Raw genomic sequence first — 111,598 nt, forward strand, 5'->3', positions numbered from 1 at the left:
CCGTTCCTCAGTTTATCCACCTAAAGGAAGTGGTGGGCCGTGAAGGATTCGAACCTTCGACCAATTGGTTAAAAGCCAACTGCTCTACCAACTGAGCTAACGGCCCTTTCTGGTATTGCTTAAACTTCTGAATTTGCTTCTTCATCGCAATGAACAAGTCCACTTTCAGTTAGAGTGGTTTGAATTTTACATCCCAAGGATTAACTTAAGTCGTACACTTTCAAGAAGTGGTGGGCCATGAAGGATTCGAACCTTCGACCAATGTGGTAGTTAAGAGTAAAGCCAACTGCGCTCTTATAACAAAGCATCAACTGAGCTAATCTCTCTTCAACCGTTCCTCAGTTTATCCACCTAAAGGAAGTGGTGGGCCGTGAAGGATTCGAACCTTCGACCAATTGGTTAAAAGCCAACTGCTCTACCAACTGAGCTAACGGCCCTTTCTGGTATTGCACTCTGAATTTGCTTCTTCATCGCAATGAACAAGTCCACTTTCAGTTAGAGTGGTTTTGAATTTTACATCCCAAGGATTAACTTAAGTCGTACACTTTCAAGAAGTGGTGGGCCGTGAAGGATTCGAACCTTCGGCCAATATGGTAGTTAAGAGTAAAGCCAACTGCGCTCTTATTAACAAAGCATCAACTGAGCTAACCTCTCTTCAACCGTTCCTCAGTTTATCCACCTAGAGGAAGTGGTGGGCCGTGAAGGATTCGAACCTTCGACCAATTGGTTAAAAGCCAACTGCTCTACCAACTGAGCTAACGGCCCTTTCTGGTATTGCTGATAGTTCAAAGTTAATAACCGATTATCACCCGATTAAAAGCCAACTGTCTGTTCCTACAAGAAACTGAGCTAGCGGCCCTTCTTAGTAGCAAAATCTCTGGTTAAACGATTCGAAAACTGATTAACTCAAGACCCTCAAGCGACTCTGCCGCTCTGAGGGCGCCTATAATACCTTTTTCGTCTTCTCTTGCAAGTGCATTTTTTACATTTTTTGCTGTTTGCATGAAAAACAGACTAAGAGCCTGTTTTTTGAATAAATAAGGATTAAAGAGCAGACAATTGCTGTTGTGCCAAGCGAGCTGCTGCGCTATTTGCATACTCTTTAATAACTTGTTGGTAGTAAACTTTCGCAGAAGACACCTTTCCAACCTTCTCAGCTATCATCCCAAGCTTAACTAAACTATCAGCACGCTTATTTGAGTCTTTAAAGCGATTAACTACAGTATCGAACGCTTGCTTAGCAGGTTCAAAATCACTCTTGTTATATAAGAGCTGTCCCAGCCAATAGTTAGCGTTAGCTGCGTAGGTAGAGTCAGGGTACTGTTTTATGAATCCCCTGAAGGCAGGAATCGCCTCGTCATATTTCCTCTGCTTGAGCACCAAGTTAACGGCATGCTCATAACTGGCTGTTTCGCCTAAAGTAGAAGAGGAGGAAGTTGAGCTAGCTTGTGACGTTGCCACAATAGGCGCTTGAGCGGACTTAGCCGATAGATTTGCGATCTCTTCGTAGAGTTGACGCTGACGCTGGAGCATCTGGTCTATTTGATAACCTTGCTGCTCATTTAAACCACGTAGGTCGAGCACTTCCTGCTGTAGCGTATCCAAACGTTGCAGAGTCTGGAATTCTGACTGTTGCTTTGCTTGAAGGATCCTTTCTAAACGTGCAACTCTGTCTTCAGTAGAACTACCGGTAGCATCAGCCACCGGTGCAGGTGCAGCAGACGCCACACCTATACTAAGAAGAATTGCCGTCGTTAATACGGCTCTTTTCATAGATAAACCTACCAAACGGTTAGTAAACTAAAACAGCTCGGCGATTAATCGCGAAACCATCATCTGTACGAGACATATCTAATGGCTTCTCTTCACCATAGCTGACAATACTCATTTGGCTAGGCAGTACGCCCATTCCTTGTAGGTACTTAGCAACAGCCTTCGCACGCCTCTCTCCTAACGCGATATTGTACTCAGGAGTTCCACGCTCATCGGCGTGACCTTCGATCATCAAGCGAACATTTGGATGCTCAACTAAATAGTTACCATGGGCTTGAAGGACTTCTGCGAACTGAGCCGATACCGAACTGCGGTCAAAATCAAAATAAATGATGTGCTCTTTACGCAACTCTTGATATTTCAGACGTTGTTGCTCTTCAGGAGTCAAAATTGGAGCTACGCCTCCGGTTTCAACACCACCAGTAGCTAACTCACTACCGGAACCTGAAGTTGAGCTAGTCGCATCAGTTTCAGACTCAGAAGTAGAGCTACAAGCACTGAGGGCCATAATCGGAAGTACAACCAACATAGCTTTAAACAGCTTATTGAGATCCATTTTAAAATCCTTAATATTTTTTATAGTTAAAAATTGTTAGAGAAAAGGTGACCATGAAGGAGACTTAACCTCCCCCTGGCCCGCAGGCAATCTTGCTTTGAATCGTCCGTCCGTAGATACAGCCCCTAAAACCTGCTTACCTTGATAGGTTGTTCCATATATCACCATAGTGCCATTTGGCGCTACACTCGGTGACTCATCGAGCCGCGTTGACGTTAGTACTTGCATAAAACGCGTCTCAAGATCCATTCTTGCAATATTATACTTACCGTTAGTACGGTTTACGAATATCATACTGCGACCGTCTGGTGCAATAGAACCACCTAAGTTCCACTCCCCTTCAAAGGTCAGGCGCTGCACTTTACCCGAGGCTAATGTCACCTTATAGATTTGAGGGCGACCGCCACGTTCAGAAGTAAATATTAAAGACTTACCATCGGGAAACCATGAAGCTTCGGTATCGATAGCGTAATGATTTGTAACTCGTTTGAGTGCTTTGGTCGCGATGTCGATCACATAAATTTCAGGCTGGCCATCTTTAGATAAAGTCAATGCCAACTTCTTTCCATCAGGGGAAAATACCGGAGCTCCATTGATGCCATTGAAACTGGAGACCTTGCTACGAGACTGAGTATAGATGTCCTGAATAAATATTTCGGCTTTTTTATTTTCAAAGCTGACATAAGCCAATTTACGACCATCCGGAGACCAAGACGGTGACATAAGTGGCTCAGGGGAGCGCAATAACATCTGCTCGTTATAACCATCATAATCAGAGATCATTAACTGATAGGGTGACTTCTCACCATGCTTCACTACCACGTAGGCGAGACGGGTTAAGAATGCGCCGCGAATGCCAGTCAGTTTCTCATAGACCAGATCGCTGATCCTGTGACCATACTGCCTAAATTGTGCGGCTGAGATAACCGTCTCTCGACTATCGATAAGATATTCACTATTAGACTGAGGACCCGTACCTTGTTGCATTTGAGCCTTAACCAGGTCGACCAAGTCGAAAGTAACCAAGTATTGATCATTACCATAAGGTTTGACAGAGCCCATCACAACAGCTTCGGCGCCGATGCTTGACCAGCCTTTAGCGACAAACTGAGACACACTACTAATATTACGTTGAGGTAGGCCTAATTCATCGAGCGGCTTAAATGTACCACTACGAATAAGATCCGACATAACAACATCTGAGATCTGCTCAGGCGCGGCCCCGGCCCCTTGCCAAACAAACGGGATCACGGCAATAGGACGTGCGGCATCCACTCCCTCGGTAATAACGATATCTAACGCGGCTCTTACTGGTGAGCTTAAAATAATCAGGCTTAAAAAGAGCCACTTCCCCAAAGTCTTCATAGGACTCCTCTTAATTGAATTCCGGTTGAACTGTTAAATTAATTTCTTTGAGTTTGCTGTACACATCTGGCTCACTCGATACAGGCAGACGTCCAGCCTTGTTTATAGCAGCCTTAGTCGCACGGCATACTACAGAATCTCCAGACAGTATCTTGGTTCCTGTAACGAAGCCATCATTAGCTAGGCGAATAAATACCCTACAACTTTTTCCACGCATCGACTCATCGACCACCAAGTTACGTTGGATGGTCGCCCTAATCATGCTGGTAAAACGCTGAACCTCACTCATCACTTGCCTGTTACGGGTTTGCGACAGTGCTGCCTGCTCTTCCGCCAAGGCATCTTGCATCATCTGCTCTTGCAGTTGACGTTCTCTCTCCTCGGCCTTACGTTTACGCTCGGCTTCCTCTTTACGCTTTCGCTCAGCATCTGCTTTACGTTTACGCTCATCGGCAGCTTTTTTAGCCACGGCCTCTTCCTGTTTTCGTTTCGCCTCGGCTTTCTTAGCCGCCTCTTCAGAAGCCTGACGCTCTTTCTCTTTCTGCTTACGGAACTCTTCTGCCTGTTGCGCCTTCTCTTTTTCCTGCTTCTGCTTCAACTGAGCCGCTTTTGCCGCAGCCAGTGCATTCTTAGTTTCTATCTCTTTCTGCTTGCGCTCAATTTCCAACTTTTTAATTTGAGCCTGCTCGCGCTCTCTTTGCTGACGAGCTTCAGTCGCTTGGCGTTCCAATTCATCCTGACGCGCCTTCTCTTGTCGAGCAATCTCTCTTTTCTCAGCCTTTAACCTCTCAACATGCTGAGCCACTAATTTCTGATCGACCACCACGGCCTTCATCGCTGGCGCGCTCACCTGAGGCTGAGGTTTTGGTTTATCGGAAAAATCTACGCCCATGACGAGGATGACTAACACGCCAATATGAATACCAGCTGAAATAACTAAAGGTAAGGTAAAATCTGATTTAGCTGCCACCGACTAGTCTCCAGGTGAATCTGTCATCAAACCAACCGAAGGAACGCCTGCACCTTGTAAGCTCACCATTAATTGGATCACTTTATCATAGGCGATACTTCTATCGGCTTTTACCACTACAGGGCGCTCGGGTTCCAATTGAATGATGGCGCCCACACGAATCGCGACCTCTTCAAGATCTAAGGGCTCCTTCGAACTTGAGCTGCCCACATCCAAAAAGTAATCCCCGTCGGCATCGATAGAGGCGACGATCGGCGGCTTACTGTCGGCGGGAAGCATCTCAGATGTCGCTTGAGGAAGATCCACTTTCACGCCTTGGGTGACAATTGGCGCCGTCACCATGAAGATGATCAACAATACCAACATCACATCGATATAAGGCACCACATTAATCTCGGCAACGGGGCGCCGGCGTTTTCGCTGATAGCCCTGCTGCATTAGCTTTCTTCCCTGTCACTGTATGCTTGACGATGCAAGATGCTGGAAAACTCCTCCATGAAATTCGCATAGGACATCTCAACACTATCCACCAGAGTCGTGAAGCGGTTATAGGCGATCACGGCTGGGATAGCGGCAAACAAACCCATAGCCGTGGCAATCAAGGCTTCAGCAATACCCGGAGCGACCATGGCAAGAGTGGCATTTTGCACCGCGCCCAGAGCGATAAAGGAGTTCATGATCCCCCAAACAGTGCCGAATAACCCAATATAGGGACTGGTAGACCCGATTGTGGCTAACAGAGGTAAATGGACTTCGAGCTTTTCCATCTCACGAGACAGAGATACGCGCATGGCGCGATAACTGCCGTCCATCACAGCCCCTGGAACCTTACTATTGAGCTTACTTAATCTCGCATATTCTTTAAAACCTGTATGGAACAGGGTTTCTAATCCGGTATTGCTATCTTGTCTGGCCGATAACTCTTTATAGAGTTTATTGAGATCCACTCCAGACCAAAACTTATCCTCAAACTTGAGGGCATTTTGCTTCGCAGCTTTCAATAAACGGTGACGTTGAATGATAACGGCCCAGGACATCACAGACAGCCCCAGCAAGGTGATCATCACAAATTTAACCAAGATACTGGCTTGTAAAAATAACCCTATAATTGAAATTTCAGCTTCCACCTTTAAACTCCTGAACTATATTTTTGGGGATGGCACGAGGTCGCATACGCGATAAAGAAATACAGGCGACTAAGACTTTAGCCTCACAATATATAACGCCTTGCTCGTCAATTAACTTCTGTTCAAACATCAAGGATGCTTTCTTCAAATCTATGACAACTGTTTCGACGATAAGGTTCTGCTCAAATCTTGCTGCACGGCAAAAATTTAATTCGGCCCTTTTAACCACAAAAGCAATATCATCGGCCAACAGAGCAGCCTGCTTGACCCCCATAGCCTTCAGCCACTCGGTACGAGCTCGCTCAAAAAAATTAAGATAATTTGAATGATAAACAACGCCACTTGCATCGGTATCTTCGTAATAGACAGAAATAGGCCAACGAAACATGAATTCTAAGCGCCAATCTTGAGATAAAATAGAGGCCTACTATACCTAGACCCAATGCAATTGTGAATGCTTGCCATGCTTAGAAGCGGGTGATAATCATAAAAAATTGTTAATAAAAAAGAGGAGCGAGGCTCCTCTTTTCTTCATCATTTCACGATTACATGATTATCAATTAACTTTTTCCGGTATTTTTAACCCGAAACTTTCAAATAGAAAGCTGTAGATATCGGCAAACTCATCGATCTTCATCGATGTTGGCTTACCCGCACCATGACCCGCCTTCGACTCGATACGCATGATGATTGGTGCATCTCCCTGTTGTTTCGCCTTCATCATGGCACCAAACTTAAAGCTATGCAGCGGTACCACTCTGTCGTCATGATCGGCTGTCATCACCATAGTCGCCGGATAGCTACGCTTGGTCACGTTATGATATGGGGAATAAGCCTGCAAGGCTGGAAACTGCTCGGCAACATCGGCACTGCCATATTCGCTGGTCCAGGCCCAGCCAATGGTGAACTTGTGGAACCTGAGCATGTCGAGCACACCAACTGCCGGTAACACGGCGGCAAACAACTCTGGACGCTGAGTCAGCGTCGCTCCCATCAATAAACCGCCGTTACTGCGGCCATAGGCCCCAAGCTTACTTTTATTGGTGTAGTTCTCATCGATTAAATATTCCGCCGCTGCATAATAGTCATCGAACACGTTCTGCTTCTTATCTAACATGCCTGCCTGATGCCAGCTCTCACCATACTCGGCGCCACCTCTTAAGTTGGGTACCGCATAAATCCCCCCCATGTCCATCCAGGCTATATTGGCCGGACTGAATCTTGGTGTCAGCGAGATAGCAAAGCCGCCGTATGCATATAGCAGTGTCGGGTTTGCGCCATTCTTCTGCATGCCTTTCTTGTATGAGATCATCATAGGTACGCGAGTACCATCTTTACTGGTATAAAAGACTTGCTCCGAAGTGTAATCTTCAGGCTTGAATGACACCTTTGGCTCAGCGTAAATTGATGATTCACCCGTCTTGAAATCAAACCTGTACGTTGTTTTAGGTTGCACGTAGCTATTATAGACATAGTAAAAATAGTCTTTACTGCGCTTACCATAGGGACCGGCAACCTTGCCTTTACCAGGAAGAGTCACGTCTTGGCGCTTTACCCCATTCATGCTAAAAATTGATAGTTTACCGAGCACATCATGCAGATAACTCACGACCAAGTGATCGTTAATAATTGCAATATTGCTGATTGGATCACTCGACTCGGCAATGAGGGTTTGCCAATTGGCCTTATCACTGTGATTGACATCGATTGCGATCACTTTACCGTTTGGTGCATCGAGATCTGTCTTAAAGTAGAACACCGACTTATCGTTGCCTAAGAAAGTGTATTCGGCTTCCAGGTCCGTGATCAACTCCACCACTTCAGCAGGCTTCTCCAGCGACTTATAGAAGAAGCGATTACGCGTATCTGTGCCTTGGGAGATTGAAAGCAACAGATAGTCACCCGCTTCCGAGACTTCAATACCAAAACCCCAGTCTTTATTCTGTGGACGCTCATAGACGAGCTTATCGGTCACCTGCTCTGTCCCTATCTGATGAAAATACACCTTCTGATTGAAGTTAACATCGGCCAGTAAGTTGCCACCTGCGGGTGCATCATATCGAGCGTAATACACACCGGTATTATCTTTGTTCCACACGGCTTCTGAGAATTTAATCCACTTTAGCTCGTCATCGAGTTTAGCTCCACTTTTGACATCGACAAATTGCCACTGCTGCCAATCCGAACCCGACTTAGACACGCCATAAGCTAATGTCTTACCATCGCCACTGACCGAGACTCCCGATAAAGCCACAGTACCATCACTCGATAGCATGTTTGGATCCAATACGACTTTCTCATCTCCATTGGAACCTTTAACATAAAGCACAGATTGAGCCTGCAGGCCGTCATTCCTATAAAAGAAGGTGTTGTTACCGTGTTCGAAAGGCGCGGAGACTTTTTCGTAATTCCACAGCTCGGTAATACGGTCGACCACGGCTTGTTTGTTGTCGATGCCTGAGAGGTATGCTTTCCCTTCTGCTTGCTGCATCTTCACCCAAGCTTGAGTTCGCTCTGTGTCTTGTTCAAGAAAACGATAAGGGTCTGCAACTTGCACTCCGTGAATGGTTTCAATCGTACCGGCATCTATTGCGACCGAAGAAGATTTTTGCTCTAATTCTTGCTGCGCTGCCTGGCAGCCCATAAGCGCAAGAGCTAGACTCGCTATTAATAGGTGCTGCTTTCTCAATTTGCTTTTAAATATCATGTTTGCTGTCCTGCTGATATTGATGGTATTTCTTATTATGTTTCCCCTGAGCCTAGGCCCAGCATTGCAAGCCACTATACAAGTAATTATTTGCGAGGCAATCAAAGAATATTTGATGCAGAATGATTGCATCAATAGCCATATTAATAACCCTGTAACATGGATTAATTAAGTAGATGTTGAATTATGCAGTTAATTTGCTTAATCAAGCGGAAACTAGCTAAATTAGTGCATTTACGGACCTAGATCACATTTATACGCATTATATATTCTAATGCTAAACGGTATTTTTTCTAGTTTGTCAGTTCAGGTGCCTAAGCCTATACTTATCTCGTTTTCAGGAAGTATCTGTTTTACAGATATGAAAACAAGAACTCTTAATTCCCGTGTCTGACACGTGAATTTTATCCCTGGTTCTTATGCTTGACTTCCTTCCTTCAATTTGTTGATTGCAATATATTATTTGCGGCCCGCTTAAGTTATTAAGCGGGCTTTTTTTTGCCTAAAATTCTCTAGCTCTCCACTGACTAGAATGTCAGCAACAAAAAGCCCAACTTCAAAGCTGGGCCTAATCACTAACACATAAAGGGTATGACGCACCCTTTACTGAAATCCATCACATAGGTTTACTAATCCTAATGACAACCCGTCTGTTTCTGCCTCGTTCATCTATGGTTGAATTAGAGGCCACATGACGACGTTCCCCGTGACCAACCGTAGAGATACGATCTTGATTGATCCCCGCCGATAAGAAGAAGTTCTTCACCGAGTCCGCACGCTGCTCTGACACTTTCTGGTTGATTGAACGACCACCATAGCTATCCGTATAAGCATCGATCAATACCAGCTCTACTTCAGAGTCATAAGCGAGGTACTCTTGTACTTTGGCTATCTGTGCTTTAGAAAAGCGGGTTAACTCCGAACCACCCGACTCATAGGTTAATACAGTAAAAGCGATATCGTCGAAACTATAAGGCAATAACCCGGCAAGACAAGCCTTAAAATCTCTGTATTTACGATTAAAATTCACCGCAGAGAGGCCAACAGCGATTTTATTTGATTGGTTGTACCAATCGGCGTAGTAAAAGGTAGGTTCCATGCCGCGTTCAAGCTCGGCCAACATGGACCAGGCCGCATTACGTGGTACTTCGCCGCTGAAATACTTCTGATAGGTCAGCTCAGTGATCTCTTTAGAGAGAATCCCCGGTCTCCAAGCTGGTGCCATACTCATCAAGGTTGCTTGAGTGACTTGATCAGGTTTAACCCACATATCTAAACTGAAATTCAAATTATGGTTTTTACCTGCAGTGCTAGTAAACACCGCTTTGCCATAAGCGGGGATATCATGTTCGAGACGGCATATGATCGGCGTATTGCCACTCAGCTTCCACTGTGACTGATCGAGAGAGGCAACATAATGACGCAATTCTGCCGTCGCAAAAAAGGGCATACATAATGTCGACGCTATCAATACTCTAAGCCACATACCTGATACTCATATTAATTCTATTACTTAATGCTATCGGCACACTTTTACAGACCTTTAGCTTAAAAAATAGCCATTCAGACATGACAGCATTAAGTGCTTCCCTCATAATAGCGGCCTGATAACTATTTGGACACTTTCAATGAGCGAAATTTGCGACGCCAACAAATTAAATCACCGTTTTAGGGGCTATTTCCCTGTGGTCATCGATGTCGAGACTGCCGGCTTCAATTCCCAAACTGATGCGTTGCTTGAAATCGCCGTCACCATGCTGAAAATGGATGATGAAGGTATACTCAGTTTAGACAAGACTCTGCATTACCACATAGAACCGTTCGAAGGAGCGAATTTAGAACCTGATGCCCTCGCCTTCAATGGCATAGATCCAACGAACCCACTACGCGGAGCTGTCAGCGAGAAAGAAGCCTTCCTCGAGATCTTCAAAGAGGTCAAGAAGGCGCAGAAAGCCGTCGGCTGTCACAGAAGTATCATAGTCGCCCACAACGCCGCATTCGATCACGGCTTTGTATCCAAGGCGATTGAGCGTTGCGCGCTTAAACGTACACCTTTCCACCCTTTTGCCACCTTCGATACCGCCGCACTTTCAGGCTTAGCGCTGGGGCATACCGTGCTGGCCAAAGCCTGTTCAATTGCCGGCATCGATTTTGATAACAGCGAAGCCCACTCGGCGCTTTACGATACCGAGCGTACCGCAGAGCTATTTTGTCATATAGTCAACAAGTGGAAAGCCCTCGGCGGCTGGCCATTAGCGGTTAATCACGACCTTGATGCACCTGTTGAAACGGCGAGTCAAGCAAGCACGGATTAATAGGCTTAAATCTAGAGCCAAGCTAATCATTAACTAGACCCAATCTAGTATCAAGAAACGGCCTCATGGCCGTTTTACTGGATAAAAGAGGATGGATTGCTATTCCTGATTGCCGCTCAGATTGCTTGTGACGATAATGAACAATGGAAGATGGGATTAAAGGCGCCGGGAGCGGAACAGAATGAGCAGTTTCTCCTCAATATCAAGCTCTGGTTATCGGGCAAGCTGTAATATCAATAATGATAAATAGTAAAGAATAAAACAGACATAAAAAAACCGCGATCATCGCGGTTTTATTAATGCTTTAGACTAACGATAATCAATTAAGATTATAGAGAATCTGCATTATCACTTAGGTAAGAAGCAACGCCTTCTGGGCTTGCGTCCATACCTTTGTCGCCTTTTTCCCAACCTGCAGGACAAACGTCACCGTGCTCTTCGTGGAACTGAAGTGCATCGATCATACGCAGCATTTCATCGACATTACGACCTAGTGGAAGATCGTTAACCACCTGGTGACGAACCATGCCTTCTTTGTCGATTAGGAAAGAACCACGGAAAGCAACACCAGCTTCTGGATGCTCAACGTCGTATGCCTTACAGATCTCATGCTTAACGTCAGCAACAAGAGTGTACTGAACTGGGCCGATGCCGCCTTCAGCAACTGGAGTGTTACGCCATGCGTTGTGAGTGAATTGTGAATCGATAGAAACACCAATCACTTCCACGCCACGCTTCTTGAACTCTTCAATGCGATGATCGAAAGCGATCAGCTCAGATGGGCATACGAAAGTGAAATCAAGTGGGTAGAAAAAAACTACCGTTGGCTTGCCTTTGATGGCTTCAGTTAGGTTGAAGCTATCGACGATTTCGCCGTTACCAAGTACAGCTGCAGCAGTAAAATCAGGTGCCTTACGGCCTACTAATACGCTCATTTTATATCTCCATCTATGGATTGAAAAACGCTTTTCGTTTTAAATCTTATGGCATTATAGGCAGTGTTTTCTCGCATACAAGCTTTTTGCGACGAATATCACCTTTATTAATTGAATCTTCATCTCTTCGTATATTAAGGCATCGTAATAAACTTATCGATACTGTGGTTATTTACAAAAATTAACTATTTATGTCCACATTGAGTTAACAAACCCTCAGTTTTAACAGATATATCCTCAGTCTACTGGACAAGGCAAGCCTAGCTAGGCAAGAATGTCTGCCCAACTAAAGATAAGAAAGAATTTATTGATATGAACGCAGTCGTCATCGCTGTTTGCCTCATGCTAGGCCTAAGTTTAGCTCGGGTAAATGTTGTAATCGCACTCACGGTAAGTGCACTGGTCGCAGGTCTGGTTGGGGGAATGAGTCTTCAACAATCGGTAGATGCATTTAACACCGGCTTAGGTGGTGGAGCACAGATTGCGTTAAGCTACGCACTTCTAGGCGCATTTGCCGTGGCTCTGTCACATTCAGGCTTAACCACGCTTATTTCCACAAAGGTCATTTCGTTACTGGGAAAAGAACAGAACAGCGCTAATATGAATCGCGTTCGTTGGACCCTGTTACTGGCTATCCTTGCCATGGCGGTTTCTTCCCAAAACCTGCTCCCAATCCACATCGCGTTTATCCCTATTCTTATTCCACCACTACTACATGTGATGTCTAAGCTAAAACTGGACAGACGTTTGGTGGCCTGTGTACTCACCTTTGGTTTAGTGACTACCTATATGATCTTGCCCATTGGCTTCGGCGGCATTTTCTTAAATGATATATTACTGGCCAACCTAAATAACAATAACCTCAACGCCGTACGCGAGCAGATCCCCACCGCCATGATGATCCCGGCAATGGGCATGATAACGGGTTTGCTTGTGGCAGTATTTATAAGCTACAGAAAGCCTCGCGAATATAAAGAAGAGCAGATCTTAGCCGCCGAGCCCGAAGAAACGGTGAGCGGTCGTAATATTGTCATCGCAGCCATTGCTATCGCCTCAACACTCGCGGTTCAATTAATTACCGGCTCAATGATTTTCGGTGCCTTGATTGGTTTTATTATCTTCAGCTTCTCTGGCGCACTCAAGCATGTCGCCGATCAGGATGTGTTTAACCAAGGCGTGCGCATGATGGCCAACATTGGCTTTATCATGATATCTGCTGCAGGGTTTGCCGCAGTAGTGAAAGCAACCGGCGATGTAAGCAGTTTAGTCGACTCACTGAGCAACATCATAGGCGACAATAAAGCTTTAGCCGCCTTCCTGATGTTACTCGTGGGCTTACTCATTACCATGGGTATAGGCTCATCTTTCTCTACTATTCCGATCATCGCCACCATCTATGTGCCATTGGCCATGAACTTTGGCTTCTCTGTCACCGCCACAATCGCACTTGTAGGCACTGCGGCAGCGCTGGGAGATGCCGGTTCACCAGCCTCGGACTCGACACTAGGTCCAACAGCAGGCTTAAACGCCGATGGACAGCACGACCATATAAAAGACAGTGTGATCCCAACGTTTATTCACTACAACATCCCATTGCTGGTGTTTGGCTGGATAGCAGCTATGGTGCTGTAGCAGAAAGGTTCGAAGTTCGAAGTTCGAAGTTCGAAGTTCGAGCATTGAATCAAAATGAAAATTGAAAACAAAAAAGGAGCCATTCGGCTCCTTTTTCTATTTATAAACTAGAGATATAAACTAAGGGTTAGTTTAATTTAAGTTTATACAGCAGTGCTTATGACTACCTTTATTGAGACTACTTAGTACCGAATATCTTATCACCCGCATCACCAAGACCAGGAAGAATGTATCCCTGCTCGTTCAGGCAATCATCGATAGAAGCAGTGTAAAGCTCCACATCTGGGTGAGCCTTCGCTAATGCTGCAACCCCTTCAGGTGCAGCAACCAGTACCAAAGCTTTAATCGCGGTACAACCACGGTCTTTTAACAGATCGATAGTTGAGATCATTGAGCCACCCGTCGCAAGCATAGGGTCGACGACCAAGGCGATGCGTGAAGGCATATCACTGGCAAGCTTTTCAAAGTAAGGGACTGGCTGAAGCGTCTCTTCATCGCGGTACATACCAACAACTGAGATACGCGCACTCGGGATATTCTCCAGAACACCGTCCATCATACCAAGGCCGGCCCGAAGAATAGGCACAACCGTGACCTTCTTACCTTTAATCTGTTCAACTTCAACCGGACCATTCCAACCTTCGATAGTGACAGTTTCGGTATCAAAATCAGCAGTTGCTTCGTAGGTCAGTAGGCTACCCACTTCCGCAGCTAACTCACGGAAACGCTTAGTGCTAATATCGCCTTCGCGCATTAAGCCTATTTTATGACGAACTAATGGGTGTTTAACCTCGACAACTTTCATTTTTCTCTCCTGATTTTTAGCGTTGGTACAAGCAAATTAACGAGATTTTAGTTTATTTGTCCGCAATGGAAAACATAAAGTTTTAAAAACACGATAAATCGTGAGCTATGTCCGCTATAAATAGCCAAATCTTCGCTTTCGAGGCCTGTCACAAACTGGTAGAATGGCGCCGCATAAAATCCAATAATCATTCTGTACCCGAGAGGATCTTCGTGAGCACTCCTACACAGCTTAGCTATAAAGATGCAGGTGTCGATATCGACGCCGGAAATGCACTAGTTGATAATATTAAATCTGCCGTGAAACGCACCCACCGTCCAGAAGTTATGGGCAACTTAGGTGGATTCGGCGCTCTTTGTGAGCTTCCGACTAAGTACAAACACCCTGTGCTTGTTTCTGGTACCGATGGTGTTGGCACCAAGTTAAGATTGGCAATCGATTATAAGAAGCACGACACAGTCGGTATCGACCTTGTCGCTATGTGCTCTAACGATTTAATCGTTTCAGGCGCCGAGCCACTCTTCTTCCTCGATTACTATGCGACAGGCAAGCTTGATGTTGATGCCGCAACTGCAGTCGTTAAAGGTATTGCCGAAGGTTGTGTACAGTCAGGCTGTGCACTTATCGGTGGTGAAACAGCCGAGATGCCAGGCATGTATGAAGGCGATGATTATGATCTAGCCGGCTTCTGTGTCGGTGTCGTAGAGAAAGCTGACATCATCGACGGCACTAAAGTCGTTGCTGGTGACTCACTTATCGCACTAGCGTCAAGTGGTCCTCACTCAAACGGATTCTCATTGATCCGTAAGGTACTCGAAGTCAGCAAGGCTAACCCTGAAGATGATTTCGAAGGCAAGCCACTGATTGACCATCTGCTTGAGCCGACTAAAATTTATGTGAAGTCGCTGCTTAAGTTACTCGAACAAACTGAAGTGCACGCTATGGCTCACATTACTGGTGGCGGATTCTGGGAAAACATCCCACGCGTTCTTCCTGATGACTGTAAAGCCGTTGTTAAAGGTGATTCATGGCAGTGGCCAAGCATCTTCAACTGGTTGATGGAAAACGGTAACATTGCCGAATTTGAAATGTACCGTACATTCAACTGTGGCGTAGGCATGGTTGTCGCGCTACCGTCAGATAAAGTCGATGCTGCACTGAAGCTGCTTAACGCCGAAGGCGAGAAAGCTTGGCTTATCGGTGACATTGCTAAGCGCAATGGCGACGAAGAGCAAGTGGAGATCCTGTAATGTCCTCAAACTGTCGCGTTTTAGTATTAATCTCAGGAAATGGTAGCAACTTGCAGGCGATCATCGATGATTGTGATGATCACCTCGAAGCTGAAATCGTCGGTGTGATCAGTAACAAGCCCGATGCTTACGGTTTTATCCGTGCTCACCAAAGCGAGATTGACACTAGCTGTGTGATTGTTCGAAAGGATGAAGCAAGATCCGAATATGATGCCCGCTTAAAGCTTGCCATAGACAGATATCAACCAGATCTGATTGTCTTAGCCGGCTTTATGCGGATATTGAGCGATGAATTTGTACAAGGTTTCGAAGGACGAATGATCAATATTCACCCTTCTCTCCTCCCTAAGTACACAGGGCTTAATACCCATCAGCGTGCTATCGATGCTAAAGACACCGAACATGGCGCCAGCGTACACTTCGTGACGCCGGAGCTAGACTCGGGTCCTGTCATACTGCAGGCTAAAGTGCCTGTCTATGATGAAGATACCGCCGATACCTTAGCTGAGAAAGTTCATCAGCAAGAGCATGCCATCTATCCTATGGTCGTAAAATGGTTTAGCCAGAATCGACTCGAGATGAAAGATGGTCAGGCGTTCCTCGATGGTAAAGCACTCGAAGACATGGGCTACGCTGCGGACTAATAAGCTTCCACAGGCAAGTCGATAATTTAAAGGCGTTGAATTTAATTCAGCGCCTTTTTTGGGGCTCTGTCCCGTCCCGACTATACCAATTGGTATTGAGTTGAACGTTTTGAAGTAAACCTAGTGATCTACTTAGCTGATTACATTAGCTTTCAGCTTTCAGTGACCCATCATTACCAATAGATCCATGCATATATTGATGTTAATGTTACCTGTAACATTAGAGTGAGAATATGTATGAGCGCAGCACAAAAAACCAGACCAACCCTTCAGGATATCGCCGACAGAATTGGCATCACTAAAATGACGGTTTCACGCTACCTGCGAGATCCTAGTTCTGTTGCGCCAAGCACTCGGGATAAAATTGCCAAGGAGATAGAAGCTACAGGTTATATCCAAAATCGCGCTCCCACCATGTTGTCAAAGTCGTCGAGTAAGGCCATAGGCATCTTACTGCCTTCACTATCGAATCAAGTTTTCGCGCGTTTTACGCAAGGCATAGAAGAGATCACTAAAGCCCATGGCTATGAAACGCTTATCGCCCACTTTGGTTACAGTGAATTAGAAGAAGAGACTAAGGTCGCATCCCTGCTCTCTTATCAAGTCGATGGGCTCATACTCACGGAAACCTCACACACAAAGCGCACCTTACAGATGATACGTACAGCAAGCATTCCTGTAGTTGAAGCCATGGAGTTACCTCAAAATCCGATTGATATGGCTGTTGGTTTAGACCATCAAGGGGCTGCGTATAAGGTTGTCACCCAGATGCTCAACTCTGGTAAGAAACAGATAGCCTACTTCGGTGCACGTCTGGACAGCCGGACCAAACTCAGAATGCAAGGTTACACACAAGCTGTAGAGGCTCAGGGTCATAAACCCATTTATGTACTAACAGAAGAACACTCAAGCTTCTCAATCGGCGCAAGCCTACTCGAACAAGCACTCAAGCAATACAAAATCCTCGATGGGGCCTTTTGTACCAATGATGATATCGCCGTCGGCATCATGATGGCCGCGCAACAAAAAGGCATCGAGGTGCCAAAGCAGTTAAGCATAGTAGGCAATAACGCCTTAGACATAGGGACTGTTATGAGCCCAGCGCTCACCAGTATCGACTCCCCCCGATATGAAATTGGCAAAAAAAGTGCCGAGCTGATTATCAATGCTTTAACTGGTGACAGTTGTGAGCAGAAGGTATTCGACTTGGGCTATAGCATTTCTGCAGGCTCAAGCCTGTAATACTCCATCTAAATGCTACAGGTATCATCAGCGTCTTACCCAGATGTAGAGCAAGCTGCAAATGAAGCTTGATCACATTTTTATTTGATTCATTTGGCTGTTTTGTTGTTGGGTAGTTTTGAAGGTCATACTTTCGTGGTTATCTATCGCCCGCCCGCCCGCCCGGCGAAGCATGTGCATAACTTCTGCGAAACGCTGTAAAGCACATCAGACTGCCAGACGGTGGGAGTGCCGAAAACGCCATAGGATTAAGGTTCATACACAAAAATCCTATCGGATTTAGCCCTCAAAATCGAATCTAGCCGCGTTTTCTGCTCTGCATCATTTTGTCGATGAGTTTTTTTACATAGGTGAGCGATTTTATTGAGATGATTTAATTGACAATATCTAAAGTTGATTGAAAACAAACCAGTAAGATGGGATGTTTATATTAAATTAGCTCAAAAAGAGGACGCGATAGATAAAGCTACACTGCTGTGGCCTGAATCTCGAAAACGGCAATTAGTTGGTCAAGTCATTATTGGTGGGGCACGGGATAATGAGGCTAAAACTCAACAATGTGACAAGAGTATTTTTAACCCGTTATTACAGCCTAAAGGAATTGCACCATGAGCAGACCCAAAATTAAATGCCAGAACTCCCACTTATGTGGAATCTTTTATTAGGCGATTATGATTGCAACCTAAATGTCTGAGGAAAAGTAGATATTGACGCTTGCCGCTAACAATCTGATAAGTCGCTGCAAATGGAATCTATCTCAACGTAGCAATACTCTCTCATCATGGTCAGTCTCATTGGGTAAGTCGTTCTGAATAATCATCATCGTTTTAATCTTGCTTGAGATCTCTCTTGGATACCTTGTTATCACTGGATTTCGTGTTTTTCATTTATAACTAGCTGTCCAAATGGGTAGCTACACTAATGGTGCCTTTTATGGTTAACTTGTTAGGTTATTCCGGTGGTATAAGGTGAATGACTGTCTAAGTTGTTGGTTCTGACTCACGTCCTATGGGACAAAGTATCGTCAGTCTAATGTTAGCCGCTCTCGGGATTATTGATAAGTGAGAGCACGAAGAGTACATCTTTTAATTACAGCAGAGAGTATGCAGATCAAATCTGAAGTTAAGGAAAAACCTAAGCCTAAGTCTAAGCCAAAATCTAAGACTAAAATAAAGCAGCGCATGGTGCGTCATAGCATAGAGGTACACATAGAACGGCGTGAATTGAGCGCAGCATTAGGTCTCGAAGAGGAAGAGGTTACCTCTTTGCTTAATCATGACGATAATTGAGAGACCCATGAAGTATTGTCAATATTGCTTTCTTATCAATAAGCCACATTGTGTAAATATCTGCGTATTGAGTCTCGACCCTAGCCGTTATGTTTTCTCTCAGCTTAGAGAATATTGGTATCTCACCCATCCAGAGTATTACGATCCAATTGCAATAATCAGTGAACAGGAAAAAGAGACCATCACCTTTTTTAAACAATTGCTTGAACAGTTAAAAAGCGAAGAAGTTAAGTTAAGTTAAGTTAAGTTAAGTTAAGTTAAGAATAAGTCATCTTCAATGGGCTGTGTCGTTCAGCATCAAAGACAAGCCCCTCCAAATGCCTAATTGGCAGTGCCGTGGGCGTGGTACAACAGGTGTCATTTATGGACGTCGACTCCACCAAGGCATTATCCCCGACTCATCAAATGCTTATTGATGAGGCTCATAGCAGCTAAAAGCGGTTGTATTACCTATCATTCGGACTTAACGCAAGATCATATTACTAACAAAACGTGTAAGGGGATTCGTTACGCGCGGCATTTTTAGTTTGCAGTAAGTTTCGTGTTTAAGGCACATTGCCGAGACCTAGGGTTACTCGCAACTTATCTCGGCATAATTGTCCATACTTACAATCTGTAGATTTAATAATTTAGGATTTAACAACTTATAACTCAATGATTTTACACTTACAAATCAAATGATTACCAACAATCGAACAAGTTGAAGAAACAGATAATCAGGTGCGAACCCGACTGTGTCCTTCGGCAACAAAAAAACGGTCATAACTCAGAGCTTAACTGAAAGTGAGCTAATCAGCCCCGCTTGTTTCAGCGCTATCATTGAGCGACTGATAACCTCTTCTTGGGAGCCATCAATATTTACCACCATCACTTTCGATTCTAACTGCGGATCTTCTAATGTGTTGAACTGACTTTTAACCATACTCTCTTTCATGAAATGTCCCTTTCGCTGGCGCATTCGATCTAAGATCAACGCCATATCACCGTATAAATGCACAAAGTACACATTTTTATTGCCATCACGAATGAGATCGCGATAACTTTTCTTCAATGCAGAGCAGACTATTATCCCGGTTTCGTTCTTGGTTTCTATGCTGTAAGCCGCATCCCTGATCCTTTCCAGCCAGGGGCCTCTATCTTGATCATTTAACGGCTTACCCTTTGCCATCTTGATGATATTTGCCTTGGGATGCAGATCGTCACCATCAATAAACTTTGCGCCTATCATCTCGGCAAGTTGACTTCCCACTGTGCTTTTTCCGCAACCACAAACACCCATAACGATAATACTTTTACCAAGCATATAACTTCCTCTACCTTCAGAGTGACTCAGATGACATTTTTGCTATTCAGATTAAAAATAGTACTTTACACAAGAAGTGTTACGGGTAACATGTTACCCGTAACCAAGAGATTTGTGAACTAAAACACAAACAAACTTACCCCTTACATGAGATAGGTATCATTATGAACCTGATGGCTCAAACAGCAGATCCAACATTTCTACTTAGTGTCGCGGTGCTCGCTATCGCTGCATTGCTCATCTTAATCATTAAATTAAAAATCCATGCTTTTGTTTCTCTCACCTTAGTGAGCTTCGCTACCGCAATCGTCACAGGGGTACCATCTCAAGACGTGGTACCTACTATGATGAGTGGTTTTGGTGGCACCTTGGCATCTGTTGCCTTGCTCGTTGGCCTCGGCGCCATGATAGGCAAAATATTGGAAGTAACTGGCGGGGCTAAGGTATTGGCCGATAAGCTGGTTGGACGTTTTGGTGAAAAAAATGCGCCACTAGCTTTAGGTATCGCATCCTTGCTTTTCGGCTTTCCCATCTTCTTCGATGCAGGCCTCATTGTGATGATGCCCATCATCTTGAGTGTCGCCGCTCGTTTTGGTGGTTCACCGCTTAAATATGCCCTGCCTTCAGCGGGTGCATTTGCCGTCATGCATGGTTTCGTTCCCCCTCATCCGGGACCAGTCGCCGCAGCAGACTTATTAGGCGCTAACATCGGCTTGCTGTTATTTGTAGGTATTTCGGTGGCAATACCTACCTGGTATATCGGCGCTTATCTGTTTGGCCAATATGCGGGCAAGAAGTTTAATATTCCTCTCTCTAAAGCCTTCTTTAACACAGACACCATCATAGATGAGTCAAGACTGCCAAAATTCTCGACAGTTATAAGTATCTTGCTGTTACCACTCGCGCTGATATTCATGGATACCGGTCTAAATACACTCGCTGTAGCTGGCATACTCGACAGCTCATCACCTTGGGTTGAGATTTTGAGGATGTTAGGCAAAACCCCGATAGCCCTAATGATCACCCTGTTAGTCTGCCTAGCCATCTTCGCTAAAGATTTCGGCATGGCGAAACTAGAAAAACTCTGCGGTGATTCATTAGCCCCTATCTGTGCGGTTATTCTGGTGACAGGTGCAGGCGGTATGTTCGGTGGCGTGCTTCGTGCGAGCGGTATTGGTGATGCACTGGCTGGTGTCCTCTCAGATACTGGCATGCCTGTGATTCTGGCAGCCTTCGTTATCGCCACTTGTCTTCGTGTCGCTCAAGGTTCCGCCACGGTAGCCCTGACCACAACAGCGGCATTGATCGCCCCCGTCGTTGCGGCTACCTCAGGTCTGTCTGAGCTGGATCTGTGTTTCATCGTTATCGCTATCGCAGGCGGTGCGACCGTATTGTCACATTTCAATGACTCTGGATTCTGGCTGGTATCAAGACTATTGGAAATGGATGAGAAAACCACCCTGAAAACCTGGACTGTGATGGAAACTCTCTTGGGCACAATTGCCTTCATCATAGTCGCCGTGCTGAGCATGATTCTTTAAGCGACCGGTCCTGGGTGCACTCTTGTAGCTCTCACGTGATCATTAGATTTAAACAGGGATGTTTAAATCTAAAACCACCAGCGTACCTCCTCGCAACCACACTATGCAGTCTCAGATTTTTTGATGCCTATCTAGTTAACACTAATAAAAATTTAACAACCCTGACACAGGGGGACTCGCCGCGGTGAGGATTTAAGTGCCGAAAGAGTGCTTGATGTACGTCGGCCATAAAGACAGCTGATTTCCTCAATAATAAGCGCTGAAAATGGCATCAGGTAAGAGTTTTGAAATTCTCAAAACATTATAGAGCACCCAAACTTTCGAAATCGAAGAAGATTATCAAGTGAAGTTAAAAAAGCTGCTCATAAAGCATGGGAGCGTCTGAACTACGATCGTTAAAAGCCATGAAAATTATAAATTGAAAAGGCTTTGCTATTTATAGGAGAGCCTTTTGTCACTAGCAATCACCCCGCCCCCCCTTAAAGCCTAGTAATCCTTTCTTCAATACAATCCCCAACACAGAGCAAAGAACACGACATTACCACATGAAAATACATACATTTATTCTCACAACAAAAACAGAACAGTTTATAACCTACTCGCCTTTTACTAATGGACAAAGTGATGTTATCTAAAAGTTTAATCATAGCGTTACTACTATTGGTCGCAACTAACGCAAATGCCCATAGTGAATCGTTCGAGACTTATGGCGATATTGGTCAAATAGCTATCCCATTAACGGCACTGTTTATTGCTTGGTCAAAAGATGACACGGATGGAATGTGGCAACTAAGTAAGGGATGGGCTTACACACAAGGTATCACCCATACCCTGAAACACACTATAAAAGTACAACGTCCTAACTGTAGTGATTTCAACAGTTTCCCGAGTGGTCATACTTCGAGTGCTTTCAGTGGAGCAGCATTTTTACACCATAGATACGGTCTAAAGTATGGGTTACCTGCTTATATAGCTGCTACAGCCGTAGGTGCATCTAGAGTTGATGCTAGCAAGCACTGGGAAACTGATGTCCTCATGGGAGCAGCAATTGCATACACGGTGAGCTATTTCGTTACTTCAGTATATGAAAATCCTGATCTAATCATTGCACCAGCCATGATGGGTAAAGACGCCCACGGCGTTATCGTGAGTTATAGGTTTTAATCAAATGAAAACACAATGACAAAACTAATCGTTGTACTAGTCAACACCTAATCTCTAACTGGAGATGCATTCACTCACAGTGTTTTCGAATGGGATACAAATTCGAGAGCAGATGAAATGGAAGACATTACAGAGTGGTAAATTCCGATGAAAGAACTTCAGTCCCCCCAAAGCTTATCAACTAAAAGTCTTCCCGACGCATACAAGGCCATCTGATGATGGCCTTTCTTATATCTACCTAATACTAATCCCACTTTTGATGTCTAGTTATGAACGAAATGAAACAATGATCTCATTGATACGCATCAATATCACAAACGGCCAGATGTGAAATGCGTGAATTAAACGTACAAACTGATCCTGGCTAGGTTTCAACTCACCCAATCTATGCAAGCCATTAAAAATAGAGGGTTTATGAAAAAGTTAATTATCGCTTTATCAGTTTTACTCGTAACTTCTTTTGTTGCGCAAGCTACAACGCTGCACACTCCAGACCAAGAGTTTATCGACCTCGCAGGCCAATATGGTGTTACTCAAGAAAATTGGGATTCAGGTAAAAATGCTAAACTTACCATGCAAAATGCTTATCGCTTCACAAGCTATGTAGAAATGGAAAATGGCGCATTCATACACGACATGGGCAAAGCCTCAGGTCTAGATCTTAGTCGCATCTACGGCCATGATATTGATGGTCCAATAGCAATGGATATCCTCATCCGTGATCGTTTAAACCAAGAAGCTTTAGTTATTCTTAAAGACGGGAAACTAGTCGATGAGTATTACTGGAATGGGATGAGCAAATATTCTACGCACCTTATGATGTCAATCACCAAATCATTTACTTCTATGACGCTACAAACTCTAGTTGCTGAAGGTAAAGTGAAAATGGAAAACTCAATCACTGACTATTTACCAGAGTTAACATCATCCCCTTCTTTCTCTAAAGCAACTGTCCAAGAAGTTGCTGATATGCGTTCAGGTATCAAAATAGTCTTTGCTAAAGGCAAGATGTGGGATGACCGTATGACCAATGTTCAAGAGTGGAATGGTCAAAATAAGTATCCAGAACTTAAATCAATTTTAGATTTCGGCGAACTAGTTGGCAAGCGTACTGACTTCGATACTGGCGAAATGTATGACTACCAATGCACTAACACTGAAATGCTCGGTATGATCATTGCTAAAGTTACTGGCAAGCCATTAGCAGAAGCAATGGAAAATCGACTTTGGAAGAAAGTAGGTTTTTCAAGTAATGCAAAAATCCAATCAAACTCAAATGGTGAAGCTGTTGGTTCTGGTGGTTTGAATGCTACACCAAGAGATGTAGCTTTAATGATGGATGTATTAGTTAATGATGGCAAAAACCGCAATGGCGATCAAATCGTACCTAAAGCGTTTGTTGAAAGTTTACTAGCTGGCAACAAAGACGTCCGTTCAGCATGGTCTAAAGGCTCTGAATCTAAACTTGCTCCTAACCGTTGGTATAAAGACCAAATCAGAACTTTTGATATTAAAGGTCATAAATTCTTAGCTTTTGTAGGCATTCACGGTCAACTAACAATTGGAGAGCCATCTACTGGAACAGTTTTACACTTCAACGGCGCACAAGATGAAATGCAAGCTAAACGAACAGTTGCTTTGACATTCTTAAGTACCATACCGATCTTATTAGATGCAGTTAACGCTAAGTAAGTAATCAAAAGGGACTCTTTCGAGTCCTTTAATTTTTATACAAAAGACAGGACATTATGAGAAAAGTAATCGTAGCTTCATTAGTAGCTTCATTAGTATCAGTAAGCGGATGCACGATCATTAATATGGCTAAAGCAGGTGGACTAATGATGGACTATAACTTGCTCGCCGTAGGTGATGCTATCTATAACGCTAAAGACGGCAATCAATACCTAGTACCGCCAGCACAATCCAGCAATACTGAAAAGATGCTTGTGTGTTATCAAACATCAGGTTTGTTTAGTGACACCGATGAACAACCATTACGTTTGGTTGCTGATGAGATACTTAAAATTAAAAACTCATACGCTGGAGAAGGTAAAAACCGCTCTGGAGTTTGGGAGTCTCGAACTTGCTATGAATTCACGATCCAACATGATGAACAAACCTTACAACCAATTGGCGCTTATCTTGATGAGAGTACTGGAAAGGTAGTTATTGTCGGCGAAAACAACACCAACTAAGCATCTGAACAGAATAAAGGCCAATCTAGCGATCAATGTAGATCGTTTAAGAACACTTGAACAATCTTGCAGATGATTAATAATCCCTACCAGTATTCTGGTGGGGATTTTTTATGTTTGCGCAAGAGCTAGTTAGTTTATGAGTCTGTTGAAGAAAGTGAGTCCTATGACTTACAATCTCATTCGCTTAAAAATGACAGCGATAGCAAAGGAAACCGAAGCAAATGCGAGCCGATATAAAACACTTTATCCTTCCAGATAAAAGAAAGCACCAAACGTATCCACGTTCAGTGCTCTATATACCTAGCCGCTATCCACTTAAATATAAGCAATAATGCTTATCCGAGTGGCATTAATCTATAGCGGATGGCATTTTTACTTGCATCACTAAGGGCGCATGTGTGGCTTAATTATAAGTGCCTGTATAAAGTATTATCGACTCTTGTAAACATGTTCTCGCATGACAAGGCTCTCTGACTGCCAAGGACGGCAACCCTCCTATCTATATCATCACATTCAATTTATCACCCCTGACTTACCAGTAATCTTAGTGGTGTCTAGTAAAGATATACCCAATATTATGGCGTTCTCGCTGCCCGATTAGCGATATTAACAAGCAATTTTACACTCAGAGAGACACAAGAGAACATTATGAAAAAAGTATTATTGGCATGTGCCTTAACTTCAATCGTTGCTATATCTTCAATCGCTACAGCTAACGCAAGCGAGTTCACCATCAATCCTATGATTGGTGCATCACATAGCAAAGCGGGCGGCGTTAATTCTGCTATCGGTCTAGAAGCTGGTTACGGCGACTTCCTTTTCGGTTATACCTACACTGGTAACAGCAATGATTTTAGCATTAGTCATAGCGAAGATGAGCTAAATCCAGTCCCATTTGCTGATAAAGATTATTCAGCAAGTGTATATAGCAACGATAAATTCAATGCTCACGCTCTATACGTTGGTTATCAGTTTGATATGGGTTCAGGTCATCTTGCAGTTAAAGCTGGTGTAGAGCTTTCAAAGTTCAAGCAAAAGGCTGGCATGAGCTCTTCTATGGTAATTGATACCGATGGCGGCATTGGCAGAGACATAAATAGCGTTAACTTCACGAGCGAAAGTAACTACGAATACGCCCCTATGGTTGGTGTAGGTTACTACATGAACAACGGCCTAAACTTCAACCTTCATTACACTTGGCAGAACGGTACCAGAGACATGAAGAACTCTGCTCAAGGCACTTTCAATGGTGTTCAAGACAGCAAGAAGTTTGCTAATAGTGAAGTTGCTAACAAAGATTTCAGCACTGTAATGTTCACCGTCGGTTACAGATTCTAAGAATCTAATTACTCCCTGCAGAATAATGCCGATCAGTTAAGAAAAATATGATCGATTGACCGATCTTTAAAAGGCTTCAAAATCCAGTACAGACTATTGTTTGCACTGGTTTTTTTATGGAGCTCTCTGAAACTTTGGTGCGTACCTTTATTCATCGTCTCACCGAGTTTGATAGTCTTGGTAAACTTATCTGTCCTGACTTGATTCAAAGCAGCCTAAAATCCAATGATGTCGCTACACTTCGCAAACTTGTTCAATCGGATTGAGTTCTGGTGAATAGGGAGGGAGTTTGATCATCGTCAGATTATCAAAATCATCATCTAGATCCTTACTATGCCAAAATGCTTAAAAAAATATTCATTAATGTCATGACCAGATAACCTCCCGCCTGTTTCGGAGAGACTAAGTTCCTCAATAAATGTTGAAAGTTGCCTAGATTGAGCAGCGCTCAAGGCGGGAGATCGGCCTGGCGGTGTTTTGTGCTCAAGCCCAACCAAGCCTTGCTCCAGGAAGTCACTCACCCACTTATTTACACTGGTACGGCTCACCTTAAGTATATTGGTTATCTCAGAGCGATTATGTCCTCCACAGAAGTGGGCCAAGGCTAAAAGACGGATCCGCTTTTGTACATTTTTCTCTAGGCGTGCCAGACATCGGTGTTCGTGCATACTTCTAAGTTAAATCATTAATAAATTTAAGAAAGGGAGCCTGATGGCTCCCTTTCTAGCATTCACAACAATCGAATCAAATGCCTAGTTAAAGAGCGGTTGCTATTCTATATACATAAAATAAAATCAAGTTAAACCCAATGGTAAAGCCTTAAATAATCTCACTTTCATTGAAAACACTTGTTTACGCCTACGACCCGTTTTATAGAATAGGTCTAAGTTAAAAACTTAACTTAATCACTTATTCCGAAAGGGGAATTTATGGCGCAAATGATATTGAGTTTGATGTCAAAGGTTATCAAGATAATTTATTTGGCTCATGGGAAGTCACCGATAACGGTGGATGAAAATTTCGCATGCTTAAACTCGAAACTAATGCCAATATTACTCACATTGGTAATCATATTTATTTAGTCGATAATGACAATTTATTCGAAGTCGCATTTTCTTATTATTTCTAGTTTTTAAACTACGGTTCTAACAGTTTTTAGAGCCATTTTTGGTTGAGTGTTATGAAACGAAGAACATTTTTAACAGCAGCAATAGCCACAGTAATTTCAACTAAAGCTTTCGCTACTAACTTTATCGCTAATGAAGTTAAACCTTTCTCGGAGAGTAAGTTCAAAATACTAGCTCTAGTCTTCGATGATTATGAGACATTGGATTTGCATGGACCAATTGAAATGCTCGGTCATATGAAAGACGTTGAAATAAAGTTAATTGGCGCTACTGATATTGTTCCTTCTTATCAAGGACCGAGAGTTTTAACGAATCTTCCTTTAGTTATTACTGAATGCGACCTACTGATAATTCCTGGTGGTCTAGGCACTCGTAAAGAAATTGATAACGTTATCCTATTGGATTGGCTTAAAAGCCAAACAGAGGTATCAACCAAGGTCTTCTCGATATGCACAGGCTCAGTATTGCTAGCTAAAGCTGGCATCTTGGACGGCTTGAATGCTACCACCAATAAAATGGCTTATAGGTGGGTAACTAGCATTTCAAATAAAGTTAAATGGCATTCAAAATCTCGATGGGTAGATGATGGGAAATTCTTAACGTCATCAGGTGTATCTGCTGGAACTGATGCCGCCTTATACTTTATTAGCCAATTACGAGGGTTAGATGAAGCTAACCGAATAGAACGTTTAGCTGAATATAGTTGGAACTCTGACCGATTAAACGACCCATACTCAGTTAAAGAATAAAATAACAGCAGTAGCAAGTATAGTTGTTTGTTTATTAGCTTATTGGTACTGATAAACCAAGCCCATCAGCATTACCGATCCCACCATAGCCAGTGGTTGAAACTACTGACGGGTTTTACTTTACTGACTTGTCACTTATAGACGATCACCTTTTTATACGTGCAAAATAATTACTATTTACGCGTTCTGGGTTTTAGATTTTAATTTTCTTACTGTATTAATTCGCTCAAGATTAATTTAACCTCATGCAACTGGAGATCTTTCAATACAACATCGGTGGTTTTATACTCACGCTTGATGTCATAGGTCATTTGGTGGTTCACATAAATGCTTGCATTGAACTTTGGCACTACAACATCAAAATCAGTTGTGTCATTTCTGTTAACTCTGCTCATACTTTCTTCTGTCAATTTGTTAGTGAAGCAATTATCATAATCGGGTAATTACTAGTCATTACTAATGGGTGTTGCTATGAATAATGAAGCACAGATTCAACTCGGTAAGCTTCTGATAAATCAAGAAAAACTTTTGGACCTACTCGCTCAGAATCCGTCTGCTCTAGATGAGTATCCAGATCTCCAATCTCATGTAATAAAGAAACACCCAAACATTATTGCTTATAATAAAATGTCTAAAGAGCAACAATCTGATTTCTATGAAGCATTTGATGAGAGATTAGCATGGTTGGCTTTTGAATTAGCACAAGATTTGAAAATTGACTTTTTGACCCAAAGAGCTGCATTGTTATGTGGTGGTAATATCCAGAAAGTATCCAGTTTAACGATATCTGAAATCGGTTATGAACCATTAGCGAAGTATTTGAACATGCTTTCTGGTGCTGTTCAAGGCCACTTAGAGCCTAAACCAAGTTATCCATTTTTGGCTGAAAAAGGTCGATTAGACCATCAGTTTTGGAAAAATGCAGATAAAGCATTTGATGCATTTATGGATGGTTATGGGTCTCATTACAAATTATCGCTCTGGTGTGAAACGAACATAGGTACAAGAGCACCACAGTCAGCGCCTAAGTTCTTTAAAACATTTAGTGATCCAAGGAACATCCCTGAATGGATTGAATACTCAGGTAAGTAAAAAAAGGGGCTCAAAATGAGTCCCTACATTAACTCGCTAAATAGACCCACTCTTGACCTCATTTTGCAATACACTTTTCGTTATCAGCAGACTCGCTAGAAGGGCTTACAACCTGCTGTAAACAGCGTTAATCCTCTAGCCAATACCACTAGCCATTGCAATTCTCCTAACCAAATTGAGTAAAAATCATTGTAATCACAGTGAATTTGGCTTTATATGGATTAAATGACGTTAGCTAAAATTCCTTTGTATACCGAGATTGATAAATGAAAAATATTATTTGCGACATCGACGGTGTTCTGCTTCACAACAACGAGTTAATCCCCGGCAGCGACAAATTCATTCACCGGGTGCTGGAACAAGGTAACCCTTTGGTTATTTTGACTAACTATCCTGTTCAAACCGGCAAAGATTTACAAAACAGACTCGGCGCGGCGGGGATAAATGTTCCTGAAGAGTGTTTTTATACATCGGCCATGGCGACGGCAGATTTCCTCAAGCACCAAACAGGCAGCAAGGCTTATGTGATCGGCGAAGGTGCCCTCACCCACGAGCTCTACAAGGCAGGCTTTACCATAACAGATATCAACCCGGACTTTGTTATCGTTGGCGAAACCCGTTCTTATAACTGGGAAATGATCCATAAGGCGGCTCGCTTCGTCGTCGAGGGCGCACGCTTTATCGCCACCAACCCTGATACCCATGGTCCAGCGCATAGTCCCGCTTGTGGTGCCTTGTGTGCCCCAATCGAACGTATCAGTGGCCGCATGCCTTTCTATGTTGGCAAACCTAGTTCATGGATCATTCGCTCGGCGCTTAACCATATTGATGGCCACTCGGACAATACAGTGATCATCGGCGATAACATGAAGACCGATATACTTGCAGGCTTTCAGGCTGGTCTGGAAACGATTCTGGTCACCAGCGGCGTGAGTCAGCTCAGCGATGTCGATAAGGAGCCTTTCCGTCCTAACCATGTGTTCGCCTGCGCTGGAGACATAGATATCGTTTAAGGCTTTCTTATGCGGTAAATATTACGAAACACATTTCCCTGAATTAAAAACAAAGCCCACTTGTCAAAGTGGGCTTTGTTCATTCATGATGTGTCACACAAATTTCGTCTATAACAATAACTATAAATAGGACAATCAATGCGATTACTGCCTCCGGTATGTGCGCTAGCACTGCTTAGTGCCTGCAGCCAACAGCCAGCTAACACTCCAACCACTGTAACACCTGAAGTTAAAACAGCCGCCAACAGCTTGGCAAACACCCCCGTGAGTTTCGATGAAGCTCGCTTCAGACAAGATATCAAAACTCTTTCTTCCGATGAGTTTGAAGGCCGCGCTCCAACCACCAAAGGTGAAACACTCACCTTAAACTTCCTAACCCAGGCCTTTAAGGAGATGGGATTGGTTGGTGCTAATCATGGCGATTACCTGCAAGCCGTGCCGATGGTGACCTATACGGCCTCAGAGCAGCAAACTATCAGCTTCGGTGCTTTGGCACTGGAACACAGAAAAGATATCGTTTTGGGTAGCCGTCACGACAATGGCGGCGTCGATATTGCTAACGCGCCTCTGGTCTTCGTCGGCTATGGCATCAATGCGCCTGAATACGACTGGAACGACTACCAAGACATAGATATGCATGGCAAGGTTGCGGTTATTTTAGTCAATGACCCCGGATTTGCTTTACCCGACTCTGGTAAGTTTAACGGTAAGGCGATGACCTACTATGGCCGCTGGGACTATAAGTTCAGTGAAGCAAGTAAACAGGGAGCTCTAGGTGCCATCATTGTTCACGATACCGCCCCGGCCTCTTATCCCTGGTCCGTGGTTGAGAACAGCTGGACAGGCCCTCAGCAAGACCTGGTGGTCGACAAAGCTGAACAAGATAAGCATATAGAAGTTGAAGGCTGGATCACCCTGGATGTGGCAACCAAGGTCTTTGAAAAATCAGGTTTAACCTTATCAGATCTTATGAATAGAGCGGCCAGTGGCCCAATGAATATTCCTCTGAAACAGACGGCTAATATTCAATTTTCCAATACGGCCAGCTATGCCAACAGTTTTAATGTTGTCGCCACCCTTCCGGGAAAAGATCGACCCGATGAACAAGTGTTATTTAGCGCCCACTGGGATCATATCGGCAAAGATGAGAGTAAAGACGGCGATCAAATTTACAACGGTGCCCTCGATAACGCCTCGGGCACCGCAGGTATACTCGAAATAGCGCGTCAGTTTGCCAATCAAGCCAAGCTAGGCCAACCTCTTTCTCGCTCGGTCACTTTCATCGCCACCACAGGTGAGGAGCAAGGCCTACTTGGCTCGCGTTTCTATGCTGCCAACCCAATTTATCCCATCGATAAATCCGTAGCCGTATTCAACTTAGACAGTACCAACATATACGGCCGCACCTTGGATTACACGATCGTCGGCAAAGGAAAATCTGAATTAGAAAATTACCTTGTAGACGCATTGAAAACACAAAACCGTGTGGCAAAGGGCGAGAGTCGACCAGAATCTGGCGGATTCTTCCGCTCAGACCATTTCAGTTTCGCTAAGCTCGGCATTCCGGCAGTATTTGCCGGCGGTGGCAATGAACCCATCGATGAGGCTACGGCCCAGTACAAGGTCATGATGAAGGAAAAAATGAAGGGCTGTTACCACAACACCTGCGATGAATACCGGGAAGATTGGGATCTTAGCGGCGCCTTACAAGATCTGGCCATCTATTACAGTGCAGCAGAAACCTTAGCCAACAGCCAAGATTGGCCTGGATACTTTGCCGGAACTGAGTTTCACTCTCTTCGAGGAGCAAACACTAAGGCCTTGAGTGAATAATACCATTCCGAGTAAGTATCTGATCATTCAGCGGGAGTTCAAAGCACTGTAGGCAAGGCGAATGTTTGAAGCTAATAGTTATTCTCGGCAACAAGCTCCTGCGTTGCTCTACCTCCTGCATCCATGCAGTCGTATATCGAAAACATTCAACGTAGCATAAATGGCTTTGAAACCCGCACTGCGTGAGGCTCTCAGTGTTTACACTTCTGTGTTACATTGACTTAAAAGGGAATAATCATTTCCTCATCAATGTGCCTTGAATTGAAAAAACTGAGAGTCTCTGAACTGACCAGATACTTATATGGAATGGTATAATACCTTAACGCCAGAGACTAGCCACCAAGTTCATGGGTCACTTAGCTTCTCTATTTCATGATGATTTAAGAATGGCTCCCGCTTTCAGGGAGCCATTGTATTAGATGCCTCTATGCCTGTTTTAACGAGGGAAAAAACAACAGTTAACTCAGATACAGAGTAAAATGATATTAAGCAATTTCCACTGATAAAAAATCAATTTCAGCCACCCATCACATAGTGAAAACGAATTATCCACAACAAAAACTAACATTCACTAAATAAATCTTATTTTATTGACTGAATTAGTGAGTTAACAACCCTAAAAAACGCAATTTATCTCATGTTTTATCAATTTAGAGTTTGGCAAAAGCGTTAATTACTGGCACAGTAATACCCATTGAGATTTACAGCGATTTGTAGGAGCTAGAATATGTGTTCAATTTTTGCCATTTTAGATATTAAGTCAGACGCAACACAGCTGCGACAGGTCGCGCTGGAAATGTCGAAGTTGATGCGTCACCGTGGACCGGATTGGTCAGGGATCTACAGCTGCGACAAAGCCGTACTCGCTCATGAACGTCTTGCCATCGTCGATATCGATAACGGTGCCCAACCTCTGCTTAGTAGCGATGGAAACATTATTCTTGCGGTCAACGGTGAGATCTATAACCACAAAGAGCTTAAGGCCAAGCTAGGCGATAAATACGCTTACCAGACTCACTCGGACTGTGAAGTGATCCTATCCCTCTATCAAGAGTATGGTGTCGACTTCCTCGATAAGTTGAACGGAATATTTGCCTTCGTGCTCTACGATAAGACTAAAGACCTGTATCTGATTGGCCGAGATCACATGGGGATTATTCCTCTATACACAGGCCTAGACGCTGAAGGGAACTTCTACATAGCCTCAGAAATGAAAGCCTTGATGCCTGTGTGTAAGACCGTCGATGTATTTAAGCCGGGCCACTATTTATGTAATAAGGCGAGCACCACTGACGACGGTTATGTTCAATATTATCAACGTGAATGGCGTGATTTTGCGGCCGTGCAAGATAACCCAGCCAGTATAGATGAGATTAGAGATGCACTGGAAGCCGCGGTTAAACGTCAGCTTATGTCTGATGTACCTTATGGTGTACTGCTATCGGGTGGACTGGATTCATCGGTTATCTCGGCTATCACACAAACTTATGCTAAACGCCGTATCGAAGATGATGGCCAGAGCAATGCATGGTGGCCACAGCTTCACTCTTTTGCCGTTGGTCTTGAAGGTGCCCCTGATTTGATTGCGGCGAAAAAAGTCGCCGACGCCATAGGCACAATCCACCATGAGATCATCTTTACCTTCCAGGACGGTATCGATGCGATTAAAGATGTGATTTATCATCTGGAAACCTATGATGTCACCACCATTCGTGCCGCTACCCCTATGTACCTTATGGCGAGAAAAATTAAAGCCATGGGTATTAAGATGGTGCTATCGGGTGAAGGTGCAGATGAACTATTCGGTGGCTACTTATACTTCCATAAGGCCCCTAATGCACAGGCCTTCCATGAAGAGTTAGTGCGTAAACTGGACAAGCTGTTCATGTTCGATTGTCTTCGTGCCAACAAGTCGATGGCAGCATGGGGACTCGAGGCACGCGTACCCTTCCTCGATAAAGAATTTATGGATGTGGCGATGCGCATCAACCCAGAAGCCAAGATGTCTAAAGATGGTCGTATCGAGAAGCATATTCTACGTCAGGCGTTCGAGCACAAATTACCCAAAGAAGTGACATGGCGTCAGAAGGAACAGTTCAGTGATGGCGTAGGCTACTCATGGATCGATGGTTTAAAGGAGCTAGCAGCCGAGAAAGTTGATGACCTTCAGCTGGCCAATGCCAAGTTTAGGTTCCCTTATAACACGCCTGATACCAAAGAAGGCTACTACTACCGCTGTTTCTTTGAAGAGCAATTTCCACTGGATACTGCCGCAAAAACCGTTCCTGGCGGCAAATCGGTGGCTTGCTCGACTCCGGAAGCACTTGCTTGGGATAAGAGCCTCCAGGATGTCATTGACCCATCGGGCCGAGCAGTACAATCGGTTCACACCAGTGCCTATTGATCCGCTGACGATTCGCTGAGTGAGTCATTTGATTTTTACCATGCCGTGAACTGCAATTCACGGCATTTTTTTATGCAGGCCGAATCCTTAATACTACTCTGAATATGCGCTGATAACCTCTTCAATATCTTTGAGAATCTATCACAAATCACTCGAAAAATACCTAATACCACTCCAGATGTTCGCTGGTAAACTCTTCAATTTTTTTGATAAATAACCCGTCTTCATAAGCTGCCTCGACTGTAGTCGAAAGCATATCAGGCTCAATAGCCAGCTGATGCTTACGGCTAAAACCGAAATAGATAATGCGCTGCGGCTTAAATCTATAGGGGTGCACCTTAAACAGACTATTAAACTGAGCAAAGTCACGCCTGATACTCGGTAAAGTCATCTCAGGTACAATCAAGAGATCGAAGCGCCGTTTTGCCAGCATTACAATCGCAGTCTTGAGATCGTTAACTACCATCTTACGTAGATCGGGATCTTGATCGAATCGGTCAAAATAATGAGTATGGCGGGACACAGCGATTGTGTAGTCAGCTAACTGCTCGTAATGCTCAATATCAATATCGGGATCACGGCTAATAAACAGATAATGGCTGTCTTCCCGATAAGGAAGAAAGCTGGCATAAGCTTGCCTTTTCGGCTTCAAAATCAAACCAGCGACCACATCCACCTGACCAACTTCAAGCATGCGAAGGCATCTGGCAAAATTGGGGCTGGTCTTGATCACCAACTCATGTCCGATAAGTTTAGCCAACAAGTTCAAAGCCACCAGACTTTCTCCCGTGATCCCATCATCAGATATAATCTGAAACGGAGGATAATGATCGATGCAGGCTCGCATAGAAGGCGCAGCCCAGACAGGTAAGCCGAACATAAGAATAAAACACAGCCAACGTCGCATTTAGCTTACTTCCAGTTAGCGATTCACAGTACTAGTATAAGCCCGATTCAGGGAGTACAACGATCTCTGTCACCTAAGTTAGTGCCAATGCCTTGAAATAGTTTTGACGATCGATATCGAGAACTTCCATCGTCACACTATTTACGCCCGCAGTGAGTGTTGAGACCTTGCTATAAACCTGCTCCAGAAGCACCGTTTTCTGCTCATGGCTGCGACCCGGCATGATAGACAGACGAATATGAATGAAGCTGTTTTTAGGGTCATCGCCAATCAAAAAGTCATCGCATCTGTGGGCTCGGGTCTTGATTGCCGAAGTTTCAAACAGGCCTGAGTCTACAGCGCCTTGGTGGGTTGCTTTGACTAGCTTAGATATATCTATCTGCTCGGCGAGGGGCGCCGAATATTCGATCACGCAATGGGGCATAAATACTTCTCTGCAAAAATGGGGAAATAACGTTTGAAAGCGCGATTATTCTGACCAGATGGCAAATTCGTTACCGCTTGGGTCTTTAAAATGAAAACGTCTTCCGCCAGGGAATGAGAATATGGCTTTAGACACCTCTCCACCAGCACCTTCGACTCTTGCCATAGAAGCCTCAAGCTGAGAAGAGTACAACACCACTAATGGTGTTCCCTTAGCCAGATCGAAAATCTGTTCAGACAAATAGAAACCACCGGCGATACCAGCGTTAGTGAAACAGGTATATTCAGGACCATAATCGACAAACTCCCAGTCAAATACCTGTTCAAAAAACTGCTTAGTGGCAGAAATATCGGCCACGGGCATCTCTATGTAGTTAATCGCATGATGCGCATTCATGGTAATGTCCTGATCTAAGTACAGAGATTGCTAAGTTAGCAAATTCCCTTAATGATTGTCTACAGGCAAGATAATGGGAGCCTATTAGCTCCCATTATCTTAAAATTAAATCTTGATAATTACGCCTGCACAAGGGCTGCTATCAAACCGATAACACCACCAAAAACGCCGCCCCACACCACGAGCCAACCTAAGTGTTCTCTGATCATCTCTTGAATGATGTCCTTCACCAACTCAGGGGTCAACTCGTTTAACCTCTGACTGACGATCTCATTGATCTTGGTCTTCATGTCGGCCAACACATCGGGCTGCTCGAGCTCATTCTTAAGTAAGGTATAAAACTCTTCACTCTGAGAAATCTCGACCAAAGAGGCCTTCATCTTCTCGATAAATGGCTCTTTTAGCGGGGTGATTGCGTCTGTACCGCCAACCATGGCCAGCATTCCACCAAAAGATGACTGCTCAACTGTGGTCACCAGGGCATCAAATGCCGGTGTCATATCAACTTGCTCGATAACCGGTTGTAGATTAATAGGAGATTGGCTGCCACCTTGATCCGACAGGAAGCGATCGATATTCTCATCGGTAAAAAACTGCTTCATCATCAGATGTGAGATGCCGGCTTTGAACTCCTCGAAACGAGATGGAATAACGCCAGAGCCATACAAGCCTGGGACTTTTTCAAATAACATATGGATGGCCAGCCAGTTTGTCAGTGCACCGGACAGCGCAAATAATCCTATGCTCAAGACGATAGCCGATGAAAAATAATAGCCTAATGCCAGCAAGAGGGCCGCGATTAGGTTTGTGATCACACTCTTATTCAATCTGTTGCTCCAAAAATTAAAACAGCTACAAAACTCCTTATGATACCAATCCCACTAATAATGTGATCTTTCAGCGGGAGTTCAAAGCGCTGTAGGCAAGGCGGATGCTTGAAGCTAATAGTTATTCTATATCGAAAGCATCTAACGCAGTATAAAGTGCTTTGAAACCCGCACTATGTGAGCCTCTCAGGCATTCCACTTCTGCGTTGCATTAACTTAAAAGGGAACAACCATTTCCTCATCAATGCGCCTTGAATTGAAAAGCCTGAATGGCTCTGAACTGAGCACCTATTTAGTGAGATTGGCATAATATCATAGCCAGCTGAGTTTTCAGTAATTATGGAGGCACATTATTTCCGACAGGGCAACAGATAGCAGAGTGAATAGCGGACGTGCTGACTCAACAAATTTAATGACTTTATACTTGAATATCACAAATACCGAACCTACAGAGTAGAAAGAAGTAAGGACTCTATAGCTTAGACTCAAATAGAGCCAGAGTATCTATAGGCAAAAATCCATCGCCTTCTATCTTCTCCCGGCGAACCGCCAACACTTGAGTCTCATCGGCAAGCTCCTTAGCTTTTTTAACCAGTTCTGTGCCTATACCTCTTTTTCTATAGGGCTCAGCTACAAACAGATCGTCAAAATACCAGAGTGATTTAAGTAATAATGATGAAAATGAGGGGTAGAGTTGAATAAATCCGACGGGAACATCCACCAAAAAGGCAATAAATATCACGGAATCATTTTCTTGTAATCGGTATTCGATAAACTCTTTACAGGCAGCTAATCGAGAGTCCTGACCTAAGCTTTTCCTGTACTCATCAAATAACGGTGTCAATGACTGTAGATCTTCATCAGTGGCGATTCTAATGTGCATTTTCATTCCTTGAAATAATGTCTATTTATATGACTTACCGAATAATGACATGGATAACTTGTCATCAACTTCCCTTTCAGTTACATAACCTTAACACATAAATATAAATATGATCGATGAATTTTTTATAACTTAGAATATTTAAAAACCACAAGCTGAACTACACTTGGAACTTAATCTTTAATAAGAAAATATTTAACAAAGGACATTCCAATGGGCTCACCATTTAAGACTACGGGTACCTTGAGTTGGCATGAGTTGACATCAAACAATTGCAAAGATTCAATGGGCTTCTACGGGGAGATTTTCGGTTGGACATTTAAAAAAATGGACATGCCACAAGGCCCTTACTACATTATAGAGAATCAGGGGACCAGTATAGGTGGGATAGCCCCGAATCCCAGCCCCAATCTGCCGAGCCACTGGACGGGATACATCACAGTAACGGATGTGGACGAGGTTGCCATCAAAGCGAAAACCTTAGGAGGAGACTTACTATACGGACCCGAAGATATTCCCAATATCGGTCGTTTTTGCTGGATACAAGATCCTGCTGGAGCCATCATAGCCGCAATCACTTATCAAAAAGTCGACAAGTAATAGAATCAAATTTCATAAACTTCTGGACATACTTCTCAGGTCTTTATAATCAAATGAAAGCACATGGATCCTATTCAGAGGCACACCATTTAGAAATACCGACGCCTGGCCTCTCATAACGAAGTCAGGTTCTCCACAGAGATACACTCGATGTCGACTCTTGTTACCAGACAGTGTCTTCACAGGAAAGTGCATCATAGCGATGTCAAAAGGGTCACCTTGCTGTACCCGGCTCATGGGCTGAGCGTCATTTTTCTGTAATGTGGAGACACATCCGTGATAAGTAAAGTTTCTATGCTCTAACATGAGTTGTAACAGGCTTGAATGCTGATATAGGTCGGCATGATTTCTGGCACCATGATACAAGTTTATCTTTCCTCTATGGCCACTCTTAAGTGCATCGAGTGCAATTCCATATACAGGCCCTAGGCCAGTACCACAGGCAATCAAGCTGATGTCATCTTCAATATAAGCCTTAGAATAACAGCAGTGTCCCCAAGGTCCCTGTAGCAACAGTCCTTCTCCAACACTGGCATGATTAAATAACCAATCGCTGAACTGGCCATTATATTTCCTTTTAACATGAAGCTCGATAAACTCCCCAAAGGGATCATTGGTAATCGCATAACTCCGGGTTAACCCATCGAATCGGCGTAAATTGATGTATTGACCGGCACAATGATTGATCGTCTCAGATAACTTCAACTTAAGTTTTACCACAGAGTCTGATAAATATTGCTTCGAGTGAATTTGAGCCGAGATAAACAGGTCTTGCGCCAAAACAGATTTGAGTTTTAATCCTGATGTGGGCTTACATTGACACGCACAGAGATAATGATCCCGTTTCAAGGTTAAGGTTAATCCTCGCTGTGAACCTGTGGAAAGTTTACCATCCACATGCTTCACCAGACACGTTTTACATGACCCCTTCTTACATGAGTAATTAACTTGATGTCCTTCTCTGATCAAGGTGTCTAAAACTGTCTCATCAGATTGGGCATCGAAACCTTGACCATCGAAATAAAATCTTGTCATCCGTTCACTCTATATCCATTTTGGCTTACAGGGCTCAATTAGAGAGCAATAGTTTAAAACATTTATATAACACAGCCATCAAGTTAGCTAAAATACCTATTAACTGGAATATTCTTCGTGCAACTAAGTCAATAGGCCTCAAATGTCAAAACCATTCACCCAATTGGCAGTCAAATTTCGCCATCTCCCTAAGTATCAACGATACCTGGCTATTTTGTTGACTATTTACCTTATTTTCACCGCTGTACTCGGACTCTTGGTCCCCTATGTTGCTCATAAACAATTGCCCCAAGAATTATCGGCCGTGCTCAAGCGCCCGGTTATGCTTGAAGATGTCTCCATCAACCCATTAACTCTCAAGGTATCGCTGACTGGTTTTAGTGTTCAAGAGAAAGATAAGAGTAACTTCATCGGCTTCGGTAAACTGACCTTCCAGCTGGATTTCTGGCGTTCTATTATCAACGCAGCCCTCAGTGTGGATCATGTGACTCTGGACAAACCTTATGCCTTACTGGAGCGCCTCAACAAGCCTGATTCATTCACTTTTAATTTTTCAGACATCATCCAAGAACTTGCGAATAGTGGAGTCAATGAGACGGACATCGATCAACCAGAAACACCGAGCGGCCTCCCTCATATCAAGGTTAAAGATCTGTCCATCCTAGATGCTGAGCTGCTCTACACTGATAAGGTCACCGATAGCCGCCTCCACTATCCCGCCATGACTCTTCATTTGAAAGCGTTCGACACCCTAAAAAGTTTTGATAGTAATGGAAACGGCAGTAACCAATTTTCAATACGCTTTGTAGGCAAAGATGGGGGAGAAATTGCCACTCAAGGTAAGCTGCAGCTATCTCCGTTAAACATCATAGGTGAACTGCAACTCACGGCAATTCAATTGCCACAATTTTGGTCATTCATTGCCGATGATGTCCAAGCTAGGCTAGATAGCGGTCAGTTTAGTTTTAACACCCATTTCGAAGTCCTAGCTCAAGCAGATCTGGCCCTTCAACTGCTCACCCAAGATGGCCAATTCTCTTTGGAGAATATCTCTTTCGTCGATGATCAAAGCCCATTGCTGTCACTTCCTCTATTGAGCTTAAATGGCATCAGTCTCAACTTAGCCGATAAGCAGGTCAAAATTGCCAGTGTGGAGACAGAGAAATTATCTCTTAACGCTAGCCTGACAACAGAGGGGCTGGATATTCTTCCCCTATTTATGCCTGTTAACTCAGGCGAGAAGCGCTCCCCTAAGTCGTCACAATCTTACGTACAAGAAAAAACAGGCCAAGACTCTGAGGACAAACAGGCCGCCTTAGACTGGTCTGCGATCATTACCAGTGTAGCGGTTAAAGACTACGATCTAAACTTGGTAGATAATCGACTCACAGACAATACCCCTTGGCGAATATTCCCGTTCAATCTGAGCACAGGCGAGATACGCTCAAATCTCGAATCTCCTATAGAATTCCGCTTAGACTTGGCCATAAACAACAGAGGCACATTGCAATCATCTGGCTCGGTGGATGCCAAGCAAGAGACATTGAAAGCCGACATCGCCTTGTCTAAATTTGATCTTAGTCAGATCCAAGCCTACCTGCAGCCATACATTAATATCGACTTAAAGCAGGGGGAACTTAATACCAAGGGCAGCCTCACAGCTGGATCAGATAAAGCGATCTATTTCTCCGGCGATATTAAGGTCGACGAGTTATTGGTGAAAGATAATCTGCACAAAAAAACCTTAGTCAAGTGGCAATCTATGTCAGTAAATCGACTCATTCTAGATCAAGGAAAAAATAAATTATCCATAGAGAGCGTCGATTTCACCAAACCTTACGGGCGCATCATCATTGCCGAAGACAAGAGCACCAATATCCAAGCCCTGCTGGTAAAATCTTCTTCTGAACAATCAGCTAATATACCAAATAAACCAGCGTCAGAGTCTCAAGCGCCTCTCGAAATAAACATAGGCCAGATACGTTTCAATCAAGGCTCTACCTTCTTCGCCGATAACTCTTTAACACCTAACTTCGCCGCCAGTATTGAGCAATTAGAGGGCAGCATAGACAAGTTATCATCCACCGCTAAGCGTCCCGCCTCGGTGGACATCAAAGGCAAGATAGATAAGTATGCCCCGGTCACACTCAAGGGAGATCTTAACCCTCTACTGGAGATGCCCTATCTGGATCTTGCACTCAATTTCAGCAATGTTGAGCTGACATCGGTTAACCCCTATTCCGGCACCTATGCCGGTTACTATATTGATAAGGGGCAAATGTCTCTATCACTGAACTATCAACTGGAGAACAATAAGCTCAAAGGCAGTAATCACCTGGTGGTGGACCAACTCAAACTGGGCAAGCCCAGCGACAGCAGCCTGGCAACCACCCTGCCAGTCACCTTAGCCATCGCTCTACTGCAGGATAGACACGGAGTCATAGATCTAGGCTTAGATGTCTCTGGCGATCTAGACTCGCCGAGTTTCAGCTTTGGCAGCATCATCATGACGGCATTTACCAATGTGATCACTAAAGCCGTCACCGCTCCTTTCAGCTTACTGGCGGGCCTCTTTGGTGATGATGAACAGCTAGATAAGATAGCGTTTGAACCGGGTCAGACGCAGATCTCAGCCGATGAGCAAGAGAAGCTTGCCATACTGGCCAAAGCCCTACTCGACCGACCTAAATTAACCCTGAGCATAGAAGGAGCCATCGATGCAGTTACTGATGCCCGGATCCTCAAGGAGCAAATTTTACGCCAAAAACTGGCGAATTTAAGCCAAACAGAGATAGAGTCTCTGCCAAGTGACCTCTCGGCCAGTAACTTCCCAACAGAAGGGTCACTATCAGATGCACTGATAAGCCTGTATAAAAATGAGACAGGCTTGAGCGCGAGTGAACTAAAACTCAGTATTGAAAAGGAACACACAAAAGAGGCTGAACTTGACCAAGAGAAGCTGCAGACGCTATGGCACATCGCCTTATATAACTTCAGTTTAAACAAACAAGTTGTCGATGATGACATGTTAGGGACCTTGGCCAGTTCTAGAGCAAGCGCGGTAAAAACACATCTGGTCGAGATCAATAAAATACCGCCGTCGCGAATTTTCCTCCTGGACAGCCGAATCGATATTAACCACGGGGCACAGGAAGCCCTGCTTACATTAGGTGCCGATTAAACAAAGATTCAATATTGAGCAGACATGAGTTACACTCTTGCCGTTTTCAGACTTTATCAGAGGTAGCTCATGTTTGTTGTTCGTTGGCTTTTAGGCCGTATCATACTTACTCTTAATTTTATCTTCACTCCCAAGAAACGTAAGCGTCCTTCGGATGAGCAAGCAAAAATTGATAATGAAACTGAGTTGCTGACCCTGTATCAATACAAGGCTTGTCCATTTTGCGTGAAAGTTCGCCGCGCCGTGCGTCGCCAGGGCCTGAATATTGCCACAATTGATGCTAAGCAAAATGACCATCAGCAAACTCTCGTCGATCAAGGTGGTAAGGCTAAGGTGCCCTGTTTACGAATCGAAGAAAATGGTGAAACACGTTGGATGTATGAGTCTTCGGATATTATCAATTATCTAGATACCCGTTTCGCATAACCTACGGCTTCACTATCTCTTAGGCAGTAACATCATTTCAGATTGAGTTACTGCCTTAATTTTTCTCCCCCACATACCTATCAAGCTTTCTCAGCATTTAACTCACCAGTCTTAGATATTATCCATCGCTTAAGGTCACGAGTCGCTAACGTAAAAAAGTGTATATCATGCTGCGCCCTCGGCATAATTACGCTATTCTGCCTTAACAGCTTGCTCCGCGGCTTAAATTTCTACCTTGTTTATGGATTAAGAAATCAAATATTGCCGCCGAGAAATCATACTAATAAGAACACATAAATCTGATGCGAAAATGCCTAATAAAAACCTTGTCCACCTTGTTTATCTTGAGTGTTATCGCCGGATGCGCAGGAAAAAAAACTGACCCCAGTGACTTTGAAGGCAAAGTCAAAGATAGATTAAAAACAGATATACGAAGTAACGGTACCAAGTTATTTACTTATAAAGCCAAGCTCGCCTCCTCAAGTGACTCTATCGACCAAATGCCCCATCAACAAAGAGTGGAGCAAGCCAAATGGAGTAAACGATCTCGCTCTCGTCCCTACGAAGTCGATCTGACTGATTGGACCCAACAGATAGAACTCGGCTTATCTAAGACATTAGACATGACAGGCTATTGTCGTGAGGGCTATATGGAATTAAGTCGGCTTATCGAAGCCGATCGCGGCGAAATTCGCGGCGAGTGTAACGAAGGTGCGACCCAAGCAGATAGAGACAAATTTTCCTCTTAGCTACAAGTCACCTCGTTTAAGCTGTAAGACTTCAAGCTTTAGCGGCATAAAGTGAAATGGGGTCAAGCACTATGAATTGACGAGAAACCCGTCTTTTCTAAACAAATAACATAAGTATTGATGCTGTGACTGGATTGGTGATGTAGATTAAGTTAAAATCCGCGTCCGGTTAATATCTGCCACTATGAGTGCCAGATCAGTCAAACAGTTCGGTAGAGAGCAATGAATAAAAAACAAAAGATGATCAAGCTAACGGCAAAACGTGCCAAGGCTCGTAAAAATAAGCACACAGCTCCTACGATTAAGAAATATATATCTAAGTCTGACCGAGCTAAGATGCTAGCCCAAGAGGAAGCTGATTCGGCATTGACAACCACTGCAGATAAGAATCCTGCCTCTAACAAAATAGACGCCACAGAGTCTGATGTTGAAACCCAAACTAAATAAGCGGTATTCACCAACATAGCGTTTACGCATTCATCAAAAAGGGAGCCATGGCTCCCTTTTTGTTTGTCTATAGATTAACTTGCTTTATGATCTGAAACTTTTAGTGCCTCAGTCACTTGATTACTCGCCTCGCAGTCTTGCTCTTCATTAATCTGAGCCATCTGAGCACATGATGATGAGAGAGGATTGGGACTACTCGGAAGTAACTCTTCATCTAACGGGTCTATGCCATTCGCTGATGTTTCGTTACTAATTCCTGTATCATTGAGGCAAGCCTGTTTCACTTTTTCAACCAGAGTATAGGCAGTAATAACACCCAAAATACCGAAAATAACACTACCAATAACCTGTCCTATCAATACCCCTTCGACCCCTCCCCACTTAGCGCCAAAATAGACGAAAGGTATGGTGCCTATCGTAGCCTTCCCCACGTTTAAGAAGGTCGAGTATTTAGCCTTACCCAGATTATTAAACGAAGCATTAGCCACAAAAAGAGCCCCGGAGAACACAAAAAATACCGCTATGTAAGTACAGAAGAAACGAATAAGCTCTGCACTTTCCCCCTGCATACCGAAAACAAAAATAATCTGATCTTGAAGTAACATGAGTATCACGGAAACACTGACCACATAAAGTACGCAAAATTGCAGCGCCTTGGTAAGGCTCTCCCGCACTCGTTCAAATTCATGAGCACCAAAATTCTGACCGATAATAGGCCCTACCGCCCCAGACAGCGCGAATATCATGCCAAATGACACAGGAATAATACGCCCTAATACGGCCCAGCCCGCCACATAACCATCACCGAAATCGGCGATGGCTCGAGTAACGACAGCATTACCTATAGGCGTCGCGACATTGGTCATCATGGCAGGCCCGGCGATGGCAAAAATGGGCTTTAAATCGGCGATAAAGCTATCCAATTCAAACTGACCAAAGAGCTTGTGCTTAACGATAACGCCACGTGCAGCCACCAACATAACCGCCAGCCTAGCCAGCACAGACGCCACAGCCGCGCCCTCAATCCCCATGCTCATGGCGAAGATGAAAATAGGGTCTAACACCAGATTGACACCACCGCCAGCTAAGGTAGACATCATAGATAACTTAGCGTCTCCAACGGCTCTTAGCGCCGCTCCCAGTGCCATGGCCAAACTGATGAAAGGCAATGAAGGCACCAAGATATACAAGTAATCTGCGGCAAGCTCGGCAGTATGGCCCTTGGCACCAACCAGAGCCAAAAGTTCAGGAATAAAGAAGGTCACCACGGCAGATACGATCACCGATATTATCAGGGTGACAATGGCGCTATTAAGCAATAACCGCTTGGCGACATCCAATTGTTTAGCGCCTATGGAGCGTGATACTAATGCCCCAAGTGCGATGGAAAGTCCTATGCCTATTGATGTGGTAAAGAATGAAATGGTGCCGGCGTATCCCACAGCTGCGGCCAGTTCCAACTCACCCAACAGACTTAAGAAGAAGATATCAATCAAGTCGACCACAAAGAGCGCCGAGATCCCTACGGCCGCGGTGGAACTCATCACCAGAATATGGCGCATGATTGGGCCTTGAACAAATTTAGCTGTGGTCATTTCTATCCTTGATACTGTCTTACCGATATTAAATTAACTGGACTCGTCATTCCCATAGAAATTAAAGCTCTCTTTCTAATTCACCACCGCAGTGATCACAAAATAACGCGTCATTCTCGTGACCATTCTTCAGGCAGTTACTGCAACGGCGCAGATCTTTGCTGCGGCTTATCTCTTGTGATATTTCGGCGGTTAATATTCCGGTAGGGATCGCAATAATGGAATAACCAAGCAACATGGTCAGGGCTGCTATCGCCTGTCCTAAGTTGGTTCCAGGGGTAATATCGCCATAGCCCACAGTAGTAATGGTCACAATCGTCCAGTAGATCGACTTAGGGATCGAAGTAAACCCGTTCTCGGGTCCCTCGACCACATACATAATGGCACTAAGCACCATGACTATCAGGCTAACTGAGAAAAAGAAGATAAATACTTTACGTCCAGACTGTAGCATAGCTCGGAGCAAAACATTGCCTTCGCTAAGATATCGTAACAATTTTAATACACGGAATATTCTAAATAGTCTTAGTATTCTGATAACCAGAGTAAAACTGGCTCCAGGGAAGAATAATGCCAGGTAACTTGGCATCACAGAGAGCAAGTCCACCACTCCGTAGAAACTTCGTGCATAGCGTACCGGATGAGCGGAGCAATAGAGCCTCAACAGATATTCGAGAGTGAAGATAATGGTAAAACCCCACTCCAGAATACCGATGATCTCGCCATACTGCTCATGAATACTGGCAACAGTATCCAGAAATACCAAGGCCACACTGAGAATGATGCAGACCATTAAGGTAATATCAAAATAGCGCCCAAGTTTAGTATCGGTACCGAATATGATCCGACGAAGTTGATGGCGTATCGAACTGCCATTATCTGATGATTTCTCTTGATACATGTAAACGAACTTTCCTCATCTGCTTAATTTGGATGTGCAGGTAATGATCACGGCGAGCTTTCCTCTGCCTCAATCACGATTATACTTAACTCTGAATAAGCTGAGTATTTTGCCACTTCTTTTTCACAATACCAAACAGATACCTCAAGTCCTGTGCTTATTGCCAGATTAAGGTATTATAAGTCCACGAAACTCAAATAATTGATGAGCTATTATTTTCCGATGCACCTATTTTTTTCTGTAGCGATACTGACACTTTTTGCAGGTATCTCTTTGCCGGCCTCGGCAGTATCTTCGATGCAAAACTCATTATCGAGCTCGACGGTTGTGAACATAGGTAAGATCGATCTCGTCGTAGTGACAAAGTCGACCTCGACCATGGCCTTGATGCGGGACGGAAAAGTGTTACGGCGCTACCACGTAGCTCTGGGAGACAGGCCCCGAGGCCATAAGCTCCAAGAGGGAGACCAAAGAACACCTGAAGGGCGTTATACCTTAGACTATAAAAAGTTGGATAGTGCTTACTACCGAGCCATACATATCTCCTACCCTAACGAAGAAGATCAATTACGTGCCAGTGCCTTAGGTATTCAACCCGGCGGCCAGATAATGATCCACGGCCAGAATCCAGGGTCTTCTCTCAGCACCGAAGAAGCGCAACAGTACAATTGGACCGATGGTTGTATCGCCATCACTAATCCGCAAATGGATGAATTGTGGCGCGCCATAGACGAAGGCACGCCCATCGAGATCTTGCCTTAACCTATATTGCTATTGGGATCATCACTAAGCATGACAAACGCTATATCTGAGCAGGTCTTAATCGATACCTGGCCAATTTTCTGCGACAGAATAACCACTTTCCTACAGGAGCTTGGACTCAAGCAACTCAAGTTAGCCTGCGACCACACAGCATTAAGAGTCAATACAGTTGAGGCCGCCGAGGCGCTGAGTGTTTATTTCCAACGCCAGGGAAAAGTCATTTCCAACAACATCATCAATGGTCGGCCTATCTTGATTTTTGAGCTTAATACGCCACTCATCATGGGACAGATGAAGATTGATTGCGTGGAGCTTCCTTATCCGGGCAACAAGCAATACCCAATCGAAGGCTGGGAACATATCGAACTGGTATTAGCTTGCACCGCCACAACGTGTGATGAACTTAAACAGCAGCTATTAGACATGGCGCCGCAACTTGCACCTGTGTTATCCGGACAATCAGCTATCAAGGTCAAGATGAGCTCACCTCAGGGAGAACATGAACGCTTGGCAAATCCTACCATCGCCTTCAAGAAAGATGATATCTGTATCAAGATTCATCCCCACGGTATCAAGGCAGTTATCGAGTCTGAGCGTCAATAGAGTCTGGCAGATCGTTTTAAAAATAAAGAGGTGAGCCATTGGCCCACCTCTTTATTTCACTCACTTTAATGCATCACTAACGGCTAGAACCTGTAGTGCACTGACGCCTTGATAGCACGACCGTCGCCAAACATGGCGCTGTTGTTACAGCCACCCCTGAGATAATCGGCATCAAACAGATTATCGACATTCACTCGCAAAATCGCTTCATGCTCATTGGCAAGACTAAAGGTATGGCTATAGCCCATATCGACTTTCACATAGGCTTGTTTCAAGAAGTCATTAGGTGTATCCCCATAACGCTCGCCCACATAAACGGCCCCAATGGACAGTTGGCTGCTTTCGGTCACATCGAAGTTAAACCAAGTACTGGCACTGAATTGGGGGGTATCTTTGGCTCGCTTGCCTGCATAAAGAGGATCATCGACAATCTTGGCATCGAGATACATCATAGAGGTGAGTACCGACAGTCGTGTCGTCAGCTTGCCTTCGGCCGAAAACTCTATTCCCTGGTGACGGGCCTTACCATTTTGAGTAGTAATAGGCGGCTTCCCCTTCCCATTCTTGACAGTAACCACCTTGTTACTCTTCTCAATAGAAAATAGCGCAGCAGAAAGAAACAGGCTAGCATCGAAAAACTCACCCTTAGCGCCAATTTCGAAAGACTGACCACGCTCGGCATCCAGCTTTTTTCCGTAATTGATATCGTCTGTATTAGAGACAGGATCTTTAGGCTCGAAGCTTTCACTGTATGTCGTATATATGGATGTATTCTCACTGGGATGATAAATCAAACCCAATTTCGGCAAGAGATTGTTGTGTGTAGCCTCCTGAGTCTGCTCCCTGTCAAACCTCACACCCGCTAACAGGTGCCAGCGATCACTAAACTCAATCATATCTTGTACATAAACCCCATAGGTTTTCCGCTGCACCCGGGTCAGGGCATCGCCATTTCGATAATCCAATTCATCGGGCCTGCGAATGATCTGCTCATCGTTCATACTGATCCTACCAGCTATCTTCATTTTCTTTTGTTTACCAGAGCGATCGTAATCCACCATGCTAGTTCCCATCAACAGCCTATGGTGAATATTTCCGGTATAAAATTCGCCTTTGAGATCGAAGAATGCCGTCGACACATCAAACTTCTCATAGGTATCTCGCCCACGCAGTTCATAGGTCCCTTCCGCCAAATCCATTTTCTGTATCTTGCCATAGAGACTCTCCAGGCTTTGTCTTTCATGGCGTTGCTGGTTATAGCCCATCTGTATCGACCAATCATCGTCAAGATGAGAATTTAAGCTAAAGCCCATGTTCTCAACGGTCGACTCTCGCGCGGACCAGGGCATATCCCAGATATAACCTCGTTTCCCGGCGAGTTCATACTTACCCGTTTGCTCATTTTTAAGGTGCTGGGGTCCCATGTCTAATGCGCCTTCATCTCGAGTGCGGTCGTAATTAAGACTGAGAGTGGTATCCTCGCTGAGGTCGGCCTCCAACATCAGAGCACCGACAAAGCGTTCCTGGCCCGCATAGCTGCCATCTTTGTATTTGCGCCAGCCATCTTGGAAAGACTTAGACAAAATTGCTCTCGAACGTATACTTCCTGATGCATTCAAGGCCCCGCCCACATCGAGTATTGATTGATTGAATCCAAACGAGCCAAACTCCTGCTGAAAACTAAATTGCAGTTCTTCTTGGGCCTTTTTTGTCACCATATTGATCATGCCACCGGGAGTCGACTTACCATAGAGCAAGGCTGAAGGGCCTTTCAGAACTTCGATACGCTCATATAACTCTATGGGTTGAGCGTAACGTGACAGATGAAACTGCCCATCTCGCAGATAACTTTGATCTGGCTCTAATATAAAGCCTCGCATATAGAAGCGCTCACGATTACGACGAACATTCCCAGAGGACACACTGGCATCATTTTTTAAAACTTGCCCTAAGCTTGTAGCACGCTGCGCCTCAATTAACTCCTTACTATACACAGAGATTGAGCCTGGAGTCTCCAGTTGGCTGATGTCCATCTTCATGGCCGAGCTGTTCGTAGCAATAGGCTGTTTAGTTCCCATGACGCTAATAACTTCAATATTCTGATGATCTTGATGTGCGTAGAGATAAAAAGGGCTGACTGCTGCAATTACAGCCAAAAATGACTTATTTTTAGGGAACATGAAGGAACCGTCTGTCTAGTAATGCTTATCATTCTAACTAAGCGGAAATCACTAAGCCTTTGTAGACGTCTTACAAATGCTTAGTAAAAACAGCTTAAATAGACTGCTCCCATAAACACTTTATGAAACTACATTTTATGAAACCACAGGCCATAAATACGACCATACGTAGATGTCTTATTACCTTGCTATGTTTTTCAATTTTTTACTTACTCACTCATGCACCGGCTTTCGCCAGCCCACTGGTACACTGGGACAGCCATGAAGGAATAGATAGACTCGAAAAATCTGCAGTGAAGAATGATTTTTTTGCGTTAGCGACCCATTTCGAAGGCCAGCAAAATAAGGTCTATTGTGGCGTTGCCTCTATGACAGTGATCTTAAATGCCCTGCGTGTCGGCAGAGATGAGCATGTGATCACCCCAGATGAGTCCATCATAGCGCCGCAAGACAGAGGTTATTTCCCACAAAACAACTGGAGCCCGTTATTCGAGCGATATACCCAAAATACAGTGGTTGACCTCAGCCCTAAAACCAAACTCGAAATCATGGGTAAACCCAGAAAAGAAAAAGAGAAAGGACAAGCCAGCGATTATGGACTGGGGTTATCCGATTTAGCGGGCCTAGCTAAAAACCATGGTCTCACAGCCCACGCTTATTTTGTAAAAAACGCAGTCACACATGCGGAGCAAAAGGCGAGTCTTATCGACGCACTTGCGAGTCAAGATACCTACGCCATCGTCAACTATTCACGTGTAGTATTGGACCAAGCTGGTAGCGGTCATTTCTCACCTGTGGTGGCCTACCATAAAGCTTCAGACTCATTCCTTATCATGGATGTATCTAACACCTTCCAAACCTGGGTATGGGTAGATTCAGATAAGATCTTTGAAGCTATGAGCATAAAAGATAATGGTAATTCAAGAGGATTCCTAGTGGTGTCGGAGGCTTAATAACCTTACCACTGCAGGCTATGTAACTGAGATCATAAGGTAAAGGTAAGCTGAAAATCGCGTACTGATTATCGAGTTTTGAATAATAGCCCTATTAAGTCATAAAAAATGAGCTTGCCAACAGGCAAGCTCAGACTCAATTTTACACCGCTAACCAGGGCGATAATGGAATGTCTAATCCAGGATCTAATAACTGAGGTAATTTTTCTCGCCATTGTTTTCCTTGCTGAACAAAACCATTCACTAAGTTACAAAAACGTACACCATTCATGTCCGTGATCGCACGTTGAGTGCATAACTTTAGAGAATTATGCTCCAAAGCAAACCAACAGCCTTTCATATCACTAATGGAGAAATTTTTCGTCATTATATGTTGATACGCCTCGATAGTAAGACCCTCATTCATACTGAGCAGCTCGCAATGAAGGATTATCATCTCACTATTTTTAGGTATTTCAATAATGGCGGCCTCTTGACCATCATGATCATAGAGAGCACAAATGCCAGTTTTTATATCCAAATGACTTCCTACTGAATCACTTAATTCAGAAAAGAGTTCTTTTATCTTAGTTTCAGTATGATGCATTAACTTACTTCTTATTTAGGCTTATTGATTTACTTTTATCGCTTATATTACGCTCTGCTTTCAGTCACAATTTCCCATAAGTGGTGATTTATACTTTCACTCGTTCATGGAGATTTAGAGCTTTTTTAATTTTAGTGCCCAGATTTAGTCCTGAATCGGCAGTTTGCACGAAAGGCAGGTCGGTCCAAGAACTCATATGGTCTTCCCACCATGGGAGTGTTTGTTTCTCAAGAAACTCATTAAAATACGCTTTTGCGGAATTGAGTTTATCTTCACTAGTTGGATCCGCGTCATAATTGCTCATGGCTTGATTAAATTCATCAAATAATGACTGAGCCTTGATTTTATTAGATTCATCAGGGGCTTTATCGACCAACTCACTCAAGAAATGCTGCGCTTCTTTATGGATCTTATGTGCTGGGTCTCCAAGATGGCGGAATATTTTTTGATACTCGACTTTGTTTTTACTTTCAAAAGCTTGCCATTCTTTATTGGCTGGGTCTTTGCCTGAATTACGGAAGAATCGATTGTAACGTACCATGCTATAAGTGAGATCTTCAGTGCCTAACGTTTCACTGGATACTGTGGTTTTACTGTAATTGACACCGAGATTAGCTCCGACATTGACCCCAGGTACCACCATTGCTGCAGCGCCTAATCCAGCCCCTGCCGAAACGGAACTTAAATGACGAATAAATTGACGTCGATAACCTGTATCTCCTTCAAACTCAGCTCCTTTTGCGTAGTTAGGTTTAAAGAAACGAATCAGCACAGTTCCCGATTTACCACCACTTAAATCAGGAGAAAAATCAAATTCTTGAGGCAACTGCACTCCCTCTTTTGCCGCAGCTTCATTAATTTTTGCAGTAATGCTGGCTTTATCAATAACGCCTTGTAAGGAGCCAGATACCGTCCATGTTAGATTGAGATCGACATAGCTACCTGCACGTATTCGACTAGGGTGAATACGTTCACGTTGCAATACATCTAACTGAGCAGAAAAGGGGCCAGCCGACACATTGATCCCTGTTTTACTGTCTGTGATTTTTAAATAAATTTGCTGTTTAAATGTCGCAATTTTATCTAAACGTTGCTTGGAATATTCTATTGATGGAGACTGGGTTTTCATTGCAACATTAGCAATTAACTCCATTTTACTCGTTTGTTGTTCAGTGGTTAATGCCTTTGACTGAGGATCATCTGCCATTGCTTTATGCGCTAAATAAGCATGAGATGCGTTAGCAAATTGCAAAAACTGATGACGTCCAATGGCTCCCCAACGGTTTTCAATCGTATGTTTGTCTATTCTGTGTTGCTTAAGGACGCTTGAGTCTGCATTTTTTTCTGATTTCAAATAATCATATTGTTGTACTGTTTTATAATAGCTATCAATATCTTGTGATAAAAGTTTCAAACCTTTAGTCGCACCGTTTGAACTTGAAGAATAAGCGGTGATCGCCTTTGCATGCTGAGTCAGATTGGCGGGTAATTCTTTCAATTTATCTGCATTATTTTTAATGACATCATAAAACTGACTAGGCACAAACTCATAAATATTGGTGACTGATTTTTTATGGCTTACCGTCGCCCCAGCAGCGAGTTTTAATCCCGCCTCCCCAATATTGACAGTCATCCCTGCATTAGCCTCTAATTTAACTTCTCCCGTCCAGGTATTATAATGTCCCATCAGTGGCTTACTTCTTTCAGGGGGGGTGGCGTTCACGTTTGTTTTTATATCTAACACCGTTTCGAGTAAGTCATTTAAACGATGCTGACTATTTACCGCTTGTTGGCGCTCGTATTTTATATTTTTTAATTCGGAGCCTAAATTAAAAGGAAGATGACTTTTAACAAAATTTTCTACCTTATGGTTTTTAGAGCTATCAATATATTCACGACGATTAGCCCGATTAAGCTGATGTCCTTTTCTATCGACGTATTGTTCGACACTATCATATTCTTTAAATTGAGTATTAGTGTGACTAAATTGAGCATTGGCTCCCAATTTTGCACCGATTTGGTCGGTGAGCTTTACTTTTGCACCCGCTGCAACACTGACGTGACTGCCCGTTGTTGAATCTTTAAAAAAAAGCGTCTCGTCGTCAGCCGATAAACCTGTTGTTCTTTGGCCTCCGACAGATAACTCAGCATAAGGGCCAACAGACCCGGTTCCCCCCAAGGCAGGCAACAAACTTACCCCAGAGCTTACGCCAACTGAAAGGCTTCGGGTTTCTGATGCTCCCGGGGTCCCCAAAGGCGCTAATTGTTGTTTTTTTTCTGCGTTTAACTCTTGATTTTTTAGTGTTATCCAGCCACTTTTCATATTTTGGCCGAGTAAGGAACAAATTTCTTTTATATCACCTTTAGGTAATGTTTTTGCCAATTTTTCAAGTTGATAGGATAACTTTGCGGTATCATCTATAGATACAATCCCTGTCGGCTGCGGGGGGTTACCCATGATAGTTAATATTGATGAAAGTGGCTTGTTCGTCGCAGTGTTTACAAGGTTTGAACTAGTGATATTCTCATGTAACTTATTAATAATATTAGCTAGTTTTTCGGTAATCAGCCTGCCGTCTGCGTGTAAATCACTAGCCAATGTTGAGGACGTTAACCCAGTTAAATGCTGTTCTTGCATCCCACTTTGTTCTAGTGTTGAACTAGTGGATTGTATCGAAGCAAGTGAAAGTGGCTTTTGAAGTACCCCTGATATTTTTAGCGTACTAGCAGGCAATGCATCATGAGATGTGACACTGGTTCCAGCAGTTCCAGTTATGGTGTGCAGATTATTAGTTATATTTATAGGCATTAGCGTCTCTTCCTCCAGGTATCCGTCTTTTTTAATGATATATAACTAAAATCATGTCATTTATTGCATACAGAGCAAGAAACAAATAAGCAACAATGAATAACACGCAAGTTATTATTTAATCACAACCCCTTTATATTTGTTTTTTTGCGGAGGGATAATCTATCAATAAAAGTTTTATATTTTTATGTTTCACATACCTGTTTATAATAAAACTGACAATACAACGAAGAGTTTACCTAGCCTTACTCAGCACTAACGACAGATACATAAGGTCCTATACTTATATTTTTAGATGCTGATAAGATTAAGTCTCAGTACACAGAAATGACACTAGGTGTTTTGTGGATCAGAAAAAAGGATTGGCAATACTTCATCGGACTCTCACTTATCAAGTATCCCATACAAAACAGGATGAGACAGACCATGATAAGCGAGTATCACTGCACCGACATTGACTCAATTTCCAGCGACTGGCCCTTTAAACCTAAATTTAAGCGAAACTAAGCCAATTAATGTCAAACTTAGCACTAAGTAATTAACGTATTAGATAACAGATGAATGGCCAAGCTTAAACATACCAGTAAACAGATTATAGATACCCAGCTGGCTATATTCGCTTTTGACATCATGACACCAACCCTTTGGGAAATAGCAAAGTCTTCTCCTCCCCAGCTACGTAACTTCAAGTCAAAGCATAAGCTCAAAAACAGTAGGTGACTGGCTGTTACTATACGGGCATGAAAGAAGTCGTCAGCCATGACAGCAACAATAAATGATGCCATATGCACCAACAAAATAGTGAGTTTAGGCAGTATATGGCGATATTCACTCAAAATAACTTGAGCAAGCCAAGCAAGATAGATACCTTTTAATTGCCAAGGTACTTGTGAGCCAAAAATCAACAAGTTCCCATCACCTAAAAGCTCGGTTTGATTGCCATTGAATATCCACACAGCAATAGCGACTGATAGGCACAGTGAACTCGGTAATGAGTGAAAGGCTTTCTTTTTAATTTGAACGGCAATAAAACCGCCAGCTTGAAGGATAAAGAAGACGACAAACAATATATCTGTCGCTCCTTGAGAGATGGATTGAGTCAGAGCAAGCACACAGATAACGTTGAAGCAGGACTCTAACATTAGGATACGTTTGATTTCTTGGTGGTTTTCTACCGTCCTGGTAAGCGGCCAAAATAAGACAGGCAAAAATAAGGTAATTAAGACTGTTATGACCACCGAAGACTGTGCAAGTTGATAGAATCCAGTTGCATAGATCAAACACAGCAATAAAAATAATCCACTGGAAAACAGGTGCGTGCGAGAAATGTGGGTCATCGCGAGTGACTCACGGTTTCTATGCGTGCACTCAGTCGCTCATGACATAAAATTGCAGTTTCAATGGTACGTTCTAATGTGGCTGGTACACGCCACGTTTGTTTGGCATCGACAATACATTCACCAGTGAAAAACAAATTGTAAAACTCGTCAGAATGAAAATCCATTTTGTTCTGATAGGTAGGATGCGCCAGAGAATGTTGCATAACCCAACAAGACCCTTTTCCATTTTCATCAAAAAACGTATTACCTTTATACCAATCGTTATACTCTGCATGTTCTGCGTCAAGTAGAGACACAAGCTTTGCTCCAGGACCAATATGGAATGACACGAAATGTGGGTCATCAAGAAGCTGTGTGTTGCCTGTGAGTTGGCTTGATAGTTCAATCAGTGTTTCCTCTTGGGTACAAAGAAATAGAGGTTTGTCGTATACACTGCCACGAGCAGTATCCATATTGGTTGCCGTGATCGACAAGCAAACCAGTCTGCTTTGTTGCTCTTTACACTCAGGATAAGTGATGCAGTAACTCAGCCCCCAAGGCGAGTCAATAACAATGCCGACCGTCTTTTCTTTAAGTGCTTCAGGTAACTGATTGAAGTGCAGTTGAAAACCATGGCTAAACACCTGGTGTAGGGCTAAATTCCCGCTAAACTTACTTGATAGTTTTTGTTGGATAACATGTGCTGGTATCGCTAATACAAAGTAGTCGGCTTGTAGCTTTTCACCATTATTGAGCCAAATATTGGCATTAGCAGGTATCTCTTCATTTTCAAGAATATTCCCCACTTCATGATTAAAATTAAATTTCACACCTAAGGTTTTAAGATATTGATACCATGGCTCAATCACGCTTTGTGAAATAGGAGCGGTGAAACCTAAGCTGTAACCATGGGGATGATCCGGGTGAAATGTTCCCTCTTTATTTCTTAATAAATCTAATACTGAAATCGCAGGAGTATCATCCGTCGCACCAATCCATGCTGTTAGCATAGGTCGTAAAAAGTTAGCAAGCTGCGGTCGTTTCCCATATTGAAAATATTCGCTAACAGGTATGTGAATGTATGAATCATTTATCTCAGCTGATAAAGCCTGTCGTTTGAACCAGTAGATATCATGCAAAGATACTTTTGCATAGAGCATCGAATAGGCAGATTTGGCGTTATCGATCCATTTTTCAATGGTCGAAAAATAGCTACGCTGAAACTGCATCGTTTTATCCGTTTTCGCCCAATGAAATTGCACTTTATTTTGCGGGTGAATATGGTCTAAACATGTACCTGTCTCGGTTGGAATATCCTTTAAAAGAGAGAGCAGACACTTATTTTTAGAGAATATTTGTCGGTGAGTCAGTTCGTGTACTTTACCATCGATAACATGACCAATACATTTTCCGCCAGCAGAAGACTCCTTCTCATAAACAGAGACTCGATAGCCCTGTTTGATGCACTGATGCGCAATAGTGAGTCCAGAGATCCCTGCACCAATCACGGCGATATGAGGCTGTTTTTGACTGTATTCTTTTTGAGTTTTAATCATAATGACTACTTCTAAAAAATGAGCCAGAGACTGCTCTGGCTTACTAAGCATATTAATAAAACGAATGCTGGTATGTTGTGAATAAACGCTAACTTAGGCTTTAATATGTGCAGGTTATGCTAGTTAAAGGCACATCAGACTGCTACGACGAGATATCACTTCTTCACCACTAAAACTGTCATACACGCGAACATCCGGATCCGCTCGTAAGTAACGACTTGGTTTTTTGATCTCTCTGAGTTTGATAAAATTTTGATTACGAGAGTGGCGATTTATCGCCTCAATACGGTAATACGTATTAGGTTTAGCTAAGATCTCGGCTTCATAAGCTTTAAAGGTATATGCATTGATCGCTCGCCCCGCCGATTTAAGTGAGATTTTAAACTGTGCTGCCGACGCACCTTCGTATGCAGCGCTGGCTGAAAAAGTGCGAGCATAGCTCGGGATCCTTGAGGTAGAGAGAAATGCTCTCTCATGCAGAATGTCACCCACATTAATTTTCTCTAGCAGCACATTTTTGATGGTTGAGCCTCGATAAACTGTCCCCTTGTAATTGGGCAGTTTATTCAAAGCCGATTTAATGTTTTTTACACTGCGTTGTGGGGCATCGCCAAAGAGTCCGCCCAGAAAGTCTTTCGGCTCGCCAGCACGTAGGAATTCATTGATCACATCATGATCAACACGCCCATAGCGTTTGATGGCGTTATACTCTTCCGGCAACATTCTTTGCTCAGCTTTCACATGGTGAGCAACACTCCAATCCATCAATGCATCGGCTATGTTTTCTTCTTGCTGTGGACTCAGTGCGCGTCCGGTGAACTCAGTAAAGTCTTCTGCCCACGTAAACGTAGTAAAGACAATCAGTAATACTGATATCAATGTTTTTAACATGATAACTCCGTTGTCAATGTGACTCTCTCGTGGTTAAGTGACGAGAGCATCTCTGTATGTATTAAATGAAATGGCTAACGACAAAATAAGCGCTGCCATCGTGATGACGATACTTCTTCTCCTGAGAACAAATTAAAAACTCGACTGGTGTTTGAAGGCGCTCCAGCCAAGGTATCCATTGCAATGAAGTTGCCCTTTGCCGTTTTTTCAAGCGCTGTGACACGAAAGAAACGCTTAGGTGCAAGCAATACTTCTGCTTCCGGACTGTATTCTGATACCCCGCCCAAGGTATAACTGCCATGTTGTGCATTGATCTCAAAAAAGGCTTTTTCCATTGGCAAGGCTGAAGTAGGTGGTGCAACAGAGAAGCGTATTGCTATTTCAGGTAGGGTGCTGGTTGACATAAATGCCGGATCAAGTAGTACATCACCCACGTTAAGTTTCTGCGCTAATGATTTTTTCATCCAACTGCCGCGAAAAACAGTGCCTTTATAGCGTGGTAATTTCACGAGCCCTCTGCGCACCAGACGAATGTATTTTTGTGCATCACGCGCAGCTGCGCCCCATTCTGCACCATCACTGGCACGTAAATAGTCATTCGCCGTGATGTAGCCCGACACTGAAAAATCCTCAAGTGCACTTTTTTCAGTTGCGGTCAGCAGCTTATGACGCCAGCTCGTTGCTGCTACAGACCAGTCTTTGAACTGTTCTGACAGCTGCGCTAACTCTTGTTGTGTACGCATTGGTTGCTTCAGAGCATCCAATGGCAATGCGAGTAAAATTTGGGAATAAAGGCTGAACGTCAAACTGACGATAAGTGTAATGATGTACTTCATAATTTTGCCCTACATTGTCTTAGACACATTAGAAATAGCGCGAATTATTGGGACTCAACTGGCAACGAAGATGGTTATTGGCTTGTTGTTGAGCCCCCCAGTTAATCACCGCCTGCAAACGCAACTGTTCACGCGTTAAGCTGTCGACCCAATCTGACATTGGATATAACCACATCAAGGTGTCGTTGCCTGATAAGTTCAGTAAGCTTTGTTTCAGGTCGGTGTAATCAATGTCACATGCCCGCCCAATCTGAGCGGCTACTGCGTCTTGCGCAGCGCTGACCTCAGTAATACGCTGGCCCAGTGATGAGCTTGGCGTATACATAGCATCGATTGATGCTCTCAGCGTACCGTCATAACCTGCGGGTAAATTGGAGATACCAGGCACCTCGGAAATGCTATAGCGCAGCAGATATGCTGGCAGAGGTTGAGAAAACAGAGTGTTATGATCGGCTTGAGCTGGGGCGTAATGACCTGTTGTCGTATGCTGAGCATGGACAATGGCAGCATAACGTTGGAAGTCCCCAATTTGTGCATTGAGCCACTCGTTGCCTCTAGTCTCAGATTGAACCATCGCATCCATAATCTTGGTCTTCACAATGCGCTTAAACACTGGCATCACCTTGTCTGATTGCGCGGGATTAACCAGTGCTGAAAAATTCAGTCCTGCACCTTTTAATGCACTATCAATCAAGGGAGCATATTGCTCAATATTGAAACTGTTTGGGTAAGCATAGCTGTGATAGCTGTGACTAAGAGCGGCTTGCCACTCACTCTCTAATGCGCGAGGCAACTCGACCTTGAGCTTGGCTAGGCGATTCTTATGCACATAACTATTTGGACTTGGGTACGCCGCCAGCCATTTAGCAATATCGGCCAATGATGAATTGTGTGACAAATTTTCTTTAGCCAAGTAGTCTTGGCTCCACCCTGCACAAGCATTATTACCACTACATTCATTGCCGAGCGAAGCAAATAGCCAGCGCTGTACTAAGAGCTTATTATCACGGGATTGTTGCTTGGTGGTTTGTTGTCTGGCGTAGTCTTTCAGTTGTGTTTCTAACCATTCATCTTCGTTATTGGCATCCCAGCCATGGGTTACTAATTGCTGCATGGCATCATCAAAGTGGCTGATGTATGTCTGCTTGCTGGGTAGGCGAATCGCGTTTACCACATCATCTTTAGTCTGATCAAACGTGCGGGTTTCCGCGGGGATCCACGTTTCCTCCAAGCACATTGGAATTTGAGGATTACGCCGTGAAACGCCAAAGTAAGTACATTTTGAGTAACCAGGCTGCAAAACTAAAGTTTTAGTGCTGAGCTCGCGACCCGTGGCAGGGCGATAAAGCACGCTGCGTGCCATTTCATCCACCGCATAGCGGCTGGCTTGCTCTTTGAAAAATTGCGTGCTTTGTTGGATGCTACCTGATGCGAATAAGGCATCAATAGTGTCATGTCCCGCTTTACGCATCTCCTGACGTAACTTTTGTTGGATCAGACTCAAGTGATTGTCGGTGGTGTCGACAATCTGTTTTTTTGCTTCTAAGGCTCTGCGATACAGATAGTGCACGGCTGGTTGCGATAATCCATCACGCTGACCTTTACTTAGCTCATCCAGCACGGCGAAAGCCGATTGCTGTAACGCAAACTGACACTGTTGCAAGCTCGAGAGGGCCCGGTTTGCCTCCTTAGTTGAAGGTAGGCGTTGTGGGGCATTGTTGTTTTCTTGGTACGCAGGATAGAGTGCTTCAAGCGCGGTCACTTGAGTTTGGCATGCACTTGAAAAGTCACTGGCAAACAGACGGGTATCTTCCCAATCAAACGCAAAATGCGTACTCAGAGTTTTGCGCACTTCCAGATCGATCGCATTAAGCAAAGTTTCCGCCATCTCAGTCTGTGCTTTCACCGCTTCTTGATAATGCAATTGGTATTTGAGGGCAAGATCTGTGGCATAACCGTTAACCACCTGCGTTAACATCGCATCTTGATTGGCTGCCAGCGCCGCCCAATGTACTTTATTGCGTACGTCTTGCTGAGTCACTAAATCATTGTGTACAGAAAAACTATAATGATCACCTGCGGCTATAGCAGCCCAACGCTTGCTCAAAATATGGCGGTCAATTTCACGTTCTGGCAACTTCAATACGCCGAACCAATCGATTAACCCCATAACCGACGTAAAGCGATCGTAACTGGTGCGTGATTCATCTTGGAAGGTATTAGCGACATCGCGTGCCCATAACCCCACGACAGCAGCATCACCAATCGGCCCCAAAGCTTCGAGTGCCCCTTTGGCTAATCCGCTGGTTGTACGACCCAAAGTTCTCATCAAACGTGCCGCTTCACCACTTTCGATAGCCAAGGTCGAGGCTGGCCCAGTTTCCAATAATAACGAGGTGCGCGCAAATATCCCCTCAGTATCGGGTAACGAAGGCTTTAGTTCAGGCAAATGTTCAGGGGCGGTCGTGAATAAGGTATCAGCAGTGATGTCTTCACTGAAGGTCTGATAATTATCTCGTTGAACGGTATTGAAAGATTCTTTGTCGAGTACCGACAGTTCATCACTCAATTGGCAGATTTCATAAGCATGCGCACTGCTTGTTATCAACGCACAAGCACATGCAAAATAGCTCATTTTCATTATCATTTCCTTGTATAATCTGTATATAGAACACTAATAGAGGATTAGAGCGGCCGAGTTTTAGTCACGCCACTCTAAGATCCAACTGCTGCATAAAAACGGCTAGATTAAGAGGTTTTTGTAAGAAGGTAATATCGGGATAAGCATCGGCGTTGGGGATCTCACTTTTATCATTAGCCGATAAAATAAAATAGTGAACCTCACCGGTCTGAACTTGCTGCATCTCTCCTATTAAGCTGATCCCATCAGCTTTAGCTAACCGGTAATCCATAACGACAACCTGAGGCTGAGATGCTTTAAAGGCTTTGAAAGCCTGGTCTTCATCTTGAAGTGCTCTGACCACAAAACCGCAGGCCTTCAGTACGCTGCCGCATATTTGTAAATTAAATTCATCATCATCAACCAACAATAATGAGATATCGGTCCAAGGCCCACTTGGGTTAGCATGCAATTCAATCTTTTTTTTACTGTAAGCCATCTCAGAAGCCTGGCGATATGGGAAACGAAACAGGACTAATGTGCCTTTATTTTCCTTACTGCGTATACGTATGCTGCCGCCGACCTCTTCTATCACTTTCTTGCAAGTATAGAGACCTATCCCGATCCCCGATTGAATGGCCGGCTTAACATTAGGATCGGTATTGAAAGGATGGGTGATGGCTTTCTTCGACTCGACAGACATACCTTTTCCGGTATCTTTGATCGCCACACGCACAAAGTGCTGACCGGACACGGACTTTAAACTGATATCGAACACGACTTCACTGCTATTACTGTATTTAAAGGCGTTATTGATAAAATTGGTCGTTAACTGAAAAAACTTAGTGCTGTCCAGGCCAATATGTTCTGGCATGTCTGCTTGCACCTGCATCACCAGACGCTTCTCGTGAGTTTGACTAAAGTCGTTGTAATAATCATCTATGGCATTGAGTTCATCCATAAAATGGACATCCCGATAGTCTAAGCTCAGGTGCCCTGCCTCGGCTTTTGAAAAATTCAGGGTGTTTTCTGCAACACTATTGAGTAGATTTGCCGACCAGATGATCTTATCCAGTGTTTTTCGTCCGGATACATCACAGTAATCACTGTCTTTTAGCATTTGGCTGTAGCCTAGCACTGCATTGATAGGCGTGCGGATCTCATGGTTTATGCTGGACAGCAAGGCAAACTTTGACTTAGTCTCTATGGTCATCTGAATGAGACGTGTATGATTACGGATCTTAAGGTACAGGAGTGCCGATAGGCTACCTCCCATGGCTGTGATAAAGAACACCAACAGATACAGTTCGTAAGTCTGGACAGCAGGTGCAATAGACCAGGCCGAGATGCTGTATTGTTTATTGTACTCAGGCAAGTCGATAGTATCGGTACCTTGATACTTTAAAAAAGAGGTCACCCAATTAGCGGCTTCTTTATTGCAATATGCATTGTTAAACTCAGTGCCATCTAAAGTCAGTCGGGCACAGACCCCCTTATATTCATCTAACCTTTTTTGCACCCCCTGATGTGAAATGGCATACACCAGATACGGCATTTGTTGCTGTTCAATGCTAACGATGATGCTGGAAAAATTTTTCATCTGATATTCCAGCTTATCATCCTTATTAAGCTGTACCTTACCAGCTAATATCTCGGACAGAAAAACCGGATCAGATATGTATTTAACTTGGTAGTTATCGTCCAGAGTAAATGCAACCGCAGATTTTATCTTTAACAGCTCCTCGGAGAAAATATTAAATTCTTCCTTTGTAACTATATCAGAGGCATTAAATAAGGAGCGTAATGCGCTGAGCATGATTTTATGTTGCAACAACATATCGTGGGTCGAATTAAAAAATAGATCTTCTTTTCGCTGATAATCATCTTCATACGTTTTATAAAAGTGATGTAGCAGGGTCAAATTGACCAGTAAGATGGTCAACAAGCCAATGATAATACAAAGCAAGGCCGAGGTACTGGATTTCACAATTAACAACCTTAATTTAATTTTTAATCATTAAAATAATAAAAGACAAAATATAACCGCTACTAACTTAAAACAGTTAAATAAATGCACATTTTGTAAACACTTAAAGAGAAGACCACTCCACACAAAAGTGACCGCCCGATACATTAGCTACCATAAGATAGGTGAGTGTTAACTAAATCGATGTTTATCACTCAAAATAAAACAAAACGTTCACCTTAAAAAGTTAGGGCGCAGATAATGTAGAATCATCACAACCAAAACAACTGCCCAACTGGACAGCTAGCAATGAATAATAAAAATAAACTTACAAATGTTTAGTTTATGAGTTTTAATTTATGGGTTTTAATTATTTATAATAATCACTACACCTTAATCACATGAGTCGTCGGTTTTATTCCACTAGCGGACATTTTTAATACCGACCATATTTGCGGATTTATAATATCTTGTGATGGGTCAGTGGCTAAATCTAAGCCTATCTCTGCATAAAACAACACGTTATACATATCCTCACAAGATTAAAAATAACGCTATGAGAAGACTAACAATTTATATATTGCGGCACCTAGACCCCCATAAAGGATAAAACCAAATAAAACAATCAGTTGACACAAACTAAAATAATGCAAACTTGTGATTTATACATTGACCAAAATAATTTACAAAAAATAAGCCAGAGGCTATTCTGGCTTATGGGTCATATTAATAAAACAAATAAATAGTCTTACAAACCGAGGTTTACGACGTTTGCGACTTCGAGCTGGTCTAAAATGTATGTCGGTGTATTGTGAATAAACTCTGTCAGGTCAACTGAAAACGGACCAGTAAAACCGGCACGGCACATAGTGGCTGGATACGCACCGACAATAACAAGTTGAGGTGTTGCCCCGTTCCAATGTAATTTAGCTTCAATCTCAAGATCACTGATGTTAATACCACAGTTGTACGTCCTTGATGTCAAAACACCTTGCTCAATTTGATAGCCACCAACAAGTGGAACTGGTGTTTTTTCTTGTGGGAAAGTGATAGAGGCTTCTGTTACTGATGCATCACTAGTACCAGGAAATACAATTACATTGTTTGCAGATACTGTCGCTGTTGCCAAAAGAGCCACTAAGCCAATTACGTTAATTTTATTCATTATTACTCCATTTAAATTTAAATACCTCAAATGAGAATGAGAACTTATACCATGTAGGGTTTATTCACAAGAAATGAAAGCCTGATTATTTTATAAATCAACCATATTACACAGTCGAATGTATATATTTCCTCACCTCAATAACAAAAACACCAGAGAACTGTAAAGAACCTAATCGTCGTCAATTCAAAACACGAAAAAATACAATGCTAAAACTATCAACCACTTACAGGAAGCAACTCGATAAAAATCTCATTTAAAATATAAAAAAAAGAGGTGGCACTCTTATTGTAAAGAAATAGCCGACTATAAATAAGGGGGAGATGAGAGGAACAAATATAATAATTAATTTACATAAACAACCATCGATTAATACCAACGCCCTCTATTTAAATGAGTAAATACCAGACATAATCTTTCACCACAGATGAGCTAGAGGCTTAAACGACAAGAATCAGAGTATCAAATTGAATTATATTTCAGTAAACAACCTATTATTAAGCCAATATAGTCATCATAACTAAATAGCATCTCACCCCATAATATTCTCAGACATTATATATATAAAACTATGTTATTCCTCTGTTCTATGTCCCGCCAATTTTAAAAGTAGAGAATATATTTCATTTAATTTTATCTATACCATCTTGTAGTATATGCAGACCAAAGAAGTATCTCGAGTGTGTAACTATGGGTTATGAATGCAAGTGTAGCCAAACTACGCCAATGTACCCCATTAATGCTAGCTGTCTCAGGTGTAATATCCCCGCAAATAACCGAAATACTACTTGCCCATGATGCCAACAGCCGATCGGCTACACGAGAGTGACATTTAAAATAAACGGAAAGGATGATGCTCAAAGCTTAGCGCTGGAAGTATAAGGAGAATGGCAGCTATCTTGAAAAAAATAGCCGAGAAAGGTTAAATGCAACTCACTGATACAATGTAAATTTATTGATTTACATTGTTAATGGGTGCCATAGCTAGCGAAAGAGAGTCACTGACTACCACACCCTACAGATCGAATTCTACTTATTAAAGAGTCTTTTAGAGGTACAACTTCTAACTAGTTTCGATTTGCTCTCTATGGTAAAGAGTACACTCGGGATAGGGTGAAAGATTCTCGGTTCTAACATTAACAGAACACTACATTTTCTCTAATCGCTCATCTATGCATTCATTTGATCCCATGCCAAACTCTCGACAAACCCAGGGTCTATTTTCATAGATAGAACACAGTAATGTATCTCGGTCTAAAGCAGAGCACCAGCCATCATCTAATCGCAACATAGATTCATTCCCATGCACATCAACATAAATATGCTGATCAGGAACACCTGTATCGGAAATAATAATGACTTCTGAACTACAACAGCATGCTTGGCAGTTTGAACATTTGACTTCGGAGACGAGTAAATTTTTTACGCTAATGGTCATAAACAACAACAATAAATTTAATGACCAATAGGATACTCTATACTGGAAGTTTTCTCGAATTTATAGAGCCCTAACGCCATTTCAAGCTGCTAATAATCATTAGTTATAATCTAAAACGAAGTAAAAACAAGCCAACGACCATGAGCCAGACTTAAAAATACTTTTAAATTTAATGACTTTCCCCAAGATGGCACGGCAGACCCCGCCCGTGTTCAATCTCAATCATTTCCTTGAGTGAGAGTGTTTATGGAAAAATATCCTACAAGCTTGCAAAACCTAACCTGCATTCATCGGCTGATAACAGGGCTAAAATAGTGGGGCTCGAACGCCAGCCAACTGTTAGCGGCCAGATTAAAAATGCTTTGATAGAGGTAGGATTACCGAACACCATGAATTATAAAGGAAAAAACAAATACACTAAACGCACAAACTAACCTTACAGCCCAAACTGGTAATGTATCAGTGATATATATGATTATGGCTTCCAGTCTACTAGTACCCAAAACCATTATCGCTATTACAGCCACCAATGAAAGATAACCTAAGATAGTAAATATTAAAGGAAATATTGCAGTTTCTGCTGATAAAACTAATGACCCCCCAAAAAATATTCTAATTGTAATATCACTACATTTTGCCAGTTTTGAGTTTACGAGATACGGCATTCCATGAATTAGCTTTTGCGGAAAAAGGACACAAAAAGAACTGAGTAACACCATTCCCAATGCGATAATAACGATAATCAACTGCCAAACTGTATAGTCCACTCCTATTTACCTCTCACGCGCTGCTAGTAAGTGAATCATGTGCGGGCGGTTGATTTATAGAATTAGGCGAACCACACCATCGACAACTGAAAAACCCACTGACCCCTTTATATGCATTCCTTCTCCCAGGGAAAGGTAACCCACCGCACTTGTTGGAAGCCCTGATTTTTTACCTATCAATCTCCCCTTTACTAAGTGGTGCACTGAAACATACTCATTTGAGAAGTCTTGTCCAGCTCTGGGAGCGGGGTCATGAATAATCAACTTGCCATGATTGTAGCCAACAACCGTCACCCAATGGCCCCCTTTTCGGATATAACTCATGCTGTCTTTATCATATTTATACCAGCCAATATTGAGCCAAACTGCAGATTCACGCCCAATACTATCTTTAATCCATTCTAGCCGTGGAATTGTTACCCCAGTAGAAAAACTAGGTGGGTGTTTTCGCCATCCCTGATACTCAAGCTTGCTGTAGTGGCCAAATAACTCCCTAGATATTTTATCTATCCCCTTAAGAAAACCACTCGTGCCAGTTCCATTCTTAAGATGAGTATTCATGTATTCACGAGAATCAAAGAGTTTTGCTCAATTGTTTGACCTGATAGCCAAATTAGTGAATTAGAAGCCGCTACTGGAGCACAGAATTGTTGACCATTTCCAGTGTTATACCCTTTAACATGAGTCTGTGTAAAATCTGGAATTTGATTGATATGTGTATCATTTGCAGTAGAGTGAAAGCTGAACAACAAAATGCATAATAACGGAATTTTCTTCATATTAACTTTAATGACTCAATTAACCACATCACGCTCTTCTCTGGGGGCTCCAGAGAATCTATTTTGTTTTCAAAATCTAAATTCGCACGGTGCTATTTAATCTAATTAATTTCGTCAAAAACAAACCAGATAACAACACTATGCACGATATTAAGGTACTACATGATTCACTCGTAAATCAATGCCCTCAAATTCACAAGAAACGCCTTAAATCTCTTATGATTGCAACCGAATCACTACTCGATGGTAATAGTTAGGCCACAACATTCAAGGTAATAAGAACGGTTTGTCACCACGCTCCTCTGCAACCCTACTATCACTAGAGTACAGCCAAAACCAATGTTAAAATTGCTCATCAAATAATCGATAACCTATTGAATATTATTAGACACACTTCAGTTATAAAACTCATATTTCCCAACGAAGCTAATGTACTGCCATGCCATCGGTGGTAATCGATTGATTTTATTTCCCTTATTTTTCGCAAAACCAACCGGAGGCATTAGCGGTGATCACCATTCCTGCCATAGCCAATCACAATATTGATTTACAATAAAGTGGAGGCAATGATTTGTACAATAAATGAACTATTCTTTAGGGTGAATAAAAAAAAATTCGGATAGATTATGAGATTGGACAACATTTCAATTGCCAAAAAAATATCAATATCACCCACGATTTTAATTGCGATACTCATGATTGTGGCCATCGTGAGTTCCAATTTACTAGACAGTTTGTCGGATGATATGAAGAAAATATCATTCGATTTAGCTCCCGATACTGAATTAGCGGCGGAAATAACAGATAGTGTCTATGGATTACGTTTAACCGTTAAAAACTTTATAAAAACGGGTAAATCGATATATATTGATAAATTTAATCAACAAGCTAATGAATGGACCGCGGATATGACCCGCGCTTATCAAGAAATTCAACATCCAGAACGAGTAAAAATGCTGAAGTCTATTGATGAGATGAAATCCCTTTATTTATCTACGTTTACAACCATCGTTGTCACGAACATGAACAGCCGCAATAGTATCGTTAATGATACCTTGAATGTGAATGGCCCCCATATAGAACAAAAGCTGACACTCGTCATGAGCACAGCAAAGAGAGATGGGGATGTCATTGCGGCTTATCGTGCTGGATTGGCTATTCGCGCACTACTACTGGCACGCTTATACGTCTCTAAATTTTTAGTAGAAAACCTCTCATCCCAAGTCGAGCGATTCAACACTGAATTTAATACCGCAGCAGTAGAGATCGATGTTTTACTCGAAAATCTGGAAAATTTTGAGCGAAGAAAATTGGCTAGTGAAGCTCAAATATCATTAGAACAATACAAAATGGCTGCAAACAAGGTTGCAACTATCATTAGTAAGCGCAATGCGGGGATAAACACGTTAGATACTGTAGGCCCCAAAATAGCTACAGCTATCGCCACGTTACGAGCTTCCATCAGCAATTCGATGGAGCAAGCAGCAACCACAGCACAAGAGCATACAGATACTTCTATTTCTCTTATCATGGGAATGACCGTGGTGGCTGGTCTGATTGGTGTTGTCGTATCATTTACCGTGACCCAAGCCATCATGTCTAAACTAAATAATACCAATAGAGTGCTGGCTGATATAGCGCAAGGTGAGGGAGATTTAACGATTAGAATTCCTGTCTCTGGCAGTGATGAGTTAGCGATATTAGCAACCAACTACAATACATTTGCTGAAAAATTACAAGGAACCGTTCACCACTTAAATACAGCATCGTCTAGCATGCTTGAGTCTGCGATGGAATTGACTCAAAAAGCCAGCAGTACACAACAAGAAGTTCGTGAGCAACAATCTCAAGCACAGCTGGCAGCTTCTGCAATGACTGAAATGTCGGCTAGCGCTCAGGAAGTGAGTCAAAGTGCGAGTCAAGCTGCGGAATTATCGCAATCCACGACTAGCGCAACTACGCAAGGGACTCTGGTAGTCGTTGAAGCGGCTAACTCAATGCAAAGTCTTTCACAACAAATCTCTGATGCGAGTGACACTGTAGAGCTAGTTAGAACTGATAGTGAGCAAATTGGAACGGTTCTCGATGTGATCAGGAGTATAGCAGAACAAACTAATTTGTTAGCGCTTAACGCTGCAATAGAAGCCGCACGAGCGGGTGAGCAAGGGCGCGGTTTTGCTGTTGTTGCAGACGAAGTTCGTTCATTAGCCTCCAGAACTCAAGAGTCAACATCTGAAATTAACAATATCATCAAAATCTTGCAGCAGCGTTCTGAAGCAGCCAGTCAAGCGATGGTACAAAGCAGGAGTAGCGCGGAAAAAACAGCGGCGCTGGTTCATTCAACGGAAGAAACCTTAACATCTATAGAAGGATTCATTACTCAAATCAACGATTCGATTGAGCATATTTCAACAGCAGCCAAGCAGCAAGCAGAGGCCGCTGACGAAGTGAGTATGAACGTCAATACGATGTCAGAGATATCCGATAGAACCTTGTCTGAATCAATGGAAACTACGGCCTCAGCAGAAAAGTTAAACCAACTGGGTACTGAAGTGAATACACTTCTTAGGCAATTTCGAATTTAGTTAAAGAAGGGGCCTTTGACTACACTAACGGATTGATAGCACTGTCTTCTGTAACCAGTGCTATCAATAACCGACTGTAAAAAATACGATGTTAGACAGTGCTTCTCCACAACAGTGATCTTATACTCAGCTATTGCGAGCTTTTCTAAGCGATGATAGCGCCCACAGCACTGGCAATCACCCTTTGCTGATTGATCACTAAATTGCATGTTAACAGCGCCGACAATGATCAAGAGATTGAAAAGTGATGACGCTCGTCTCTGGTAGGGATTGAACCTTTACCCAATCCAGCCACGAGCACGCGGCCGATTGATGCTGCACACGCCCCGGCAATGAATGCGCATCCCAGAAGCGAGAAGCGAATTTAAAGACAACCGAACAGCAATGCTTTGACTGATATGAAAATTCAATACTGTCATGACTCACAGAGTAAGTTGTCACCAGGCATAGCCGTCCAAAGCGCCCATATTACCAACCACTAAGCACCACAACCTTTCAACACTCTTTATCGCCCTCACCCATGAGTCAAGCGCGATAACATCCTCATTAGTGACCGAACTTTACGCCTAAGGCCGGTTAGACTCTAGTCGCATCCCACAATGGTACATTCAGAAATTCAGACAAAATTTGGCCATCAGATTGGATAAAATCATGCTCACGGTGACTAACAATGTTTATTCTGGAGCCATCCTTGAACACCAGATTTAACTCATAGCCACAAGTGACTTGTCGCCCCTCGCCTGCATAGGTTTTGTATATGTATTTCTGCAACAACTGTATAGCGTGGATATCTGCAAGCTGACAATGTTGCTTGCTGCCAATGACAGACTGTTGATTGCGGCTGGTATGATAATCACCGGATTGTAGATCAAAGATATGCACGATGGACCATTGGTGCAGCAGTTTAGTCCCCATCACCAAGGCAATAATACCAACGACAGTCCCAATTAAGAGTGTGCCATCGCCGTGGGTTAACGCGGAAAAAGAAAAGCCAAGGATGACAACAGTGCCAACCAACATCAGTAATGGGGCAAGTATTAGCGGGATCATACGCGGTCTGAACTTTACGCGTGTAGCTGAAACACACTTGGCCTTATGGGAGCAAAAAGATGCATTGTCAGGCACTAACGCTGACCATTGGGTTATCGTAGCAACCAGATCATCGAGTGATGCCGGTTCAAATACTGACGCATGGTGATCTTGTCTGCCTAACATATCTTTGAATTGTCGTAAGAGGCTCATAGGGGCTGTACTACACAGGGAAAAATCCCATTCATTTTATCACGATTTGGATCGAGACAAGATAGAGGTTGATTTAACAGAGACACCCGAGAATGATCAATCTATTTCCGACTTCAATTCGAAACCTTCACAGTGTAAACCACATCCTTTTGCCGAAACTCTCTGCAGCCTTTACATCGACTCTGGTTCCGAGATCAACGCCTTACTGAGCTCGGCTAATCAGACAAGCTAACAAGCTTATGGACCGAAAGAAGCTAAAGCCGGGCCATGGTGAAGCTCCAAACACCCGGGATACAGCAAGCGCTGAGTGAGGCTAGATACCTCTGGCTACCCGATTAGGTAGTACGTGGCACGACACTTGGTTTTTCTCTTGAAAGAACATGAATCCAATCGTCAGCTGTTTGAATGCAATAATGAACAATATCGTCATCTTGAGCTGTAACTTTGAACAAATACGTATGTTCTTTTAAATACCTGAGTAGAGATGAATCCTTGAAGGTAATTATATTACCACTTTCCTCGATTTCATCTTTACTAAAGTCATTCGCGCTTTCGCCTATTACTTGATAATAAACAGTATCATCAAAATGAATGTCATAACCTAGTGAATTGTCATGCACCTCGATTCTTCGAAGGTCTTTAACCGCATTACCCACATTATTTGTAAGGCTTTCTTTTTCAGTAGATAAAGCTGCTTGGCTAAGCGCATGCAGATAGAAAAGACATTTCGGGACTTGAAAAGTCCTCAATATGGCATGGGGCTTAGGCACTGCAAGAGTCGATGCCCTAGACGATTAGATGTTCTATTACTTATCGCTATGTTGGCTGAAATTGTACTTTGGCTCATTGGTATCATCGCTAATCACCTAGGCTAGGAACGTCATTTCCAAGCGAATACTATCCGACATAGGCCTGTACTATCGGTCGTAAGGCTGGGGAAGGAAGTTAGAAAGCGAAAAAGCTACAAGATCACAGAGCAACATTTACATTGGGCAATGGTTGAATACATTAAGAAAGTTCACTGTGCTGGGATGCCTCAATTATGAGGGGATCCCCCAGCGCCCTGCTAATAAGTAACCAATGCTGGCGGGCGATTTGCACAGCAAATGGCGTGACAGCTTTGACGAATCTTCATTCAGCAGCTTGTTATAAGCCGTCAAAATCTTTAAATACCCTGCTTGCATCATCGTTTAATTTTAAGAGACGCATCAATTGTTCCAGAAGTCGCTTTGACGATAGCATCTTCCCAATCCTGCCAAGCCGCAGGGTCAGCCGTATGTCCATCTTGTAGCAATGACATACTGCCCAAGAGGCCACCAATATCGTCAGACCCCATCAACTTGTACATATTTTCAAGAAAAGCATACATAGCAAGGTACGCTTCTTTTTTCGATAAACTATCCATAGTTTATGGCTTGTAACAGCGTATTAGCGTGCATTCCGATAAACACTCCACAGACTTATAAAAACGAAAACAGTAAAGTGCAAACTATTCACAATGATTTTAGTAAGTTATCAGTATGACTTCTGTGAAGCAATAGCCATTTTTGCTGGAGAAAGCGAGAATTTAGATAATCGAGAACCGATCTGGGTCATTATGAACTCTTTAAGTAAGAATTACCAATATAAAATCATTACATTTTCAACAAGATAGAATTGTTCGTTAGGCGAAACCGAGAATTATTCCTTTTACATAACGAGAAGCAACATTTGCATTTAGGCAAATCTGAATTATAACTGTATAAATAAACAGTTATAATGTGAAGAGATTGAGATGTTTACATCACCGTTTTGGGGGTCCGTTCGGACTGTACTACGTACTCGACACTAGAACATACAAACAGGCATAAAAACTGAGAAGGTTTATCTGTATTGGATCAAAATCTTCATCATTTTTAATGATAAAAAGCATCCCCAGGATATGGGTAACCAAGAGATTGAGCATTTTTAAATCATCTAGCAGTGAGCTGGCAAGTGAGTGGAGCGACTCAAATCCCCAAACAAGTGAAAGCCCATACTTTCAGACATTCATTTGCTACTCAGTTGTTACAACATGGTTCGGATATTAGAACGGTTCAAGAGTTACTCGGCCATACCGATTTAAAAACTACTGAGTTATACACTCATGTTATCGGTACTCGCTTTAGTCACACCATAAGCCCAATGGACAGGTTAAACCCAAGTGACACTTTTATCCATTTGTATTCATTATATTTTCCAAAGCAACACAGTATAAAGCTAATGGTCCCTCGAGCATCTCCATATTCAGCGTAGATTGGCTGTCTTTGCTGTTGCAGTCTTTCCCATTGCAACTCAATGCCAGTGCATAGCCATGAAGATAGTCAACCAAGAGATCCAATCCATTCTTTGCCGATTCAACGTCTAAATGTAACGGTTCAATCACGATATTGAAACGTGCAGCAAAGACTTCAGCCGGGCTTATTGTGCTCATCGACAGGAAGGTTTCTAACAATCCAGGATAATGACTGAGTAGTGACAAATAACTAGTGCATAACTTATTTAATTCAAGTTTCCAATTATCTCTCGTGTTGAAATTACCCTCTTCAGGCAGATAAATCTCTTCTATCAATGATGTCGTAATGGCTTCTAACAGCGCATTTTTATTACTGAAATAATGATAGATTGCCATTGCATCAACGTTTAAACATCTTGCAAGCTTACGAATACTTGGTACTTTTCCTTGTTCTCGCATCAAGGACTTTGACATATCCATGATGATTTGGGCGCTAAGTTGGTTGGCCGCTCCACTTGGTCGCCCACGTTTTTTCCCCTTGACAGTCATTCACGCCTCTCGTTACACTACTTTTATTTCTACAGTGTAGAATATTTATATGAAATGTTCAGTATTTATTGCAACCAGTGTTGATGGTTTTATTGCTAAAGAAGATGGCTGTGTCGATTGGTTACACACAGCAGGCAAACCCGAAGCTGATATGGGCAAACAAGCAGATATGGGGATGCTTGACTACATGGCTTCTGTTGACTGTATGATCATGGGCCGCAAGTGTATGGACATGATTTCAAGCATGAATTTGACTACTGAACAGTGGCCCTATGGTGCCACTCGCATTATAGTGCTCAGCAACAGCCTAAATGAAGCTCCTACGAATATGAAAGGTAAGGTAGAGATGTATTCAGGCGATCTTCTAGCCTTAGTGTCCCGGCTTGAAAGTGAAGGACACAAGCATGCCTATATTGACGGTGGCACAACCATTCAGGCTTTTATCAATCTTCAGCTTATCAATGAAATGACAATAACACGCGCACCTGTGTTATTAGGCGAAGGTAAATCATTATTCGGCAAGGTATTCAAAGATATCAAGCTGCAACAAGCTGAGGCTACAGCCTTCCCTAACGACTTCGTTCAAGTTAAGTACAAGATAAGCTATTAGTCTCTAGCGCAGCTAGTAACGCGCAGGCTTAAGCCGAGTTAAACTCTGGCTCATCTTATCTGTTTTATCGAGGTGATTTTTTATCGAGGTACAGTTACTTCTTAAGCACTTCTGCCATATTCGGTACTATCGTCACAGGATCGAGGCGCATCTGATACCAGTTAACACGCCAGTCTAAATGTGGGCCCGTAACCCTGCCCGTCGCGCCGACTTCGGCGATAGCTTGGCCCTGCTTGATAACCTCGCCATCTTTGACATACAGCTTGCTTAAATGTAGAAAGCTCGAACTGACACCGTATCCATGGTCGAGAATAATCGTTCCGCCGGAATAAAACATATCCGCTACGGATAAACTAATGACACCATCGGCAGGTGCGACTACTACAGTACCGGTTTTCGCGGCGACATCGACGCCATAATGAGGATTTCCCGGCTTGCCGTTATAAACACGCTGACTGCCGTAGACACCTGAAATACGCCCCGTCAATGGCCAAATAAAATCTTGAGTGAAAGACTCAATTTCTGAAAACTGACTTCTGGCGGCTCTGACTTGCTTGCTGTCTTTTCTCGAGCGTTCTACCGCTTTGGGATCAGGCTTCATGATCTTTTTACTGATCCCATTCACTCTGTCTATCTTGTATTCTTTGGTCTTGATGCTCAGTGGTTTAATCTGAGTCAAGCCATCAGGATAAACAAGTTTCAATTCTTGCTTTAGCTCGGCCTCGCGGGAAAAACCAAATGCAAAAGCACCTTCTGGGGTCACCTTAAGCGCTTTACCGTTGAGAAATACTTGAGTACCGGGTTCGACCATAGCTCGGATCAGGGCGCCCTGCTCCATCTTCCCCGTCAGCTGAATTTGCGCCGATGCGTTAACGGTAAATAAGAGTGTTAACGCTGCCAGTGGGGTGACTATCTTAGATAATAGAGACATTAATTTTCCAGTTATATGTTTTTGACTGAGATAGCCCCTTTACCAACCCCTTCATAGGCGATCACTTTAAACTCACTCTGAGGCGATTTCTCAACCAGAGTATTAGCAATAAACTCTGCCAACAGCTCTACCGTAGTATCATGTGGAATGATCTCACATTGAGACTTTGGCATGGCGAGTTGGAATTCTCCCTGAGGTGCCTGATAACAGAAGCCATAGTGAGTCTCTTCGCTCACCTTAGCCTGAGGAGAAAGGGTTAATTCGCTCAAATTAACCACATCTTCTTCGGTACCGAGATAGATGTCTTTCCAACGCTTAGCCCAATATTCATCCCACTTAGGTGCCGCAATACCGTTTTCGAAGATATTGATTGGGCTACGATGACCATGAGCAATCCGCTGACAGTTACCATCGTGCTTTTTAAGGCCATGAGAGTAGTGGTAAAATGGTGCTTCATGCATCTCATTACGCAGCGTCAGCGCTATACCTTCGACATTATCCGGCAACACGGCTCTCAATGCTTTCTGCAAGAAGGCATTAACGCTATCAAAGTCGATAATTTCACTGGGGATCAAGGCAAAAGCCTGAGATGGGCATGCGAGGTGAATATCGCCCTGCAGGCTGCTAAAGTCCATCCAGACTTTATCGCCTTTCTGTTGCCAGCGCACTTCACTGCAAGCCGTTGGAATGAGTAAACGGTGATCGGCGACTTCATCAATGGTATTTTTAATGGTGCGCTTAACTTTCGAAAAGTCTAACACCATATTTTGCTCATCTAAGCCGCCATCGAGCAGCACATCGACTATCCAGCTCTCCCCCACCATGCCTCGAATAGGACACAAATAGGAAAAATCGATTACGGTTAAATCTCTAACAAAAAGTTGCATTTACGCTCCTAGATGGAAAAACAGTCCACCTTTTTTACGTCCATTCGGCAATGGCCAAAGGACTGAAATAGTGTCTCAAGACAAAATGTCATGATCTTTAAGGTTTAAGCAAGTTTACATGTGATAACACTAATTTTCGACCCGTTTATTGCGCCTAATTGTAAACTTGCTGAGTATGCTTGATTTGTCATCAGTATAAGCCTGATAATTTACTTCGAATCACTCAGTTTGCTATTAATTTGCTCTGACTTGTTTTCGTATATAGTTTTCGTGTTGTATTAACTTTTCGTAAGCCCATACCCATTGATATGATTACAAGCTGCACAGGAGGTGCATATGCCAGATACGCTTCTCAACCCCACTAGCGCCACTCATCTGAGTCTGTTACACGCAATAGACTCAGACATTTGGTACTACGATGGCCCCACAGTGTCATTCTATGGCATGCCCTATACCACTCGAATGGCGGTAATCCGCCTAGACGATGGTAAGTTGTGGGTCCACTCCCCCTGTAAGCTGACGGATTCTCTACAGCAAGAGGTCGACAGCCTAGGTGAAGTCAGCTATCTCATTGCCCCAAATAAGATCCACTATCTCTTTATTCAAGAGTGGATATCCCGCTATCCTGATGCGAATTCCTATGCGGCGCCAGGCTTGTTAAAGAAATGCCCGGACATCCCTTTTTCGAGCGAGTTAATCTCAAAACCCAATGATGCCTGGCGCGAGCAGATAGACCAGCTTATCTTTACCGGGAGTCCCGCAATGGAGGAAGTCGTCTTCTTTCATCAAGCCAGTGGCACGCTCATCTTGACCGATCTGATAGAAAACTTCCCTACCGCTCACTTTAAACCTTGGCAAAACCATATCGCCAAGCTGGTTGGCATATTAGCCCCGGATGGTCAGACCCCCGCCGACTGGCGTATCAGTTTTATCTTTGGCAAAGAAAAAGCCAGAGCTTGCTTGCAAAAGATAGAAGCATGGCAACCTAAAGCAATAATCATTGCCCATGGTGAGTGTATCTGGCAAGACGCTCCAGCCTTCCTAAAACGCTCATTTCGCTGGCTTGATTAGTTGCTCAGGAAAACTCAGTTAGTCAATTTAAGTCGCAGCTGTTAAGTAGGAGCAGTAATCTTATTCGGCCAACAAAAAAGGCGCTTAATAGCGCCTTTTATCATGATGGTGTCAGAGAATATTGAATCGTACATTCACCATGATTCACCTAAAATCTACTGGCCGCCCTTTAGACGTCGATCTAACTGATCCTTCAAGTTAGCCGGTACGCCTTTTATCATGATGGTGTCAGAGATGGGATCATACATGACCCGCTCACCTAGATGTGCCCCATCGAAGCTAAGCGTCACGCCACCGCCTGTACCAGAGAACTTCTTCAGTTGGCGTAGGGTCGGCTTATCACCAGGGAACTCATCTTCGAGTTCATATTCGCCACCCTTGGCGAAATCATAGAATGACTCCATGCCACTATCGGCGAGCTCATCGGCAAGATCTTTAATTTCAATATCTGCACCAACATCACAGCGCTCAGTACAATAATCGAAGACCTTCTCACGGCACTGCTGACGCTCATCTTTGGTCAGTTCGCTGCTGGAAACGAAATCTTCGACAGCATTCATCAACTGCTTATTTTGAGCCTTAGTGTTAACGCCTTCTACACACCCCATAAAATCGAGGAAGAAGTCAGCAACTTTTCTGCCCGCACGCCCGCGAATAAATGAGATATATTTACGTGAACCTTCATCTGCCTGCCACTCGGTCAAATCGATACGCGCCGCGAGTTGTACATCTTTAAGATCTAAGTGAGTATTTTGTGATAGTTCCATATCATCGAGCACTGTCATCGATGACTTAGCATTCAGTAAAGAAACATACAGATAGTCACTGGTCATATGGGTATAACAAGACAAGAGTAAGTAACCACCTTGACTGAAATCGTACTTGGACAACTCTTCTTGCAATAACTTACCCGCTAAACCTGAAAATTCGACGAAGCCAAGTTGACCATCTCTGTACTCCGTTAACGCCTCCATAAACTTAGGGTTAGCCTCACCATCTTCACCTGAGATACCGAAATGTCCAAAACCTTTACCCGCCTTTGTGGTGTATGTTTGATGTAATTCATCCAACATGGCTTCAACGGCTTCGCCGTTCAATAAAGGTTGGGGACGCAATCGACAGCTTAGCTGTCCGTCACTGTCTTGAATAATGGCATGGATGATGGCTTGTTCGACGTTTATGCTCATAGGTCTCGATAAAGATAATGGTTAAAAATGTGATATCACCAATATAAGGTCACTGTTCGTGCGAATCGGATCGCGTAAACAGTACCTCACTTTCGGGTCAATTTTAATGAGCCTATATTGCCCCAATTGAAATCCTGCTTCAAGAATAAGATGATTAAGACTCACTAGCGAATCTTCGCCAACAGAGTCATTAGCCATATTTACACAAGTAAAAGTGAATATTGGTATCAAAATCAGACTAAGCAGTGCAATGATATCGTGCTTAGGCTTGATTTCGGTTATCATGAGCGCCAAATATCTCGGTAATCGAAACACTTTTTAAATATGGCTATACAATCAAAATATTCAAACACTCAAGTTGAATCTCTTATTGCTGAAATCAGTGCTGTGATGGATAAGCATCAAGCACCGACTGACTTAAGACTCATGGTATTGGGTAACTGTGTGACAGATCTTCTGGCACGTAAAGTACCTCAGGAAGCCAGAGTCCAGGTAGCCGAGCAGTTTTCAAAAGCCCTAGCTCAGTCTGTTAAACGCTAATTTATGCCTTTGTGCATTGAAAACTAGCCAAAGACGTAAAAAAATACTTTAGTATATAATAAATAAGCACTTAAATCGTAAGCGGAGCCACATGGTCGAGCGTAAAAAAGAAATGGGGCGTGATCGTGTATCGCGCTTGGTAAGTTGGGGACATTGGTTTGCCTTCTTCAACGGCTTTCTTGCCATGATTGTGGGCTTCCGGTATCTCGATACGGTAGGCTATCCGGAAACTTGGATTGGCTGGGGCTATCTGGCCGTCAGTACCATAGGTCACTTTAGCTTTCTGGCCTTTATTGTTTATTTAGTGCTGGTTTTTCCGGTAACCTTACTGCTGCCCTATTCCAAAATTTTACGTGGTTATGCAGCAAGTGTTGCCACCTTAAGTCTATGTATCTTGCTCTATGACACTATCATTTATGATGATTACGGTCTGCACCTGAGTCCATTCGTGTTCGATCTGGCATGGGCGGATCTCAATGCCCTGCTTCGTGGTACCTCCTATATCATTACCCCCTTAGGGATTTTAGCCATTGAGCTCACTGCGGCAAATTTCCTCTGGAAACGGATCGAAAAAATTCACAAGGTTCGTCGTGGTAATAAGGTCGTCGCCTTCGTAGGTCTGTGTTTTGTCAGCAGTCATTTGATCCATATCTGGGCCGATGCCGCAGATATCACAGAGATCACCCGTCTCGATGATGCTTACCCGCTCTCCTATCCCGCCACGGCCCGTTCATTTATGGAAAGCCATGGCATAGATAGCTCGACGCGGCCTAAAGTAAGCTCGTCCCTGAGAAGCAGTTTGAATTACCCCAAACATCCACTGCAATGCACCAATACCAATGAAGTGCAGCCTAATATCTTGTTATTAACCATAGATAGTTTCAGAGCAGATATGGTTAATAGTAAGACCATGCCCTTCTTCAGTGAGTATGGTAATCACAATCAGGAGTATCTTCACCACATCAGTGGCGGAAATCAATTCAACAGTGGCATGTTCTCCATTCTTTATGGACTTCAAGGCAGCTATATCAACTCAGGTGGATTGTCACAAACTCCTCCACTACTGACTCAGATATTGAAACAACAGGGCTACCAGCTGGGCTTTTTCTCTGGTCTGCATGCCAGTCAGATGCCTCAGGCTATCTATGATGATTTTGAGCAGATAATTTCGGCACCAAACAGTAGCGATGCGGCTCAAGACATTGAAAATGTCGCTGGATTCCAAACTTGGCAACAGGCACAGACAAGTCCTTGGTTTGGTCTCATCAACCTCAGAGCCCCTGACAGCTACGATACCCCCATTGGATTCTTAGGTATTGAAACTGTCCAGTCTGAGCAGAAATTAACACCTGCCCAACGAGTCCTGTTCAATCAATATCGTCAGTCATTGAATTTTATCGATCAAGAGATTGAAAGAATTGTCACCGATTTACCGGCAGATACCTTGGTCATCATCACAGGGGTCAGCGGTAAGTTGTTCACCAGTAACCCGAATGAAGCTCGAGGTAACCTCTCTCCTGCCAATGTTCAGGTACCTTTAGTGATCCACTGGCCACAGTCACCGGCAAAAGACGTAAATTATCGTACCAGCCACTATGGCATCGCCCCCACCTTAATGACTCAAGTACTTGGCTGCACGAATCCGGCGACCGATTACAGTGCAGGTCGAAGCCTATTGCAACCCGATGCTGAGTCTTGGGTCTATGTCGGTGATAATCGAATATTTGGCATCTATCAAAAATCTGAAATTACGGTGATCGATAGACACGGTAAATACCGCATCTATGATGAAAATTACCAGCATCGCCTGCGCAAGAAGTTGAGTGCACCTGAGCTAATCGAAGTGATGCGTGAAGGCCGTAGGATGTATAACAATTAAAATATAAATAGCCCGTACTGTTTATCGATATCTCTTTGAGTCAGTAATTCGTGTTAATTGAGTGATAACTGGCTAAAAAGCTTACAAACTAAGCAATTAGATCGAGTGTGGTGACTAATTGCTTGCAGAACCTTAAGTGACTTGCTAAAGTTCTGCCTCACCTAAATAGCCCCTTGAAAAAGATATTTAGGTGTTCTTAGACGCAGTTTAGATTCTAAGAAAATCTCGGGATATGGCCTAGTCCGGTAAGGCGCTTGTCTGGGGGACAAGAGATCGCAGGTTCAAATCCTGCTATCCCGACCACATTAAAAAAGCCAGACTCAGCAATGAGTCTGGCTTTTTACTATCTGAAATTTGATAAAAAAGCCGATACGATAACGGCATCAAAGATTCGAATTACTCGTGACAGTCTGCACATTCTGCGATAGTCAGATCTGGAGTATGCATCTCCATATCTAGAGTATGTGCGCCCTCAAAATCATGGCAATCGTTACAGGTCGCAATGCTTGCTTCAGCCTCAGTATGAACAGTCACATCAATCTTCTCATGGCAATCGGTACAATCAACAGCCATAGCAAAGCCAGTAAAGGCTAACGCGGCGATAATCGCTAAATATTTCATCTCTATACCTCATTTATCTGTATTTGCTCACCCTAAAATTATTTTTTGCAACTTAGGTAAAAAAGAGCTCAACTTCTATCTTGAAACTCTTGATATCAATTTTATAGATTAGTCTTAATCGAATCTTAATTAAGTCGAGTATTCTGAATACTTGCTTAACAGATCAACTTTTAGAATTCAATATTGTGACAGGTGTCAGAATGTTAGCAGGCATATCCATAGCGGTGTTTGGAAAACCAAATACAGACGGATTAGACTGTATTATCTACTCTCGCACTAATTTTATCTTTGCTAGATTGGTATCCACCTAAGCTTATGATATTTTACTGACCAAATTACTTATCGAGATGTTACTCATGCCGAAGGCAAGCGACGTTAAAAAGAATACTGCTATCGAATTCAACAATAATGTTTATCTCATCAGAGATATTGAACGTTCAGTGCCACAGGGACGTTCGGGAGGCAGCCTATACCGCATGCGCATGTACGATGTCGCTACGGGCTCTAAGCTAGATAATACCTTCAAGGCCGATGATATGGTAAGCCTTGCGGATCTGAGCCACCACGATGTCACCTTCTCTTATATCGATGGTGACGAGTATGTCTTCATGGACGTAGAAGATTACACGCCCTACCATTTCAACAAAGACACCATCGCCGAAGAGTTACTCTATATCACTGAAGATACTCAAGGCTTGCATGTGCTTACTGTCGATGGTTCACCCGTTGCCATTGAACTGCCTTCCCATGTCGACCTGGTCATTGTAGAGACAGACCCTTCAATCAAGGGGGCTTCGGCCAGTGCCCGCACTAAGCCAGCGACTCTCTCTACCGGTCTGACGGTACAGGTCCCTGAATATATTGCCAATGGCGAGAAGATTAAGATCAACACGGCCGAACAGAAGTTTATGAGCCGCTCAGACTCTAAAGCTTAATTAACAAAACATGGACCTGTTATTTGCAGCCAAATAACAGGTCTTTTTACTTCACAACTAGGTTCAATATGTCCATGTTTATTCGGCGTCAGCCTTCTGCTTTCTCTCAGCTTCTAACTGCTTTTGTAGACGCAGATCTTTGGTGATCCCATAGACAATAAATGATAATAAAATGGCCAGGCCTATGCCGACTTTAAAGATATGTTGATTGATTAAATTGTCCATTTTCATGATCCATTTGATGCTATACCGATTAGTATAAGAATGAAGCTTATCGCTTTAAGCGAAAATTATGCAGCACGACAATGAAGATAAACTTAATCTGACTCTCAAGAACAATACTCTCTTGCAACTGACTTAAGTAATTCAACTAAAAGTAAACTTATTCAACCTCAACCTTACCTAATCACATAATACACACATAAAAAACAACCTAATTTACGATCTTCTGATACATTTGCCTAGTCACTATTTTCTATCTGTTTTTATTTTATTAACGCAGCACTTACCACTTGGTATAAATACCCAGCAAACAGTGATTATTTGTTACATATGTATTGAGAATCGACCTATAAGGCGCTAGCATCTATACATAGCTGCGAGATAAAGAATATAAGGCTTTAATGTTCCAGATTAATCGTCAGCATTTCAAGTTCTCCCTCTTTCTAGGCTTATTTGGCCTCATAGCGAACCTGTACCCCATCCCTCTGTTTGGCAATGTTCAACTGATCTTAGGCAACGGTGTTTTTGTCTTCGTCGCCATCTTGTTAGGGCCTTGGTATGCACTGTTTACCGCCCTGCTCTGCTCAATCGGATTGTTTATCTCCTGGTCTAGCCCCCATGTATTTATCATCTTCTGTCTGGAGGCTATCTGGTTAGGCTTCGCCCGCAAAAAGGACATTTATTCTTTATACGCAGATATAGGATATTGGCTCTTGTTAGGTATGCCATTATTTGTACTCTACGCCAGCATTTTCTCGGAACTACCTGAAAGCCATCTCTCCTTTATCACATTAAAACAAGGGATTAATGGTTTAATCTGCGCCGCTTTAGGGTCTCTGGCTGTCACAATGGTCTCAGAGTTATGGCATCTCGAAGGTAAGGTGAAAGACAAGAGAAGACGCAGCTTCAATGCTCAACTCACTTACAGTTTCTCCTTAGTACTGACCATCTCACTGCTGGGCTCGGCACTGATATTCAATCATCAGGTCATTACCAAGCAGCAGGAAAGTTTGAAGCGTAACTTACATGATTCAGTAACCCATTTAGGGCTTGCGACAGAGATGTTCATTGAGACACATGAGCGAGCGATAGATAATGCATCTAGATGGCTGAGTTTGTCAGGCGCAGAGAACATATCTGGCTGGCAAAGCAAACTGGTCAAGCTACATCAGAGTTACCCGGGATTTGCCACCATGCTGGTGACTAACGCCGATGCACGTATCATAGCGGCGAGTCCACTATCGGCATTAGGGGTAGACAAGGTAGCCAACAAAGAGATCAGTGTCGAAGACCGTCACTACTTTCAGGAAGCATTTTTCAATCAAATTACCTACATTTCACCGGCATTTTTAGGTCGGGGGTTCGGCACTGACCCCATCGTCGCCATCAGCGCGCCCTTCTACCGCAGCGATGAGCCTAACCAGCCCACAGGGATCATCGAAGGTTCATTAGATTTAACCACCTTTGCTCAAATTGAGCAGGCCAATGAGGTCTACCAAGATCAGTTAATGATCCTCATCGATGAAGCTGGCAGGGTCATATACGCATCGGATGCGTTAGGTCTTGCGCCATTGTCTAAATTTAAATGGGCTGAAAGTGGCAAAGGCTATAAAACCAGTCTGTCCATGATCAACCTCCGTGATATCGATAACCCGAGTCCCGAATTTGTCTATGACAGCTACACGCTCAATAACCAGTGGAAGCTCTATGTGGTTAAACCGTTTTCTCCGCTATTAAAATTACTAGAGTCTCAATATCTCACTACCTTCGCGGTACTTATATTATCTATTATCATTACCGTCTTAGTGACTCGAGTCCTGAGTATTCGATTGACTCAGCCACTTGGCGTCATTGCCAATAAGTTTGCCGAGTATGGACACAGTAAAGCTGCCGATTATCATATCAATGAGGAATCACCTATTGAGTTCCTCAATTTATACCAGAGTATTAAGAAGAGTAAACAAGAGCTAACTTCTTACCAGTTAGAACTTGAAGAGAAAGTCGCGATCCGTACCTTTGAATTGCAAAAAGCCAATGCGAAACTGCAAATATTAGTCGAAAAAGATGAGTTAACTTCGCTGTACAACCGACGCTATGCCGAAGTCAAATTCAGATCTACTCAAGATTTTTGTCAACGCTGCGATGAAGTGATGGCTCTGGGGATCTTAGATATCGATAATTTCAAATCAATCAATGATACCTATGGTCATCAAGGCGGTGATGAATGCCTGCGGGTTTTATCAAAAGAGATGAAAAAATACTTTAAGCGGGATACCGATGTCATTGCACGTTATGGTGGTGAAGAGTTTTTGCTCATCTTACCTTTCTGTAATGTGCTAATGATTGAAGATCACCTCAACGAGTTTAGAAATAAAGTTAAGCGGTTAGCCATCGAAAACCCTAATGATAAACGTCTGATAACCATGACGGTCAGCATAGGAGCTCTAGTGAACAATGCTAAATACAGCACCGAGTTAGATGCCTGGTTTAAACAGGCCGATCTTAACTTGTATCTGGCTAAAAACCAGGGCAGAGATAAAGTCATCATCTCTATGCCGAAACCTTCTGATAAGCAGGTGACAGTATAATGTCAGTAGCCCGAAGTGAATACGCCTAAGCTAATACAGCGACATCCGGTCAAATATCATTACAGTTTACATCCTTTAATCTTTTAATCCTTCGATAAAATTATCTGTTCTGGAGATACGGCAATAGTGGGAGAAATGGCATCATCTCTATACTTATATATTCAGATAAAAGTTAACTCCCAACTCAAAATAGCCTATCGGTTTAACGTCACAGCGCCTTTAACCCTTCAATAAATTGGTCTGTTCTGGAGATAAGGTAAGGGAAAAATGGATTCCATTTCTGCCTTAATATCTCATCGGCCGACACCCCGAGCACACCGCGCTCCCCTCGAGTAGATGTTGCACCTATCTGTATCCGTTTCACATAATGCACTCCTTCCGGACCATACAAGGTATCTTCAATGGGAAATGGCAAGGCAACATGGGACAGAGAATAAACATTTCTTGGCCAGCTCAAATTCAGGATTTCGGTTTCAGGTTCGCCTTGGGTAAAATGAGTCTCAGCCACCACATCCCTGGGCAGGTCTAGTGTCTTGGCATTATTATGGACTAAGGTCAGGTCATATTTAAGGTGTTTGGTATTAAATATGCCGTCAAAATGCAATATAGGATCTTCCGGAATGAGCCCCATATTGATCTCTGTACGATTGATATCGAAGATAACCAGTTGATGATTATCCTGAGGCAGCTTTTGATATAAACCAGAGAACACCGCCTGTGTCGACACGGTATCATCAGTCAGCGATTGAAACGCCAGCACAGATGACAGAGACTTAAGCTGCTGAGCCGACGTTTGCTCTAACAGTAGCTGATTACGCTCAGCAAGTTGATAGACAACATCGCCGGCGTTTACCGCAAAAGAGTTGTATTTAAAAGGATCATATTCTGTCTGAATACTGTTCCAGCTCAGCTTTTCCAATCCCAATAAGGCACCTAATTTTGCTTGCCACTGTGCGCCAGCAGCCACAGGAGGCAAGCCTATCGCCGGAGATAGAAATACCATTCCAGAATATTCGCCAGCCTTATTCTGGGCCACTAGCTCTAACTCATGATTTAATGCCAGAGCTGCCCCAGTTGAAAAGCCTATCACATATAGAGGCTTGCCATTGAGCACCCGTTTAAGGTGCTCGGTGGCTAACGTCACTGCCGCGGCCATGTCTTGCCATTGAATGTTAACCAGACCAGAGGGAATGGTGCCATGACCGGGTAACCTTAAACCTAAGACATACGCCTTGTCCTTAAAATGCATGGCTACATGAGATAATGCGTAAGGGGAATCTGACATACCATGAAGCAGCAAGACACCGAAATCTGCATCTTCTTTTGGCCACTCATAACTGCGGTTCCAGTCATGACGCCACTTTTGTGGATCCGCCAAACTGCCACGCACATAACGATTCAAGATCGACGGATGCGGTGCCTGAGTCTGATCGTAAATCTTCTGTTCGACCTCTTCGAAAAGCGCCTTTTCTAGCGCGAGATAGTCAGAGAAGGTCTCTACGTTTTTGGTACGTTTAAATTCGGACTTTAATTCTAGTGTATGCCAAATATCAAGATCGGGTCTCGCGTTAAGAAACCAGACCCCGGCCACCAGCAAGGCAACAAAAATCCCCAGCGAAGCATAAAAAATCGCCATGAGCAGGTGTTTGGTGGAGCCTATAACGATCGTTCTCATATCTGTTCCAACATACCTAGACGCAAGTAACTAGCACCAGTAGCGATAAAAGTTACTGTCTTAATTGAAATTTCATTTAATTAGGTTAACTTACACGCATTAACTAGGTAAAATCCACCAATACTCACTCCCGAAAACATGGCTGAGCAGATAATGTCCAAACCCGTGTCGACTATGCATATCGGCAATGCCGAAGCTAAGACTTGCTATTACCTTCCAAACGCCCCTACTTTGCCCCAAGACTGGAGTTATCGCCAAGAAGACGCCTTGGCGATACTCATCGCACTTAATGGCAATCATTGGCGCAAGATATTAACCATAATGGCCAAGTTGTCAGCCCCTGATGCCGATTGGAAAAACTATCGGGATACTCAGTTACTCAAACGTGACGAGCAAATATTGATAGGTGCATCAAACCTGTTATCAACCGCAGAGCGACATATCATAGTCGGCGCCGTATCGGCTGCTAAATTAAGCATCAATAGCGCTAACACATTATTTAACAGCCTGGATGAACAAAACAGACTCCATGCAGATGGCTTGGGGGTTTTCATCTCGCCTTATCTGGACTATCGCCAATTCCCCAATAGCCTGATTGAACAGTTAAAACCTTATCTGCACGAATAAAATAGCTAACTGGATGAATTTAGAAAATGCCAATAAAAAAGGCGCGTTCGCGCCTTTATCATTACATTGAGCCTGCAGACTATTTCATTTAGTCATAGATAGTCGGAATAGACTTGCGCTTATGCTGCGTTGCCTTATAGATCCCAACGAGTCTATCGTCCACGATCCTATCCACTGACTTGCCTTCAAGGAAATCATCTATCTGATCGTAGGTCAATCCCAGTGCAACTTCATCCTCGAGTTGGGGCTTATCATCTTCAAGATCTGCCGTTGGCACTTTACTGACTAATATTTCAGGCGCCCCTAAGAAGCCAGCGAGCTTACGTACCTGACGCTTATTCAAGCCAAATAACGGCGCTAAATCGCAAGCTCCATCGCCCCACTTAGTATAAAAGCCGGTGATATTCTCGGCGCTATGATCGGTACCGACCACCAGTCCACCTGTTAAACCGGCAATTTCATACTGTGCGATCATACGCATTCTCGCCTTTACATTGCCTTTAACAAAATCGACCTTGCTCTCATCACTAAGCTCTATCCCTGCCGCCGTAAGGCCAGCTAACGTATTAGTGTGAACGCCGACAACGCCTTCATGTATGTTGACGGTGACTTGTTTGGAAGGAGAGATGAATTGACAGGCTAATTGAGCCTCATCTTCATCTTGCTGAACATTGTAAGGAAGACGCACGGCAATAAACTGATAAACACTCTTTGCTGCTTCATGGTTTAACTCATCGACAGCAAGCTGACATAAACGACCTGCGAGTGATGAGTCGACCCCACCACTGATCCCAAGCACTAAGCTCTGACAGTGAGATTCTTTGAGTTTCAATTTGATGAAAGCAACGCGCCTTTGTACTTCATATTCTGGCTCTATTGCAGCTTGAACCTTCATTTCACGTAAAATCTGTCCCTTCACAATCTGAGCTCCAATCGAATAAATGTATAGCAGATGAGTTTGATATTATGGGCCAAAATACTGATTAATACAGTGTTATATTGCAACATATTTTGTTCATGCAATTTTTTACTAGCCTAGATGATTAACCCACGGCTAATATAGTATAAAGGCAGCGAGAAGCGACCCATGACCACAGCAAGTGATCTGGATATCTAGCTGAATAGCGATGGCTTCATGTACTCATATTCAATGAACTTATGCTTGATGAACGAATACTTGATGAACAATGGCTAAAAAAGAGTGGCGAAGAGAAGTGACTGAAGAAAAAATTGAATATTGGCGTAATCCCATAGTGCCAGAGATGGAGCTAAGTACCGCCAGCTTCCAGCAGTTTGAGTTTGATCAACATGTTCATCTCGATTACCACATAGGGGTTGTGACCAAGGGCGGTCAAAAATATCAGCACAAGGGCGAAAGTTACCATCTAGGCAAGGGATGCATCTCGACCCTAAACCCCGATGAGGCTCATAATGGCCAAAGTGTTGAGGCCCAGGGTTACCAAGCCAATGTTATGTCCATTCCCATCACTTATGTCAACCAAATCACCGCTGAGCTTAATATCAAAGAACAGTTTTTTGCATCTCCTCTCTCCTGGGATCCGGATCTCCACCTGGCCTTTTTACATCTGCATAAAAATCTCACCAGTCCCCATGCTAAACAAACCCAGTTGCAGATAGAAACCAGCTTGATGGCTTTCACCACGGAGATTTTCCAACGCTATGGCTCAGTGAAGACTGCTAGTCATAAACAGCATGCACTGTCATATCAGCAGATTATCGACATCAAATCTCAATTTCATGACGAGATGCACTATGCATTTCAGCTCGAAGGTTTAGCCGCTTCGATGGGCTTGAGTAAATTTCAGTTTTTGCGTCAATTTAAAGCCGCCACAGGCATGACACCACACGCCTATTTGAAACGCATACGATTGGAATACGCCAAGAAAGCCCTGGCAAAAGGTGAAGCTATGATAGACATCGCCCTGCAAGTCGGTTTTTTCGACCAAAGCCATCTCAACAAAGCCTTTAAGCAAGCCTTTCTGGTTACGCCCTCTCATTTCCAGAAGCGCGTTATCTGAATCACGCCCAGTTCTCTACACGCCTGCAATAATTTACAATACCTCTCGTGCTTAATCCCCCATTATTGGGACAAGTTATAAAATCGGATCTCAATATGGAACTGCAACTGCTTATCTCTCTTGCCATTATTCACTCTGTCGCTTTGGCGAGCCCGGGACCAGACTTCGCCTTAGTGGTAAAGATGGCCAGCCAAGAAAGTCGGGCGACGGCTATCGCCTCAGCGGTGGGAATATCCGTGGCCATCTTGTTGCACAGCTTACTCAGTGTCACCGGTGTGAGTTTACTCATCAAGAGCTCAGACCTGCTCTTTGTCGCCGTGCAATTAATAGGAGCGAGTTATCTTGGCTGGATGGGTATAGGTGCTATTCGAGGCACTCTCTCCCAGTGGCGCGACAAAGCGAGTTCACAGGATCTGGATAATGCGAGTCATCTTGGATTATCGATCAAACAAGGTTTTTTCCAGGGACTGTACACTAACCTATTAAATCCAAAAGCTATGGTGTTCTTTATCACGCTGTTTTCTGCCATGATCACACCTGATATCAACGTTATCACTAAGGTGAGCGCCGTGTTCATCATGCTTATCTTATCGTTAATCTGGTTTATATTTATAGCCTTAGTCTTATCCAAACCCCTTATTCAACTGAAAGTAAAGAGAGCTAGCCCAATCATAAATCTAGTCACTGGCATACTGTTTATATCTGTCGCTATCATCATAGTCTCTGGCGCCGTTTAAGCTGTCTTCTTGATTCAACACAGCTTAGTTAGCACCAGAGTAGGATTCGCCAGCACTCGAATCACCGCTATCTGCCGCATACTCAGGATGTCAGGCAGCGACAGAGAGGTGAATAATTAAACACTAAAACCCCGAAAAAAATGAGAATAAGACTAAAACTGCAGGCTGATACTCACTCCTGCGAAGGTCTGCTGTTTGGCCTCGAAGCTAACATCACGTTTAATTCCCCCTTGGGGAATGACATGGCTCATATGCCCCGATAGGCTCAACTTTTGACTCAGTGGATATCGCGCTTCGATGCCAAACTGCACATGATTGGCCCCATTATATTCTTCATTGGCAAACTGAAAATCAAACGCCTGGCTCACATAGGGTGTCACGAGTCCTTTACCCGCCAATTCGACACTCTTACCATGCAGGCTCAACTCGATAAAATGGCCATTAGATTGCAGCGAGTAAGTGTGATCAATCGATACTGTGACCCAGCCAATCCCCCTGTAGGCCACAGCGCTGGCAAACTCAGCGTCACTTTCCCGCTCGTCTCCATATATTTCGACGAACTGCAGGCCGATTATCCCATCGAAGGTTTCTGTTTCGAATACATCATAGGATATCCCCAACTGCCATTCCCTGTAGTTTTGCCGGCTAGCTTGTCCTAAGCTAGAGTAGAGGTGAATACTTGCATACTCCATGACCATTTCGCCCCAAATGATCCCACCATCATCGAGCTGATCGCGTCCCTCGGTGATATATTGTGTCTCGCCGCCAAATTCAACTTGAACACTGAGATGATTTTCCCCCACCAATAAGCTTTCTTTTTCTTCTCCTGTGTTATTTAGGATTTCAGTTGACGCCTGTAGGCCTCCAGAGCTAGATAAACATACCAAAATGATCAGCACCTTAGATAACAATGCGGATTTGGCCTTAATAGACTCTGCTCGTTTTACATATTGATAGGGCATAGAAAGCCCTCCCATTAAATTAGGATAAAAATATAAATTCAAAAATAGCATCTAGAGAGGACCCACCCCTCTAGACATGGATGACTAATATTGGGTAATTAGTTGCGTTATTAATTGAGTAAAAATGCCTGTCAGCTTGATATTAACGAATCGTTTAAGACCCAGTTAACTCAGCAAGATCAATGAGGTGACATAGAAATAAATCAAGAGCCCAGTGACATCCACGATAGTGGTGATGGCCGGGCTAGCAACAACGGCAGGGTCCTGACCGGACACTTTTGCTAACAAGGGTAAAGCCGCTCCTATGACTGTCGCCGTAACCACTTGAAAGAACAGGGCTAAGGCTATTGCACTGCCAAGCATAGACAAGGTCAGGCCATTGGGTAATGAAACACCGTGGGACAAGAAGTACACCTTAATAAATGAAATGCACGCCAAACCTAGACCAATAAAGAGTGAAATCCTAAGCTCTTTCCATAAGACCTCACACCAATTCTTGAGCTTGAGTTCTCCCAAAGCCATAGACCTCACAATGACGGTAGATGCCTGACTGCCCGCATTACCACCCGTGTCCGCCACCATCGGCATATAAAGCGCCAATATGGTCAGAGCGGTGATCGCATCTTCATAACTTTGAATCACCATACCTGACAAGATACCCACGCCAGCTAAGCCCACAATCCAGAAGATACGCTTTCTGACATGCTCTAAAACTGATGTTTTCATATATGGCGTACCATTATCGTCTGCCTGTATGCCCATCAACATCTCTACATCTTGAGTTTGTTCCAGCTGCATCACCTCCATCGCTTTTTTAGCACTCAGTGTAGCTACAGGTTTGCCGCTGAGGTCGACAATGGGTAAATAATCCAAATCACTATGTTGCAGCATGGCAACGGCTTTTTCTCTATCTGTGCTGACGTGACATGAGCCAACAGACTCAGCAATGTCGACTAGTAATCTTGCCTCACTATGCTTAAGCAATTGATGTATCTGCAGCACAGCGCAATAACAGCCTTGATCATCGACAATGAAAGCCAGGTGGTTATTAAAGGTTTCTTTCGTCTCATGTATTTTGGTGATGGCATCACCCACACACATATCATGAGTAAAAAAAAGATGGGGAGCCGTTGAAACCGCAGAAATCACCGGATGAATCTCAGTCTCAATTTTCTCCATGTCGCTCACAAGCCAAGCTGGCATCAAACGAAAGAAGGTCTTACTCTCTGCCTCAGGTAAGAGTTGATGAATATAGAAACACTGCAGCAGAGATTTATTTTCAAGCCAAGTTTGAATAACACCACTAGACTGTTCTTGCATAAAAATAATCAGTTTATGACTGACATCATCATTCTCTACCTGAATAAAATCATCATTCCAAAAATCGAAATTTAAATTAAGAATTGAGTTAATGTTAAGATCACTTTTAATTTCAGCAGAAAAATTGGGCATATGTCGCCCTCCCATAGAATAGGATTTAAAACTCGCATTGAGTTTACTGATAGCTCAACTTGTATCGAGCTACATTGAAAATAGAATAGGAGTGACAGCGAGGAGGGAGTTTATGACATATACAGATTTATTAATTTAACGTTAATTTAACCATAAATACCCAATCACGCCGTTTTCTCTACTCGGAGGGATGTCGATTTCCATTTTAACTCCTAAAAACTAAATAAATATGAAAGTAGTGAGATAATAAACATCATACAGGGGGATATTTATAAATTTATCCGTACGTGAATGTTGTATATTTAAAGCATGACTAAATCACTAAGAACGCGACAAGTTTGGCTATATCGCGCGTTGACTTGAGCACAAGCCTAGAGTTCACAGCAGAGCTATAGCATGCAGCGTATATCGCTATGAACACGAGTCATCAACTAGCTGTGGGGTTTGAGGCTAAGGAGGGGAAAGCAAGCAACAAAAAAGAAGGGATAGTTCTGAATGAAACCTAAGGTGGTTATTTTACCAGAATTGAATTCTCCAAGCGCCAATGCGAGTTCCCTTTAAACTGTCGGTATCCATATAGCGGCCTCATCTAGTAAATTTGAGCTGAATTATAATATGATATGAAATCATGTCAAGGGTAAATCAAGTAAGAGGCAATAAATTAAGACGTTATTCATATTCATGTCATAACTATTTATAAATGGCATCCAAATACCAATTAAACCGCACGAGCAACCAAATAAACTAATTTTAAAGATTCGATTAAAACTGTAATTATTAATTAAACCTTAAAACAAAAAACAAAAAACAGACATTGATAATTTATTTACCTTTCCAATTAAACAGCCAGAGTACACTTACTTAATGATGCACAGCCTAAATACACATAAAGCACTCTGGTTAATTCCTTATCAAGGACTTAAGTGACTAGCGCCTGTTTTGACACTAATCACTAGCTCCCCCCCGAAGTAAAGTTTAAATAGCTTACACCAGTTGATACTTTTCTAATCGATACAAGAAGGCCTTATAGCTTAACCCTAAAAATTTAGCCGCCTTAGTACGGTTGCCTTGGTGCTTATTCATAGCCTGTTCTAAACAGTCTTTCTCGAACACTTCCCACTCTATACCCTCCTCAGGCAAAGAGAACTGACTGGTATTTAATGGCTTTGGTTGACTCGATAACTCATCGAGCATCTCCGCTTCATCTCCCAGTAACACGAAGCGCTCTATACGATTCGACAGTTCTCTGACGTTCCCTGGCCACGCGTAATCCAGTAGCTGCTTTAAAGTATTTGCCGATAATTTAGCTTGTTCCATCTTATATTGACCGCTGTGCAACTGCAAAAAGTGCTCGACTAATCTGCCAATATCTTCCTGACGCTCTCTTAGCGGCGGCATATGAATTGGCACAACATTGAGTCGATAATAAAGATCTTCTCTGAATCGTCCCTCTGCAACCTCCAATTTAAGATCCCTGTGGGTGGCAGCAATCACCCTCACATCGAGCTTGATTTCACCATTTTGTCCCAAACGACTGATGATCCCCTCTTGGAGAAACCTGAGTAAGTTAGTTTGCTGTAACAAAGGTAACTCACCTATCTCATCGAGAAAAATCGTACCGCCATTGGCCGCTTCTAACTTACCAATTTTTAACGCCGTAGCGCCGGTATATGCCCCTTTCTCGGCGCCAAATAATTCAGACTCAGCCAATGACTCGGGAATAGAGCCACAATTGATCGCAATAAAAGGTTTATGTTTCCTTTGGGATAATTGGTACAGGGCCCGGGCAGCAAGCTCCTTACCCGTACCGCTCTCTCCACCTATCAATACAGTGGCATCGGTCGCACTCACTCGCTGAACCCGGGAATAAACCTTCTGCATGCAGGCCGCTTTACCCACGATACCCACCAGCTCCTGTTGCTGGGATAACTCAGATGTAAGCCGCCTATTTTGCTTTTTTAACACCAGGGACTTGGCCACTTTCTCGATAGCCAATAATAGCGACTGACGCTGGTAAGGCTTGGCCAGATAATCATCCGCCCCAGCCTGCATAGCATCGACGGCATGTGTGATAGTGCCGTATGCCGTCGCTATGATAAATCCCATGTCAGGATGCTCACGCCTAACATAGGTTAATAGATCCATGCCACTCAGCTGGCCTAACTTCCAATCTGAAAAGACCAGATCAGGCACATGCTGCTTCAATGACACTATGGCGGCTTCGACACTGTCGGCACTGGTGATCTGATAATTATTCGCTTCAAGCATCTGCGAAATAAGGCTACGTTGATCGGGCTCATCTTCGACAACTAATATTTTTAAAGTCTCAACTTTCATTGTGCTGCCTCTGTACCTTCATTAGCCGATTTAGAAAATGTCAATGTCACCAGTGTACCGCCTGTGGGGTTGTCTTCAAATTGTATATCACCGCCATAATGCCCCTTAATCAATCGTTCGGCGATATAAATCCCCATGCCTGTCCCCTCTGTTTTAGTGGTCACATGGGGCTGGCACAAGCGATCTCTGACCTCAGGTAATATGCCCTTACCGCTATCTTTTACAATCACCTGATAACTCTCACTGCGACTGTTTATTGATACCTCAACGCGGCCATCATCGGGAGTGGCCTCTACGGCATTGATTAATACCGCATGCAATATGCTTCTTATTTCCGATTCGGCGCCATTAATTGCAGCTAAACCGCCTGTAGAGTCGAATGTGATCTTAGGCTTAGAGCCATTAATAGACAGCTCGAGCAAGATATCCTGAACGATAGCCTTGATCGGCACGCTGTGGCTACGGTTGACTTCATTACTCGACAGGGTCAACAGAGATTGAATACTCTTATCCATCATGGCGATCTTCTGCTGTATTTTTTGTAATAGCTCGGCTCCCTCTTCCTTACTTTGGGCCTGCATTGCGCCTTCAGATAATAAGCCTACCGTGTGCAATGGATTGCGTAGACTATGAGCTATGCCTCGTGTGACCTCGCCTAATTCGGCTAACTGCTGCTGTTGAGTCATCAACTGCTCTTTTTCGCTCAATTGAGCAAGTTTTCGACTCATCTTATTAAAGCCAGTCAAGATAGCTTTCAGCTCTTTCACACCTTTCTCTTCAACTTGAAAACCTAGCTCCCCATCGCCTAATTTCTCATGTCCCTTTGCCAGCTTAGTCAATGGCGAGCTGATATAATGACTCAGCATATAAGCCAATATTAACGCTGCTATTGAGGTTAGCAATATCAGGGCTAACATAGACTCGCTGAAGCGCTCTAATTGATTATTGGTATTTTGACTCGGAATCGATAAATCATGGATAAAATTGAAGGCAAACTCACCATCGCGGTTTACTGTCGGTGCCTCGATAATGGCAACATTGCCATCTTCTAGCCAAGTATTGGTATCGATCTGAATTTGGCTCACGGCCTGGTGTAGCCTCTCACGATATGAAATAGCCGCTTCACGACGAGCCTCGACAATATTGGCTCTTTGCATTTTCTCTAATTCACGCTCATGCACTGCCATCTCTCTTAAGTGCGCCTTTAATTCACGCTGCTTCGCCTGCATCGCCGCTTGAATATCTCTGCGCTCTTGCCGCGAAAAATCATGATTATTCTTAGTCTCGATTAAGATAACCTCTTCCGTCAACTGCCCTATTTCTCGGCTTATCTCTTCGATATCAAATTTAAAATCACTTCTTGCCTCTTCGATATCCTGGATAGTTTCCTGTAACTCTTCATCCGAAAACTCGACAACGAATTCCTGCTCACTGCCGACATTATCTATCAGCAACTTAACTAAATTTTTCGAGAGCGTCCGGGAACTTTGGCTCAACTCACTCTGTAGTTCCCCCTTGTAGTACTGAGAGATCAAGAGTTGGCTGACCCCAAGCAATATAATCAAGGTTCCAAAAAGGAGAAACACATAACGCTTTATCGACATACTCGCTCCATCATATTTATACTTATTCATTAGCTATACAAGAAGAGTACCAAGCTTAAAATACAAGTGCTAACAGTCGTTTGCAAACAAACGTTATCATAATCACAACATAACTCCCCATATAAGGAAGTCACATACTCATATCGGGTAGCCTTCACGTTTTACCCCGCTCATTTTCTATTCCCACCAAGCGAATATCATTCATCTAATTGTTTTTAATTGAAATTAAATTATTGGCACGAACTTGGCTTTACCTAAGCAAGACACTCAATAATCGAGGTCGGTGTCGCTGAATAAGGAAAGTCACCAAATCAGCCACAAACATCAATAAATCATTACCCTGTGGGTAGAACAAGGACTGAATATGAAACTTAATAATATCGTGATCGCATTAGCCTGCAGTGGCCTACTAACATTGAATGTCGCTGCTGCGCCAACTCAGCTACATCAGCTTGAGTTTGAAGATAAAACGACCTTCACCAAGATCGAGAGTGATGAGAATGAGCTTACGCAGGTAGAAGTCAGAGTAGGCGGAGATAAGCAGGAATTTACCTTCACTCAAGATGAGCTAAAAGACCCACAGGGGATTGAAGATAAGCTAAGTAGCCTGCCTCCAGCCTCTGCGACAAAGGTCGCTCATTTACTGAGCAGAATTGCAAGCAAGCAGCGCTTAAGTTTTGACCTCCTAGTTAAAAATGAACTCGATCCTGAAACAATGTTGAAAATTGAAAAAATGGGCCGTTTAATGGAAGCCAAAGGACATGAGATGGGAGCTAAGGCGAGAGAATTTGAAGTGCATATGGCGCAGATGGAATCCCATGCCCACAAGATGGAAGCTAAAGCCATGGAACTCGAAGCCTATTTCGAGCAACATGGAGAAGAGTTCGACATCGTTATGGATGAGCTTGCCGATGATGTATCTGAAATCGTCTCACACTTCAGTGATATCGAAATAGAGATTCATGAACGTAATGATGATGGTCAACATGTATTTATCTTTCATAGTGATGATAAATCTGATATTACCCGCCACTTAATTGAGTCAATTAAGCAAAGCGGGCTTACTGAAGCGCAGAAGCAGGCCATAAGAGATGCATTAGACTGAATCAAATAGCATCTTCGAGTAAAAATGTGAACACCGCCAAGGTATGATCATCCACAAATAGAGTAGTCTCTGAGTATCAAATTCTTGATCCTCGGAGCTTCAACATGTGGTGGCGTATTCTTATCATCTCTCTGGCTTTTTTATTGATCGGCGCTCACTTCATGCGTTATGGCTACATTCTTGCCTGCTCACTATTCGCATTGGCTCCCCTACTACTTTTCATCAAACATAAATTAGCGACTCGCCTGTTACAAGCTACCCTGCTGATTAGTACCTTACTGGTATGGGGAGTGAGCGGGTACGAATTAGTACAGATGCGTTTGGTGCTTGAGCAACCTTGGCTTCGATTAGGCATGATTATATCTGCAGTAGCGACTTTCACCTTGATAGCGGCCGCGTGTTGCAATGGCATAATAGCTAAACGTTTGAAGGCCAGAACCTTATTCTAACGCCTTTAATGATCATTAATCAGAGTGCGCTACCTAACGTTTTAGAACTAGCCCGGTGATGACCCATCGTCTTTAAAGATCAGTAATTAGAATACGCTACCTACTTTTTGAGTACTGGCCTGATGATTACCACTGCAGGTCATCTGCTGACTCATGTTAGCTGTTAATAAACGCCGGCTTATCATATCGACCACTATGTTGAGCATGGCGGTACACACCAACAGGAATAGTGCTGAGCTATAGCGGATCTCAGCAAAGCCGCTGTCGATATAAAAACCTAAAGTCGCAACACCTAACATGCCCAAAATGGCTGTCTCACGTAAGATAACTTCGAAACGATAAAACACCAGCCCCATAATATTGGGGTATATCTGAGGCAACACCTCATAACAATATCCATCGAGCCTGCCATTATAATCTGCCGAGACCTCTAAGGTATCCGACTGCCTCACGGTTAGATAGGCAATCAGAGCACCATTGTGAAGCGCCAGCGCCAGCATTGCCGGTAGCATAGATGGGCCCAATAGCATCATAAAAATAAAGGCGAAAATATATTCAGGAACAGATCGTAACACTAGCAAGCCAAATTTAACGCCGCTAGAGAGCACTGGCCCAGCTAGCTTCCTGGATGAAAAGGCAGAGCTAAACAAGGCAATGATGTGGGCCATAGCCAGCGCGGATAATGCCAGCAATAAGGTAATCGCTAACCCCGGCAAGGCTTGAGAGAAAAATAACTTCTGCGCCCAGCTCAGCAGCTGATTGACAAGATTTAAGTCAATTTGATGCCAATGCTCAACGTGCTGTAAGACGGGAGGTAAGATGTCTACTGTGATGAAACGCCATAACAGCATGCCATCGACACTGGGGATAGTAGGCAGAGTATATAAGCCTGCCAAGATATAAAACAAAATGAGCTTAGGTCGGCACCAATACCTAATGGTACCAATCAAGGCAATAAACAAGATTAACAGGGCCGCGCCTTCATGATAATTGCCCTGCCTAAACGCCGTCTCCAGATAAAAGCCTATCGTCGGCATACCGATAAAACCCAGCACCGCACTGCTTCTCAGGGCGCATTCGAACCGGTAACGCACATAAGCTAAAATTGAGGGCAATACGTGACTGATTCGACCATAAAAGTACCGACTAATTCTATCGGTATTAGCCGGCAAGGTTTGAGTTGTTGTTTGGGGGGCTTGTATCAAGATATCGTTAAATACCCTGGCAAAAGTAGCCCCATAGGGTAAGGCTATCGCCAATATTCCCGTTATGGGCGACAGGCCGAACACCTGCAAAAACAGCAGCGCCCAAAATATTTCATGAATTGAACGTGTGACCGCACAGAAGGCCGCCACCAAGCGATTGGAATACAGAAAAGATAAGGGAACCCCGAAGAGCAAGCCACCGACCACACCGAGTAGCGCAAAAGAGACGGTTTGCCACAAAGATTCCAGTAGATACTCAGTGGCAAAAAAATCTGGGGTCATAAATCCCTCAGCCATTCTCAGTAGCTCACTCCAAGGGGCGAGAGAGATGACCTCAGTATCGGACAGGGCAAAACACACGGCAGCAATAAGCCATAACAGCAAGGTGACTTTCTGCCAATAACTAAAAAAGGGGTAATGCTTGCTCACATCCACAGCCATGGACTCGGGCTGAAGTTTAGGCATGGTTTAATGTATCTGACATAGGTCTGGAGACCGAGCCAGAATAAAGTTCATCGATATGATTCGAGGTTATTTCGCCGTGAGGAATATCCAGCTTTAGTTGACCCTGGCTCAAGCCGATAACACGATCGAAATGCGTTAACGCAGATGACTTATCATGCAACACCATGATCACGGTTTCATGGCGGGCAAACACGAGATCCAATAGACGTTTAGCCATAATAGGGTCTAACGCCGAAAAGGGTTCATCACCAATAAAGATAGATTGCTCTTGATATAAGGCTCTGGCCAATGCAACGCGTTGTCGTTGACCCCCTGAAAGTGTTGAGAGCTTCTTACTGACATGAAAATCGAGTTCGAGCTCCCGACATAGCTCATTGACTTCACTTAACGGCTTTTTGAATGGAGTGATCAAATTAGCTAGGTTATAAATCCAGTGATGCTTGGTTAATGCCCCCATATAAACATTATGATAAGTGCTTAAGCTATCAACCAGCCCCTGTTTTTGTGAGCAATAAGCGGCATTATCTTTTAGCAACAGATAGAGGTGAGCCAACAGCGTCGACTTACCCGCACCTGAGGTACCAATTATCGCCACCTTCTCTCCGGCCTCTATCGTCAGAGAGAGACTATCGATAGCCAGCTTATCAGCATATTTAAGGGTCAAGTTTTCAAATGTTATCATAGCGAATAAATACTAGTCGATAAGCCCTATAGTTTTAGCTATATTTTCAATAGGTTGATAATCTGAATTTTCAGCTTCTACGAAAGACTTTCTTGGAAAGCTCGCGAGAAGCTCAGGATCTTTCATGTCGAGCAGGGCTTTTGTCAGCTTAGTCTTAAAGTCGGCACCAAATGTCTCATTCACTCCTTCCCTGACTGTCCACTGATAATCTGGGTACGCCGGGCTCTGCCAGATCACATCAACTTTATCCAGATCCACGATGCCTTTAGCCAACGCCCTCTCCCACACTTTGTAGTTAACCGCGCCAACCTGATACGCCCCAGCTTGAACTTGGGCTATGGTGCGGCTATGGTCTCCGGAGAAACCAATGCGGGTGAACACATTTTCAGCCTTCTTACCTAGGTTTCGCTCGATAAAAAATTGTGGCATAAGCCGACCCGATGTTGAGCCTTTTGAACCATAGGTAAAAGTGTAACCGTTTAAATTAGGAAAACTCTCAGATGGCAGAATATCAGCCGAATGATGCGCAATAAAATAACTCTTAAAAAACTGATCTTCATAGCCCTGAGCTATCGCTTCGGAGCCAGGAACCAGACGACGAGCCTGCACACCAGATAAACCACCGAACCAAGCCAGCTGAACTTGATTATTCCTGAATGCGGTTACCGCTGCGGAGTAAGATTTGACCGGAATATATCTAACCTCGACGCCTAATTGGCTCTGAAGATATTCAGCCACCTTATCGAAACGTGTACGAAGCTGACTCTCATCTTCATCGGGAATGGCGGTGAAAGTAAATACAGTCGCAAATGCACCGGAAGAAAGCGTGCTTAAGAGTAGTAGAGCGACTATGTTTATTAGCCTCATGAGATGTTTCCTGTCAGTAAAAATTGTGCAGGATTTTAACGATAATAGCCCCAGAAACAAAGTGATTTATTGCAAAAATAAGACTCGGTCACTATTTGCAGCCATTTATTTACAAATCAAGTCAGCTGGTATTAAGTTACGCTCAAGTAAAATATTGGCAAATACAGATATTGGCAATATGTCTTTATCTGAGTAGACTGTTGTAAAAAATTATAAAGGCATAAAATTATGAGAATTTTGGTTGTTGAAGACGATCCTATCTTGTCTCACCATTTACAGGTGCAACTGAGTGAACTTGGGAATCAGGTTCAAGTCGCATTGACCGCCAAAGAGGGATTTTATCAAGCAACTAATTATCCCATAGATGTTGCCATCATCGACTTAGGTTTACCGGATCAGGATGGCATGAGCTTAATTGAAAGTCTACGCGATGCAGGGCTAAAGGCACCAATCCTTATCTTAACCGCCAGGGTCAATTGGCAAGATAAGGTTGAGGGTCTCAATGCCGGTGCCGATGACTATCTGGTTAAACCATTCCAAAAAGAGGAATTAGTCGCGCGTTTAGACGCCTTAGTCAGACGCAGTGCAGGATTTGTTAAGCCCCAGATCACCAGTGGTGATCTGGAACTGGATCTCGCCGCTAAGCAGCTCTCGATGAAAGGTGTCCCCATGGAGATCACCGCCTTCGAATATCTCATACTCGAGTATTTGATGCGTCATTGTCATGAAGTCGTCGCAAAGCAACGTCTGTTAGATGTGATCTATGGCGATAAAGAGGGAGATCCAAACACCATAGAAGTCATGGTGTCCAGACTCAGGAAGAAACTCACCAAAGAGGGGCTGGAGAATCCTATTGCCACGATCCGCGGCCAAGGTTACAAGTTTAATCTGCCATGCAGTTAAGGTTTAAATTTAAGAAACGTCTGCTAACACGGATGTTTCTTACCTCACTGTCAATTATTGCCTTAGTAGGATTCGGCTTAGCCTGGCTGGTCAACATTCTTCATGCACAAGACAACTACAACGAAGAGACGGCTCAGCTCATCGCAGAGATCCCTAAAGTTGCCGCAGAGCTGAGGGAGCACGATCTACTCCCCGCTAGCAGTGACGACTGGCTCGAGGAAAACAATACACCAGAAAGCTATACCATAGCCAGCTGTGATGCAGATTATAGACAAATTTGGACCTCATCTCAGGCTGTCGATAAAGGGCTTTTTGATACCTGCGAACGCTTCAACGACATTCGACACGACTCCCCTCCTTATTACCTCAATCTTGCAGACGATAAGGGCTACTTCATCTATTTACTGTCATTAGAAATGTCTGGCAGTCAATATAACCTGTTGGTGATGAAAGATGCCCAAAAGCTCGAGCAGGAATTAGACAAATTCAGTCGACGCACTTATTTCAGGCTAGCCATGGTATTGGCACTGGCTCTGGTTCTGTTAGTCAGTGCCGGTTACTGGGGAATGCGACCTTTAACTCGAATGAGAAACGAGTTAGAGAGTGTCAGCAGTGGTAAGACTAAGGCGCTATCACAAGATTACCCCATTGAGCTCGAAGGAGTTACCCAAGCGCTCAATCAGCTGCTATCTCAATCGAGTGCCCAACAGCAGAGATATCAGAATGCGATGAATGATCTTGCTCATAGCCTGAAGACACGCCTTGCAGCCGTCCACGCTATCACAGATGATGCGTCATTAGATAAACAAGGGGCAAGCGAGCGTATCATGGAGCAGGTAAGCCAGATGGACTTGCTGGTTAAATACCAACTCAAGCGTGCCATGCTAGGTCGTAAAGGACTCAAGCATGAACAAACCTTAGTCGCCCCCCTGGTCAATCAGCTTTCTCAGATGCTTTTTAAGGTCTATCGTGACAAGCAGGTTCAATTCATCGCCTATATTCCCCAGGAACATGTCTTTCCTGGAGATAAAGGCGACTTGATGGAGCTTTGCGGTAACTTGATGGAGAATGCATTCAAATTGTGTATCAGTCAGGTGAGAGTCACTGCCCGTTATAGCGATGCCGGAGAGTTTGAACTGATTGTCGAAGATGATGGACCTGGCGTCGAAGAGAGTCTGCGCCAAAGAATCATCGAGCGTGGTGTCAGAGCCGACACACAAAAAGCCGGACAAGGGATAGGACTCGCCGTGTGTAATGAAATAGTCATCAGCTACAATGGTAACTTGAGCATAGAAACCTCAGAGCTTGAAGGCGCTAAGTTTAGAATAACGATTCCAATTTAAGCCCAGAACTAAGTCATGCAACTAGATACAAGGGTCTTGATCACAAGACCCTTGTATTCATACGCTATCTTATCGGTGCATACAATTGCTCGGCGCGATTAAACATGACCCAAGAAGTCGCGATATATTTATCGTTACTGATCGGTCTATTGCCTCGATGTGAGTGAGTAAAGCCCGCTGGTGCTATGACCATGCTGCCCTTCTTTGGTTTGAGTTTTCTGTTTTGATAAAAAAATTCCGTCTCCCCCCCCTCTTCTACATCGTTAAGATAAAACATATAGAGCACCACGCGATGCAAGGCTTCATTATGCCCCGCCTGAGGAAACTGCTCAGAATGCCAGTGAGGGTACCCTCCTACACCCTGCTGATATTTCTGAACATTAATGGTCCCACTGCGGTAGAGATACTTAACTAATGCTTCGGATCTTGGTTCACCCAGACTCTGATAGTTATCAGGCGTCAGCGCAACACCTTGGCCTTTGTCATCAGCGACTTGCACCGATACAGCCCCCATCAATGCCATCGAATATACATTGAAATACTCGGTAGAGAATTTCAATGTATAAGTGAGTAATTCATTCCTGATACTCTGCAAATCCTCGAAACTGTCTAAGGTGAGATCGCGACTTATTTTTTTTTCTAAATCCACCCCTTGGCCGGTTCTGCCATCGGCCACCCCCTTATGTTGTTCAAAAGAGGCGATCAAACGATCACATAAGTCATCTGGGATAGCATTAGGGTATACTTCAATGAAGTCCATTTTGTTAACTTTGCCTATTCTGTGTTCAGTCTATGCTGACATAATGGTTAAGTGATTGTAAAGTCATTGAGTTAAGTTAAAATATCACTATAACAATCAAACCAGTTCTGGAATAATTGTTCTAAAGAGATGGGGATACTAATAAGAAGAATATGAAGAAAAACCGTAAAGTTGCAGTCAATCAATTACAAGTCGGTAATTTCATCCGCTTACCCGTTTCTTGGAAAGATCACCCCTTCCTATTCAGTAGCTTCAGACTCAAGCAACAGGCACAAATCGAGCTTATTAAAAAATTAGCCATCGACTTTGTGTTCGTCGATATCGAGCGAAGTGATATCCCCCCTCTCACCGAAGAGGTTGCCAAGACTAAAGTGGTGCCGCCGCAGAAAGAAGACCTGGATGCACTCACCATCGAGATGCAAAAAAACAAAAGTGAGCGTATTGAAAAACTCAAGCGGATGCGCCGAGACCTTCAGAAAACCGAGCAAGACTTTGACCGATCTATCGCAAAAATGCGTAACTTGGTATCTAAATTACGCAACCGTCCGCTAAATGCCATAGATGATGCCAAGGAATTAATTAATGACATGAGTGAAAAATTACTGAGTTCGGATAACTTAGTCTTACATCTTATGGGCGAAGCCAAAGACGACGAATCAATTTATTATCACTCTCTCAATGTCGCCGTACTCTCCATGTTAATGGCAAAAGAACTGGGCTGGGACAGATCAGATATCGAATTAGTCGGCATGGGTTCACTGTTTCACGATACTGGAAAATTGAAAGTCCCTCCACAATTACTCAAGAAGAAGACACCATTAACGCCGCCTGAAGTTAACTTTATGAAGCAACATCCAATCATGGGTGCAGACTTGTTGAAACTCGCTGAAAACTTTCCAGCCGGTGCCATGCCAATAGTACTCAATCATCATGAATACCTAGACGGCTCTGGCTACCCTAAGGGGCTTAAAGAGAATAAACTCGACAAGTTGTGCCAGCTCGTTGCCGTGGTTAACTTATATGACTCTCTTTGTCACCCTGACGCACAGACAAAAGCGCGTACTCCCTATGCTGCACTCGGTCATATCTATAAAAACTTCAAGACACAGCTAAATCAGCAAGTCACTGGCAAGATGATCAAAATGTTAGGCATCTATCCCCCCGGCAGTATTGTTGAGTTATCTTCTGGCCAGTTTGCCATGGTCATGTCGGTCAACCTGGACAAAATATTGTTCCCCAGAATACTGGTCTACGATGCCATGGTTCCCAAAGATCAGGCTCCGATTGTGGATCTAGAAGTCGAAGGTCTCAGCATAGTCCGCTGTATACAACCAATGGCGTTACCCGAGAAAATCTTTAAATATTTAAACCCTAGAGAGCGTGTCAGCTACTATATAGGTTCAGATAGCTAAATTATTTTTCGATTATGACTTCGAAAAGTAGAACGAAAGGGAAAGAAAGGTATTGAAAAACATCGAGGAAATATGACTAAAACCCTTTTCCCCTCTAATAACACTGCAGCTCTTATAACTAAAAACTCACACATTTCCCCCGTTATTCTCAAGTTTTCTTGCCGAATAGCAAACTATTAGCTAATTTGAAAGTAACGCTATCTTCTGGGGGGAGAGGCTATGACTGAATTACCTGACTTCGATAAACTAAGATGGCTGGCTGAAAATGAGCCTGATGAACTCGAAGAGCTTCAAAAAACACTCTGCAAAGAGGCGATAGATTGCTGCCCGGAAACGAACAAAGAACAACTGATCTCGATGCAATACCACCTTGAGCAACAGCTATCTCGATGCTCCAACCCTTATCACAGATGCTATTTGGCCATCAGCATCATGAACGACAAGTTTATCGCCTTAAACACCATAATGAATCACCCTCAGGAATTTCGACAACAAAATGCCAAAATCCTGGTACTTCCTTCAAAAAAGCTGTCGACTAACTGACTAAAGCCAGCCTTTCCTCTTGAAGAATGCATAGGTTCCACCGGCACTGGCCAGCATCATCAAGATGGCCATAGGATAACCAAACTGCCACTCTAGCTCAGGCATAGTGGTAAAATTCATCCCATAAGCACTGGCTATCACAGTCGGCGGTAGGAAGATGACTGCTGCAACCGAGAATATTTTAATGATCTTATTCTGTTGTAATCCACTAAAGCCCATAGCGGCATCCAGCAGAAAGTTTAATTTATCGAAAATAAATTGACTGTGGGGCATCAGAGATTCGATATCTAACAGCATCTCACGTAAATCTTTAAGGTTATCGTCGGTGAGTTGACCACGATAATATCTTTGCATATAACGTAGTGAGCGTTGAGTATCCAGCAGACTTAAACGAATTTTACCATTTGAGTCTTCCTGCAAGGTAATGAGTTTAAACACTTCGTCTAGTTCATTGTTTTCAAAAACCTGCTCACTGACACCATCGACCACTGAATAAATATCTTCGATAAGATCTGATAAGTAATCGACTTTCAGATTGAACAACTCAAGAAAAAGCCCTTGAGGTGTGGTGACTTTGATACGTCCCAACCTTAGATAGTTTCTAAGCAAGCGAATGAGACCGACATCATCCTCTCTGATCGTTAGCAGAAAATCTTTACGTAAATTAAATGAGACGTTAACGCCTTTGACATCCTGGCCTAATCGTTGAGGAAACAGGGAGTTAATATGCAGACCATCGTTATTTTGATAGAAACGTGCGGAAGCTTCAATTTCATTGATATCTTCTTCCTCTGGTACCTCTTCAACAGAGTATTTACTCAACCATTCACGTTCTTCGTCACTGGGTTTGAAAAGATCTAACCAGAGCGTTTCCGGAGGTACAACATCCTGTATGTTCAGTTCAGTAATCGCTAGTTTACGATCGTTATAGACATAAGCAGTTATCATGGTACCTCCTGAAAAAACACTATGACGAATTTTTGTGCCACAGCGCAGGGTAAAAAACGAGGCTATTCTACCTTAATCGGCAAGATTAAAAAGCTCTATAAACAATAATCTAGTCAAAGTTGGTATTAGTTAGAATTTGCGATAATGACACGTTCTTGATTCGATAAGCGAATGTTAATGCCATCAATAGTTGTGATCTGATTGTTCAATATATCTTTCTTTCTCACCTGATACACACTGGTACTGTCTATTAACGGTGATACTATGGTCACTCTGACCACTTGGTTACCGTCTTGCCAGCTCCAATACCAATAACCTGTGCTTCCAAACATAGAAACGGCTATCAAACCCATAAAGATATAGCGCAACATGATTCGTTTCCCTACATCGACGGTTCTGGTTTGAACTGATAATCGAGCAGGTTTACGTAAGTAGAAAAAGGCGCCGACAATGACTAAGAGAGTGATCAGTATTTTCGTGAACACGGCGAACTCCAACGGTAATAATAACCCGTGATTATAACGTCTTTTCATTGCTTAAACTGGTACAAATGTCTAATCAAACATAAGAAAAAATCTGAGACTCACCTAACAAGTGCACCTTCTGCGATACCAATTACATTAATGTGGTTAAAAGTGGTATAAATCACTCCACAGATCTAACCTAGAGAATCCTATGAAGCACACTTTAGCCCTCGCAGTTATTTTTACTGCAGCCTGTTCACTGCCAGCATATGCAAAACTCACCCTTACCTTACCTAAGTCTGCGCAGCTCTTAGTAGTTAATGGTGTAGAGATGGAGGATGAAACCTCACTAGAGCTCAATGATGGCAATAATCAGATTGTGTTTAAATATAACACCAGCTTCAGGCAACAAGGTGAGCAAAGAAGGTTCACATCAGAAGCTGTGATCCTGACATTCAATGGTCAAGATTCAGCGTATAAGCTGTCGTTGCCAAGACTTAGATCTGACAGTGATGCAGACAAGTTTAATAAGCTTGCAGAGTTGACCCTTATCGATGAAGCGGGGGGAGATGTTGAATACACCAGTGACCTACTCCTCAAAGTGGGAATACAACTAGGCCGGGATTATGACAAAGAAATAGCAGTCTATAACAAGAGTTCAGCGCCTGCGGCCCTCCTAAACCTTGTACCACAAACACAGAAATCAACACCTGTAGTATTACCTGCAACCACTGTCGTGGTTACTCATAATAGTCAGGCCTCTGAACAGATGCCTGACACCAGTAAAGACCAGATAAATGTCGGTCAAATGTTGGATTTTTGGTATAGCCAAGCGGATGAAGAGACTCGCAAGGCCTTCAAGTTTCGCATAAATCAAGACTAATCCCAATCGGTAATCTGTATAGCCTATAAAAGCCAGTAGACTTATTACGCTGGCTTGAGGCTCATCACACGGCTCAACTAGCAGTAATGAACCAGCTTAAGTCTTGCGCTGGCTTCCTCCGCTCTCTCTTGAAATTGAACCAAATTCTCTCTCGCCAACAGTGATACGGAATTGTCCTCGATAAATAGCAAACCGGCGCGCTTCCCCATAAGATAATCATGTTCAAGCTGAGCATCTGCACTGCCCAAAATATGGCTAGTGAGCCTGGACTCGGGGAATATTTGTATCACCTCAACGTCGTCCGGTGGTGATGCAATAAACTGCAGAGAATGCTTATAAGCTGCTTCATGATGAACGAAATAATCGAGTGCTTTAGGGCATCGGTTCGACGAACAAATCCAGGACTTAAGCCGATTAACCCAAGGTGTATGGGCTGTGTATTCCTTCGGCATAGTGCGGATCACCACTATCTTCCTCGCCCCCCGTTTATAAGCTTCCTCCACAGGCAAGGGAGCCGATAAACCACCATCGACATGATAGTCCCCGTTAATCAGCACTCCCTTACGATAAAGATAAGGCAGAGCGCTCGATGCCTTAAGCAAGGTTAACCAATTTTTGGCATTTGGCGAAGAAAATAAAGCCTGATAACTGGAGCTATTCGTTGTCGAGATAAGTAAGCTACGACTTTGAAGCTTAGTCAAACCGTACTCAGTGTTTAAACGAAATTGTGCATCACTGCCCTGTTCGAAATACCAGTCAAGATCGACGGTATTGGATCCTTTCAGCCCTCTTTTTATATTGAAGAACTCAGGTTGCTTAGAAAGTTGAGCAATCGAGGCCTGAGCAAACCCAGCTTGGCCAGTCAAAAAGCTAGACAGGTTCTGTGCCCCTGCAGAAGTGCCTATCAGTAACTCAAATGGGTTATAGCCGCACTCTAACCAACTATCGAGTACGCCTGCAGTAAATATCCCCCTCTGACCGCCACCTTCTGCCACTAGAGCCGTACGGGCAATAGGCTCAGGTATGTTATAGCGCTGATCATTACCTTTGTTTGGAGATGGATCATCGGCAAGCACACGAGCTATATATGGTTCTAAATCTGAATTGGCAGCAATCGATAATGGCATAAGAAGACCTGAAGTTAATTCCCCCACGGAACCCAATCAAATCTATAGATTCGACGCTAACTTGTATAATTGATTATTTAAATAACTCACATAGAAAAATCCAATTAACATTAACGATTACTAAACAAGTTTGAACGGAGGCGGCTGGAATTGACCTACGATCTACATGGGCTTGGAAAGTGTCACTTATGCACGACTGAAAGGATTCAGGAGGTACGAGACCAAGGATGGACGAAGGTAGATTAATGCAGGAGCTATTATCGAGAGTAACGCATGGAGCAGTTACCGAGGAGCATATCGGTGACCTCTCGTAGTTCGCGAAGTGGACACATGGGGGCGGAGAAGTAGCGCTTTGGATGCGCAGCATGAGTCGTTGGAACAAAGAGCAAAGACGCCTTCCAATGGTACAGCTTGGAAAGGTCATGATACTTACCGAAGGCCGAACACATGGGGGCGGAGAAGTAGCACTTTGGATGCGCAGCATTCAGCTACTTTGCAGCGAGAGACGACGTAGGTGTCGAACTGAAAGGCCCACACTGCGGCGGTTACCAGTACAGATATCAGAGTAGCTCCTTTGTAGCCTGCAACAAAGGCGCCTTCCAATGGCCCAGCTTCGGATAAATCCTCCGCGTTCTACCGCAGCATCAAACTTCGTTTGCTGAACGCAGCGATATCACCCTACTATCACATAAAAGGATGCATGCTTCGCATGCGCTATCTATATTCCCCATGTGAGAAGCTCATTTCAAAAGCTGTTAAACGAAAAAATCCCCAACACTAAGTGCTGGGGATTTATCGACTCTCTTTACGAGAAATTAGGCGCCTGGAAATGACCTACTCTCACATGGGGAGACCCCACACTACCATCGGCGCGATTGCGTTTCACTTCTGAGTTCGAGATGGATTCAGGTGGGGCCACAATGCTATGGTTTCCA

At 43.4% G+C, this 111,598-nt stretch carries 99 protein-coding genes, 5 tRNA genes, 1 rRNA gene and 3 pseudogenes; 47 read left to right on the top strand and 61 right to left on the bottom strand.

Annotated elements, in window-relative coordinates; genetic code table 11:
* Positions 1-30: 30 nt before the first annotated feature.
* The 13 genes from FS373_RS29055 to FS373_RS29115 all read right to left on the bottom strand — a co-directional run bounded on the left by FS373_RS29055 (position 31) and on the right by FS373_RS29115 (position 9,984).
* Positions 31-106, bottom strand: a tRNA-Lys gene (locus tag FS373_RS29055).
* A gap of 255 nt (positions 107-361) precedes the next feature.
* Positions 362-437 (bottom strand) — tRNA-Lys (locus FS373_RS29060).
* A 118-nt stretch (positions 438-555) separates the two neighbouring features.
* Positions 556-650 (bottom strand) — tRNA-Ser (locus FS373_RS29065).
* A gap of 39 nt (positions 651-689) precedes the next feature.
* Positions 690-765, bottom strand: a tRNA-Lys gene (locus FS373_RS29070).
* Between the two features lie 279 nt (positions 766-1,044).
* On the bottom strand, positions 1,045-1,773 hold the full coding sequence (ybgF, locus tag FS373_RS29075; RefSeq protein WP_144046179.1) for a tol-pal system protein YbgF: 729 nt from the start codon (positions 1,771-1,773) through the stop codon (positions 1,045-1,047).
* A 19-nt stretch (positions 1,774-1,792) separates the two neighbouring features.
* The gene (pal, locus tag FS373_RS29080; RefSeq protein WP_144046178.1) at positions 1,793-2,329 is read right to left on the bottom strand and encodes a peptidoglycan-associated lipoprotein Pal; all 537 of its coding nucleotides are present in this window, start codon (positions 2,327-2,329) and stop codon (positions 1,793-1,795) included.
* A 36-nt stretch (positions 2,330-2,365) separates the two neighbouring features.
* Complete coding sequence (gene tolB / locus FS373_RS29085; RefSeq protein ID WP_144046177.1) at positions 2,366-3,694, bottom strand: Tol-Pal system beta propeller repeat protein TolB; 1,329 nt, start codon at positions 3,692-3,694, stop codon at positions 2,366-2,368.
* Between the two features lie 10 nt (positions 3,695-3,704).
* Complete coding sequence (tolA, locus tag FS373_RS29090) at positions 3,705-4,664, bottom strand: cell envelope integrity protein TolA (protein ID WP_144046176.1); 960 nt, start codon at positions 4,662-4,664, stop codon at positions 3,705-3,707.
* 3 nt (positions 4,665-4,667) lie between these two features.
* Entirely contained in the window at positions 4,668-5,102 is a 435-nt protein-coding gene (gene tolR, locus FS373_RS29095) for a protein TolR (RefSeq protein ID WP_144046175.1), read from the bottom strand.
* Positions 5,102-5,791 carry a protein TolQ gene (gene tolQ, locus FS373_RS29100; RefSeq protein ID WP_144046174.1) on the bottom strand — a complete coding sequence of 230 codons (690 nt, stop codon included), beginning with the start codon at positions 5,789-5,791 and terminating at the stop codon, positions 5,102-5,104. Before tolQ ends, tolR begins: the two co-directional genes overlap by 1 nt.
* Positions 5,781-6,179: a tol-pal system-associated acyl-CoA thioesterase gene (gene ybgC, locus FS373_RS29105; RefSeq protein ID WP_144046173.1), complete on the bottom strand. Its 399-nt coding sequence runs from the start codon at positions 6,177-6,179 to the stop codon at positions 5,781-5,783. The genes tolQ and ybgC overlap by 11 nt, the downstream gene beginning before the upstream one ends.
* Before the next feature lie 168 nt (positions 6,180-6,347).
* The gene (locus FS373_RS29110; RefSeq protein ID WP_152831247.1) at positions 6,348-8,498 is read right to left on the bottom strand and encodes a prolyl oligopeptidase family serine peptidase; all 2,151 of its coding nucleotides are present in this window, start codon (positions 8,496-8,498) and stop codon (positions 6,348-6,350) included.
* A gap of 616 nt (positions 8,499-9,114) precedes the next feature.
* Positions 9,115-9,984, bottom strand: a complete 870-nt coding sequence (locus FS373_RS29115) for a flagellar protein MotY (RefSeq protein ID WP_144046172.1) — start codon at positions 9,982-9,984, stop codon at positions 9,115-9,117.
* Between the two features lie 142 nt (positions 9,985-10,126).
* Between FS373_RS29115 and rnt the strand changes: the two genes are divergently transcribed.
* Positions 10,127-10,813 (top strand): ribonuclease T, encoded by a 687-nt coding sequence (gene rnt, locus FS373_RS29120; protein ID WP_144046171.1) that lies wholly within the window; start codon positions 10,127-10,129, stop codon positions 10,811-10,813.
* 96 nt (positions 10,814-10,909) lie between these two features.
* Positions 10,910-11,044 (top strand): hypothetical protein, encoded by a 135-nt coding sequence (locus FS373_RS32500; RefSeq protein WP_265575367.1) that lies wholly within the window; start codon positions 10,910-10,912, stop codon positions 11,042-11,044.
* A gap of 98 nt (positions 11,045-11,142) precedes the next feature.
* Here FS373_RS32500 and FS373_RS29125 read toward each other — a convergent pair whose 3' ends face one another.
* Positions 11,143-11,748 carry a peroxiredoxin C gene (locus FS373_RS29125; RefSeq protein WP_144046170.1) on the bottom strand — a complete coding sequence of 202 codons (606 nt, stop codon included), beginning with the start codon at positions 11,746-11,748 and terminating at the stop codon, positions 11,143-11,145.
* Positions 11,749-12,060: 312 nt separating this feature from the next.
* On the opposite strand from FS373_RS29125, the gene FS373_RS29130 reads away from it, so the two are divergent.
* Positions 12,061-13,380: a Na+/H+ antiporter family protein gene (locus FS373_RS29130; protein WP_144046169.1), complete on the top strand. Its 1,320-nt coding sequence runs from the start codon at positions 12,061-12,063 to the stop codon at positions 13,378-13,380.
* A gap of 178 nt (positions 13,381-13,558) precedes the next feature.
* Here FS373_RS29130 and upp read toward each other — a convergent pair whose 3' ends face one another.
* Positions 13,559-14,185 carry a uracil phosphoribosyltransferase gene (gene upp / locus FS373_RS29135; RefSeq protein WP_144046168.1) on the bottom strand — a complete coding sequence of 209 codons (627 nt, stop codon included), beginning with the start codon at positions 14,183-14,185 and terminating at the stop codon, positions 13,559-13,561.
* Between the two features lie 212 nt (positions 14,186-14,397).
* Between upp and purM the strand changes: the two genes are divergently transcribed.
* The 5 genes from purM (at position 14,398) to FS373_RS29160 (ending at position 18,851) form a co-directional block, all read left to right on the top strand.
* A complete protein-coding gene (gene purM, locus FS373_RS29140) occupies positions 14,398-15,435 on the top strand; it encodes a phosphoribosylformylglycinamidine cyclo-ligase (protein ID WP_144046167.1) in 1,038 nt (345 codons plus the stop codon).
* Complete coding sequence (gene purN / locus FS373_RS29145) at positions 15,435-16,079, top strand: phosphoribosylglycinamide formyltransferase (protein ID WP_144046166.1); 645 nt, start codon at positions 15,435-15,437, stop codon at positions 16,077-16,079. Before purM ends, purN begins: the two co-directional genes overlap by 1 nt.
* 237 nt (positions 16,080-16,316) lie before the next feature.
* Positions 16,317-17,321: a substrate-binding domain-containing protein gene (locus FS373_RS29150; RefSeq protein ID WP_152831249.1), complete on the top strand. Its 1,005-nt coding sequence runs from the start codon at positions 16,317-16,319 to the stop codon at positions 17,319-17,321.
* 1,103 nt (positions 17,322-18,424) lie between these two features.
* Positions 18,425-18,610: a hypothetical protein gene (locus FS373_RS29155; RefSeq protein ID WP_144046165.1), complete on the top strand. Its 186-nt coding sequence runs from the start codon at positions 18,425-18,427 to the stop codon at positions 18,608-18,610.
* 7 nt (positions 18,611-18,617) lie between these two features.
* Entirely contained in the window at positions 18,618-18,851 is a 234-nt protein-coding gene (locus FS373_RS29160) for a hypothetical protein (protein WP_144046164.1), read from the top strand.
* A gap of 525 nt (positions 18,852-19,376) precedes the next feature.
* Here FS373_RS29160 and FS373_RS29165 read toward each other — a convergent pair.
* Positions 19,377-19,913, bottom strand: coding sequence for a gluconokinase (locus FS373_RS29165; protein ID WP_144046163.1), 537 nt, complete (start codon positions 19,911-19,913; stop codon positions 19,377-19,379).
* A gap of 164 nt (positions 19,914-20,077) precedes the next feature.
* On the opposite strand from FS373_RS29165, the gene FS373_RS29170 reads away from it, so the two are divergent.
* The 5 genes from FS373_RS29170 (at position 20,078) to FS373_RS29190 (ending at position 26,154) form a co-directional block, all read left to right on the top strand.
* Positions 20,078-21,454: a GntP family permease gene (locus tag FS373_RS29170; RefSeq protein WP_144046162.1), complete on the top strand. Its 1,377-nt coding sequence runs from the start codon at positions 20,078-20,080 to the stop codon at positions 21,452-21,454.
* Between the two features lie 624 nt (positions 21,455-22,078).
* Positions 22,079-22,618: a phosphatase PAP2 family protein gene (locus tag FS373_RS29175; RefSeq protein ID WP_152831251.1), complete on the top strand. Its 540-nt coding sequence runs from the start codon at positions 22,079-22,081 to the stop codon at positions 22,616-22,618.
* A 414-nt stretch (positions 22,619-23,032) separates the two neighbouring features.
* Positions 23,033-24,310: a serine hydrolase domain-containing protein gene (locus FS373_RS29180; RefSeq protein WP_144046160.1), complete on the top strand. Its 1,278-nt coding sequence runs from the start codon at positions 23,033-23,035 to the stop codon at positions 24,308-24,310.
* 56 nt (positions 24,311-24,366) lie between these two features.
* Positions 24,367-24,813 (top strand): hypothetical protein, encoded by a 447-nt coding sequence (locus tag FS373_RS29185; protein WP_144046159.1) that lies wholly within the window; start codon positions 24,367-24,369, stop codon positions 24,811-24,813.
* A gap of 651 nt (positions 24,814-25,464) precedes the next feature.
* Positions 25,465-26,154, top strand: a complete 690-nt coding sequence (locus FS373_RS29190) for an outer membrane beta-barrel protein (protein ID WP_144046158.1) — start codon at positions 25,465-25,467, stop codon at positions 26,152-26,154.
* Between the two features lie 246 nt (positions 26,155-26,400).
* Here FS373_RS29190 and FS373_RS29200 read toward each other — a convergent pair.
* Positions 26,401-26,720, bottom strand: a pseudogene (locus FS373_RS29200) (hypothetical protein); the annotation flags it as partial.
* 614 nt (positions 26,721-27,334) lie between these two features.
* Between FS373_RS29200 and FS373_RS29205 the strand changes: the two are divergent.
* Positions 27,335-28,030 (top strand): DJ-1/PfpI family protein, encoded by a 696-nt coding sequence (locus FS373_RS29205; protein WP_144046156.1) that lies wholly within the window; start codon positions 27,335-27,337, stop codon positions 28,028-28,030.
* A 209-nt stretch (positions 28,031-28,239) separates the two neighbouring features.
* Here the strand turns inward: FS373_RS29205 and FS373_RS29210 are convergent, their stop codons facing one another.
* On the bottom strand, positions 28,240-28,425 hold the full coding sequence (locus tag FS373_RS29210; RefSeq protein ID WP_144046155.1) for a hypothetical protein: 186 nt from the start codon (positions 28,423-28,425) through the stop codon (positions 28,240-28,242).
* A gap of 76 nt (positions 28,426-28,501) precedes the next feature.
* On the opposite strand from FS373_RS29210, the gene FS373_RS29215 reads away from it, so the two are divergent.
* The 4 genes from FS373_RS29215 to asnB all read left to right on the top strand — a co-directional run bounded on the left by FS373_RS29215 (position 28,502) and on the right by asnB (position 34,372).
* Positions 28,502-29,122: a hypothetical protein gene (locus FS373_RS29215; RefSeq protein ID WP_144046154.1), complete on the top strand. Its 621-nt coding sequence runs from the start codon at positions 28,502-28,504 to the stop codon at positions 29,120-29,122.
* Positions 29,123-29,388: 266 nt separating this feature from the next.
* Entirely contained in the window at positions 29,389-30,135 is a 747-nt protein-coding gene (locus FS373_RS29220) for an HAD-IIA family hydrolase (protein ID WP_144046153.1), read from the top strand.
* Positions 30,136-30,273: 138 nt separating this feature from the next.
* Positions 30,274-31,968, top strand: a complete 1,695-nt coding sequence (locus FS373_RS29225) for a M28 family metallopeptidase (protein WP_144046152.1) — start codon at positions 30,274-30,276, stop codon at positions 31,966-31,968.
* Positions 31,969-32,695: 727 nt separating this feature from the next.
* Positions 32,696-34,372 carry an asparagine synthase B gene (asnB, locus tag FS373_RS29230; protein ID WP_144046151.1) on the top strand — a complete coding sequence of 559 codons (1,677 nt, stop codon included), beginning with the start codon at positions 32,696-32,698 and terminating at the stop codon, positions 34,370-34,372.
* 163 nt (positions 34,373-34,535) lie between these two features.
* Here asnB and FS373_RS29235 read toward each other — a convergent pair whose 3' ends face one another.
* The 5 genes from FS373_RS29235 to FS373_RS29255 all read right to left on the bottom strand — a co-directional run bounded on the left by FS373_RS29235 (position 34,536) and on the right by FS373_RS29255 (position 37,809).
* Entirely contained in the window at positions 34,536-35,279 is a 744-nt protein-coding gene (locus FS373_RS29235; protein ID WP_144046150.1) for a substrate-binding periplasmic protein, read from the bottom strand.
* Positions 35,280-35,352: 73 nt separating this feature from the next.
* Positions 35,353-35,703 carry a 5-carboxymethyl-2-hydroxymuconate Delta-isomerase gene (locus FS373_RS29240; protein WP_144046149.1) on the bottom strand — a complete coding sequence of 117 codons (351 nt, stop codon included), beginning with the start codon at positions 35,701-35,703 and terminating at the stop codon, positions 35,353-35,355.
* A gap of 45 nt (positions 35,704-35,748) precedes the next feature.
* Entirely contained in the window at positions 35,749-36,099 is a 351-nt protein-coding gene (locus FS373_RS29245) for a VOC family protein (RefSeq protein WP_144046148.1), read from the bottom strand.
* A gap of 119 nt (positions 36,100-36,218) precedes the next feature.
* Positions 36,219-36,926 carry a DUF445 domain-containing protein gene (locus FS373_RS29250; protein ID WP_144046147.1) on the bottom strand — a complete coding sequence of 236 codons (708 nt, stop codon included), beginning with the start codon at positions 36,924-36,926 and terminating at the stop codon, positions 36,219-36,221.
* Positions 36,927-37,398: 472 nt separating this feature from the next.
* Positions 37,399-37,809: a GNAT family N-acetyltransferase gene (locus FS373_RS29255; RefSeq protein WP_144046146.1), complete on the bottom strand. Its 411-nt coding sequence runs from the start codon at positions 37,807-37,809 to the stop codon at positions 37,399-37,401.
* 213 nt (positions 37,810-38,022) lie between these two features.
* Here FS373_RS29255 and FS373_RS29260 point away from each other — a divergent pair, with 213 nt between their 5' ends.
* The gene (locus tag FS373_RS29260) at positions 38,023-38,409 is read left to right on the top strand and encodes a VOC family protein (RefSeq protein WP_144046145.1); all 387 of its coding nucleotides are present in this window, start codon (positions 38,023-38,025) and stop codon (positions 38,407-38,409) included.
* 12 nt (positions 38,410-38,421) lie between these two features.
* On the opposite strand, the gene FS373_RS29265 is transcribed toward FS373_RS29260, so the two are convergent.
* A complete protein-coding gene (locus FS373_RS29265) occupies positions 38,422-39,444 on the bottom strand; it encodes a 2Fe-2S iron-sulfur cluster-binding protein (protein WP_152831253.1) in 1,023 nt (340 codons plus the stop codon).
* Positions 39,445-39,586: 142 nt separating this feature from the next.
* Here FS373_RS29265 and FS373_RS29270 point away from each other — a divergent pair, with 142 nt between their 5' ends.
* From FS373_RS29270 to FS373_RS29285, 4 genes are all read left to right on the top strand, one after another.
* Positions 39,587-42,625, top strand: coding sequence for a DUF748 domain-containing protein (locus tag FS373_RS29270; RefSeq protein WP_144046143.1), 3,039 nt, complete (start codon positions 39,587-39,589; stop codon positions 42,623-42,625).
* Positions 42,626-42,694: 69 nt separating this feature from the next.
* Positions 42,695-43,051, top strand: a complete 357-nt coding sequence (locus FS373_RS29275; RefSeq protein ID WP_144046142.1) for a glutathione S-transferase N-terminal domain-containing protein — start codon at positions 42,695-42,697, stop codon at positions 43,049-43,051.
* A gap of 302 nt (positions 43,052-43,353) precedes the next feature.
* Positions 43,354-43,800, top strand: coding sequence for a hypothetical protein (locus tag FS373_RS29280; RefSeq protein WP_144046141.1), 447 nt, complete (start codon positions 43,354-43,356; stop codon positions 43,798-43,800).
* Between the two features lie 222 nt (positions 43,801-44,022).
* On the top strand, positions 44,023-44,247 hold the full coding sequence (locus FS373_RS29285; RefSeq protein WP_144046140.1) for a DUF2986 domain-containing protein: 225 nt from the start codon (positions 44,023-44,025) through the stop codon (positions 44,245-44,247).
* 74 nt (positions 44,248-44,321) lie between these two features.
* Here the strand turns inward: FS373_RS29285 and FS373_RS29290 are convergent, their stop codons facing one another.
* Together FS373_RS29290 and FS373_RS29295 are read right to left on the bottom strand one after the other, a co-directional pair.
* A complete protein-coding gene (locus FS373_RS29290; RefSeq protein ID WP_152831255.1) occupies positions 44,322-45,842 on the bottom strand; it encodes an MATE family efflux transporter in 1,521 nt (506 codons plus the stop codon).
* Between the two features lie 61 nt (positions 45,843-45,903).
* Complete coding sequence (locus tag FS373_RS29295) at positions 45,904-46,743, bottom strand: ion transporter (protein WP_144046138.1); 840 nt, start codon at positions 46,741-46,743, stop codon at positions 45,904-45,906.
* 222 nt (positions 46,744-46,965) lie between these two features.
* Between FS373_RS29295 and FS373_RS29300 the strand changes: the two genes are divergently transcribed.
* On the top strand, positions 46,966-47,505 hold the full coding sequence (locus tag FS373_RS29300; protein ID WP_407695639.1) for a L,D-transpeptidase family protein: 540 nt from the start codon (positions 46,966-46,968) through the stop codon (positions 47,503-47,505).
* A gap of 30 nt (positions 47,506-47,535) precedes the next feature.
* Entirely contained in the window at positions 47,536-48,108 is a 573-nt protein-coding gene (locus tag FS373_RS29305; RefSeq protein WP_144046136.1) for a VOC family protein, read from the top strand.
* Positions 48,109-48,191: 83 nt separating this feature from the next.
* On the opposite strand, the gene FS373_RS29310 is transcribed toward FS373_RS29305, so the two are convergent.
* Positions 48,192-50,288: a TonB-dependent siderophore receptor gene (locus FS373_RS29310; protein WP_152831257.1), complete on the bottom strand. Its 2,097-nt coding sequence runs from the start codon at positions 50,286-50,288 to the stop codon at positions 48,192-48,194.
* A gap of 137 nt (positions 50,289-50,425) precedes the next feature.
* Here FS373_RS29310 and FS373_RS29315 point away from each other — a divergent pair, with 137 nt between their 5' ends.
* The gene (locus tag FS373_RS29315) at positions 50,426-51,241 is read left to right on the top strand and encodes a phytochelatin synthase family protein (protein ID WP_152831263.1); all 816 of its coding nucleotides are present in this window, start codon (positions 50,426-50,428) and stop codon (positions 51,239-51,241) included.
* 142 nt (positions 51,242-51,383) lie between these two features.
* On the opposite strand, the gene FS373_RS29320 is transcribed toward FS373_RS29315, so the two are convergent.
* The 11 genes from FS373_RS29320 to FS373_RS29370 all read right to left on the bottom strand — a co-directional run bounded on the left by FS373_RS29320 (position 51,384) and on the right by FS373_RS29370 (position 67,755).
* Positions 51,384-51,827 carry a type III secretion system chaperone gene (locus tag FS373_RS29320; RefSeq protein ID WP_144046133.1) on the bottom strand — a complete coding sequence of 148 codons (444 nt, stop codon included), beginning with the start codon at positions 51,825-51,827 and terminating at the stop codon, positions 51,384-51,386.
* Positions 51,828-51,915: 88 nt separating this feature from the next.
* Entirely contained in the window at positions 51,916-54,636 is a 2,721-nt protein-coding gene (locus FS373_RS29325; RefSeq protein ID WP_152831265.1) for a hypothetical protein, read from the bottom strand.
* 530 nt (positions 54,637-55,166) lie between these two features.
* Complete coding sequence (locus tag FS373_RS29330; RefSeq protein WP_227993391.1) at positions 55,167-55,916, bottom strand: hypothetical protein; 750 nt, start codon at positions 55,914-55,916, stop codon at positions 55,167-55,169.
* Between the two features lie 53 nt (positions 55,917-55,969).
* Positions 55,970-57,511 (bottom strand): NAD(P)/FAD-dependent oxidoreductase, encoded by a 1,542-nt coding sequence (locus FS373_RS29335; protein ID WP_152831269.1) that lies wholly within the window; start codon positions 57,509-57,511, stop codon positions 55,970-55,972.
* 123 nt (positions 57,512-57,634) lie between these two features.
* Positions 57,635-58,402, bottom strand: coding sequence for an ADP-ribosyltransferase (locus tag FS373_RS29340; protein ID WP_144046128.1), 768 nt, complete (start codon positions 58,400-58,402; stop codon positions 57,635-57,637).
* A gap of 74 nt (positions 58,403-58,476) precedes the next feature.
* A complete protein-coding gene (locus tag FS373_RS29345; RefSeq protein WP_144046127.1) occupies positions 58,477-59,238 on the bottom strand; it encodes an ADP-ribosyltransferase in 762 nt (253 codons plus the stop codon).
* 28 nt (positions 59,239-59,266) lie between these two features.
* The gene (locus FS373_RS29350) at positions 59,267-61,879 is read right to left on the bottom strand and encodes a hypothetical protein (protein WP_152831271.1); all 2,613 of its coding nucleotides are present in this window, start codon (positions 61,877-61,879) and stop codon (positions 59,267-59,269) included.
* Between the two features lie 64 nt (positions 61,880-61,943).
* Positions 61,944-63,845, bottom strand: coding sequence for a hybrid sensor histidine kinase/response regulator (locus FS373_RS32640; protein ID WP_144046126.1), 1,902 nt, complete (start codon positions 63,843-63,845; stop codon positions 61,944-61,946).
* A 727-nt stretch (positions 63,846-64,572) separates the two neighbouring features.
* A complete protein-coding gene (locus FS373_RS29360; protein WP_144046125.1) occupies positions 64,573-64,989 on the bottom strand; it encodes a hypothetical protein in 417 nt (138 codons plus the stop codon).
* A gap of 1,147 nt (positions 64,990-66,136) precedes the next feature.
* Positions 66,137-66,427, bottom strand: a complete 291-nt coding sequence (locus FS373_RS29365; RefSeq protein WP_144046124.1) for a YkgJ family cysteine cluster protein — start codon at positions 66,425-66,427, stop codon at positions 66,137-66,139.
* A gap of 821 nt (positions 66,428-67,248) precedes the next feature.
* Positions 67,249-67,755 carry a hypothetical protein gene (locus FS373_RS29370; RefSeq protein WP_152831273.1) on the bottom strand — a complete coding sequence of 169 codons (507 nt, stop codon included), beginning with the start codon at positions 67,753-67,755 and terminating at the stop codon, positions 67,249-67,251.
* 844 nt (positions 67,756-68,599) lie between these two features.
* Between FS373_RS29370 and FS373_RS29375 the strand changes: the two genes are divergently transcribed.
* Complete coding sequence (locus tag FS373_RS29375; protein WP_144046122.1) at positions 68,600-70,558, top strand: methyl-accepting chemotaxis protein; 1,959 nt, start codon at positions 68,600-68,602, stop codon at positions 70,556-70,558.
* 576 nt (positions 70,559-71,134) lie between these two features.
* On the opposite strand, the gene FS373_RS29380 is transcribed toward FS373_RS29375, so the two are convergent.
* Positions 71,135-71,800, bottom strand: a complete 666-nt coding sequence (locus FS373_RS29380; protein ID WP_144046121.1) for a hypothetical protein — start codon at positions 71,798-71,800, stop codon at positions 71,135-71,137.
* Between the two features lie 335 nt (positions 71,801-72,135).
* Complete coding sequence (locus FS373_RS29385; protein WP_194165952.1) at positions 72,136-72,570, bottom strand: hypothetical protein; 435 nt, start codon at positions 72,568-72,570, stop codon at positions 72,136-72,138.
* On the opposite strand from FS373_RS29385, the pseudogene FS373_RS29390 reads away from it, so the two are divergent.
* Positions 72,499-72,846: pseudogene (locus FS373_RS29390) on the top strand (IS4 family transposase); the annotation flags it as partial. The gene FS373_RS29385 and the pseudogene FS373_RS29390 sit on opposite strands and share 72 nt — an antisense overlap.
* 137 nt (positions 72,847-72,983) lie before the next feature.
* Here the strand turns inward: FS373_RS29390 and FS373_RS29395 are convergent.
* On the bottom strand, positions 72,984-73,205 hold the full coding sequence (locus tag FS373_RS29395) for a hypothetical protein (RefSeq protein ID WP_152831277.1): 222 nt from the start codon (positions 73,203-73,205) through the stop codon (positions 72,984-72,986).
* A gap of 441 nt (positions 73,206-73,646) precedes the next feature.
* Between FS373_RS29395 and FS373_RS32820 the strand changes: the two genes are divergently transcribed.
* Together FS373_RS32820 and FS373_RS32825 are read left to right on the top strand one after the other, a co-directional pair.
* On the top strand, positions 73,647-73,751 hold the full coding sequence (locus FS373_RS32820; RefSeq protein ID WP_416221777.1) for a phage integrase N-terminal SAM-like domain-containing protein: 105 nt from the start codon (positions 73,647-73,649) through the stop codon (positions 73,749-73,751).
* Between the two features lie 38 nt (positions 73,752-73,789).
* Positions 73,790-73,975: pseudogene (locus tag FS373_RS32825) on the top strand (tyrosine-type recombinase/integrase); the annotation flags it as partial.
* A gap of 16 nt (positions 73,976-73,991) precedes the next feature.
* On the opposite strand, the gene FS373_RS29405 reads toward FS373_RS32825, so the two are convergent.
* Entirely contained in the window at positions 73,992-74,603 is a 612-nt protein-coding gene (locus tag FS373_RS29405) for a TetR/AcrR family transcriptional regulator (protein ID WP_144046117.1), read from the bottom strand.
* Between the two features lie 49 nt (positions 74,604-74,652).
* Here FS373_RS29405 and FS373_RS29410 point away from each other — a divergent pair, with 49 nt between their 5' ends.
* The gene (locus tag FS373_RS29410; protein WP_152831279.1) at positions 74,653-75,213 is read left to right on the top strand and encodes a dihydrofolate reductase family protein; all 561 of its coding nucleotides are present in this window, start codon (positions 74,653-74,655) and stop codon (positions 75,211-75,213) included.
* A gap of 94 nt (positions 75,214-75,307) precedes the next feature.
* Here FS373_RS29410 and FS373_RS29415 read toward each other — a convergent pair whose 3' ends face one another.
* Together FS373_RS29415 and FS373_RS29420 are read right to left on the bottom strand one after the other, a co-directional pair.
* Positions 75,308-76,144: a M23 family metallopeptidase gene (locus FS373_RS29415; RefSeq protein ID WP_152831281.1), complete on the bottom strand. Its 837-nt coding sequence runs from the start codon at positions 76,142-76,144 to the stop codon at positions 75,308-75,310.
* Positions 76,145-76,155: 11 nt separating this feature from the next.
* On the bottom strand, positions 76,156-77,031 hold the full coding sequence (locus FS373_RS29420) for a 6-carboxytetrahydropterin synthase (protein ID WP_152831282.1): 876 nt from the start codon (positions 77,029-77,031) through the stop codon (positions 76,156-76,158).
* A gap of 336 nt (positions 77,032-77,367) precedes the next feature.
* Here FS373_RS29420 and FS373_RS29425 point away from each other — a divergent pair, with 336 nt between their 5' ends.
* Positions 77,368-78,102, top strand: a complete 735-nt coding sequence (locus FS373_RS29425; RefSeq protein WP_152831284.1) for a DUF4336 domain-containing protein — start codon at positions 77,368-77,370, stop codon at positions 78,100-78,102.
* A gap of 155 nt (positions 78,103-78,257) precedes the next feature.
* Here the strand turns inward: FS373_RS29425 and yejK are convergent, their stop codons facing one another.
* Entirely contained in the window at positions 78,258-79,289 is a 1,032-nt protein-coding gene (gene yejK, locus FS373_RS29430) for a nucleoid-associated protein YejK (protein ID WP_144046113.1), read from the bottom strand.
* A gap of 324 nt (positions 79,290-79,613) precedes the next feature.
* On the opposite strand from yejK, the gene FS373_RS29435 reads away from it, so the two are divergent.
* From FS373_RS29435 to FS373_RS29445, 3 genes are all read left to right on the top strand, one after another.
* Entirely contained in the window at positions 79,614-79,829 is a 216-nt protein-coding gene (locus FS373_RS29435; protein ID WP_144046112.1) for a YejL family protein, read from the top strand.
* Positions 79,830-79,920: 91 nt separating this feature from the next.
* Positions 79,921-81,708 carry a DUF3413 domain-containing protein gene (locus tag FS373_RS29440; RefSeq protein WP_152831286.1) on the top strand — a complete coding sequence of 596 codons (1,788 nt, stop codon included), beginning with the start codon at positions 79,921-79,923 and terminating at the stop codon, positions 81,706-81,708.
* 226 nt (positions 81,709-81,934) lie between these two features.
* Positions 81,935-82,011, top strand: a tRNA-Pro gene (locus FS373_RS29445).
* A gap of 93 nt (positions 82,012-82,104) precedes the next feature.
* Here FS373_RS29445 and FS373_RS29450 read toward each other — a convergent pair.
* The gene (locus FS373_RS29450) at positions 82,105-82,329 is read right to left on the bottom strand and encodes a cytochrome c3 family protein (protein WP_152831288.1); all 225 of its coding nucleotides are present in this window, start codon (positions 82,327-82,329) and stop codon (positions 82,105-82,107) included.
* Positions 82,330-82,685: 356 nt separating this feature from the next.
* On the opposite strand from FS373_RS29450, the gene yeiP reads away from it, so the two are divergent.
* Positions 82,686-83,264 carry an elongation factor P-like protein YeiP gene (gene yeiP, locus FS373_RS29455; RefSeq protein ID WP_144046110.1) on the top strand — a complete coding sequence of 193 codons (579 nt, stop codon included), beginning with the start codon at positions 82,686-82,688 and terminating at the stop codon, positions 83,262-83,264.
* Positions 83,265-83,342: 78 nt separating this feature from the next.
* Here the strand turns inward: yeiP and FS373_RS31725 are convergent, their stop codons facing one another.
* Positions 83,343-83,489, bottom strand: coding sequence for a hypothetical protein (locus FS373_RS31725; RefSeq protein WP_185977014.1), 147 nt, complete (start codon positions 83,487-83,489; stop codon positions 83,343-83,345).
* A 398-nt stretch (positions 83,490-83,887) separates the two neighbouring features.
* Here FS373_RS31725 and FS373_RS29460 point away from each other — a divergent pair, with 398 nt between their 5' ends.
* Positions 83,888-86,074 (top strand): diguanylate cyclase, encoded by a 2,187-nt coding sequence (locus FS373_RS29460; RefSeq protein ID WP_144046109.1) that lies wholly within the window; start codon positions 83,888-83,890, stop codon positions 86,072-86,074.
* Between the two features lie 208 nt (positions 86,075-86,282).
* On the opposite strand, the gene FS373_RS29465 is transcribed toward FS373_RS29460, so the two are convergent.
* Positions 86,283-87,749 (bottom strand): alpha/beta hydrolase, encoded by a 1,467-nt coding sequence (locus FS373_RS29465; RefSeq protein ID WP_144046108.1) that lies wholly within the window; start codon positions 87,747-87,749, stop codon positions 86,283-86,285.
* 153 nt (positions 87,750-87,902) lie between these two features.
* Here FS373_RS29465 and FS373_RS29470 point away from each other — a divergent pair, with 153 nt between their 5' ends.
* Positions 87,903-88,376, top strand: a complete 474-nt coding sequence (locus FS373_RS29470; RefSeq protein ID WP_227993392.1) for a DUF6942 family protein — start codon at positions 87,903-87,905, stop codon at positions 88,374-88,376.
* Positions 88,377-88,464: 88 nt separating this feature from the next.
* Here the strand turns inward: FS373_RS29470 and nadE are convergent, their stop codons facing one another.
* Positions 88,465-89,295: an ammonia-dependent NAD(+) synthetase gene (gene nadE / locus FS373_RS29475; RefSeq protein ID WP_322619584.1), complete on the bottom strand. Its 831-nt coding sequence runs from the start codon at positions 89,293-89,295 to the stop codon at positions 88,465-88,467.
* A 268-nt stretch (positions 89,296-89,563) separates the two neighbouring features.
* Here nadE and FS373_RS29480 point away from each other — a divergent pair, with 268 nt between their 5' ends.
* Entirely contained in the window at positions 89,564-90,415 is an 852-nt protein-coding gene (locus FS373_RS29480; RefSeq protein WP_152831290.1) for an AraC family transcriptional regulator, read from the top strand.
* Between the two features lie 95 nt (positions 90,416-90,510).
* On the top strand, positions 90,511-91,152 hold the full coding sequence (locus FS373_RS29485; protein WP_144046104.1) for a LysE family translocator: 642 nt from the start codon (positions 90,511-90,513) through the stop codon (positions 91,150-91,152).
* A gap of 152 nt (positions 91,153-91,304) precedes the next feature.
* Here the strand turns inward: FS373_RS29485 and FS373_RS29490 are convergent, their stop codons facing one another.
* From FS373_RS29490 to FS373_RS29505, 4 genes are all read right to left on the bottom strand, one after another.
* A complete protein-coding gene (locus FS373_RS29490) occupies positions 91,305-92,114 on the bottom strand; it encodes a hypothetical protein (protein WP_152831292.1) in 810 nt (269 codons plus the stop codon).
* A 165-nt stretch (positions 92,115-92,279) separates the two neighbouring features.
* Positions 92,280-93,566: a magnesium transporter gene (locus FS373_RS29495; RefSeq protein ID WP_152831294.1), complete on the bottom strand. Its 1,287-nt coding sequence runs from the start codon at positions 93,564-93,566 to the stop codon at positions 92,280-92,282.
* Positions 93,567-94,550: 984 nt separating this feature from the next.
* Entirely contained in the window at positions 94,551-95,903 is a 1,353-nt protein-coding gene (locus tag FS373_RS29500) for a sigma-54-dependent transcriptional regulator (RefSeq protein ID WP_152831296.1), read from the bottom strand.
* Complete coding sequence (locus FS373_RS29505) at positions 95,900-97,507, bottom strand: ATP-binding protein (protein ID WP_144046100.1); 1,608 nt, start codon at positions 97,505-97,507, stop codon at positions 95,900-95,902. Before FS373_RS29505 ends, FS373_RS29500 begins: the two co-directional genes overlap by 4 nt.
* 364 nt (positions 97,508-97,871) lie before the next feature.
* Between FS373_RS29505 and FS373_RS29510 the strand changes: the two genes are divergently transcribed.
* Positions 97,872-98,612 (top strand): hypothetical protein, encoded by a 741-nt coding sequence (locus tag FS373_RS29510; RefSeq protein WP_144046099.1) that lies wholly within the window; start codon positions 97,872-97,874, stop codon positions 98,610-98,612.
* 104 nt (positions 98,613-98,716) lie between these two features.
* Positions 98,717-99,061, top strand: coding sequence for a hypothetical protein (locus FS373_RS29515; protein ID WP_144046098.1), 345 nt, complete (start codon positions 98,717-98,719; stop codon positions 99,059-99,061).
* An 86-nt stretch (positions 99,062-99,147) separates the two neighbouring features.
* Here the strand turns inward: FS373_RS29515 and FS373_RS29520 are convergent, their stop codons facing one another.
* The 3 genes from FS373_RS29520 to FS373_RS29530 are packed head-to-tail and all read right to left on the bottom strand — an operon-like array spanning position 99,148 to position 102,280.
* The gene (locus FS373_RS29520) at positions 99,148-100,731 is read right to left on the bottom strand and encodes a PhnE/PtxC family ABC transporter permease (RefSeq protein ID WP_152831297.1); all 1,584 of its coding nucleotides are present in this window, start codon (positions 100,729-100,731) and stop codon (positions 99,148-99,150) included.
* Positions 100,724-101,413 carry an ATP-binding cassette domain-containing protein gene (locus tag FS373_RS29525; protein ID WP_144046097.1) on the bottom strand — a complete coding sequence of 230 codons (690 nt, stop codon included), beginning with the start codon at positions 101,411-101,413 and terminating at the stop codon, positions 100,724-100,726. The genes FS373_RS29520 and FS373_RS29525 overlap by 8 nt, the downstream gene beginning before the upstream one ends.
* A gap of 12 nt (positions 101,414-101,425) precedes the next feature.
* Positions 101,426-102,280, bottom strand: coding sequence for a putative selenate ABC transporter substrate-binding protein (locus FS373_RS29530; RefSeq protein ID WP_144046096.1), 855 nt, complete (start codon positions 102,278-102,280; stop codon positions 101,426-101,428).
* A 228-nt stretch (positions 102,281-102,508) separates the two neighbouring features.
* On the opposite strand from FS373_RS29530, the gene FS373_RS29535 reads away from it, so the two are divergent.
* Both FS373_RS29535 and FS373_RS29540 read left to right on the top strand, forming a co-directional pair.
* Complete coding sequence (locus tag FS373_RS29535) at positions 102,509-103,183, top strand: response regulator (protein ID WP_144046095.1); 675 nt, start codon at positions 102,509-102,511, stop codon at positions 103,181-103,183.
* Complete coding sequence (locus tag FS373_RS29540; protein ID WP_144046094.1) at positions 103,174-104,526, top strand: sensor histidine kinase; 1,353 nt, start codon at positions 103,174-103,176, stop codon at positions 104,524-104,526. The genes FS373_RS29535 and FS373_RS29540 overlap by 10 nt, the downstream gene beginning before the upstream one ends.
* A gap of 64 nt (positions 104,527-104,590) precedes the next feature.
* On the opposite strand, the gene FS373_RS29545 is transcribed toward FS373_RS29540, so the two are convergent.
* Entirely contained in the window at positions 104,591-105,286 is a 696-nt protein-coding gene (locus FS373_RS29545) for a 2OG-Fe(II) oxygenase (protein ID WP_152831299.1), read from the bottom strand.
* Positions 105,287-105,438: 152 nt separating this feature from the next.
* On the opposite strand from FS373_RS29545, the gene FS373_RS29550 reads away from it, so the two are divergent.
* Both FS373_RS29550 and FS373_RS29555 read left to right on the top strand, forming a co-directional pair.
* Positions 105,439-106,698: an HD-GYP domain-containing protein gene (locus FS373_RS29550; protein ID WP_152831300.1), complete on the top strand. Its 1,260-nt coding sequence runs from the start codon at positions 105,439-105,441 to the stop codon at positions 106,696-106,698.
* Between the two features lie 219 nt (positions 106,699-106,917).
* Positions 106,918-107,241, top strand: coding sequence for a DUF3135 domain-containing protein (locus tag FS373_RS29555; RefSeq protein WP_144046093.1), 324 nt, complete (start codon positions 106,918-106,920; stop codon positions 107,239-107,241).
* Here the strand turns inward: FS373_RS29555 and corA are convergent, their stop codons facing one another.
* Positions 107,242-108,189, bottom strand: coding sequence for a magnesium/cobalt transporter CorA (gene corA / locus FS373_RS29560; RefSeq protein WP_144046092.1), 948 nt, complete (start codon positions 108,187-108,189; stop codon positions 107,242-107,244).
* A 125-nt stretch (positions 108,190-108,314) separates the two neighbouring features.
* Positions 108,315-108,674 carry a hypothetical protein gene (locus tag FS373_RS29565; RefSeq protein WP_229381163.1) on the bottom strand — a complete coding sequence of 120 codons (360 nt, stop codon included), beginning with the start codon at positions 108,672-108,674 and terminating at the stop codon, positions 108,315-108,317.
* Between the two features lie 190 nt (positions 108,675-108,864).
* On the opposite strand from FS373_RS29565, the gene FS373_RS29570 reads away from it, so the two are divergent.
* Positions 108,865-109,536, top strand: coding sequence for a DUF2057 domain-containing protein (locus FS373_RS29570; RefSeq protein WP_152831302.1), 672 nt, complete (start codon positions 108,865-108,867; stop codon positions 109,534-109,536).
* 77 nt (positions 109,537-109,613) lie between these two features.
* Here the strand turns inward: FS373_RS29570 and FS373_RS29575 are convergent, their stop codons facing one another.
* Positions 109,614-110,663: a patatin-like phospholipase family protein gene (locus tag FS373_RS29575; RefSeq protein ID WP_144046090.1), complete on the bottom strand. Its 1,050-nt coding sequence runs from the start codon at positions 110,661-110,663 to the stop codon at positions 109,614-109,616.
* Between the two features lie 821 nt (positions 110,664-111,484).
* A 5S ribosomal RNA gene (gene rrf, locus FS373_RS29580) occupies positions 111,485-111,598 on the bottom strand; the annotation flags it as partial.

The organism is Shewanella sp. YLB-07, assembly GCF_009377275.1.

Coding starts and splice junctions, on each gene's coding strand:
- FS373_RS29260 (WP_144046145.1), top strand. CDS start 38,023: ATGGGCTCACCATTTAAGACTACGGGTACCTTGAGTTGGCATGAGTTG.
- pal (WP_144046178.1), bottom strand. CDS start 2,329: ATGGATCTCAATAAGCTGTTTAAAGCTATGTTGGTTGTACTTCCGATT.
- FS373_RS29285 (WP_144046140.1), top strand. CDS start 44,023: ATGAATAAAAAACAAAAGATGATCAAGCTAACGGCAAAACGTGCCAAG.
- purN (WP_144046166.1), top strand. CDS start 15,435: ATGTCCTCAAACTGTCGCGTTTTAGTATTAATCTCAGGAAATGGTAGC.
- FS373_RS29420 (WP_152831282.1), bottom strand. CDS start 77,031: ATGCAACTTTTTGTTAGAGATTTAACCGTAATCGATTTTTCCTATTTG.
- FS373_RS29575 (WP_144046090.1), bottom strand. CDS start 110,663: ATGCCATTATCGATTGCTGCCAATTCAGATTTAGAACCATATATAGCT.
- FS373_RS29255 (WP_144046146.1), bottom strand. CDS start 37,809: ATGCACATTAGAATCGCCACTGATGAAGATCTACAGTCATTGACACCG.
- FS373_RS29460 (WP_144046109.1), top strand. CDS start 83,888: ATGTTCCAGATTAATCGTCAGCATTTCAAGTTCTCCCTCTTTCTAGGC.
- FS373_RS29345 (WP_144046127.1), bottom strand. CDS start 59,238: ATGAAGTACATCATTACACTTATCGTCAGTTTGACGTTCAGCCTTTAT.
- FS373_RS29280 (WP_144046141.1), top strand. CDS start 43,354: ATGCGAAAATGCCTAATAAAAACCTTGTCCACCTTGTTTATCTTGAGT.
- FS373_RS29470 (WP_227993392.1), top strand. CDS start 87,903: ATGTCCAAACCCGTGTCGACTATGCATATCGGCAATGCCGAAGCTAAG.
- FS373_RS29190 (WP_144046158.1), top strand. CDS start 25,465: ATGAAAAAAGTATTATTGGCATGTGCCTTAACTTCAATCGTTGCTATA.
- FS373_RS29220 (WP_144046153.1), top strand. CDS start 29,389: ATGAAAAATATTATTTGCGACATCGACGGTGTTCTGCTTCACAACAAC.
- FS373_RS29535 (WP_144046095.1), top strand. CDS start 102,509: ATGAGAATTTTGGTTGTTGAAGACGATCCTATCTTGTCTCACCATTTA.
- FS373_RS29425 (WP_152831284.1), top strand. CDS start 77,368: ATGCCAGATACGCTTCTCAACCCCACTAGCGCCACTCATCTGAGTCTG.
- FS373_RS29505 (WP_144046100.1), bottom strand. CDS start 97,507: ATGTCGATAAAGCGTTATGTGTTTCTCCTTTTTGGAACCTTGATTATA.
- FS373_RS29570 (WP_152831302.1), top strand. CDS start 108,865: ATGAAGCACACTTTAGCCCTCGCAGTTATTTTTACTGCAGCCTGTTCA.
- FS373_RS29235 (WP_144046150.1), bottom strand. CDS start 35,279: ATGCGACGTTGGCTGTGTTTTATTCTTATGTTCGGCTTACCTGTCTGG.
- FS373_RS29550 (WP_152831300.1), top strand. CDS start 105,439: ATGAAGAAAAACCGTAAAGTTGCAGTCAATCAATTACAAGTCGGTAAT.
- ybgC (WP_144046173.1), bottom strand. CDS start 6,179: ATGTTTCGTTGGCCTATTTCTGTCTATTACGAAGATACCGATGCAAGT.
- FS373_RS29210 (WP_144046155.1), bottom strand. CDS start 28,425: ATGAGCAGAGTTAACAGAAATGACACAACTGATTTTGATGTTGTAGTG.
- FS373_RS29320 (WP_144046133.1), bottom strand. CDS start 51,827: ATGCATCATACTGAAACTAAGATAAAAGAACTCTTTTCTGAATTAAGT.
- FS373_RS29205 (WP_144046156.1), top strand. CDS start 27,335: ATGAAACGAAGAACATTTTTAACAGCAGCAATAGCCACAGTAATTTCA.
- yeiP (WP_144046110.1), top strand. CDS start 82,686: ATGCCGAAGGCAAGCGACGTTAAAAAGAATACTGCTATCGAATTCAAC.
- FS373_RS29465 (WP_144046108.1), bottom strand. CDS start 87,749: ATGAGAACGATCGTTATAGGCTCCACCAAACACCTGCTCATGGCGATT.
- FS373_RS29525 (WP_144046097.1), bottom strand. CDS start 101,413: ATGATAACATTTGAAAACTTGACCCTTAAATATGCTGATAAGCTGGCT.
- upp (WP_144046168.1), bottom strand. CDS start 14,185: ATGAAAGTTGTCGAGGTTAAACACCCATTAGTTCGTCATAAAATAGGC.
- FS373_RS29435 (WP_144046112.1), top strand. CDS start 79,614: ATGGCTATACAATCAAAATATTCAAACACTCAAGTTGAATCTCTTATT.
- FS373_RS29130 (WP_144046169.1), top strand. CDS start 12,061: ATGAACGCAGTCGTCATCGCTGTTTGCCTCATGCTAGGCCTAAGTTTA.
- FS373_RS29240 (WP_144046149.1), bottom strand. CDS start 35,703: ATGCCCCATTGCGTGATCGAATATTCGGCGCCCCTCGCCGAGCAGATA.
- FS373_RS29540 (WP_144046094.1), top strand. CDS start 103,174: ATGCAGTTAAGGTTTAAATTTAAGAAACGTCTGCTAACACGGATGTTT.
- FS373_RS29305 (WP_144046136.1), top strand. CDS start 47,536: ATGACAAACGCTATATCTGAGCAGGTCTTAATCGATACCTGGCCAATT.
- FS373_RS29125 (WP_144046170.1), bottom strand. CDS start 11,748: ATGAGCGTATTAGTAGGCCGTAAGGCACCTGATTTTACTGCTGCAGCT.
- FS373_RS29110 (WP_152831247.1), bottom strand. CDS start 8,498: ATGATATTTAAAAGCAAATTGAGAAAGCAGCACCTATTAATAGCGAGT.
- FS373_RS29300 (WP_407695639.1), top strand. CDS start 46,966: ATGCACCTATTTTTTTCTGTAGCGATACTGACACTTTTTGCAGGTATC.
- FS373_RS29265 (WP_152831253.1), bottom strand. CDS start 39,444: ATGACAAGATTTTATTTCGATGGTCAAGGTTTCGATGCCCAATCTGAT.
- FS373_RS29360 (WP_144046125.1), bottom strand. CDS start 64,989: ATGAATAAAATTAACGTAATTGGCTTAGTGGCTCTTTTGGCAACAGCG.
- FS373_RS29335 (WP_152831269.1), bottom strand. CDS start 57,511: ATGATTAAAACTCAAAAAGAATACAGTCAAAAACAGCCTCATATCGCC.
- FS373_RS29225 (WP_144046152.1), top strand. CDS start 30,274: ATGCGATTACTGCCTCCGGTATGTGCGCTAGCACTGCTTAGTGCCTGC.
- FS373_RS29370 (WP_152831273.1), bottom strand. CDS start 67,755: ATGAATACTCATCTTAAGAATGGAACTGGCACGAGTGGTTTTCTTAAG.
- FS373_RS29380 (WP_144046121.1), bottom strand. CDS start 71,800: ATGAGCCTCTTACGACAATTCAAAGATATGTTAGGCAGACAAGATCAC.
- FS373_RS29450 (WP_152831288.1), bottom strand. CDS start 82,329: ATGAAATATTTAGCGATTATCGCCGCGTTAGCCTTTACTGGCTTTGCT.
- FS373_RS29495 (WP_152831294.1), bottom strand. CDS start 93,566: ATGCCCAATTTTTCTGCTGAAATTAAAAGTGATCTTAACATTAACTCA.
- FS373_RS29290 (WP_152831255.1), bottom strand. CDS start 45,842: ATGACCACAGCTAAATTTGTTCAAGGCCCAATCATGCGCCATATTCTG.
- ybgF (WP_144046179.1), bottom strand. CDS start 1,773: ATGAAAAGAGCCGTATTAACGACGGCAATTCTTCTTAGTATAGGTGTG.
- FS373_RS29325 (WP_152831265.1), bottom strand. CDS start 54,636: ATGCCTATAAATATAACTAATAATCTGCACACCATAACTGGAACTGCT.
- FS373_RS29150 (WP_152831249.1), top strand. CDS start 16,317: ATGAGCGCAGCACAAAAAACCAGACCAACCCTTCAGGATATCGCCGAC.
- FS373_RS29165 (WP_144046163.1), bottom strand. CDS start 19,913: ATGCTTGGTAAAAGTATTATCGTTATGGGTGTTTGTGGTTGCGGAAAA.
- FS373_RS29490 (WP_152831292.1), bottom strand. CDS start 92,114: ATGCCCTATCAATATGTAAAACGAGCAGAGTCTATTAAGGCCAAATCC.
- FS373_RS29160 (WP_144046164.1), top strand. CDS start 18,618: ATGAAGTATTGTCAATATTGCTTTCTTATCAATAAGCCACATTGTGTA.
- FS373_RS29510 (WP_144046099.1), top strand. CDS start 97,872: ATGAAACTTAATAATATCGTGATCGCATTAGCCTGCAGTGGCCTACTA.
- FS373_RS29480 (WP_152831290.1), top strand. CDS start 89,564: ATGGCTAAAAAAGAGTGGCGAAGAGAAGTGACTGAAGAAAAAATTGAA.
- FS373_RS29270 (WP_144046143.1), top strand. CDS start 39,587: ATGTCAAAACCATTCACCCAATTGGCAGTCAAATTTCGCCATCTCCCT.
- tolR (WP_144046175.1), bottom strand. CDS start 5,102: ATGCAGCAGGGCTATCAGCGAAAACGCCGGCGCCCCGTTGCCGAGATT.
- FS373_RS29275 (WP_144046142.1), top strand. CDS start 42,695: ATGTTTGTTGTTCGTTGGCTTTTAGGCCGTATCATACTTACTCTTAAT.
- FS373_RS29245 (WP_144046148.1), bottom strand. CDS start 36,099: ATGAATGCGCATCATGCGATTAACTACATAGAGATGCCCGTGGCCGAT.
- rnt (WP_144046171.1), top strand. CDS start 10,127: ATGAGCGAAATTTGCGACGCCAACAAATTAAATCACCGTTTTAGGGGC.
- FS373_RS29415 (WP_152831281.1), bottom strand. CDS start 76,144: ATGTCTCTATTATCTAAGATAGTCACCCCACTGGCAGCGTTAACACTC.
- FS373_RS29295 (WP_144046138.1), bottom strand. CDS start 46,743: ATGTATCAAGAGAAATCATCAGATAATGGCAGTTCGATACGCCATCAA.
- asnB (WP_144046151.1), top strand. CDS start 32,696: ATGTGTTCAATTTTTGCCATTTTAGATATTAAGTCAGACGCAACACAG.
- FS373_RS29175 (WP_152831251.1), top strand. CDS start 22,079: ATGTTATCTAAAAGTTTAATCATAGCGTTACTACTATTGGTCGCAACT.
- FS373_RS29530 (WP_144046096.1), bottom strand. CDS start 102,280: ATGAGGCTAATAAACATAGTCGCTCTACTACTCTTAAGCACGCTTTCT.
- FS373_RS29315 (WP_152831263.1), top strand. CDS start 50,426: ATGAAACCACAGGCCATAAATACGACCATACGTAGATGTCTTATTACC.
- FS373_RS29440 (WP_152831286.1), top strand. CDS start 79,921: ATGGTCGAGCGTAAAAAAGAAATGGGGCGTGATCGTGTATCGCGCTTG.
- FS373_RS29310 (WP_152831257.1), bottom strand. CDS start 50,288: ATGTTCCCTAAAAATAAGTCATTTTTGGCTGTAATTGCAGCAGTCAGC.
- FS373_RS29170 (WP_144046162.1), top strand. CDS start 20,078: ATGAACCTGATGGCTCAAACAGCAGATCCAACATTTCTACTTAGTGTC.
- yejK (WP_144046113.1), bottom strand. CDS start 79,289: ATGAGCATAAACGTCGAACAAGCCATCATCCATGCCATTATTCAAGAC.
- FS373_RS29340 (WP_144046128.1), bottom strand. CDS start 58,402: ATGTTAAAAACATTGATATCAGTATTACTGATTGTCTTTACTACGTTT.
- FS373_RS29185 (WP_144046159.1), top strand. CDS start 24,367: ATGAGAAAAGTAATCGTAGCTTCATTAGTAGCTTCATTAGTATCAGTA.
- FS373_RS29515 (WP_144046098.1), top strand. CDS start 98,717: ATGTGGTGGCGTATTCTTATCATCTCTCTGGCTTTTTTATTGATCGGC.
- FS373_RS29375 (WP_144046122.1), top strand. CDS start 68,600: ATGAGATTGGACAACATTTCAATTGCCAAAAAAATATCAATATCACCC.
- FS373_RS29520 (WP_152831297.1), bottom strand. CDS start 100,731: ATGCCTAAACTTCAGCCCGAGTCCATGGCTGTGGATGTGAGCAAGCAT.
- FS373_RS29155 (WP_144046165.1), top strand. CDS start 18,425: ATGCAGATCAAATCTGAAGTTAAGGAAAAACCTAAGCCTAAGTCTAAG.
- tolB (WP_144046177.1), bottom strand. CDS start 3,694: ATGAAGACTTTGGGGAAGTGGCTCTTTTTAAGCCTGATTATTTTAAGC.
- FS373_RS29115 (WP_144046172.1), bottom strand. CDS start 9,984: ATGTGGCTTAGAGTATTGATAGCGTCGACATTATGTATGCCCTTTTTT.
- FS373_RS29555 (WP_144046093.1), top strand. CDS start 106,918: ATGACTGAATTACCTGACTTCGATAAACTAAGATGGCTGGCTGAAAAT.
- FS373_RS29350 (WP_152831271.1), bottom strand. CDS start 61,879: ATGAAAATGAGCTATTTTGCATGTGCTTGTGCGTTGATAACAAGCAGT.
- FS373_RS29485 (WP_144046104.1), top strand. CDS start 90,511: ATGGAACTGCAACTGCTTATCTCTCTTGCCATTATTCACTCTGTCGCT.
- FS373_RS29545 (WP_152831299.1), bottom strand. CDS start 105,286: ATGGACTTCATTGAAGTATACCCTAATGCTATCCCAGATGACTTATGT.
- corA (WP_144046092.1), bottom strand. CDS start 108,189: ATGATAACTGCTTATGTCTATAACGATCGTAAACTAGCGATTACTGAA.
- FS373_RS29410 (WP_152831279.1), top strand. CDS start 74,653: ATGAAATGTTCAGTATTTATTGCAACCAGTGTTGATGGTTTTATTGCT.
- FS373_RS29365 (WP_144046124.1), bottom strand. CDS start 66,427: ATGACCATTAGCGTAAAAAATTTACTCGTCTCCGAAGTCAAATGTTCA.
- FS373_RS31725 (WP_185977014.1), bottom strand. CDS start 83,489: ATGGACAATTTAATCAATCAACATATCTTTAAAGTCGGCATAGGCCTG.
- FS373_RS29405 (WP_144046117.1), bottom strand. CDS start 74,603: ATGACTGTCAAGGGGAAAAAACGTGGGCGACCAAGTGGAGCGGCCAAC.
- FS373_RS29180 (WP_144046160.1), top strand. CDS start 23,033: ATGAAAAAGTTAATTATCGCTTTATCAGTTTTACTCGTAACTTCTTTT.
- FS373_RS29215 (WP_144046154.1), top strand. CDS start 28,502: ATGAATAATGAAGCACAGATTCAACTCGGTAAGCTTCTGATAAATCAA.
- FS373_RS29395 (WP_152831277.1), bottom strand. CDS start 73,205: ATGGATAGTTTATCGAAAAAAGAAGCGTACCTTGCTATGTATGCTTTT.
- FS373_RS29500 (WP_152831296.1), bottom strand. CDS start 95,903: ATGAAAGTTGAGACTTTAAAAATATTAGTTGTCGAAGATGAGCCCGAT.